Below are 115,343 nucleotides of genomic sequence, written 5' to 3' on the forward strand. Positions count from 1 at the left end.
ATCGATCTGCCAAGAATCATACAGATGAAAATGTAATGGTTTATGCGGTAAAAAAATTAAAAAGCCAAATCATAAAAAAAGAAAACTGGGATTTGTTTGAAGCATACTTATGCAGAATACTACTAACATACCCAAACACCATTCAGGATATATCACAAATATTAACCACTTACCAAAAATATGACTACCCACTCAATGACGTCAGACTTAAAAGAACTATAAATCAAATCATTATAGATCATGCCCTCTTTGATCATCACAGTGAGATTGCATGGGCGCTTTGGTTATCTAAATCATTAAAAATAAAATTAACAAAAAAAAGCTGTGAATCACTTAATCAAATCAATAGTTCTGTTGCCTTGATAATTGCGGTTGACTTGGAAAATAGTGGGCTACTAGAGGGGGAACTTGACAATTCCAGGATAATAAACTTAGCAAACATTGCTGAGATTTGGGGAACAAACTGGCTCTTGGCATATGAGCTCAGAATGAAAGAATGGTTGGGATTCTCAAAAAGTAGTTTATTGAGTGACAATTATTATGGGATTTTAGCTGGTTTAAATATACATTTTTATGATCAAGAAAAAATTCTAGAACCAATTTTCGCTCCAGCTGAATCAACAGTGACTGAAGGGAATCCATTTAATGAAATGTCATGGAATGAATTGTTTGAGTCCGATGAAGATTTATCAGATCTGTTTGATTTTACTGAAGAGTCAGAGGGATATGGTGATATTAAAACAAGTGATCCGCATAGCATTAATTTAGGTGATGATGAATTTATTGATGACATTCCTTTTTGATTTGATCTTAAAAAAAATTTATTAATCCCATTTCCCAAACCCACATCAGATCGCACATCTAGCATGGATGCGAACTTCTGACACAAATGGGCACCCACTAACAGCCAAGTAGCGGTTGTCACAAACCTGTAACACCCCCGCCACAAACTAGCCTCCTAATCTGAATCTTCCCCGCCCCGCGGGGACTTAGGAGCGCCATCATGAATATCCCCAAACTCACCGTGAACAAACGCATGCTGATCTTGCTGTTTGCGGCGTATCTCGGCCTGGCGGGCTTTGCGGGCTGGGCGTATGCGTACTTAAGCAAGCTGCAGGCGGGGGCGAGTGTGGTGAACCTGAATGCGGTGCCTAGCCTGGAGACCCTGGGGCGGGAGAAAGCTTTGTTTGGGGATCTGCGTTTGCAGATTTCGGCGTTTATTCTGAATAACGACACGGCCAAAAAAGCCACGCTGGATAAGGAAATTCAGCAATCCATCACTGAACTCAAGGCCGGGCTGGCGAATTACCACCGCCTGATTGCCGACCCGCAGGATGCAGCACTGCTGAAAAACGCCGAGCAGGCGATGCAGCGTTATCTGCCGCGCATTGATGAATCACTACAGTTTTCGCGTGATAACGCGTTTTTTGAGGCGCGCGAATCGTACATGGATAACATGGAATATGCCGACCGCGTGGATGCGGCGCTGAAGGCGCTCTTCAGCTACAAGAGTCAGCTGGCGCAGCAGGCGGTGGCGGCCACGCAGGCGGCGTTTGCGCACACCATGCTGATTGGCGGCATTGTCACGCTGGGCTTGCTGATTGTGCTGAGCCTGATTGGCTACTGGGTGATACGCTCGGTGGAGCGCGAGCTGGGCGGCGAGCCGCATGCGGCGGCAGAGATGGCGCGGCGCATTGCCGATGGCGATTTGTCGGCGCCCATTACCATTGCCCCGCATGACAAGCAGAGCCTGATGGCCTCGATGCGCGATATGTCGTACACGTTGCAGCGGCTGATACACGATATGCGCGATCTCTCTGACCGCCACGAGGCGGGCGATATGGATGCGCGCATTGATACCACGCCTTACACCGGCGAATACCAGGCGCTGGCAGAGGGGCTGAACCGCATGCTGCTGAATTATGTGCAGCTCATGCAGCAATCCATGGCCTGCGTGCATGCCTTTGCCGAGGGGGATTTTGATGCGCGGCTACCGGCCTTCCCCGGCAAGCAGGCGATGATCAACACCGGCATTGAAAAGCTGCGGCACAACATTCGCCAGCTGATGGCAGACATGCAGCGCATGGCGCAAGACCACGATGCCGGGCTGATGGATAGCCGGATTCCGGCGGCGAATTACCAGGGCGATTTTCAGCGGGTGGCCGAGGGCGTGAATGCCATGGTGGCGCAGCATCTCACCATCAACCACAAGGTGCTGGCGTGCATACAGGCCTTCAGCCGTGGCAATTTTGATACGCCGCTGGAGCGCTTCCCCGGGCAGCTGGCCTCGATTAACGACAATATTGAAGGCGTGCGTGCCAATCTGAAGGCGGTAATCGACTCGCTCTCGCAGCTGGCCGCGGCGCATGCGCGTGGCGAGATCGACCAGATGCTGAACCCGGAGGCGTTTGAGGGCGACTATGCCCTGATCATGCAGAGCATGAACCGTACGCTGGAAAACCACATCACCATCAACCGCAAAACCCTGGCCTGCATGGCGCAATTCAGCGAGGGCGATTTTGATGCGCCGCTGGAACACTTCCCCGGCCAGCAGGCGTACATCAACCACACCATGGATACCATACGCCACAAGCTGCAGGCGCTGAATGACGATGCGCAGATGCTGGCAGCCGCGGCCAAGGCGGGCAATATCATGACGCGGGCCGATGCCAGCCGCCATCAGGGCGATTTCCGCCGCATTATCGAGGGCGTGAACAATACGCTGGAGATACTGGTGCAGCCCATGTTGCAGGTGAAAACCTCGGCCGAGACTATTCACGTAGCCGCGCAGGAGATCGCGCAGGGCAATGCGGATTTGTCCGCCCGCACCGAGTCGCAAGCTTCGGCGCTGGAAGAGACGGCCTCCAACATGGACGAGCTGGCTGACACCGTGCGGCAAAACGCCGCCCGGGCGCAGGAGGCCAATGGCCTGGTGAAAACCGCCGCCGGTGTCGCCAAGCAAGGCGATATGGTGGTGAACGATGTGGTGGCGACCATGACGGCGATCAACCAGAGCGCGCAGAAGATTGAGGACATCATCGGCGTGATTAATGGCATTGCCTTCCAGACCAATATATTGGCGCTGAATGCCGCCGTGGAAGCCGCACGCGCGGGTGAACAAGGCCGTGGCTTTGCCGTGGTAGCGGGCGAAGTGCGCTCGTTGGCGCAGCGCTCGGCCTCCGCCGCCACCGAGATTCGGCAACTGATAGAAGACTCAGTGAGCAAGGCCAACCAGGGCAGCGCGCTGGTGGCGCAGGCAGGCAGCACCATGCAGGAGGTGATGACCGCCGTGCAGCGCGCCAGTGAATTCATGGACGATATTGCCGCGTCATCGCACGAGCAGAGCCTGGGCATACAGCAGGCGCGCATGGCGGTGAACCAGATGGATGGCGTGACGCAGCAGAATGCGGCACTGGTGGAGCAAGCGGCGGCGGCAGCGGAATCGCTGTTGCAGCAATCGGATCAGCTGTTTGCCACGGTAAGTGCTTTCCGCCTCAACGCACGCAGGCCGGAGCTGCCCGTGTTGCGAGAACCACTCAAGCTGGTGAATCGCTAGAGTTCAGCGGGGCGACTCGCCCCGCGCGCCATCCCATCCAGCGTCCGTTCAAATATCAGCAGGCTTACACAACCGCCGCTGCCATCTCGGCGCGGGCGGCCTCGGCCACTGCGCCTGCTACCTTCTCCAGCAGGCGGGGGTCAAACGGCTTGGGGATAATGTAGTCGCGGCCAAAGTGCAGCTCGCTAATGGCATAGGCATCAAGCACCGCCTGCGGCACCTCTTCACGCGCCAGTGCCGCCAGCGCATGGGCGGCGGCCACCTGCATGCCGGTGGTGATCTGGCGTGCCTTGGCATCCAGCGCGCCGCGAAACAGATAGGGAAAACACAGCGCGTTATTCACCTGATTGGGGAAATCAGAACGGCCGGTGGCCATGATGATGTCATCCCGCACGGCCATGGCGGTGGCAGGCAGAATTTCCGGGTCCGGGTTTGCCAGGGCAAATACCACGGGCCTGGGCGCCATCAGCGTGAGCAGGTCTGGCGGCAGCGCATTGGCCGCGGATACGCCGACAAACACATCGGCACCCGGCATCACATCGGCCAGCGTGCGGGCGGAAGTCTCGCGCAGCAAGTCGCGACCGTATTCGCTGATGTCGTCACGGCCCGCATGCAACACGCCCGCAATATCCACCAGCACAATATCCTGCGCGCCCATAGCCTTGAGCAGCCGGGCGGTTGCCATGCCAGCGGCCCCCGCGCCCAGAAACACGATGCGGGCCGTGGGCAGCGTTTTGCCTTGCAGCTCCAGTGCATTCAGCAGCGCCCCGGTAATAATCGCCGCCGTGCCGTGCTGGTCATCATGAAACACGGGGATATCGAGCCGGGCCCGCAGCTCGCGCTCTATGCGAAAGCAATGCGGGGCGGCGATATCTTCCAGATTGATGCCGCCAAACGTCGGCGCGATATTCACCACGGTCTCGATAAAGCTTTCGATGCTGGGCGCGGTGACTTCAATATCAAACACATCAATATTGGCAAAGCGCTTGAACAGCACGGCCTTGCCTTCCATCACCGGCTTGCCCGCCAGCGCACCGACATTGCCCAGGCCGAGCACGGCGGTGCCATCGGTAATCACCGCCACCAGATTGCCTTTATTGGTGTAGCGGTACGCGGCGGCGGGATCCTGATAGATGGCCTTGACCGGCTCGGCGACGCCGGGCGTATAGGCCAGCGCCAGGTCAGCGGCGGTGGCGCAGGGCTTGCTCGACTCCACCGAGAGTTTGCCCGGTGTGGGTAATGCGTGGTAATCCAGGGCGCGTTGTTTCAGATCCGGCATAAGCTTTTCTCCACGGCATTGATAAGACACCTTAGCCTGTAAGCATCAACCCTGCCAGCCTTAATCGCGCTGCGTAGTAGGCGTGTATTGCCCGGCCAGCAACAGCGGCAACACGCGGTATTCCACGGGGAAGGACACCGCGCCCTGCGCCAGCCCGGCGGCCAGTGCCTGCAGCTCGGCGGCCTCGGCCTGCACGCTAAAGAGGCAACGCCGCGTGGTGCCCAGCACTTGCTCGCGCAGGGAAAGCCCACCTTCGGGCTGACCATGCAGGCTGATCATCTGGCTGCTGAAGCGCACGCCGGGCAGGGCCTGGATCAGGTAATCCACCATCTGCTCTTCGTGCTCCGGCTGTACGCTTACTTGCAGCACAGCCATGGTTGTCATGGACTCTTGCATTGTTTTTTCCTTATTTGGCATGCGCAAAGCGCTGGTAAAGCATGGGTAGAAGAATGAGTGTAAGCACGGTGGAGGTAAACAAGCCACCGATCACCACAATCGCCAGCGGGCGTTGAATCTCCGAGCCTGGGCCGGTGGCAAACAGCAAGGGCAGCAGGCCAAAGGCGGCAATGCAGGCTGTCATCAGCACCGGCCGCAGCCGACGCTTGGCGCCTTCGATTACCACTTCCAGCATGGGCAGGCCTTGCGCGTGCAACTGGTTGAAATACGACATCATCACGACCCCATTAAGCACGGCAATGCCCAGCAAGGCAATGAATCCCACAGAAGCGGGCACCGACAGGTATTCGCCCGACAGCCACAAGGCAAACACGCCACCTATCATGGCAAACGGGATATTGCACAGAATCAGCGTGGCCTGCCGCACCGAATGGAAGGTAGCAAACAGGATGAGGAAGATCATGGCAATGGCCGCAGGCACCACAATCGCCAGCCGCGCGGCGGCCCGCTGCTGGTTTTCAAACTGGCCGCCCCAGGTCATGGAGTAGCCTTCGGGCAGCTGCACCTCTTTTTGCACACGGGCTTTCGCTTCTTCCACAAATCCCACCAGATCGCGACCGCGCACATTGCTGGTGACGATCACCATGCGGGCGCCGCGCTGGCGGTCTATCTTCACCGGGCCTTCCACCCGCTCCAGCTTGGCCACGGCAGATAGCGGAATGTTGCGGCCGTTGGGCAATGTCAGCATCAGGTTGCCAAAGTCAGCGGCGGACTGGCGCAGGCTCTCGCCGCCGCGCACCAGCAAGGGTGTGCGGCGCTGGCCTTCCTGCACCACGGAGAGCACTTTGCCTTCGAGCTGCGCACGCAGGATGGATTCGATCTCGGTCATGTTGAAGCCCATGCGCCCTGCCGCCAGCCGATCAATGGCAATGCGCATGTATTGCACACCGCTGTTTTGCGGGGTGTAGACATCCTGACTGCCGGAGATACCCTGAAGCAGATGCACCAGCTGCTGCGCTTTCTGGTCCAGCACATCCAGATCATTGCCAAAAATCTTGATAGCGAGATCGCCACGCACGCCGAGGATCATTTCATTCACGCGCATATCAATCGGCTGGGTAAAGCTATAGGCCAGGCCGGGCAGCTCTTCCATCACCTTGCGCAGGTCGTTGATCAGGGCCGCTTTATCTGGCTGGCGCCACTCGGATTGCGGCTTGAGGATGAGGAAGTTATCGGTTTGGTTCAAGCCCATGGGGTCCAGCCCCAGCTCATCGGCACCGGTGCGCGAATAGATTTCCTTTACCTCCGGCACATTCTGCAAAATGGCGCGCTGCACATTCATGTCGGTGGTGAGGCTCTGCTGCAAATTGATCGAGGGCAGCTTTTCCACACCGACAATAATGTCGCCTTCATCCAGCGTCGGCATGAAAATCTTGCCTATCTGCAGATACACCACCACTGTCAGCCCCAAGGCAACAAACGCAGCAATGACAAGGGCTCGGCCGTGAGCAAGCGCCCACCTCAGCGCCGGTTCATACAGCGCCAATGCCTTGCGCACCACCCAGGGTTCTCCGTGGGGCATCTTGCGCAGCAGAAAAGAAGCCAGCACCGGAATCACCGTCAGCGACAGCAGCAGCGAGGCGGAAAGCGCAAACACAATGGTCATCGCCACCGGGCGAAACAGCTTGCCTTCCAGCCCTTCCAGCGTCAGCAAGGGCAGGAATACCGTGATGATGATGAGCACGCCCGCCGCCACCGGCACGCTGACTTCGCGCACCGCACGGTAGATGAGATGCAGGCGTGGCAAGCCGGCGCCACGCTTGTTATCCGCCAGATGCGAGGCGATGTTTTCCACCACCACCACGGCGGCATCCACCAGCATGCCGATAGCGATAGACAGCCCGCCCAGACTCATGAGATTGGCAGACAGGCCAAACTCTTGCATGAGCAAAAATGTGGACAAGGCCGCGAGTGGCAAGATCAGCGCCACGGTGAGCGCCGCCCGCAGATTGCCGAGGAACAGCAGCAGCAACACCAGCACCAGCACAATGGCTTCCACCAGCGCCTTGGAGACGGTGTACACGGCTCTATCGACCAGACTGCTGCGGTCATAAAACACATGAATGCTGACACCCTTGGGCAAGGTCGGCTGCATCTCGGCCAGCTTGGCCTTGATGCCGCTCACCACCTGCCGCGCATTGGCACCACGCAAGCCCAGCACCAGGCCTTCGACCACTTCCTCCTTGGCATTGCTGGTCACCGCGCCATAACGGGTCAATGCGCCTAGCTGGATGGCGGCGACATCGGCCACCCGCACCGGAATGCCATCTTCGGTGCGGATCACGGTGTTCTGCACATCTTCCAGCGTCTTGAGGCGGCCTTCGGCACGCACCAGCAGCGATTCCTCACCATCATTCAGGCGGCCAGCGCCGTCGTTGTTGTTGTTTTCGATCAAGGCATTTTGCAGGGCATCGAGCGTCACGCCGCGGGCATACATGCGCGAGTTATCGGGAATGATCTCGAAACTGCGCACCAGGCCCCCCAGCGAATTCACATCCGCCACCCCCGCCACCGTGCGCAGCTGGGGTCGTATCACCCAATCCAGCAGACTGCGGCGCTCGGCCAGGCTGAGATGGGGTGCCTCCACCGTGAACATGAACATCTCGCCCAGCGGCGTGGTCATGGGCGCCACGCCACCCGACACATCCGGCGGCAGATTGGGCAGCACCGCGCTCAGCCGCTCATTGACCTGCTGGCGGGCCCAGTAGATATCAGTACCCTCGGCAAAGTCGATGGTGATATCGGTGAGCGCATACTTCGCCACCGAACGCAGCATGGTCTGCCTGGGCAGGCCCAGCATTTCCACTTCAATCGGCGCGGTGATACGGGCTTCGACCTCCTCGGGGGTCATGCCCGGCGCCTTCATGATGATCTTGACCTGGGTGGATGAGACATCCGGAAACGCATCAATCGGCAGTTGTTGAAACGCCTGCACCCCGGCAAAGGAGAGCATGGCGGTAAGCACCAGCATCAATACCCGCTGGGTCAGGGATAAGCGGATCAGGGCTGCCAGCATCACTCAGCCCCCAGCCCCAGCCAGCGCCCCTTGATGGCGGCCTGGCCGCTGACGGCGACTTGCTCCTTGCCGGTGAAGTCGCCATTGATGACGACCTCTTCAAACTGCTCGGACACCACTTCCACCGGCATGGCGCGGAAGCCCTGCGCGGTTTTTACAAACACATAGGTCTTGCCATCATGGCGGGCAATGGCCGGACGCGGCACGCTGAAGTGCGTGCTGGTACCCAGCCCGCCGATTTCTGCCTCCACAAACTGGCCGGGGGCCAGCTTCTCGGTGCCGGTGGTAATCGTGGCACGCAAATGCACGGTCTGGTCGTTCTTGTTCACGCTGCGCACGATGTGGATCAACTTGCCGCTGGCGCCGTACTTGGGCACGCTCACCGGCATGCCGACGCTGACATAGGGCAGTACTTCCAAAGGCGCGCTGATTTCCAGCCAGAGCGGATGCAGGCGGCCGATACGGTATATCGGCGCCGACAGATCCACGCGCTGGCCAACGGCGGCGAGTTGCTCCAGCACCTGCCCGGCGGCCGGGGCGGTGAGCGTAATGCCACTCGTCATGCGGCCGGATTTTTCCAGCTGGGCAATCCCACCCGCGCCCATGCCTGCCAGCTGCAAGGCCTGCTTGCGCTGATTGAGCAGCGCGCTCAGCTCTTCCTGCCCGCTTTGCGTGGTCTGGAAACGGCGCTTGGCGATAATGCCATCCTGATACAGCTCCTGATCGCGCTTGAGGTTGTTTTGCGCCAGGCGATATTGCGTGAGTGCCTGCAGGTAATCGCGCTGCAGGGCGATCAGCTCGGGGCTGCTGATATGCGCCAGTGGCTGCCCGGCTTTGACATCCTCACCCGCGGCCACATACAGGGTATCCACGAGGCCGGATTGCGGAGCGGAGACCATGCGCTCCTGCCCGATGGGGATCATGATTTCGGCAGGCAGGCGATGGCTGCTGACCGGCGTATTGCGCCCCAGGGCGGCGACGCGGATGCCCAGCGTGTTTTGTTGTGTTTCGGTAAAGGCGATATCCGCCGCTTGCACCAGCTGGCCGGGCAACAAGGCCAGCATCAGGGTCCATATCCACATTGTCTGTTTCATATTCTTCTTCATGGTAATACTCCAACCGCCTGGTTATAGCGGGCAATGTCCCATTGCAGCTGTATGCGCCGGGTAGTGAGTGCGCGCTCAGCCTCGTAGGCCAGCGCCTGTATGCGCATCAGGCCGACCAGGTCGGTTTCGCCGAGCTGGAAGGCCTTGTTGGCGAGTCGCAGGTTTTCCTGGGCCAGCGCCTGCTGACGCGTGACCATCTCGAGCTCGGCGCGGCTGACCGTGAGGTTGTGCTCGGCTTCGTGCATGGCGGTTTCGAGTTGATAGATCAGGCTGTCGCGAGCACTCTGGGCACGGCCGACTTCCATCTCGGCCGCAGCCTCAATGGGGGCGGCGCGCACCGGACTATCCAGCGGAATGCGCAACTTGAGGCCTATGCTGTCGTTAAAGGCATTTTCAAATGGGCCGCGCTGGCTGCGCGCATTCAGGATGACTTGCGGATTTTCACGCCGCTCCAGCCGGGCCAGCTCGCGCGCCTGCTGGGTGAGGCCCAGCCGTGACATGGCTTCGCGGTAGTAGGGATGCTGCTCGCTGTAATCTTCCAGCGCAGACTGCGCTTCATCCAGCTGCTGCGGCATGGTGTGCAAACCCGTGAGGATGATGTAACGATGCCGCGCATGCATGAGCTCGGCCTCGGCCCGCAAGCGCCCGGTTTCGGCAATGATGCGCTCGTTCTGCGCCAGCATGAGATCGGTCTTGGCAAGCTCGCCCGCCTCAAAGCGCCGCTGCACATCGTGCTCCAGCGCCATGGCGGTGTTCAAGCGCAGGTCGGCCAGCTCCAGGGCATTGGCATTCATGCGGATATCCCAGATGGCCTCGCGCACATAGCCAGCCACCTGCAACTTGAGGCTGTCGCGGCTGGCGGCCAAGTCTTCATCGGCGGCATCGGCCACATGTTTGCGGGCATTGCGCTGGCCTTGCAGCCAGACTGGCAGCTCGACTTCGGCCTGCCAGTCGCGCTCACCGCGGCCACTGCCGACGGCGTCGTTCTGCGCGCTCATGCCGACGGCAGGTGCCTGTGGCAGGAACGATGTTGCCACGGTGCGGCGCGCGCGCACTTCGGCCATGCGGGCTGCCAATATCGGCTGGGTAGGGTTACGTAAATAGGCTTTCTCAACCACCTCATGCAGGCTCAAGGCCGCATCGGGTTCAACAACATCGGTGTGCAGGACATCAGCATGGCGAGCATCGGCGGCCAATGGCGCCGCCAGCACGATCCCGGCCCCCATGCCGCCCACGCATGACATGCCTATGCAAAACATATATGGCATAGCACGCCCAAACAGGCGTTTCTGGTACATAGATTTCTCCTGAAGCTATTATCTGGCGCAGCTTTTCGCTGCGTTCAATGCAATAACTCAGGCGAGAGGTGGCGCTCGGGAAAGGTAAGGCGAATAAACCTGCAGACGTCTGGCATGCGTGCCAGACACAGGGGGGAAGTGACGTTTGCTGGCGGGGACTGCCAGCAGTAACACGAGAACCAACACCAGCATGGGTGCCTGAATCAAGAGATCCTGATCATTCTTGAGGCCGTGCTCGACAGTGACCGTATGCAGGGCGGCATGCCCCATGCTGACATGATCGGCAGCGGCATGCATCTCGGGCACATCGATATCCACTGCATGCATGTGCAGGCCATGGCCCTGATCTTCTGCATTCAATTCCAGATGCCCATGAATGAACGGCGCAAAGACTTGCAACAGGGCAAGCCAGAGCACGATGACTACAGACATGGATTTGAATGGACGGCGCAGCATGCGGCAAATCTAACAAATTAAGGGGGTACTGGCAAATGAAGTCTGCGTCACAAGGCAGTTTATTTTTTCTAACAAAAATAATGACATACCCAACAGTATTCAGAATGACAGCCGATACTGCCTATAACACCGCATGTTTTGCAGGATGGCCAGGGCTGCATATTCGCCTGCCATCGGGATGGAAGTAGCCAGGCTATCCGCAGCCATTATTTTTTATGGGTAGCACGTACGCCGCAACTTGGCTACTATGGCGCTTGTAACAAATCTTTACAATTGGCTTTACCGCATCAAGAAACAGCATCACCTCACAGCAGGAGGTCGTTTTGGCATGAAACCGGTAATCAAGCAGTTGCTCACTTCGATTGGGATGGGCGTCGCCATGCTGCTGCTGGCCACGATCGCCTATCTGTCCTATACCCGTACCGAACATTTCGTGGCCAGCTCACGTTGGGTCGACCACACCTATACCGTGCTGATACAGCTGGATAAAGTCACTGCGGGCATCAAAGAAGCCGAGTCGAGCGAGCGCGGCTACCTGCTGACCAATGACCCGCATTTTTTTCACCTTTATGAAGAGGTCGTGCACAAGCTGCCCGCCGACATGCAAAAACTGCAGTCACTGACAGCCGACAACCCGATTCAGCAGCGCCAGGTCGTGGCCTTCAATGCGCGCGTGCAGAACAAGCTGGATTCCATGCGCGACATTATTTCCACCAAGCTGGAATATCATCGCCTGGCGACGGACCCGGTCTTTCTGGGCATGCTGAATACCGGCAAGCAGATCATGCAGGACATCCGCATGCAGGCCGCCAACATTCTGAATACCGAACAAAGCCTGCTGAGGCAGCGTTTGAAAGCCATGGAAGACGAAGCCGCCTCAACCCGGCAATGGATTTTGATCGGCAACCTGCTGGCCGCCTGCATGCTGGGCCTGAGCTTCTGGCTCTTGATCAAGGAAATCCAGAGTCGCGAGCGGGCGCAACGCAAAGCCGAGGCCACCGCCTCGCAGCTCGAAATCACCAACCGTGAACTGGAGAGCTTCAGTTATTCCGTCTCGCATGACTTGCGGGCGCCCTTGCGCGCGATTGACGGTTACTCGCGCATGTTTGAGGAAGACTACAGCGACAAGCTGGATGAAGAAGGTTTGCGCCTGCTGTCGGTAGTGCGCAGCAATAGTCGCAAGATGGGGCAGTTGATCGATGACCTGCTGCAATTCGCGCGCTCTGGCCGCAAGCAGATTGAGGCCGAGCCCATCAATATGCCCACGCTGATACACGAGGTATGGCTGGAGGTCACGGCCGACCAGATGGCACATAACACCCAGCTCGAATTGCAACAGCTGCTGACGGTACATGCCGATCGTGCGCTGATCCGGCAGGTGCTGATCAACCTGCTCTCCAACGCGGTCAAGTACAGCAAAACCAAGCCGGAGCCCAAGGTGGTTGTGCGCTCCAGCCACAACCGCAACACGGTGAGTTACGAAATAGAAGATAACGGTGTCGGCTTTGACATGCGGTATTACAACAAGCTGTTTGGTGTATTTCAGCGCTTGCACAGTGCTGATGAATTTCCCGGGACCGGCGTCGGGCTCGCCATTGTGCAGCGCATCATCGTGCGGCATGGCGGCCAGGTCTGGGGCAAAAGTACGCTAGGCGAAGGCAGTGTGTTTGGATTCAGCTTACCCTGGAAGGAACCTCATCATGGATGATTTGCAACAAGTACAGATCCTGCTGGTCGAAGATAGCGAGACCGACGCCGAAATGACCCGACGCGCACTCAAGAAAATCGGCCTGACCAATGAAATACTGTGGCTGAAAGATGGTCAGGAGGCACTGGATTTTGTATTCCGGCAGGGTGCATTCGAGCACAGAGCCAAGCACTCGCCCAAGCTGATTTTGCTGGACCTGAAAATGCCCAGGGTAGATGGCATCGAAGTATTGCAGCAAATCAAGAAATCCGAAGAAACACGCATGATCCCGGTGGTGATGCTGACGTCCAGCGCTGAGGAGCGCGATATCGTCAAAAGCTACGAGCTGGGCGTGAACAGTTATCTGGTCAAGCCAGTCGAATTTGACCAGTTTGTGGAGGAAGTGTCCAAAGTGGGTTGCTACTGGGCAATATTGAACAAGATCCCGCAGTACCAGTAACGACTGGCAAACAGCCCTGGCCTCAAAACCGGGGAATAGGGGGAACCAAATGTTGCGTATCCTGATGGTGGAGGATAGTCCGACTGATGCCGAGCTCGCGCTGCGGGAGCTGAAGCGCGCCGGAATGGCGTGCGAATTCATGCGGGTAGAAACCGAGAAGGATTTCCGCGACCAGATTCAGGACTATCAACCGCAGCTGATTCTTTCCGATTATTCCCTGCCGCAGTTTGACGGCATGTCGGCACTGCATATTGCACGCGAAGTGGCCCCGGAAATTCCCTTCATTTTTGTCTCCGGCACCATAGGCGAGGAAACCGCCATTCTCTCGCTCAAGAATGGCGCCACAGACTACATCATCAAGAATAACCTCAGCCGACTGCCCAGTGCGGTGAGTTCGGCGCTAGAACGGGCCCAAGAAAAAGCCCTGCATCGGCGCATGGAACGCGAGCTTGAAAACAGTAACCGCCTGTTTCGGGTGTTCATGCAGAACCTGCCCGCCATTGCCTTCATTAAGGATCAGCACGGCCAGTATATTTTTGCCAACGCCAGCACCGTCGATGCGCTGCAAATGCCGCATGAGGAGATCATCGGCAAGCAAGACACCATGCTGTTTCCGCCTCAGCTGGCGCAGGAAATACGGGCTGCCGAGCAGCAGATGCTGGCACAGGGCGAGGCGATCCAGCATGTCCGCCAGTTTCCACAGGCAGATGATGTCAAGCTGTGGCTGCTCACCACCTTCCCCGTGCAGGACATAGATGGCAATTTCAATCACATCGGTGGCATCGGCATCGACATCACCGAGCAGCGCAAGGTAGAAGAAGCGCTGCTGCTACGTAACCACGCCATTGAAGCCAGCGCGACGCCGATTCTGATTGTGGATGTGACGCAATCTGCCATGCCGCTGATCTATGTGAACCGGGCGTTTGAACTGGTAACGGGCTATTCAGCGCAGGAGGCCATCGGCCGCAATTGCCGCTTTTTGCAGGGGCATGACCGCGATCAACCCGAGCTGGAAAAAATACGCACGGCGATACGCGAGCGCTGCCCCGGCAACGCCATCCTGCGCAATTATCGCAAGGATGGCAGCCTGTTCTGGAACGAGCTGTATGTGGCGCCAGTGCCTGACCCCCATGGCGGCGAGCCACGCTATTTTGTTGGTGTGCAAAAAGACATCACCGAGATCCGGCAATATCAGGAAGCCCTGGAACGGCAGGCGAATTACGATGCGTTGACCGGGCTGGCCAACCGCAACCTGCTGAAAGAACGCATGCAGCAGGCCATCAGCGAGGCGCGCCGCCACAACTGGGCATTCAGCGTGGCCTTTGTGGACATTGATAATTTCAAGCGGGTGAATGACAGCATGGGACACGGCGCGGGCGATGAGTTGATCCGCCTGTTGGGCCAGCGCTTGCAATCCTGCCTGCGCGATGGCGATACCGTGGCGCGGCTGGGCGGCGATGAATTTGTCCTGCTGCTCACCAGCCAGTCGCTGGATGAAAGCATCCATACCGTGGTGCAACGCATACGCAACACCATCATCAACCCCTTCATCATCAGCGGCAAACAGCTCACCATCACCTGCAGCATCGGGCTGGCCAACTTTCCACATGATGGCCGCAATGCCGATACGTTGCTATCGAATGCGGATAGCGCCATGTATCAGGCCAAAGCCAGCGGCAGCAATAATTTCCGTTTTTACGCCAAGGAGATGAATGCCGAGTTGGGCCACCGGCTGTCACTGGAAAACGATTTATGGCACGCGCTGGAAAAGCAGCAACTGGTGCTGCATTATCAGCCGCAGGTGTGCATGCGCAATAGCCAGATCATTGGCATGGAAGCCCTGATACGCTGGCAGCATCCCAATCTGGGCCTGATTCCGCCGCTGCAATTCATTCCGCTATCGGAGGATGATGGCCTGATTGTGCCGATCGGTATCTGGGTCATGGAAACCGCCGCACAGCAGAATCGCCAATTGCAGCTGGCTGGTTATCCACCCATACGCGTAGCGGTGAACCTCTCCGTGCGACAACTGGAACAAAAAGACCTGGTGCACTGCATCGAAAAAACCCTGCAGCATTCCGGCCTGGACCCGCAATGCCTGGAGCTGGAAATTACCGAGAGCATGCTGATGCACAACATCGAGGAATCCATCATCACCTTGAACCGGATCAGCGAGCTCGGGGTGCAGCTATCGCTGGATGATTTTGGCACCGGCTATTCCAGCCTGTCTTACCTCAAGCGCCTGCCCATCAATCGGCTGAAGATAGACAAGTCCTTCATCAATGACATCACCACCACGTATAACGATGCCATTATTGCGCGCTCCATCATCGCCCTGGCCCATAGCCTGGAGATACAGGTGATTGCCGAAGGTGTGGAGTCCGTGGATCAATACGCCTTCCTGCTGGAGAATGGTTGCGACGAGGTGCAGGGGTATCTGCTCAGTCGCCCGCGGCCGTTTGCCGAGATCGAAGCCTTGCTGCAAAGCGGCGGGCGCCTGGCCTTGCCTGAGGTTTAAGTTTTTTTTAATCGTGTTAAGGTAAGAGCCAGCATCTCAACTGCGTTCACGATTTATTCAGACATCAATAGCTGGTTGTGGTCGGTCTTGAGGTAAAAGCGACCATCAGCATCAATCTTCACCACGCGAATGCGGTAACCACTCAACACCGGCTCGGCATACACCAGACGATGCCCTTCCTTTTTCATGTGATACAGCGTCGTGGTGGCCATGCCCGCCACAAAAAAGCTGTTTTCCCAATAGGCATTGCGGCCTGACTTGGGATAACGCGCCATCGAGCCCACGCCTATGGAGGGCACAAAGGTGAAGATGGGCTTTTCGTAGCCATCATGGCCGTTGTAGCTATTGCCGTAATAATCGCCATTGCCATCGCGTTCATACATGGTGCCGTAACTCACCAGCGGCCAGCCATAATTGGAGCCTTCACGTATCAGATTGATCTCATCACCACCGCGCGGACCGTGCTCGGTTTCCCATAAATCGCCTGCTTCGTGGTCAAAATACAAGCCACCAGAAGGTGAACGCAGACCGGAGGCATACAAATCCACGCTGCCGGTCTTGGTGTTGATTTTCATCAGCTTGCCCAAGGAGGTGGAAGTATCCTGTACGCCCTGGGGTTTGCCAAAATCCCCGATGGCCAGGTATACAACTTCATCACTCTCTCCCAGCGCCAGCTTGCCGCCCGCCTGCATGCCCAAAAAAGGCTCCTTGATCGCGGGGGAGCTAGTGAAGATATCGCGCTTGTACACCAGGCGGCTATTCACCACGTCCAGCGTAAATTCCGACACGGCCAGACGCGCGCCATTCTGCATGTCGTCCCATACGATGTAGCTGACATAGAGAGAATTATTCACCCGCAGGCTGTCCTTCACGCCGGACGACCCCTGGCAGTACACCAGCGGCTTGACGTCATCATCGTCCTCATCGGATTTGCTCAAGCGCTGCGGGGATTGGGTGCGCTCGATGTCATTGTCATCCAGTGCGGTAAAGTAGGCTTCGCCACATTTGCTGATAAACAGAAAGCGCTTGTTGCCCAGGATTTCAAAAGGCCCGGAGGGAAACTCGTCGTCAATCGGCAGATTATAAATGCGGAGGTTTTCGGTGCCGAACACCGAGCCTATTTTGGCGGTCTGGTCCGGCAGGATTTCATCAATGCTGAGGCTTTCAAAACCATCTTCAAACGGCCACCACTTCATGCGGTACTGATTGGCACCCAGCATGAACAAGCCGATGACCATCACGATAAAGAGCAGAACTTTGATAATTTTTTTTCGGTTGAAATGCATGCTTTCTTTCGCCATGCGCAAGCCCCGCTGCACATCGCCTTATTTATTGTTTTATTACCGACCGCCACCCGCGCGCATAGTTTCCTTGGGCGGGTGATTTTCCCGGCATTCCGCACCATTGTAGTGCCGCTACGGTAAAATACCACTTTCGACTTTGGCCTCGCCTGCCCCATGCATACCCTGATGCAGTTCATGCGGCGCTTTCGCCCGCAAACCAATATAGTCAGCCACAGCGAACGTCTGCGGGCCTGCTGCGGGGCGTTGCTGGGCATATTGATCACCGCCAGCGTGAGTGCGCTATTGGTCGGCAATGCCAGCCTGCCGTATCTGATGGCGCCGATAGGCGCATCAGCGGTGTTGCTGTATGCGGCCCCGGCCAGCCCGCTGGCGCAACCCTGGTCCATCATGGGCGGCAACATGCTCTCGGCCATCGCCGGTGTCCTCTGTGCCAGCTGGATACCCTCGCCCCTGCTGGCAGCCGCGGCCGCCATTTTCCTCGCGATAGGCCTGATGTTTGCCATGCGCTGTTTGCACCCGCCAGGTGGGGCTGTCGCCTTGACCGCCGTCATCGGCGGGCCGGCCATCCACCAGCTGGGCTGGAGTTATGTGCTGATGCCGGTTGGCTTGAACTCACTCTTGCTACTGGTCGTCGCGCTGATCTACAACAATGCTACGCGGCGCCCTTACCCGCATGCCCAGCAACTGGAGCCGGAGCGTTCGCTGCATGAGACGCAGGATATGCCGCCGCTGGCACGCATGGGCTTTACCCACGCCGACATGGATGCCGTACTCAAGGATTACAACCAGGTGCTGGACATCAGCCGAGATGATCTGGAGTCCTTGTTCCTGCAGACCGAAATGCATGCCTATCGCCGCCGCTTTGGCGAAATACGCTGCCAGGACATCATGTCGCGCTCGCTGATCACGGTGGAATTTGGCACGACATTGGAAGAGGCCTGGCAATTGCTGCTACGCCATCATCTCAAGGCCTTGCCCGTGCTCGACAAGGCACGTCGAGTGTGTGGCATTATTACCCAGGGCGATTTCATGCGGCAGGCGGATCTCTCTGGCTATCGGAGCATTGCCAGCAAGCTGAAGCAGGTGGTGCAACGCATCCCTTATACCCATACCGACAAACCGGAAGTGGTGGGCCAGATCATGACCAACCGGGTCATCACCGCCAGCGCCGACATGCACATTGTGGAGTTGATCCCCCTGGTGTCGGAACACAATCTGCATCATATTCCGGTAGTGGATCAGGAGCGCCGCCTGGCTGGCATGATCAGCCAGTCCGACCTGATCGCCGGGCTCTACCGTGGCCGCCTCAACAGCATGGCGAGCGGATGATGCAAGCTGCAGACCTGCATCGTTTCCCAGCTACTGAGGGATGGTTTACACTGCCCGCTCCCATCAAGCCTTGATAGTCATGCCTACTGAACTCCGACAAGCCGCCCTCGCCTGGCTGGCCGAACCAGACCCCAGCCGCAAAGTCGCAGGCGTCACCGACTTGCATAGTGCGTATCAGTCAGGTGAAGTTGTACTGAATAGCGCCGCTGACCTGACTATGGCGCCAGACCAGGCACAGCTGTCGATTCCCGGCCGTCCCCAGCAACCCGAGCTGGTGTCGCCGCTGGCCGTCAAGCGCCGCAACATGCGCACCGTGGAAGGCCGCGCCGCGCTGATTCATGCGCTGGCCCATATCGAATTCAATGCGATCAATCTGGCGCTGGATGTGATCTGGCGCTTCCCCGGCATGCCAGATGCCTTTTATGCCGACTGGCTGCAGGTGGCGCAGGAAGAAGCCCTCCACTTCAGTTTGCTGCAAGAACACCTCGTGACACTGGGCTACCGTTATGGCGACTTCCCCGCCCACAACAGCCTGTGGGAAATGGCCACCCGCACCGAGCACGACATCCTGGCACGCATTGCGCTGGTCCCGCGTACCATGGAAGCCCGCGGCCTGGATGCCTCGCCCCCCCTGCGCGCCAAACTCGCCCAGGCTGGCGATATGGCCGCCGCCGCCATTCTGGATATCATCCTGCGGGATGAAATTGGCCATGTTGCCATCGGCAACCGCTGGTTTGGCTGGTTATGCGAACAAGGCAATCTCGAGCCCCTGGCCACCTATGCCGATTTGGCCGCCCGCTACAGCGCCCCCACCCTGCGCGGTCCTTTCAATATGGAAGCCCGCCGTGCGGCAGGTTTTAGTGATGCCGAGCTGGAATCGCTCTTGGGACAGGTGCCCAGCTAGCTCCCTTGTCACTCCCTGCTTGCAGTGCAGGATGGAGCGTCCAACGTGCCAACTTCAATAAATGCAATCAATAAAACACGTCGCATTTTCTTATGTAACTTATTAATAAATAACATTTTTGTGCACGGCCCGCACAAAAAAGGGGATATATCGTATCTCCCGAACCTCGCCATCAGACAACCATTAATTAAGCAATTGAATACAATAGGTTTTATTGAAAAAATCCCACCTGGCATTCATTTTGCATAGTACTAGTCGCATTACTTCATATTATTCAAAAATAAAATCAGGGAAGATCATGAAAAAACTAACGTCTTTAATGTCACTACTTGCTCTCACACTATGGTTTATCACCCCAGCCCAAGCGGCCTTTGATACCTGGGATTCAGCATCACCCTGGGGATCCGCTACACCGACCTACTATGTAGGCTGGAATGTATTTGACGTTTTGCCCACTGACACAACCCCGGACAACCCCGGCAGTGGTACAGGCAGCGTGTATTTTTATCCATACTCAGGCGGCCCTCAATTTTTGGCAGCCACGTCTTATTACGGCAGTGGTAACGTTTCAATGCCAAATCCGGCAGGCAATCTCAGTGGCATCATTGCAACGACCATTTCCAATATGGATGCCACCCTTACCAATACCTTTGACGTTTATGTACGCATTGAAACCTACAAGGCCCCGGTATTGACCGATGCTTCATTGCATACGGGCGATGGCACATCGTTCGCCGCCACCAGCATTGTGTCGTATTCAAACTCAAACTTTGGCGAGCTTGAATATTACTGGCTGTTCTCCGGGGTTTCTGCTGCCAGCACTTACACCATCAAGATCCTGAATGCGGGGAATCTGTATAACCAGGTAGGTATTACCCAGCTTGAAACATTTGTTGTCGCCAGCGCAGTTCCAGAGCCATTGACCACCACCATGATGCTGTTTGGCATTGGCTATATTGGTTTCAAACGCAGAAAAAGCCTGTAATCATCGGTGACGCTGCATAGGGTTGTGCCCCTGCCTTATACGCAGGGATTGCAATAAAAAAGCCCCGTAAGCGGGGCTTTTTTATTGCATGGCGTTCAATTCAGATGACCGTCCGCCTGCAAATATTAACCGTACTGACGAATCGGCACGCGGATCTTTTGCAGAATAACCGTGGCCAGCTCTTCGATGGAGCGGTGGGTGGAATCGATCCAGGTGACGCCAGCACGCTTCATCAGATCTTCCGCCTTGGCAACTTCATCACGGCAGTTGTCCAGCGAGGCATAGAAGCTGTTGGGGCGGCGCTCGCTACGCACGGAATGCAAACGCTCAGGACTGATGCTGAGGCCGTAAAGTTTTTCCGGGTAATTTTCCAGCACGGCGGGCAGGCGCATGCGGTCAAAGTCTTCCGGAATCAGCGGATAGTTGGCGGCCTTGATGCCGAATTGCATGGCGAGATACAGGCTGGTTGGCGTTTTGCCACAGCGCGATACGCCCACCAGAATAACCTCGGCTTCTTCCAGACCGGAGTTGGTCATGCCATCATCATGGCCAAGCGAAAAATTGATCGCTTCAATACGGTTGTTATAACCCTGGCTTGCGGCGCCGTGGGTAATGCCCACGCCTTGCGAGGGCTCAAGACCCAGCTCGCTGGCAAGCGGATCAATAAAGGTACCGAAGAGATCCAGGAACATGGCATCCACTTCCTTGAGCTTGGCACGAAAGTCTGGCTTGACCAGCGTCATGACGACAATCGGACGCACGCCGTCTTCTTTGCTGGCCTCCTTGATACGGTCAATCGCAACCTGCAGCTTGTCCAGCGTATCAATAAACGGGAAACGAAGCTGACGCAGCTTGACTGTTGGGAAGTGCGCCAGCAAATGGCCAATGGATTCAGCCGTAATACCGGTGTTGTCCGAAACAAAAAAAACGGAACGGTCATGGGTCATGATCAGGGCGCTCTGTAGATGGTCGAGTAAAAGGCCAGTGATAGCGCTAGCCAACGTAAGGGCTGCCTTGCGGCAGCGCGGTGTATCAACGAAAAGGGCTGCCTTACGGCAGCCCTTGGACTATAACACTAATTACTACTTGTTGGCGGCGGCCAGGCGCTGCCAGGTGGTCACGACGGTATCGGGGTTAAGCGATACCGACTGGATGCCTTCTTTCACCAGCCATTCAGCGAAATCGGGATGGTCCGATGGGCCTTGACCACAGATACCGACGTACTTGTTGAGGCGGTTGGCAGTGGAAATCGCCATCTTCAACAGCACCTTGACGGCATCGTTACGCTCGTCGAAACCGGCAGAGAAGAAGCCGGAGTCGCGGTCCATGCCCAGCGTGAGCTGAGTCAGGTCGTTGGAGCCAATCGAGAAGCCATCAAACAGCTCAAGGAACTGCTCAGCCAGCAAGGCATTGGATGGGATTTCGCACATCATGATCAGGCGCAAGCCATTCACACCGCGCTTGAGACCATGGCTTTCCAGGATCTCGATCACGGCACGGGCTTCATCCAGCGTACGCACGAACGGCACCATCAGCTCGACGTTGGTCAGGCCGATTTCCTCGCGCACCTTGCGCATGGCGATACATTCCAGATCGAATGACTTGCGGAAATCGCCATCAATGTAACGCGACGCGCCACGGAAGCCGATCATCGGGTTTTCTTCATCCGGCTCGTAGATATCACCACCGACCAGCTTCTTGTATTCGTTGGACTTGAAGTCCGACAAACGCACGATCACGGGCTTGGGGTAGAACGCAGAAGCGATGGTCGCTACACCTTCGACGACTTTTTCAATGTAGAAGTCGCGCGGACTGGCGTAGCCATTGGCACGGCGCTGTACTTCTGCCTTCATGTCGGCTGGCAGGGTATCAATATTGAGGATGGCCTTGGGGTGAATGCCGATCATGTTGTTGATCACGAATTCAAGACGGGCCAGGCCAACGCCATCATTTGGTGTCTGCGCAAAGCTGAACGCCATGTCAGGGTTGCCCACGTTCATCATGATCTTTACCGGAGCCTTGCCCAGTGCGGCGGCTTCCTGGCTGGAAACTTCATAGTCCAGCGCGCCAGCGTATACATAGCCGGTTTCGCCTTCGGCACAGGAGACGGTCACGATGTCGCCATCTTTCAGCACATCGGTCGCATCCACGGAACCTACAATCGCGGGGATACCCAGTTCACGCGCGATAATCGCGGCGTGGCAGGTACGGCCACCACGGTTGGTCACCAGGGCAGAAGCACGCTTCATCACAGGCTCCCAGTTCGGGTCAGTCATGTCAGCCACCAGCACGTCGCCTGGCTGCACGCTGTTCATTTCAGCTGGGTCACGCACAATACGCACAGGGCCTACGCCCACTTTTTGCGTCACGGCACGGCCAGTCACGATTGGTGTGCTGCCATGCTTGATCTGGAAGGTCTCGATCACATTGCCGGTTTGCGACTTCACGGTTTCAGGACGGGCCTGCAGGATGTACATCTTGCCATCCACGCCATCCTTGCCCCATTCGATGTCCATCGGGCGACCGTAGTGTTGTTCAATGATCACGGCATAGCGTGCCAGTTCCAGCACATCTTCGTCGGTCAGGCAGTACTTGATGCTGAGGGCAGGGTCGACATCCTTGGTGACCGTGCTTTTGCCAGCCTGCTGCACATCGCCAAACACCATCTTGATGGCCTTGGAACCCAGCGTGCGACGCACGATGGCAGGACGACCCTGGGCCAGCAATGGCTTGTGTACATAGAATTCGTCAGGATTCACCGCACCTTGCACCACGGTTTCACCCAGGCCGTAAGAAGCGGTAATGAAGGCGACATCCTTGAAGCCGGATTCGGTATCAATGGTGAACATCACGCCAGCGGCGCCAATGTCACTGCGCACCATGCGCTGGATACCTGCGGACAAGGCGACATCAGCGTGCAGGAAGCCCTTGTGTACGCGGTAGGAAATCGCACGGTCGTTATACAGGGAAGCGAATACTTCCTTGATAGCGTGGAGGATATTGTCCAGGCCCTGAATATTGAGGAAAGTTTCTTGCTGACCGGCAAAGGATGCGTCAGGCAAGTCTTCCGCGGTAGCAGAAGAACGCACGGCGAAAGTGACATTCTGACCGGAGGAAGCGGTCAATGTGGCGTAATGCTCGGCAATGGCGTCTTTCAGGGCTGCCGGGAAAGAAGCCTGCATGATCCATTCGCGGATCTTGCTGCCACAGGCTGCCAGTGCGGTCACATCTTCCACGTCCAGCTTGTCGAGCTCGGCATTGATGCGATCTGCCAGACCATCTTGCGCCAGAAACTCGCGATAGGCATGGGCCGTCGTCGCGAAGCCGGTAGGCACGCGAACCCCTTTTGAAGTCAGCTGGCTGATCATTTCCCCCAGCGAAGCATTCTTGCCCCCAACTTCAGGCACATCCGTATTTCGCAACTTTTCAAAAGCAATGACGTATTCCGACATATTTTCCTCATGCGTTCATAGCGTTTTTGAGGCGCGTATGAATTTCATAATTTCAAGGTTGTTGAGTTAGCAAATGCATAAACACTGCTGACAGGCTTGTTAAAACTGGGCTTAAATTTATTGATATCACTATTGAGTGCACTGAACGCACAACCACGAGAATATTGCCTTGAGCAGGCGACATGTTAGGAGCCGCTCCCCAGCTCTTTCACATATACGACTAAATCATGTGTCCTGCCATAGTCCTTATCTATTCTTGATGGCAGACGCCAGCTGCACAAGTGCAGCAAAATCATGCTGATTCAGGTTGAAATAATACAGTAAAAACGGCCGAGTTCACCAGCCTAAAACGCATTTAGGCCGAAAGGACTAATCCACTTGCCGCCATTGTCTGGGGTTAGCGACAACTGGTCGGAAATGGTGGCTAACATCTGAAGCACTTGCGTGTGACGAACTGCCCTATCGCCAGAAAAATGTACTGATATAATTCGCGGCCCGGCCCTCTATTGAACCTCTGGCGCCGTGTTGACATCCAAATTTTCCACCTTGGATGTTTCCTCAGCGCATAAGGACGCTCATGATACTGATATTTCTGGTGCTGCTGCTCGCACTGCTACCGTTGGTGCTCACTACGTCGTTCCCGCACCTGGTTGTCGTGAGCATTTATAGCGGCCTTGCCCACCTGCTCGCCTTTGGCTGGGCCATCATGATCATCATCATTCTCCTGCGCCGCCGTCGCATTCGCGAATGGCGCGAGGCGCGCAAGCTGCGCAAGCTGCGCAAGCAAGCACGTGCCAAGCAAAAGAAAACACCGTCCAACTGAGCCTTACCATGCGTAGCCCGCGCTGAACAAGAGGGTGGAATCAATCTCCTTGCGCCCTGGCGTCGGGCTTCCATCCCAGGTGACATTCCACTGCGTGGAGGCATTCAAGCGTTCGGTAAGCGGAAACCTGAAGCCCGTTTTGGCATAAATCAGCATATCGCGCGTCTCTTCCAGGCTCATGAGCGCTTCGTGCTCATGGAAAAACTGGGTAAACCCATTCAGCAGCTTCTGGTCGTACTTCACCGCCCAGCGCAATGCCGCATAGCTTTTGTCTGGGTCGGTGTAATGACGCTCACTCACATAAGCCAAACCGCCTTCCAGCGACAGATTCAGGTTCGGCGACTCATACATCTGGTAACCAGACCCGCCGCCGATGGTGGTCAGCAATTGCAAGTCACGAAACCTGTCCTGCTCCAGTGACGTCACGCCATAGGCATACCAGCGACGGCTCCAGAAATGGTCGTACTTGGCGTAGCCACGGCTATTGAATTGCGTGCTGTTGCCTCTATCCTCCGCCCGGTTGAAGATGGCCCCGGCGGTATACCGATTCTGCAAGGTACGAATGATGGTTTCGGTATCCAGCCGCAACGCCTGGGTTTCGGAGTTGCCTTGTGTCCAGGTGCCGCCGACATTGATGCGGCCTGTCCACTTGTAGCCACCACGCACCAGCTCGGGCGACGGGTTGATGTAACGCAACTCGGCAAGCTCGATATCACGATATTGCTCATTCTCAAGCTTGATCCAGGCCCGGCCATCTTCCACATCATCCAGATTGACAAATGCGCCTTCCACCCGCTCCTTGTCATTCAGCACGATATCGAGCGCCTTGGCAGAGTCCAGGCTGGAAATTTCTGCCCAGACGACCTTGATGACACCCGCATAAGCGGTTCTGAACTCGACCGTATCACCTTCCTTTTTCAGCACTTCCCCCGTCAATACATCGCCATTTTTGAGGCGCAACTGATCCGCCTGGGCATGGCATGACAGCAATATGAGAGACGCCGAGACCATGGCTTTTGCATGAGCAGATACCTGCATGTAGTTCCTCCTGATGTTGTTGCTTGATGTCGACATGCCTGCAGGCAGTGACTTTATACATTCATTATTGCGCCCAGCATTGGGCAGGATTGAAATCACCATCGGCTAAATTCGGGTGCAAGAGAATGGCACGAGCACCGGGCTTACTTTCAACATGACTGCTTAAGGCCCAAAAAATTCGCAGCCAGCGAGACCAAGCGGGGCTGATATGCCGTTTTGCAGGTGCTACAGACCGAGCAAGACTGGGAACTCGCGTATGGATGGAATGATCCGGTCAGGTTGGATAGACGAAGCATCACAGTATGCCTGGCGATATTTTCCCGTCTGCACCAGCACGCCATGCAAGCCCGCCTGTTGGGCACCCGCAATATCGGCATCAATATCATCGCCAATGAGCACGGCATCACATGCCGCCACACCCATACTGATCAAGGCCATGGCAAAAAAATCGGCAGAGGGTTTGCCCATCAGCGTGGTCTGCACTCCACTGGCGTATTCCAGACCCGTGATAAAAGCCCCGATATCCATCTGCAAACCATGCTCGGTTTGCCAGTAGCGATTCTTGTGAATGGCGATCAGCTTGGCCCCACGCATCAGGCAGTTGAATACTTCATTCAGCAGACGGTACGACCAGGCATCGCCAATATCGCCAATCACAATGAATTCAGCGTCAGTATCTGACTGGCGAAAATCGGCAAAATCCTGCATGACGTCTTCCGCCAGCAGAAACCGGCAGACCGGATCACTCTGCCGCATCAGATATAAACGCGCCGCCTGTGTGGCGCTGATGATCTCGCCCGTATCGACAGCAAAGCCCAGGCTGGCCAGCTTTGCCTGCAATGATGTCAGCGATAGCGTGCTGGTATTGGTAACAAACCGACAAGGCAACCCTGCGTTGCGAATGCGGTCTACCGCATCCACCGCCCCCTCCACCGGCTTGCCGCCGATATAGAGCACACCGTCGAGATCAAACAGCACGCCCTTGATGGCATTTAGCGGCTCCATGATGACTCCTTTCTGCATACGAATAACACTTGCATGCAAGCATCAACGATGCCAACTCTCTCCACGTTTACCTTCCCTCAATACGACGAGCCTGGTAGCCCAATACACGAGGATGCCGATATAGGTACCAGCAATCACATCACTCACATAATGATAGTTTGTCGCTACCAGCGCGGCAGCCAATAACGAAGCCCCTATAAAATACCCACTGCGCCAGCGGGGATAAAACTGCCAGAACGCCATGAATATCGTCATGAATACCACCATGTGGCCGGATGGAAAGCTGTCATAACCAGACTTACCCATCTGAAACCAGTGTGGCTGGAACCCCTCTGGACTGGACAACCACAAACGAACCTCTATACGGGCAAATGCAAGCTTGAGGATATTCTTGGCGATGAAAGCGACTGGCAACACTACACCCAGCAACAGAAAAAAGTTTCGCCGCGGGCTATGTTCTCCCAGCCATCGCAGATAGAAATAACAAGAGAAGCTGATGGTAGATCCAGCAAGCACTACCCAAAACAGATGGCTGGGCAGATTGCTGGTGTATTCACGGAATGGCGCATAACTGAGAAAATTCGCCTTGATCCAGAGCGCGACAGGCGCATCCACATAAAAAATCGCCAGCAAACTCGACACGAGCACCACCAGCGTCAACTTCATGTCACGCATGTAGCCTGCCCCTTACCTCTAACCATGTCCGCCACCAAGGGCATGCAAATTTTCCTGACCATGGCAGGAGTTTAGCCGACCCGTGCTGGTGCGTCGATAATGCAAAGACGAATTGCAGGCCCATGCACCAGCACAGGCATCAACGTAGACATAAAAAAGGCTGACATGGAAGTCAGCCTTTTTGTTGCCGGTTATCCGGCTTCTTGCAGCAGTTACTCTGCCACAACAATTTCATTCTTGACGGCGGTTACGCCCTTCACGCCTTTGGCAAGCAATACTGCCTTTTCAGCTTCTTTTTTGCTCTTGGCAGTGCCGGATAACTCGACCAGACCATTGCTGTCGGTTTCCACCTTGATATCACTGGCACTTACCAACTTATCCTTGGCAAACTCGGCTTTCACCTTGGTGGTGATCACAGTATCACTCAACTTGGTGGAAACGGCGTCACCGTCTGCGGCGAAACCACTCAATGGCATTACCAGCGCACTTACCAACAGCAGAGCTTTTAAATTCGTTTTCATATCGTTTCCTTATAATGGGTTGTTGTTGAAGACGAGTCCATTGTGAAAGAAACCGACATAATGACGAATAAGCCAGCCGCTGATTCTCATGTCAGAGAACGCTTACCAAGCTGTAGGCTTGGCGCCCTACTTCAATATTTCGCGCGTGACTTCCACGCTCGCCTCACCATCACTTAACCATACCTGCCCATCCTGTATCGTGCATTGCAGATTCATGCTGCGCTGTGCCAATGCGGCCAGCGCCTGCGTGGTCTCCTGCGGCATACTGTAAACCCGCAGGTTGCTGAGCCGGGCAAAGCCGGAAGCATTCTGTGCAAACCACATCTCCGCAGTGCGCCCACCATAGGCATACACGACTACCTCATCGGCGCGACCACATGCCTTGCGTATCAATTTCTCGTCCGGCAGGCCGACGTCGATCCATTGCTCAATGCGGCCGGTCAAATCGCGCCGCCAAAGATCCGCCTCCTCATCGTCCGTCATGCCCTGACCAAACGCCAATTGCTCATCTGCATGCAAGGCAAACGCCAGCAAGCGCACCATCATGCGCTCATCCGTCTCCGATGGATGCCGCGCCAAGGTCAATGCATGATCCTGATAGTAATGTCGTTCCATGTCGGCAATCTGCAGACTGGCTTTGAATACGGTGGATTTAAGGGCCATAAAAACAATCTTGATGAATCAATTAGAAAAACACGATTAAAACTGCAATGTACAAAAAACAGCGTCCGGGCCAAGACCACGCATGCTTGCGTCAGACTTGATCGGCTTGCCGTTGCACTTTAAAGAAAGCGCGAATGGCAGACTCGTCCTCATCGCCGAAAAAACGCGTCGAATGTGTCACTTTCTTGTTATTGGCCAGCAACGCCGCAGGCGAACTCGGCAAGCCTCGCCAGCGCAGCCCCATAGGGAAAGCTCCTGTTGCAAAATCGCCGTGCCGCAGCCCGACCGAATATATCAGAAGACCAAAAATATGATCTTCCTGCAGCTCGCTCCAAAAAAACTCTTCTCGTGCCAGCAACTGATGTTGTATCAGTCTCCGAACACATTCACTACTGACAAAATAAGCACCTCCCAGGCAGTGCTCTCCGGGTTCATAACCGTGTTGGATACTGCGTCTGGATAATCGGTAGAGAAACCACCAGCTTTTCCAGGCACCAGGATGGAATATCAAGGCCATGTTGATCTTGAGCTTATGCGCCAATTTGCGGCGCGGCCAGGAAAAGTCCCTTGCCTCTCCGTTGCAATCAACGCGGCATGAACCAAGCATGCCAAGCTCAGGATGTTGGGCAAACCATGCAATGGCATCTTTTTCCGGATGATGGCCGATGACCAATGCGTCGGTATCCAGCCGCAGCAACACCTTGAACCCATAATGCGCATAGGCATAAGCAAAGCCACGCGAGAGGTTGATATACAGGCCAGCCTCTTTCCCCATGTTACCTTGGGTAGTGATGACATCCACGGTATCGAACACCTCAGCCAGGCCAGCGCAAAGAGCATCTCCAGTATCATCCAGCACAATGATGACATGGGCCGAAGTGATGTAATGACGGATGCTCTCTATCGTATCCACCACATACGCGAGTTTGCATGTCGGCCCCACGGGCAGTACAACGGCAAGTTCAACATTTTTCTTGGCAACATTTTGCATGGGATGACCCGCCTGTTCAGGTTCTTATCTGCCGCAAACATAAAACCAACAAACAACATCATCGCCCACCAGAATGGGCACTACACCGCATCTCTACCCAGACATTAGCATAAACCTGAATCCCTATGCTGCGTTTTGGAGGACCGCATTGCGCGCGACATTAACGAAAGGCCACCAGTATTCAACGAGCATAAAAAAAGGGTTACGATTTCTCGTAACCCCTTTTAGTGTTGGTGGGCTGTGCGGGGATCGAACCCACGACAAACGGATTAAAAGTCCGCTGCTCTACCAGCTGAGCTAACAGCCCGGAGACTTTCGTCCCGATGTTTTCCGTTGCTTTGGAAAGCGCGCAATTATCCTGAAAAGGGCGTAGCGCGTCAACCAGAAATCAGGGAAAGTTTAGGCCCCATTCATTTGACCAAGACGCTGCGCCTTAGCGCATGCCAGGGAACCGACCTTGCATGGCGCGCATCATCTTGCTCATGCCGCCTTTGGAGAACATTTTCATCATCTTCTGAATTTCTTCAAACTGGTTGAGCAGGCGATTGACCTCCTGCACCTGCACACCGGCACCAGCGGCGATACGGCGTTTGCGCGTCGCCTTGATGATCTCCGGCTTGCGGCGCTCTTCGGCCGTCATGGAATTGATAATGCCTTCCATCCGACGCATGGCTTTATCGCCGGTTTCGCTGTTGATCTGGCCGGCCATGCCCGCCAGCTGTGCAGGCATTTTGTCCATCAGCGCGCCCATGCCACCCATTTTGCGCATTTGCAGCATTTGCGACTTGAAGTCTTCGAGGTCAAAGCTTTTGCCGGACTTGAGCTTGTCGGCGACTTTTTGCGCTTCGACCATGTCGACATTTTTCTGCGCCTGCTCGATCAGCGACAGTACATCGCCCATGCCCAGCACGCGTGAAGCCATGCGCTCAGGGTGGAATACTTCCAGGCCATCGACTTTTTCGCTGACACCGACGAATTTGATCGGCTTGCCAGTGATATGGCGTACCGACAAGGCGGCACCGCCACGCGCATCGCCATCCAGCTTGGTGAGGATGACGCCCGTCAGGGGCAAGGTCTCGCCAAAGGCGCGCGCCGTATTCACGGCGTCCTGACCTTGCATGGCGTCGACCACAAACAGGGTTTCCACCGGGTTCAGCAAGGCATGCAATTGCTGGATTTCGGCCATCATGGCTTCATCGATGCCCAAGCGGCCGGCGGTATCGAAAATCACCACATCGTAAAAATGACGCTTGGCAAAATCGAGTACATTGGCGGCAATATCCTGCGGCTTTTGGGTGGCATTGGAATCAAAGCAATCAACATCCAGGCTCTTGGCCAGGGTTTTCAATTGCTCGATGGCGGCAGGACGATACACGTCGGCACTGGCCAGCAATACTTTCTTCTTTTGTTCCTTTAGCAGGCGCGCCAGCTTGGCTGAGGTCGTCGTTTTACCTGAACCCTGCAAACCTGCCATCAGGATAATCGCCGGAGGAACTGCTGCCAGGTTGAGCCCTACATTCTGTTCGCCCATGAGGCGCGTGAGTTCTTCATGCACCACCTGAATGACAGCCTGGCCGGGTGTCAGGCTCTGCAGCACATCGCGACCTACCGCCCGCTCCTTGACCTGGGCGATGAATTCCTTGACCACGGGCAGGGCGACGTCAGCCTCCAGCAGCGCCATGCGCACTTCACGCATGGCATCACTGATATTTTCTTCGCTGAGACGGGCCTGGCCGCGCAGCGTCTTGACCACCTGTTGTAATCTACCGCTTAAATTTTCAAACATAATCCGTGCCGAATGTAATGCGGGCCAGCGTTTAGGGGCTGAAACCGCGTGTTATAGTATTTACTTAATTCTAACCCAAGACCTGAAGACACAAGACAGCTAAATGGTTGCCCTTATTCCTTTTCTGCTCACAGCCCTGATTTACAGCCTGGTCGCCATCGACTTCTGGCGTAGCGTAAAAACCTCTGACCCCGCCTCACGCCGCAAGCTGCATAGCCGGGTGCTGGCCATTGGCCTGTTGCTGCATGCAGGCCTGCTTTATAACGCCATGTTTACCGAAGGCCTGAATCTGAGTTTCGACAATGCCCTGTCGGCCATTGCCTGGCTCACGGTGCTGATCTATTGGGTCAACAACCTGCGCTACCCGCTGCAAAGCCTGCAGGCTTTTGTGCTGCCACCTGCGGCGTTTTTCGTGCTCTTGCAATACGGCATGCACGAAAACCATGTCTTGCCTTACCTGGGCAACCCATTGTTCATGGCGCATCTGGTCATTGCGATTCTGGCTTACAGCCTGTTTACCTTTGCCGCCTTGCATGCGGGCTTGATGGCGTTTGCCGAGCGCAAGCTGCATCAAAAATCCAGTCTGAGCCGCCTGCCAGAGTTTCCGCCCATTATCGTCATGGAAAAGCTGCTGTTTCGCGTGATTGCGCTGGGCTTTTTCCTGCTCACCCTCACGCTCTTGAGCGGGGCGCTGTTTTCAGAACAGATTTTTGGCCAGGCCTTGAAGTTCAATCACAAGAACCTGTTCGCCATTATCTCGTGGCTAGTCTATGGCGGCCTGCTGCTGGGCCGCCAGGCCTATGGTTGGCGCGGCAAGACCGCCATCCGCTGGACCCTCAGCGGCTTTGTGATTTTGCTGCTCGCCTATGCAGGAACCAAATTCGTACTGGAAGTCCTGCTGAATCGCTAGTCTCCCGAAGGCGGCCAGCCTGCATGGAGGCCTGGCCTCGCTCAACGCTAGCGCAGGCTGATCACGGGCCAGCCCTCCCCTTCAGCGTAAGCTTTCAGCGTGGGGTCCGGATCGACTGCCACAGGCTTGTCCACCAGCTTCATCAGTGGCAAATCATTGTGCGAATCGCTGTAAAACCAGCTCTGCTCAAAATCCTTGAGGGTTTGCCCGCGTGCCTCCAGCCAACTGTTCAGGCGGGTAATCTTGCCTTCCTGAAAACTGGGCACACCGGTACTGCGACCGGTGAATTGACCGCCAATCTCTTCCGGCAACGTCCCAATCAGATTATCAATGCCAAAGGCCTTGGCAATCGGGCCGGTAACAAAGCTGTTGGTCGCGGTGATGATCATGAGCAAATCGCCGTTGGCGCGATGCTTTTCTACCAGTGCCCGCGCTTTGTCCGTGATCATGGGAGCGATTTTTTCCTGCATGTAGCGCGTGTGCAACTCATCCAGAAAGCTGCGCGGATGCTGGCTTAATGGTTTCAGCTGAAACTCAAGGAAAGCGTAGATATCCAGATTGCCCGCTTTATAGTCTTCATAAAACTGCAGGTTTTTTTCCAGGTGCTCCTCGCGGTTGAGCAATCCCTGTTCGATCAGGAACTGGCCCCACTGAAAATCACTATCCCCGGCCAACAGGGTGTTATCCAAATCAAAAAGTGCAAGCTGCAAAATCATCTCCGTTCTGTTACGGCGTTTCAAAAATAGGTAAAGTACAAGACTTGTGCAGCCAATTCCTGGGCGCTTAAGCCTCAAGAACTCGCAGCCGCAATAAAGGTCATTCCATCATGAACTTCCCGGATCATTTATTACCCACCGAGCTGTGCTGGGCCGCCAATGCATTAAGTCTGGCGATTCTCCTGGCTTGCCTGAAAAGCGCCCCCTGGCGTCATCTGAAAGACACCAGCCTGTTGAATGTGTTCATGGCAGGCATCGTCGGCCTCATGCTGGTATGGGCAGTTAACGCCGGGATCAAGCCTGGTCTGAATTTTCATTTGCTGGGCGCTACGCTGCTCAGCCTGATGTTTGGGCCGCAACTGGCGATTATCGCCCTGGCACTGGTCCTGCTTGGCATTACGACCTTTGGCATGGCAGGCTGGCTCAGTTATGGGCTCAATCTCATGCTCATGGTAGTGATTCCGGCGATGTTCAGTTGGGGCGTGTTCCGCTGGGTAGACCGCAAACTGCCCAACCATTTGTTTGTGTATATTTTTGTGGTCGGCTTTTTCTGTGCGGGTGTCGCCATTACCCTGTGCGGGCTCGCCAGTACTTTTGTGCTATCCGAAAGTGCCATCTACAAACGCGAATATCTGGGCGAGCATTACTTGCCCTACTACATCTTCATGGCATGGTCCGAAGCCATGCTCACGGGCATGGCGGTAACACTGATGGCAGCCTTCAGGCCCGCGTGGCTCTCCACCTTTAACGACAAGCGCTATCTCAAAACCAAATAAGCCGACGCTGACCTGATTGTGCAAGGCGCTTGCCGGAATTATCTGCCAGCGTCACCGCAGAGTTTCCAGCAGCTTTATAGTGGCTGCGGATGCGCCCGTTCGGCGTTGGATTGCAGCTTGTTCAAGCCATTCAAGTAAGCTTTAGCCGAGGCAATCACGATATCGGTATCGGCCCCTTGGCCGTTCACAATGCGGCCACCCTTGGACAGGCGCACGGTCACTTCGCCTTGCGCATCAGTGCCACTGGTGATGTTGTTGACCGAATAAAGCTGCAATTCGGAACCACTATTGACGATGCTCTCAATGGCTTTGAATGCCGCATCTACCGGGCCACCGCCATTGGACTCTGCACGCTTTTCAAGGCCATTTTCTGTCACGGTCACAATCGCATGCGGGATTTCGCCAGTCTGCGAACACACCTGCAGATATACCAGCTTGTAGCACTCACTGGCTTCGCCCATTACGTCATCGCTGACCAGGGCATGCAGATCTTCATCAAAAATCTCGGACTTCTTGTCCGCCAGCTCCTTAAAGCGGGCAAAGGCAGCATTCAAGGCTTCCTCGCTGTCAAGCTGGATACCTAGCTCGTTCAAACGGGTGCGGAAGGCATTGCGGCCGGACAGCTTGCCCAGCGTAAGCTTGTTGGCACCCCAACCCACATCTTCAGCACGCATGATCTCGTAAGTCTCGCGGTGCTTCAGCACGCCATCCTGGTGGATGCCGGATTCGTGAGCAAATGCGTTGGCGCCAACCACGGCCTTGTTCGGCTGCACCGGATAACCGGTAATGGTGGAAACCAGTTTGGAGGTGGGCACGATCTGCGTGGTATCAATGCTGGTGTCGAGATTGAATACATCGCGGCGCGTACGCACCGCCATCACAATCTCTTCCAGGCTGGCATTGCCTGCGCGCTCGCCCAGACCGTTGATCGTGCACTCGACCTGCCGTGCGCCGCCCATGACAGCCGCCAGCGAATTCGCTACCGCCATACCAAGGTCATTATGGCAATGTGTGGACCACACCACCTTGTGCGAATTAGGCACCTGCGCAATCAGCTGCTGCATGCGCTCGCCCCACAAGGCAGGAATCGAATACCCCACGGTATCCGGAACATTGATGGTCTTGGCGCCAGCATCGATCACCGCTGTAAACACCTGCACCAGAAAATCCATGTCCGAACGCACCGCATCCTCCGCGGAGAATTCTACATCGTCGGTATATTCCAGCGCCCATTTCACGGCCTGCACCGCACGCTCCAGCACTTGCTCCGGCGTCATGCGCAGCTTGTTCTGCATATGGATAGGGCTGGTAGCAATAAAGGTATGAATGCGTCCCTTGGCAGCTGGCTTGATGGCTTCACCCGCACGGCGGATATCGTTCTCATTGGCACGCGCCAGCGAGCAAACGGTGGATTCCTTGATGATCTCGGCTATCGCATGAATCGCATCGAAGTCCCCGGGGCTCGCCGCGGCAAAACCGGCTTCGATCACATTCACCCCCAGCTTTTCCAGCTGACGGGCAATGCGGATCTTTTCTTCCTTGGTCATGGCAGCGCCGGGGCTCTGCTCCCCATCGCGCAAGGTGGTATCAAAAATGATTAACTGCTTGTCTTTTATCGTGTCTGACATGGTGTCTGGTCCATAAACTTGGTGATCGCTGCATCATGTGACGCAGCGAAATGCATTTGCGGAGATAACTAAATTCAGTTGGCGGAAGGCGACGCGGGCGGGCGCTTCAGCTTGCGGTATGCCCACAAGACATACCCTGACAAGCCGTAGAGCAGTGAAACTGCGAACAGGACCTCAGCTGGACTGTAGGAAATCAGCACAAAGGCCAGCACGATCAGCAGAATCACCACAAACGGCACGCTGCTGCGCAAGTTGATATCCTTGCCACTGTAAAAGCGCAGGTCGCTCACCATGGAAATACCGGCAAATACGGTGATACTCCAGGCCAGCCATTTCATCTTGACCCAGCCGAAGAAAATCTCGTCACCGGCAATACCATTATCAAACGCAATCCACACCAGCCCGGCCAGCAGTGCAGCGGCAGCTGGGCTGGGCAGCCCCTGAAAATAACGCTTGTCGCTTTCATCCAGCTTGGTATTGAAGCGGGCCAGGCGCAAGGCGGCACTGGCGCAATAGATAAAGGCGGCGATCCAGCCCAGCTTGCCCATGGGTTGCAAAGCCCATACATACAGCACCAGCGCAGGGGCCACGCCAAACGACACCATGTCGGAAAGGCTGTCGTATTCCGCGCCAAATGCACTTTGGGTATTGGTCATGCGGGCAACGCGCCCATCCAGGCCATCGAGGATCATCGCAATAAAAATGGCCACGGCGGCATGCTCAAAGCGACCACTCATCGCCTGCACGATGGCGTAGAACCCGGCAAACAGCGCTGCCGTCGTAAACAGGTTGGGCAGGAGATAAATGCTGCGCTCGCGCAGACTCTGTTCAACCAGTGGCTTGGTACGACGCAGACGGGGTTTGGCATCAGCCATTGCGAAACTTCCTGAAATTAAACTTCGGCTAGTATATCAAAGCCGCATGGATTGACTATGTTAGACTCGCGTATTGATTTCAACACGCTTAGCACCATGCAATTCACTCTGCACAAACAGGACGGCGCAGCACGTCGCGGCACCGTCAGCCTGGCCCACGGCGAGGTACAAACCCCCGCCTTCATGCCAGTCGGCACTTACGGTTCCGTCAAGACACTCTCTCCGCAGGAAGTCCACGACATTGGCGCGCACATTCTGCTTGGCAATACCTTTCACTTATGGCTACGGCCTGGCCTCGATGTCATTGAGGCCCATGGCGGCCTGCATGGTTTCATGGGCTGGGACGGCCCCATCCTCACCGACTCCGGCGGCTTTCAGGTCTGGAGCCTGGGCGACTTGCGCAAGATCAGCGAAGAAGGCGTCAAATTCCGCTCCCCGATCAATGGCGACAGCTGTTTCCTGACACCTGAGGAATCCATGCGCATCCAGCGTGTGCTTAACTCCGACATCGTGATGATTTTTGACGAATGCACGCCTTACCCTGCCACCCACGAGCAAGCCATGACATCCATGCAGCTCAGCCTGCGCTGGGCACGGCGCAGCAAGGATGCCCATGCTGGCAACCCCAATGCCCTGTTCGGCATCATCCAGGGCGGCATGTATGAAGACCTGCGCGACATCTCGCTGGCGGGCCTGACCGACATTGAGTTTGATGGCTACGCCATAGGCGGCTTATCGGTAGGCGAGCCCAAGGAAGACATGCTGCGCATTCTGGCGCACACCACGCCGCAGATGCCACAGGACAAACCTCGCTACCTGATGGGCGTGGGTACGCCAGAAGACCTGGTGGACGCGGTAAGCCATGGCGTGGACATGTTTGACTGTGTGATGCCTACCCGCAATGCCCGCAATGGCTGGCTGTTCACGCAATACGGCGACATCAAGCTCAAAAACGCCCGCTATAAACTGGATACCGGCCCGCTGGATGCCGACTGCAGTTGCTATACCTGCCGCCATTTCAGCCGTGCCTATCTGCATCATTTGCATCGTACCGGCGAGATTCTGGGCGCCCGCCTCAACACCCTGCACAACCTGCACTATTACCAGCAACTAATGGCAGGCATGCGCAAGGCCATCGAAAATGGCACATTCAGCAGTTTCGTTGCGGAGTTCAAGGCCAAACGCCAGCAACTTAAAGCCGGAAACCTGGCAACCGCCTCAAATTAGAGGTGACCCTGATCACATAGCGAGCACGCCACAAGATGGCGGATAAATTTAGTGAGAACACCACAAGGCGCTCTATGCTAGAATTTTTGGCTTTAGTATCAACAGTATCAATTTTATTTAAAGTAATAGAAAGGTAGCTTCCGTGTTAATCAGCTCAGCTTATGCCGCATCGGCCTCCCCGGCTCCGGAATGGACCAGTTTTCTTCCCCTGGTCGTCATCTTTGTCCTGTTCTGGTTCATGCTGATTCGTCCGCAAATGAAGCAGGCCAAAGAACAGCGCCGCATGCTGGAAGCCCTGCAAAAAGGCGACGAAGTCATTACCGCTGGCGGTATCGTCGGCAAGGTCACCAAAGTCGGTGATGCTTATGTCTCGATTGAAATTGCACCGGAAATCAGCATCAACGTACAAAAGCAAACCGTCCAGACCCTGCTGCCCAAGGGCACCATCAAGTCCATCTGAATTTAAACCAACTCGCCATTCCGTCCCATGCTCCGCACTATTTCATACATTGCACCATCACCATGTATGGCCGAGCCTGAGGACGGAATGCGTTTTTTTCGAGCCGCATTATGAATCGTTACCCCTTATGGAAATACCTACTCGTGCTGATCACCCTGGTGCTCGGCGTGGTGTACTCGCTGCCTAATCTGTTTGGTGAATCGCCAGCAGTCCAGGTATCGACAGCCAAGAGCTCCGCAAAACTCGACCCCGCATTGCTGGGGCAGGTTGAAGATATCCTGAAACAGGAAAAAATCACCTATGAAGCGGTGTTTCTTGATACCAATGGCGTCAAGGTACGATTTGAAAATGCGGACACGCAGATCAATGCCAAGGATGTGCTGCAAGGCAAGCTGGGCAAGGATTATGTCGTAGCGCTCAACCTGATCTCACGCTCACCTTCCTGGCTGCGCAGCATCGGTGCCCTGCCCATGTACCTGGGTCTGGATCTGCGCGGAGGTGTTCACTTCCTGCTGCAAGTAGACATGAAAGCCGCCCTGGACAAGGCTGCAGAACGTTATGTCGGTGACTTCCGTAGCGCACTGCGCAAGGAGCGCGTCGCTTATATGGGCGTCAGCCGTGATGGCCAGGCCGTGCAGGTACGCTTCAGCAGCGCTGCTGAACTGGAGAAAGGCAAAAAGATCCTGAACAAGGAATACCCGGATCTGACGTTCCGTGACATTGATAGCGGCAACGACAAGCTGCTGATTGCCACGCTCAATCTGCAAGCGCAAAAGCGCATCCAGGAGTTTGCGCTCAAGCAGAATATTCAAACCCTGCATAACCGGGTGAACGAACTGGGCGTTGCCGAACCGATCATCCAGCAGCAAGGTCTGGATCGCATCGTCATTCAGTTACCAGGCGTGCAGGATACTGCCAAGGCCAAGGAAATCCTCGGCCGTACCGCTACGCTTGAAATCCGCATGGTAGACGAAGAAAAGAGCGATATGACCACACTGGACAAAGCCAGCAAGGGTCAGGTGCCATTTGGTGACGAGTATTATGTAGAACGAAATGGCCAGCCTATTCTAGTGAAGAAAAACGTCGTGCTGACCGGTGATTACATCACGGATGCAGGTCCTGGCCTGGACCAGCAAAACGGCGAGTCCGTCGTGCATGTGACACTGGATGCTCGCGGCGCCCGCATCTTCAAACAAGCCACCAAAGAAAACGTTGGCAAGCGCATGGCGATTCTGCTGATTGAAAAAGGACAAGCCGAAGTCATTACCGCACCCGTCATCCGCGAAGAAATTGGCGGCGGCCGCGTGCAGATTTCCGGCATGGCCAACGTGCAGGAAGCCACTGATGTTTCGTTGCTGTTGCGCGCTGGCGCCCTGGCTGCGCCGATGGATATCATCGAAGAACGTACCGTTGGCCCAAGCATGGGTGAAGAAAACATCAAGCGCGGCTGGCACTCCACCCTGTGGGGCTTTGCTGCGATTGCCGTGTTCATGATCATCTACTACATGCTGTTCGGTAGCGTGTCGGTGCTGGCGCTGGGCGTCAACCTGCTGCTGCTGACCGCCGTGCTGTCGCTGCTGCAGGCCACGCTCACCCTGCCAGGCCTGGCGGCGATTGCGCTGACGCTGGGGATGGCGATTGACGCCAACGTGCTGATCAATGAGCGCATTCGTGAAGAGCTGCGCAATGGCAATACGCCTCAGGCCGCGATTCACGCCGGCTATGACCGTGCCTTCGATACCATTCTGGACTCCAACGTGACCACCATGATCGCCGGTCTCGCCCTGTTCATGTTTGGCTCCGGTCCGGTCAAGGGCTTTGCCGTGGTGCACGTGCTGGGCATATTGACTTCCATGTTCAGCGCCGTGGTGGTTTCGCGCGCGCTGGTCAACCTGATTTACGGTTACCGCCGCAAGATCAGCAAGCTGTCCATCGGCTGATGCGACCTCACGTAAACGACTAGATACGAGTAAAGATCATGGAAATTTTCAAGATTAAAAAAGACATACCGTTTATGAGCTATGGTCGCCTGACGACCGCGATTTCGCTCATTACCTTCCTGCTGTCGGTGTTCTTCCTGGCGCACCGCGGCCTTAACCTTGGCGTCGACTTCACTGGCGGCACCATGATGGAAGTCAGCTATCCGCAGGCCGCGGATATCGGGAAAATCCGCGAGGCCGTCGACAGCGTGGGGCTGAAAGATGCCACGGTGCAAAACTTCGGCACCAGCCGCGATGTGCTGATCCGGCTACCACTCAAGCCTGAGCTTTCGATCTCGGCGTTGTCCGAGCAAGTGCTGACGGCCCTGCAGAAAGCAGACCCCAACGTCAAAATGAATCGCGTTGAATCCGTGGGCGCACAGGTAGGACAGGAACTCTACGAAAATGGCGCACTGGCCCTGTTGCTGGTGTCCATCGGCATCATGGCCTATCTCGCCCTGCGCTTTGAATGGCGCTTTGCGGTCGCCGCCGTCATTGCCAACATGCATGACGTGGTGATCATTCTGGGCTTCTTTGCCTTCTTCCAATGGGAATTCAACCTCACGGTGCTGGCTGCCGTGTTGGCAGTATTGGGTTACTCGGTGAATGAATCCGTAGTGGTATTTGACCGCGTACGAGAAAACTTCCGCAAGATGCGCAAAGCCGGCGTGCAGGAAGTCATCAATAATGCGATCACCCGCACCATGTCACGTACCGTCATCACCCACTTCTCGACCCAGCTGATGGTGTTGTCCATGCTGTTTTTTGGTGGCGAAGTGCTGCATAACTTCTCATTGGCACTGACCATTGGCATCCTGTTCGGCATTTACTCTTCTGTACTGGTTGCCAGCCCGATTGCCATGTATCTGGGCGTATCGCGCGAGAATCTGATGACCGGCGCTGAAAAGAAGCCAGCCGCAGCCGACGCACAACCTTGAGCGGACGCGCATCCCGCTTCCGACTTCCTTGACAATAGCGCTCCATCAAAGGGAAACTAGCGTTATCGCTTAACGCCTGTTTCCCCTTGGACACCATTCCCTTACCCATGCAGCTCGGCGCTCTTGCCGTGCTGCTTTTGATTTCCGCTTTTTTTTCCATCGCTGAAACCAGCCTGATGTCGCTCAACCGCTACCGGTTGCGGCATCTAGCAAAAGGCGGCCACCGTGGCGCCCGCCTCGCCAGCCACCTGCTAAGCAAAACGGACAAGCTGCTTGGCGTCATACTGCTTGGTAACAACTTTGCGAATGCCGCCTCTGCCACCCTGGTTACGGTCATTAGCGTGCAGCTGCTGGGGGAAGGCGAGTGGGTGCTGATGATAGGTACACTGAGCGTCACTTTCTTCATACTCGTGTTCAGCGAGATATCCCCCAAGGTCATTGCAGCGGCCTACCCGGAAAAACTGGCGTTTGCCGCCAGCTACATACTTTACCCCTTGCTGAAGGTGTTATATCCGGCTGTCTGGTTCGTAAATCTATTTGTCAGCGGCCTGTTGCGCCTGCTGGGAATACGCGTCAATTTTGCCGACCACAATCACGCCATTTCCATGGAAGAGTTGCGCAGCATCGTCAGCGATTCAGCCAACTACATTCCCAAGAATCATCGCACCATCTTGCTGAACCTGTTTGAGCTGGAAAAGATCACGGTAGATGACGTCATGACCGCGCATACCCTGATCGACACCATCGACATGGATGCTCCACTGGATGACATATTGCAGCATATCTCCAGCAGCCATCACACCCAGTTACCGGTCAAGCAGGGCCCCGGGGAAGAAATTATTGGCTTCATTCATGTCCGGCGCGTCATCAACCAGCTGCGTGGTGGCGAACTGGATAAGGAGGCCTTGCAAGAGATTATCGCCGACCCCTACTTTGTGCCTTCAGGTACCCCGCTCTACACCCAGATGCAGCAGTTTCAGGAGCAGCAGCAACGCATGGGGCTGGTGGTGGACGAATACGGTGAACTGAAAGGTCTGGTGACGCTCGAAGACATACTGGAAGAGATCATTGGCGACTTCACCACCCAGTCACCACTGCGCACCAGCAAGTACATCCACGAAGAAGATGGCAGCTGGCTGGTGGATGGTTCCAGCAGCCTGCGCGATCTAAATCGCAAACTGGGCTTGAATTTACCGCTGGATGGCCCCAAAACATTAAATGGATTGGTACTTGAGCATTTTGAGGATATTCCGGAGCCCAGCACCAGCTTCAAGATTGGCACACACGCCCTGGAAATCGTGCAAACCCATGACCGTATCGTCAAGAGCGTCCGCATTTACCCCTAGCATCCCGGCCTGCTTTGCCTTGGGAGGCTAGGCGGGCGCGAAATTTGCATTCATATCATCAATCAGTTGAACTGGCCGGATTACCCACATTTAATTCAGGCTTGAATTATTTCTGATTCGGCTCAAAATAGGCATCACTATGGCAAGTACGAAGCATCAAGAGGGAATCGTTACAGAAAAGCAAACGGCTCGGCCTAAACCCCCGTCCATGTATAAAGTAATTCTGCTGAACGACGATTACACCCCCATGGAATTTGTTGTAGAAGTGATTCAGCGTTTTTTTAACAAAAGCCGTGAACAGGCGACGCAAATCATGCTCAAAGTTCATACGGAAGGCGCAGGTATCTGTGGCGTTTATCCGCACGACATCGCCGAAACCAAAGTAAATCAGGTATTGGGTTATGCCCGTGAATATCAACATCCGCTGCAATGCGCAATGGAAGAAGTCTGAGGAAGTGCAAAATGATCGCCCAGGAACTTGAAGTCTCACTACATATGGCCTTTATGGACGCCAGGCAAAAACGCCATGAGTTAATCACGGTGGAACACCTGCTGCTGGCCATGATAGACAACCCCACAGCGGCGGACGTGCTGCGCTCCTGCGGTGCCAATCTCGACACTTTGCGTTCCGAACTGGTGCACTACATTGAGGAACATACCCCCATTGTAGAAGGCTCGGATGAGGTAGACACCCAGCCTACACTCGGCTTCCAGCGCGTTATTCAGCGCGCGATTCTGCACGTGCAGTCTTCCGGCAAGAAAGAAGTCACTGGCGCCAACGTGCTGGTCGCCATCTATGGCGAAAAGGATTCGCACGCTGTTTTCTTCCTGCATCAGCAAGGCATTACGCGTCTGGACGTGGTGAATTTCATCGCCCATGGCGTCGCCAAAGTCACCGACAACACCAGCAAGCGTGCAGAAACGGAGCAGGAAGCTGAAGCGGAAGCCGCGCCCGGCAGCGCCTTGGAAAGTTTCACGCTCAACCTAAACCAGCAGGTGCTGGCAGGCAAGATCGACCCCCTGATCGGGCGTGGCAATGAAATCGAGCGCGTGATTCAAACCCTTTGCCGTCGTCGCAAGAACAACCCCTTGCTGGTTGGCGAAGCTGGTGTAGGCAAGACCGCCATTGCCGAAGGCCTCGCACGTCGTATTGTCGAAGGCAATGTGCCTGAAGTGCTGGCCAATGCCGTTATCTATTCACTGGACATGGGTGCGCTGCTGGCTGGCACCAAGTACCGCGGCGATTTTGAGCAACGCCTCAAAGCCGTGATGAAAAAACTGGCCGAGCAACCGGAAGCTGTCCTGTTCATTGATGAAATTCATACACTGATTGGCGCAGGTGCAGCCAGTGGCGGCACCTTGGATGCGTCCAACCTGCTGAAGCCAGCTCTGTCAAATGGCTCGCTGAAATGTATAGGTGCGACCACCTATCAGGAATACCGAGGCATTTTTGAGAAAGATCACGCGCTGTCCCGCCGCTTCCAGAAAGTGGATGTGGTGGAACCCACCGTGGCCGAAACCGTTGAAATACTCAAGGGCCTGAAGTCGCGCTTTGAGCAGCACCACAGTGTGAAATACACCATGGCCGCCTTGAGCACTGCCGCTGAGCTTGCAGCCAAGTACATCAATGACCGTCACCTGCCAGACAAGGCGATTGATGTGATTGATGAGGCCGGTGCTGCGCAGCGCATCCTGCCGAAGTCCAAGCAGAAGAAAGTCATTGGCAACAAGGAAATCGAAGACATCATTGCCAAGGTGGCCCGTATTCCGCCCAAGAACATCTCCAGTGATGACCGTAATGCGCTGAAAACGCTGGAGCGCGACCTCAAGGCGACCGTGTTCGGTCAGGACAAGGCGATCGAGGCATTGTCTGCTGCCATCAAGATGGCACGCAGCGGTCTAGGTAGCACCAACAAGCCTATCGGCTCATTCCTGTTCTCCGGCCCTACGGGTGTTGGCAAAACCGAAGTGGCACGCCAGCTTGCCTATACGCTGGGCATAGAGCTGATTCGCTTTGACATGTCGGAGTACATGGAGCGTCATGCAGTATCGCGCCTGATTGGTGCGCCTCCTGGCTATGTGGGCTTTGAGCAGGGCGGCCTCATGACTGAGGCCATCAACAAGCATCCATATTGCGTGCTGTTGCTGGACGAGATTGAAAAGGCCCACCCGGATATTTTCAATATCCTGCTGCAGGTGATGGACCATGGCACGCTGACCGATAACAACGGCCGCAAGGCGGATTTCCGCAATGTCACCATCATCATGACCACCAATGCGGGAGCAGAAGCCATCTCCAAGACGAGTATCGGCTTTACGCTGGGCAAGACAGCGGGTGACGATCTGGCCGAAATTAAGCGCCTGTTCAGCCCCGAGTTCCGCAATCGTCTGGATGCCACGGTATCGTTTGCACCACTGTCGCAGGAAATCATCATGCGCGTGGTCGACAAGTTCCTCATGCAACTGGAAGATCAGCTGCACGAGAAGAAAGTCGAAGTCACCTTTACCGATGCACTCAAGGCTTATCTCGGCAAGAAGGGCTTCGACCCACTGATGGGCGCACGTCCGATGGCACGCCTGATTCAGGACACCATACGCCGCGGTCTGGCCGACGAGTTGCTGTTTGGGCGCCTGGCCAATGGTGGTCGCGTCGAAGTGGATATCGACGAGAACGATGCCATCCAGCTGCATTTTGAGGATGGGGACACCAACAATAGCCCCGCTCTGGAAACGCATACGGCAGACTGAGTTCAGTCCACACGAAAAGCCCCCGCTCCAGCGATGGACGGGGGCTTTTTTCATAGCGGCCCTGATGGATAGAGGCGCCAAGAATTACTGAAAGCTCAGGCGATACGCGGGGACTCGGCCGTCGGCTCCTGCCAGGTAGGATATTTTTCCATGATGGACTCAAACAGCGGACTTTGTATCCGCTGCGCCAGCCACATCTTCAACAGAGGATAAGGGGCGGCCGCAAACCAGTCAGGTTCCACCATGGAAAACTGCCGTACAAACGGGAATATGGCGATGTCGGCATACGTCGGGCTTGTACCCAACAGGCATCCATGCAGATGCAAACTGGACTCCAGCACCTGCAGGAAGCGTTCGCCATCCGCGCGGTAAGTGCTTTGTGGATGTTCCGGATAACGATCCGGATATTTATAGCGATCCAGAGCTCGCTTGAATTCTTCGTCGTTTTGCTTCACCAGCGCATGCATGGCAGCGTCACTTTGCCCCAGCCATTGTTCGGGGTCATGCTTCGCCAGCGCCCATTGCATGATATCCAGGCTTTGATCAATCACCTGGCCGTCGGGCAATATCAGGACGGGAACAGTCGCCTTTGGAGAGACCAGGCGTAAGTGTTGCGGTTTATCGCGCAGGGAAATTTCACGAATCTCGACGTCAATGCCCGCATACCGCAAGGCCATACGCGCCCGCATCGCATAAGGGCAACGACGATAGGAGTACAGAATAGGCAGGGACATCAATCGTCGACAGGCGGCGTACACGTACTCACGCCAAACAAGGCATAGGCAGGGCACCAGCGCAATATTCCCGTCATCAGATACACAATACCCAACAGACCAAGCCAGCGCCATGGCGACTGTATCCAGAACATGGCGCCTAGCAATGCCACGCCTGATACTATTCGCATCACACTATCATTCGAGCCCACATTTTTGCGCATGACCCTCTCCCGACATTAGCCGATCGCGACACAAGCCTCTTTTACCAGCGACGGACCGCGATAGACCAATCCGCTGTAGAGTTGAACCAGGCTGGCACCCGCCTCGATTTTCTCGCGGGCATCATCTCCCGACAAAATACCGCCGACACCGATGATAGGCAATGCGCCTGCAAGCTGCGTCGCCAATGCATGAATCACACGAGTTGAAAGGTTGCGTACGGGTGCACCTGACAAGCCGCCCGTCTCGGTGGCGTGCGGCAGCCCCTCCACCGCGGTACGCGACAAAGTGGTATTCGTCGCGATTACCGCATCCATATTGTGCTGCATCAGCAAGCGGGCAATTTCGGTAATCTGCTCATCCTGCAGATCCGGTGCAATTTTCAGGGCCACCGGCACATACCGGCCATGCTGATCGGCCAGCACTTGCTGCTCGCGCTTCAAGGCAGCCAGCAGTTGTGAGAGGGCTTCCTTCTCCTGCAGTTGACGCAGATTCTTGGTGTTGGGTGAAGAGATGTTCACCGTAATGTAACTGGCATGGGCGTAGACTTTACGCATGCAAATCAGATAGTCATCCACCGCACGCTCATTCGGGGTATCGAAATTCTTGCCGATATTGATGCCAAGAATGCCGCGATATTGCGCTTTTTGCACATTTTCCAGCAGCTGATCCACGCCGTGATTATTAAACCCAAAGCGGTTAATGATCGCGTTAGCCGCAGGCAAGCGAAACATGCGGGGCTTGGGGTTACCGGGCTGTGCCCGTGGCGTGACCGTTCCCACTTCAATAAAACCGAAACCCAGCCGGGCCAGACCATCAATGCATGCGCCGTTTTTATCCAGACCCGCTGCCAGGCCCACCGGATTGGGAAAATCCAGGCCCATGACACGGCGCGGGGTGGCAGGCAATGCGCCCTGCCCTAATATGCGATTTACGCCATAGCGTTCGCCCGTGCGCAGTGCTTGCAAAGTGAGGTCATGGGCACGCTCGGCATCCAGCGTGAACAAGAGTGGTTTAGCCAGGGAGTAGAGATTCATGGCGCAATTCTACTGCAAAATCCCGGAGATTCCGGAGGAAATATACGCGCAGATGGCGACTGAAAGGGGCGGACAACCCTCATTATCCGCCGCTACCCAGAGATAGCAGAAAGGCCCCACAGGGCCTTGGCCAATCATGCACTGGCGTGCTGGACTCAGCACTCCAGCACGGTGATCTGCTCTGACAGGCGAATCATGCGCTCTACCGACGTCACCCAGACGATACCGTCGCCCACCTGACCGGTATGCCCGACCTCCACCAACACCTGCAGCACGCCCTCGACCAGCTCATCGGGGGTGACAAGCTCAATCCGCACCTTGGGGCTGTAGTCGGTCAGCTCTTCCCTTATCCCGCCTGAAGGCTTGGCAACAAAGTGGCCGCAGCCCTCCACCTTGCTCACCGTCATGCCAGGAAAGCCCTTGATGTTACGCAAGGCGGATCGTATTTTCGGCAACCGGTTGGGTTGCACCACGGCTTTTATTTCTTTCATCCCTTAACCTCTTCATTGGTCATGCCCGAACATGCTCAGGCTTCTATTTTTTTCTCTTCAAATTTGCGATACAGCGTAGGCACCACCACCAGTGTCAGCAAGGTGGAGGTGATCAGGCCACCGATCACCACAATCGCCAGCGGCCGCTGAATCTCGGAACCCGGACCGGTTGCAAACAGGAACGGCACCAGGCCAAGCATGGCCACGGTAGCTGTCATCATGACCGGGCGGAAACGCTGCTTGCAGCCCTGCATAATCGCTTCCATCTGCGGCAAGCCTTCGTCGCGCAGGCTACGTATATAAGATACCAGCACCACGCCATTCAGCACGGCTATCCCCCACAGCGCAATAAAGCCAACCGATGCCGGCACTGACAGATATTCGCCTGTGACAAACAAAGCAATAATCCCGCCTATGGAGGCAAATGGTAGCACCATGATAATCATGGTGGCGTAGCGCAGCGAGTTGAATAACAAAAATAGCAGGAAGAAGATGGCGCCGATGGTGACCGGAATAATGACCATCAAATGGCTCATGGCGCGCTGCATGTTCTGGAACTGGCCACCGTATTCGATATAGTAACCATCAGGCAGCTTGAGCTGCTTGTCCAGCGTCTTCTGCAACTCGGCTACAAAGCCGCCCAGATCGCGATCCTTCACATTCACGCCAACCACAATGCGGCGCTTGGCCAGCTCACGACTGATCTGGGCCGGGCCATCACGCACTTCGATATGCGCAAGGTCGCGCAACGCCACACGTGAACCATTGGGGGAAGTGATCAGGATATTGCCGATGGCATCCACATTATCGCGGAAGCTTTCAGGAAAACGTACGGCGGCACTGAAACGGCGCTGACCTTCATAAATTTCGGTCGCCACCTTGCCGCCAATGGCCGTTTCAATCACATCGTGGATATCCGACGCGTTGATGCCATGCCGGGCAATCGCCTGCCGATCAATCCGGATATTCAGGTACTGCTGACCGGAGACTTTTTCCACCTTGATCTCAGTGGCGCCACGCACGGTCGAGGCGATGCGTGAAATTTCATCGGCCTTGGCTTTCAGCACCACCATGTCTTCACCGAAGATTTTGACCGCGACATCCGCCCGCACGCCAGTCAGCAATTCATCCACGCGATCGGAAATCGGCTGCGCCATGATGATCTGCACACCTGGCAAATGTTCAGCCAGCACACTGCGCATCTTCTCGGCAATGTCATCCTGCGTCCAGCCTTCCGGCCACTCGCTACGCGGCAACAGGCTGATGATAGGCGTGGACTCATTCTGCGCCTGCGGATCTGCCGGACTCTCGCCACGCCCCACGCCAGATACCGCGGATTTCACGCCGGGCACCTTTTCCATGATCAGGCGCATGGCTTCGCTTTCCATCTTGATGGATTCTTCCAGCGAGATATTTGGCACACGGTTGATCCCCGGCACGATCGAGCCTTCCTTCATCTCCGGGATAAACGAGTTGCCCAGCAGAGGCACAATCGCCAGGGTGCCAATAAACACCAGCACCGCCAGCATGATGGTTTTCTTCTCATTGGACAGCGCCCAACTCAGCATGCTGACATAAGGGCGCTTGATCAACTGAATCATCCTGGTATCTTCACCACTGCCGCCCTTGAGAATGAATGAACACATGGCAGGGGTCAGCGTCAGCGACAGCACCAGCGACACAAACAGCGCAATCGCAATCGTATACGCCAGCGGCGCAAACATCTTGCCTTCCATGCCCTGCAGGGTCATCAGCGGCAGGAACACCAGAATGATGATGCCCACGCCAAACAGCACCGGAGTCGCCACTTCGGCTGCCGCTTCGAATACCACACGAATCTTGCTTTCATCTTTGCGATGACCCAGATGGTGGAAGGTATTCTCCACCACCACCACCGAACCATCGACCATGAGACCAATGGCGATCGCCAAGCCCCCCAGCGACATCAGGTTGGCCGAAATGCCGTAGTAATTCATCGCCATGAAGGTAATCAGCGGCGTCAGAATCAGCGTCCCCACCACAATCAGGCTGGAGCGCACGTCCCCCAGAAACAGGAAGAGGATAACGATCACCAGCACGATGCCCTCGATCAGCACCTTGGTCACCGTATGCAGCGCCGCATCCACCAGCTCGCTGCGGTCGTAATACGGCACGATCTGCAAACCACCCGGCAGCATGCCTTTATCGTTGATTTCTTTCACCCGTGCCTTGATGCGGCTGACAACTTCCTTGGCGTTACCGCCGCGCATCATCATCACCACACCGCCCACGGATTCGGTATCGCCATTCTTGAGAATCGCGCCCACGCGCACCTCATAACCCAGCTTTACCTCGGCCACATCGCGCATATACACCGGCGTGCCGTTCTGCTCTTTGAGAATGATGTTGCGGATATCGTCCAGATTCTGGATCAGGCTGATGCCGCGGATGAGGTATTGCTCCGCGTAATGCGGCAGCACACCGCCGCCGCTATTGGCGTTATTACGCGCCAGCGCCTGATACACATCGTGCAGCTTCACACCGTAGTGATTCATGCGGTCCGGATTCACCAGCGCCTGGTATTGCTTGACGTACCCGCCTTGCGAATTGATTTCTGCCACGCCAGGAATGCCGCGCAACAAGGGCCGCACCACCCAATCCTGCACCGCGCGGCGCTCGGTCAGCTCGTTCACCGAGAGCTCTTTTTTGCCATCGGTAGGTTTATCCAGCGTGTACTGGTACACCTCGCCCAGACCGGTAGAGACCGGCCCCAGCACTGGCGTCACGCCTTCCGGCATGCGGTCCATCACCTCCATCAATCGCTCCATGACCAGCTGGCGCGAGAAATAGACATCGGTATCGTCGGTAAACACCAGAGTAATCAGCGATAGGGCATTCTTGTTGAGGGAACGCATTTCAGTCAGACCGGGTAGACCGGTCATGGCGATTTCAAGCGGTACTGTGATAAAGCGCTCGACTTCCTCCGGTGATCTCCCCGTGGCCTGGGTAGCAATCAGCACCTGTACATTGGTCACATCCGGGAAGGCATCCACCGACAGTTTTTTGACGGCAAACAAGCCAGCGATCAGGAGAGCAACTGCAATAACCACCACGACAATACGCTGCCGCAAAGCACCACGGATGAGAGATTCGATCAAAACTTACCTCATGATTCATGCAAGGGGTTCAGGCACAGCAACATGCATGCTTCATCCCCCTGCGAGTTGATGTGCCCCAAAGAGTACAGGATAAGCCGTCGGCTTAGCAATCATCATGCGGCAGATAAGCAAAAGGCCCACAACGGGGCCTTTTGCATGGTGTTACTCCAGGAAACGCTTACTCAGCAATCATGGACGATGATCTTTTCCGAGAGGCGTATCATGCGCTCCACCGGGGTCACCCAGACGATACCGTCGCCATGCTGGCCGGTATGTCCGACTTCCACCAGCACCTGCAGGATACCCTCAACCAGCTCGTCCGGCGCCACCAGGTCAATGCGCACCTTGGGGCTGTAATCGGTCAGCTCTTCGCGCACATTGTGCGTGTTGGACAGATGATGACCGCAACCATCCGCCTTGCTGACCGTCATGCCGGGGAAACCCTTGATATTACGCAGGGCGGAGCGAATCTTGGGCAAGCGGTGTGGCTGTACTACAGCTTTAATCTCTTTCATGGTTCACTCCTCATGCTTCAACACGGGGTTCTTCAAACCAGCGATACAGCGTTGGCAATACCACCAGCGTCAGCACGGTGGAGGTGATCAAACCGCCGATCACCACAATTGCCAGCGGCCGCTGGACTTCCGAGCCAGGCCCGGTGGCAAACAGGAAAGGCACCAAACCCAGCATGGCGACCGTTGCCGTCATCATGACCGGACGGAACCGCTGGGCGCAACCCTGTTTGATGGCTTCCAGTTGTGATTTTCCCTCATCTCGCAAACTGCGTATGTAGGACACCAGTACCACCCCGTTCAGCACGGCGATACCCCACAGGGCGATAAAGCCCACCGAGGCAGGTACCGACAGGTATTCACCCGTCACAAACAGGGCAATCACCCCACCGATGGAGGCAAATGGCAGCACCAGAATAATCAGCGTGGCAAACCGTACCGATTTGAACAGCAGGAACAGCAGGAAGAAAATCGCCCCGATGGTGATAGGAATAATCACCATCAGATGGCTCATCGCCCGCTCCATGTTCTGGAACTGACCGCCCCAGACAATGTAATAGCCTTCGGGCAACTTGACCTTGGCTTCCACCTTTTGCTGCAACTCGGCGACAAAGCCGCCCAGGTCACGGTCTTTCACGTTAACGCCCACCACAATACGGCGCTTGGCAGACTCGCGGGCAATCTGGGTCGGACCATCGCGCACGGTAATATCGGCCAGATCTTTTAGCGCCACGCGCGAACCGTTAGCCGAGGTCACCATGATGTGATTGATGGCATCCACATTGTTACGGAAGGCCTCGGGGAAACGCACCGCCGCTTCAAAGCGGCGCTCGCCTTCAAACACCTCGGTCGCCACTTTCCCGCCAATCGCGGTTTCAATCACATCGTGGATATCCGCCACATTGATGCCGTGACGGGCAATGGCTTCGCGGTCAATATCAATGGTCAGGTATTGCTGGCCGGTCATCTTTTCCACCCGCATATCCTGCGCGCCAGGAATAGTGCCGGCAATGCGGGCAATCTCGTCAGCCTTGGCTTTCAGTACGCCAATATCCGAACCAAACACCTTGACCGCCACATCGGAACGCACGCCAGTGACCAGCTCGGCTACCCGCGCGGCAATCGGCTGCGACATCACCACCTGTATGCCGGGGATGTGCTTGATCTTATCGCGGATGGCATCGGCAATGCTGTCCTGATTCCAGCCCTCGGGCCACTCATCGCGCGGTTTCAGGCTGACGATCGGTGTGGATTCATTCTGCCCCTGCGGGTCTGCCGGGCTCTCGCCACGCCCCACCCCGGACACCACCCCACGTACGCCATCCACCTTGGCAATGCTTGCCAACGCCTCCTGCTCCAGCTTGAGGGACTCTTCCAGCGAAATATTCGGGGTACGGATGATGCTGGGCACAATCGAGCCTTCCTTCATCTCGGGAATAAACGCCGTACCCAGCAACGGGAACAACATCAGGGTGCCAACGAATACAGCCCCGGCGATGCCAACAGTCTTCTTGGGGTTGCTCACGGAAGCATCCAGCAGGCGCAGATAAGGCCGCTTCATGGCCTGGATCATGCGTGTATCTTCACCGCTACCGCCCTTGAGGATGAACGAGCACATGGCAGGGGTCAGCGTCAGCGACAGCACCAGCGACACAAACAGCGCAATCGCAATCGTATACGCCAGCGGCGCAAACATCTTGCCTTCCATGCCCTGCAGGGTCATCAGCGGCAGGAACACCAGGATGATGATGCCCACGCCAAACAGCACCGGAGTCGCGACTTCAGCCGCCGCTTCGAATACCACGCGAATCTTGCTTTCATCTTTGCGATGACCCAGATGGTGGAAGGTATTCTCCACCACCACCACCGAACCATCGACCATCAGACCAATGGCGATCGCCAAGCCCCCCAGCGACATCAGGTTGGCGGAGATGCCGTAGTAATTCATCGCCATGAAGGTAATCAGCGGCGTCAGAATCAGCGTCCCCACCACAATCAGGCTGGAGCGCACATCGCCCAGGAACAGGAAGAGCACGATGATCACCAGGAAAATACCTTCGATCAGCACCTTGGTCACCGTGTGCAGCGCCGCATCCACCAACTCACTGCGGTCGTAAAAAGGCACGATCTGCAAACCACCCGGCAGCATGCCTTTATCGTTGATTTCTTTCACGCGTTCCTTGATGCGGCTGACAACTTCCTTGGCGTTACCGCCACGCATCATCATCACAATACCGCCCACGGACTCGGTCTCGCCGTTCTTCAACAGCGCGCCTACCCGTACCTCATGCCCAAGCTGCACTTCGGCCACGTCGCGCATGTAGACCGGCGTACCGTTCTGCTCCTTGATCACGATGCGACGAATGTCTTCCAGGCTTTTCACCAGACCCACACCACGGATCAGGTACTGCTCGGCGTAGTGCGGCAGGATACCGCCGCCGCTATTGGCGTTATTGCGCGCCAGTGCCTGATACACATCATGCAGCTTCACACCGTAGTGATTCATGCGGTCCGGATTCACCAGCGCCTGGTATTGCTTGACGTAACCGCCTTGTGAATTGATTTCTGCCACGCCGGGGATACCGCGCAACAAGGGCCGCACGACCCAGTCCTGGACGGCACGACGCTCCATCAGCTCGGAAACGGAAAGCTCCTGCTTGCCATCCGCAGGTTTATCCAGCGTGTACTGATACACCTCGCCCAGACCGGTAGAGACTGGCCCCAGCACAGGCGTCACGCCTTCCGGCATGCGTTCCATCACCTCCATCAGGCGCTCCATCACCAGTTGGCGCGAGAAGAACACATCGGTGTCGTCCGTGAACACCAGGGTGATCAGCGACAAACCGTTTTTGTTGAGGGAGCGCATTTCGGTGAGGCCGGGCAAGCCGGTCATCGACATTTCCAGCGGCACGGTAATGAAGCGCTCGACTTCTTCCGGCGAGCGGCCAGTGGCCTGCGTGGCGATTTGCACCTGGACATTGGTCACGTCGGGGAAGGCATCCACCGACAGTTTATTCACTGCAAAAAGACCAGCCACCATCATGGCGAGGGCGAGCACCACCACCACGATGCGCTGTTGTAGCGCAGAGCGTATTAACGACTCAATCATGGTTTACTCCAGTTCTTTGCGCTTGCGCTCGTTGTTCACGTGGAAAGCACCGTCAGCCACCACGACATCACCGGCAACAACGCCACTTTCGACAGTGGCCATGCCCTGGAACTCAGGGCCCAGCACGACTTCACGCAAGCGGAATTTGTTGGGTGCGATCTGCACGAACACATGATCACGGTCGTTTTCACGCACGATGCCTTGCATGGGCACAGCAAGCTTGGGCGTAGGCAGCGACTGCACCACCATGGAAACCAGCATGTCGGGCTTGATGGTGTCGTCTGTGTTTTCCAGATCGGTACGCACGGTCACGGTCCGGGTTTGCGGATTCACGATATCGCCGACATAAATCAGCTTGCCCTTGAACTGGCGGTTGTTCAGCGCGGGGATTTCAATCATGACCTCTTCCCCTTCCTGAATCAGGCCCACCTGTTGCTCGGGCACCTCCGCCACCGCCCAGACATGCGACAAGTCGGCCACGATGAACAGCTCCTCGGCGGGCTGTACCACTTGTCCAAGATTGACCTTGCGGCTGATGATGGTGCCTGCAAGACGTGCGGATACGCTGCTGAAAGAATGAATCTGGCCAGACTTCGACAACTGGACAATGGCAGGAGAGCTCATACCCAGAATCATCAGCTGGTCGCGCGCTGCATTCAGCTCGGCTTGGGCGGCACTCAACTCGGCTTCGCGACGCTGCACTTCGGCTGCGCTGATCACATCGGCATTCAGCAACAGACGCGCACGCTCCACGGCCTTGGTTTGCAGGGAAATCTGCTGCATGGCCTTGATATAAAGCAGTTGGTTCTGCGCGAGCTCGGTACTGTTCACCGTTGCCAGCACCTGCCCCTGCTTCACATCCTGCCCAAGCACCACATCAATATCCGTGATACGACCCGTCACAGACGCACCGATACGCGCCATGCGCTGCTCATCCACCTGCACGCTGCCGGGGATGCGCAATGTCTCGCGGATATCCGACATACCTACAGTTTGCAGTTTGACCTGCTGCTGCAGCGAAGGCGTGAGCTCGACGATATTAGGGTCAACTGCTTCTGCAGCCGGCTTTTCCTCTTCGGCTGGTTTACAGCCAACGAGGCTCATGCCCATGAGAAGGCTTAATACCAGGATGCTGGCACGCGTTGTTTTTTGTACTGCGGAATAAGAAACCATTAAGACTTAACCTCCAGAAGTTCAGTGCCAAGCAGACGCTCAATCTCAAGCATCGAGTTAACGTAATCGTAACGTGCAGCAAGATAATCCTTGCGTACGGCGCGGTAGGTGCGTTGCGCATCCAGATAATCCAGAATGCCGCGCTCGCCAAAGCGGTAGGCGGATTCGGCCACCTTGAGTGCCGATTCGGCCTGGTTCAAGAGGCCGCTTTCAAAGGAATTCACCTGCCCTTGTGCAATCAGGTAGCGCTGGTAAGCAGAGTCCACATCGCGTTGCAAAGAAAGCTCGCGCTCACTCAGCGCTGCCGTTACCTGGCGTACGCCAGCAGCGGCTTCGGCGATCGGGCCTTGCCGCTGATTCCACACGGGTAAGGGAATCGCCACACCAAGACGGACGGTGGAGTAATCGGGATCCTGCTCAAAGCCCCCTTTCAGGGTGACGCCCGGGTTACGCAGCTTCTCTTCCAGACGAAGACGTGCCTCGGCAGCTTCGCGTATGGCACGGATCTGCGCCAATTGCGGGCTTTCATCGATTTTCTGACGGAGTTGCTGGAGGGTAGGCAGGGTATCGGCCAGTGGCAGCTCACCCTTCACATCAAAATCCATGGGCATGCCTGGGCCAACGAGACCTCGCAAGTAGGCCTTGGCTTCCGAGATGCGCACCACGGCAGCCTGATAATCGCGCTCTGCGGCGAGTGCTTCAGTATCGGCCTTGATAAGCTCATACTTGGCCGCTTCGCCAGTATCGACACGCAACTTCACCCGCTCGCGGATTTGTTGCAACAGATTGCGATCACCTTCCACCAGTCGCAGCACAGCTTGTCGCTGCAGCACATCGTAAAAAGCGGATTTCACACGCGTCCGCAGCTCAATGCCTGTCAAGGTGCGGCTGACGCCAGCGGCCCGGACATTGGACTCGGCCATTTCACGACGGGCACCTCTCACGCCGGGAAATTCCAGCGGCTGCGAAATGCCGACGTCCCATTTGGTACCCACCTCATTTGAGCCAGTACGGCTCCGGCTTGGCCCAGCAGCCACTTCAAACTCAGGATTGATGTAAGCCGTGGCAGTGGTCACTGCCGCGTTAGCAGCATCCTGTTGTGCCTGAGACATGGCCATGACCGGATTTTGCGCCATGGCATTGTCCAGAACATCACGCAATCCCAGTTCGGTTTGTGCTTGGGCAATGCTGGCATATAAGGCCATCACCAACGTCAGGCTACTGATCAGACTCTTGTTTTTTATATTCGCCATCGACGAACCCCCTGCACCATGATGGTGCTTGATACTCTTGTTTTGTGTATTCATAGCTTCCGTGTCTTCATTACTGATGACTGATAACAACTGCAACAGTAATACAAAAATGCGGCCACAATAAGCCTTGGCGTTGATATCAACACTATTTGGGCAGGCGTAACCGCTCGCAGACCGTTAAATGGTTAGCAAAGGTTACGCCAACCTTGTATGGGTTGGGAAATTTAAAGCAGAGGGGGTCGGAGGAACCGGGTAATAGGAGGGGAAATGTAAAGGTTGCACAGGGCAGCGCTGATCGCCGTCACTGCCAGATAGAGGGTGAGAGGCTGCAGCGGAATCACGACAGGATCATTGAAATCCAGCTTGTCATCACTGCCGACTTGCGGAGCATCATTGAATACCACCGCCACATCGTCATAGTCCATTTCATAGGCGTAATCCGCCTGCTGCGAAAACAGGCTGAAACAGAGCACCAGGCTCAACAATACCAAAATGGACTTGCGTAAGGTCATGCTGCGATTATATCTCGATTTTTCCGTAAACTTGCCATGGATCAGGCACGACGCCAGCTGGTGCCCTGTGGACTGTCTTCCAGCAGGATGCCCTCATCGGCCAGTTGCTTGCGTATGCGATCCGCCTCGGCAAAGTTTTTCGATTGCCGGGCCTGCAAGCGCAATTGTATGAATTGCTCAATCTCATCCGCAGAGCGCCCTTGTGCAGACTCGCCACCTTGCAGAAAAGTTTCAGGATCGCGTTCCAATAACCCCAATAAACCGGCAAGCGCCTTGAGCAGCGCGGCGTCGGCCAGCGACGCTGTCCGATTGACTTCACTGGCCAGCTCAAACAAGACGGCAAAGGCTTCTGAAGTATTGAAGTCATCGTCCATGGCCGCCTTGAAGCGAGCCGCCTGCGGCTGTTGCCAATCGATGGTGAAGGTCGGCAATGCCAGCCCGCGCAGGGCGGTATAAAGGCGGGTCAGGGCTTGGCGCGCATCATCCAGATGCTGGTCGGAATAGTTCAGCGGGCTACGGTATTGCGCGCGCAGGATAAAGAAACGCACAACCTCGGGGTCATACTTCTCCAGCACCTGCCGGATCGTGAAGAAATTGCCCAGTGACTTGGACATTTTTTCATCATCCACCCGGATGAAGCCGTTATGCATCCAGTAATTGACAAAGGTGCAGCCATTGGCCGCTTCTGACTGGGCGATTTCGTTTTCATGATGGGGAAACTGCAGATCCTGCCCACCGCCGTGAATGTCAAAATGCGGGCCCAGATGGCAAGCGCCCATGGCAGAGCACTCGATATGCCAGCCTGGACGCCCCTTGCCCCAGGGCGAATCCCAGCTGGGCTCGCCAGGCTTGGCCGCTTTCCACAGCACAAAGTCCATGGGGTCACGTTTGTATTGGTCAATCTCAACGCGCTCGCCCGCACGCAGGTCTTCGAGCGACTTTCCCGAGAGCTTGCCGTAACCGGCAAAGCTGGAGACGGAGTAAAACACATCGCCATTGTCCGCCGGATAGGCAAAGCCCTTGTCAATCAGGGCAGCAATCATATCCAGCATGCCGGTAATATGTTCTGTCGCCTTGGGCTCCATATCCGGGCGCATCACGCCCAGCCGTGCAGCATCCTCATCCATTGCGGTAATAAAGCGGGCGGTGAGTGCCTGTATGGACTCGCCATTTTCCTGGGCACGTTTGATGATCTTGTCATCAATATCCGTAATATTGCGCACATAGGTAACGTCATACCCCGAGGTGCGCAGCCAGCGGTTCACCATATCAAACACCACCATCACGCGGGCATGGCCCAGATGGCAATAGTCGTATACCGTCATGCCACAGACATACATGCTCACCTTGCCAGCCACAATAGGCACAAACATCTGTTTTTCACGAGCCAGGGAATTGTAGATTTTTAACATGGTATGATGGCGCTCGAATCCAAGGTCATCATCAGGCAGCATACTGAGGTAAATCAATGGTCTGCATGGCGAGCTATTGGAGGTTGAACCTGCTGTTGATAGAATTGTTGCACTGAAAAGAAATCGCGAAAAGTATAACACAATGCCTGCCCTGCGCACTTTACCCCCCCTGTTTGTTGTACTGGCATTGATCCTCCCTGTCGCCGCTCAGGCCGACGAACTCAAAGATATCAGCCAGCTGGCACAGCAAGGCCAGGCCCCTCAGGCCTTGACCAAGCTCAATGCCTACATCGCCAAGAATCCCAAGAGTGTGGACGCGCTCTTTTTACGGGGCGTCATCCTCACCGATACCGGAAAACGCGACGAGGCCATGAAGGCCTTTACCGAGATGACGGAAAAATATCCCGCATTGCCAGAGCCTTATAACAACCTGGCAGTGCTGTACGCCGAGCGCGGAGAATATGACAAGGCGCGCCACGCCCTTGAAAGCGCGATCAAAACGCATCCCAGCTATGCCACCGCCCATGAAAATCTGGGTGACATCTACGCGCGCATGGCCTCACAGGCATATGACAAGGCACTTCAGCTGGATAATGGCAATACCCGCCCACAGAGCAAACTGGCCCTGATCAAGTCACTGACCACATCTGCGCCGCCCACCCAGTTGGCAAGTCAATCCAGCTCGGCCACCAGCGTTGCATTAGCACCAGCGCCATTGGTCAATCTGGGCAACGGTCAAGTGCGGGCGCTGGAACAGACCAAGCCAGTGGTGAAATACGAAACACCGGCAAAATCGGACAACACCTCCAGACCTGCCTCCGTGGTGACAGAGATCAAGACGCCCGATGCCAAACCAGCAGCTCCCAAGTCTGAGATGCCGGTCGAGACTCCACCTCAACCAACGCCGGTGCCGCCCAAGACTGCAGAAATCAGCAAGCCAGCTGCTGAACCAGCCAAGCTTCAGGATCAAGCTAAATCCGGTAGCAATCTGGATGAGCAGGCCATAGAGCAAGCCGTGCGGCAGTGGGCAAAAGCCTGGTCAGATAAAAATGTGGCTGGGTATCTGGCGAGCTACGGGGCTGGTTTCAAAACCCCGGATGGACAATCCCGCCAGGATTGGGAAAAAACCCGCAGGCAACGCATCAGCGCACCGGCCAGTATTTCAGTGGAAGTCAGCAACCTGCGACTCAAGCAGGATGGCGATCTGGTACGCGCCAGCTTCAAGCAAAGTTACCGTGCAGGCGGCACGGCCATGCGTACCAGCAAAACACTGGTACTGAAAAAAGGCGGCAACCGCTGGTTGATTGAACAGGAGCTGACCGAGCGTTAAGCGCCGGTGGGTGAATAAGCGCATGAAGATGATCAAACTTTTCTTACAGATACTGCTCATGGCATCTGCACTAGTGCCATGGAATGTGCCTGCGCTGGATCGCCTGGATTACACCGGCACACTCAGCAATAGCAGCTTCAGCCCAAACTATCCCGAAAGTCTGGTAGTCAAGGGCCTGCTGCAAATCACGCGCGGCCAATTACAACAGGCACTAAATACCGTAGACGAGCTCATCTCCATCGCCCCCAACTTCAAGCTGGCCTACCTGATACGCGGCGATCTGCTGATGGCGAAATCACAGCAACTGGAAGGCTTTGGCAATACACCGCAGAACAATCCAAGCTCTGTTGAGGATTTCAAAGCCGAAGCCCGCATGCGTATTGAACGCTACCTGGAAAGCCATGCCCCCCAAGGCATTCCCGAACCTTTGTGGCAAATCGACCCCAGCCAGAAATACGTCATCGTGGTGGATGCTGATAAATCACGGCTTTATCTCTATCAGAATACTGGCGGCAAACCCACATATGTCGCGGACTATTACGTGACTATCGGCAGGAATGGCAGCGAGAAATCCAGCGAGGGTGACAAACGTACCCCGCTCGGCGTTTACACGGCCAGCAGCAAATTAAGCAGCAAGCTGCCTGATTTTTACGGCAGCGCAGCCTACCCGCTCAGTTATCCGAACGAGTGGGACAAACAGCAAGGCAAGAAGGGACATGGCATCTGGCTGCATGGCACACCAAGCAATACCTATAGCCGCCCTCCGCGAGCCAGCGATGGCTGTGTCGTGATCTCCAACCCCGACCTGGAAACCTTGGCGCCTATCCTGCAGCAAGGGGGGACACCATTCATTATTGTCTCCCAGCTGAAATGGGTAACTCAGCCCGCCCCGGAGCAATCGCAGCTACAGAAAGCAGTAGATCAATGGCGTCAGGATTGGCAATCGCAGGATACCGACCGTTATCTCAGCCATTACTCCTCCCGCTTTTTTACTCAGTCGATGGATATTCAGGGATGGTCACGGGAAAAGCGGCGCATACAGCTCGACAAAAAGCCAGTCAGCATTGCGCTATCCAATATCAGCATGATCCGCTATCCTAATAGCCAATTTCCGATGGCGGTTGTCAGTTTTGATCAGGAATTCAAAAGTGAATTCCTGGATAGTCGCATGCGGAAACGCCAGTACTGGATTTACGAAGATCAGCGCTGGAAAATATTATACGAAGGGGCAGCTTGACCCTTTCAGAGGAGCCTGAACAATGCAGACACGATGGGAAGCGTGGTTATTTCTTATTCTTTTGATGTGCACGCCTGTCGCCATGGCCGATGGCGTTCATACCCAAAAACCGCAACTGGAGTTTCAAACCAACCTCGGCAGTTTTATTGTCGAACTGTACCCTGACCGCGCACCGAAGACCGTCGCCAACTTCATGCAGTACGTGCAAAGCGGCTTTTACACGGGCACCATGTTCCACCGCATCATTGATCGCTTTATGGTGCAAGGTGGCGGTTTTGCCGTGGATTTCCAGGAAAAAAGCACTTACAACCCGATTGAGAACGAAGCCAACAACGGATTGAAGAACGAGCCCGGCACCCTGGCCATGGCCCGTGCCTTTGACCCCAACTCGGCCCGCTCCCAGTTTTTCATCAATCTTTCGGACAATAAATTCCTTAACTTCTACAAACCTGATCCTGCTTATTTTGGTTACTGCGTGTTTGGCAAAGTCATCCGCGGCATGTCCATCGTAGAAAAGATGGCCAAAATCCCGACCAAAAATGTAGGCAAATTTGAGAATGTACCGGTTGAAAATGTGGTGATTGAAAAAGTCACCACCCTGGATATACCTGTGGAGCCAGAACAGCCAGTGCGCGCTGTGCCCACCCCCCCCTCTTCAAAACCTGCTCTTAAAGGAAAAAAACGTGGTTAAACTTCATACCAACTTTGGTGAAATCACCCTGGAACTGGATGCGGAAAAAGCACCAGCAACCGTTGCCAACTTTCTGGCCTATGTTGAAAGCGGCTTTTACAACAACACCATTTTTCATCGCGTGATTGATGGCTTCATGATTCAAGGCGGCGGCTTTGAGCCCAGCATGAGCCAGAAGCCAACCAATGCCCCGATCAAGAATGAAGCCAATAACGGCCTGGTCAACAAGGCCTACACCATTGCCATGGCCCGTACCCCGAATCCGGATTCGGCAAGCAGCCAGTTCTTCATCAATGTGGCAGACAATGACTTCCTCAACTTCACCTCCCCAACCGCCCAAGGCTGGGGTTACTGTGTATTTGGCAAGGTAACGGCCGGTACTGAAGTGATCGACAAGATCAAAAAGGTAAAGACTGGCAGCCGCAACGGCCATCAGGATGTGCCTGTGGAGAGCGTCGTTATCGAGCGTGCCGAAGTCGTTTAATTCAAGCGACTCACCCCACACCAATCACAGATGGAAATGCATTGAGCGCTACCTTGCCGTATAGCCTGTTCATTTCCGATCTGCATCTATGCGATGCCCGGCCGGAAATCAGCCGGGCATTTCTCCATCTGCTACAAGGCCAGGCCCGCGAGGCCGAGCGGCTTTATATTCTGGGTGATCTGTTTGAATACTGGGCAGGCGATGATGAGGTCAACGACCCGCATCACCAGACCATCATCCACGGGCTGCGCGCACTCACGCAATCCGGCACCGCATGCTACTTCATGCATGGCAATCGCGACTTTCTGATCGGCGAGCATTTTGCCGAAGCGTCTGGCGTGACGCTACTGGCCGACCCCGTGTTGCATGAGCTCTACGGCAAGCGCGTCTTGCTGAGCCATGGCGATCTGCTGTGTACCGATGATGTGGCCTACCAGCAATTCCGCCAGCAAGTGCGGCAAGCTGAGTGGCAGCAAAGCTTTCTGCAACAGCCCCTGGCCACGCGCAAAATGCAGATTGAAGCTATCCGCATGCGTAGCGAATCCGAGAAATCCATCAAGCAGGCCGAGATCATGGATGTCAACGACGAGGCTGTCGCCAGTTTATTCTCAACCTGGGAATACCCCGAACTCTTGATACACGGTCATACCCACCGCCCCGCTTGCCATCAGCTCACGCTACATGGACACAGTTGTCAGCGCTGGGTATTGGGCGACTGGTACGAACAGGGCAGTTATCTCCGCCTGGACGCCACGGGCTGCACCAGCAGCCTGCTCTAACAAGCAAGCGGCAGCCCCTCGGGCTTAGAAGTCGGCTTCGCCAGCAGCCAGATAAAACTCCATTTTTACGCCATCATAGGCGATAAGGTCGTGATCCTGCAGCGGCTGGCTGAGCTCGCCCGCAATACTGGTCGCAATTGGGCGACCATTCACCGTGAGCGGTTCACCACCGCCTTCCACCGGCAGAATCCGGTAATCATGCCCATCCTGCAAGATCATCGCCACAGGCACATCTGAGCTACCTAAGTGGGTGGTCTGGCTCAATAAAATATCCTTGCCGAAATCGGGTCCACTAATGACATAGAGTCGACCGGAGCAGGTGCCAGGCGAGGCTGCGTTATCCCCGGACGGCCATACACGTGAAAATCGACGTGATTCATCTATCTGAGGCGCCACCAATGTGGCATCGACGGGAGCAGGATTATCGGAGCTGGTGGCCTCGTCCCAATAGCGCAATTGGTAATGGCCTAGCATGATGATGTCGCCATGCTGCAAGACGTGCTGCTTTACACGCACCCCATTAATCATGGTGCCGTTTGTACTATCGAGATCTTGCAACATGGCATTCCGGCCAATCGACATGACTTGCGCATGCTCAGCACTGATCATGAGGTTATCGATGGCGATGTCGTTATCGCGACGACGGCCGATGCGCAGTAGCGGTTTGTCGAGGGAGTACTCCCCCAGCAGATTGCCATCCAGAGAGAAAAGCAGCTTTGCCATGAGAATTCTTTCCAAACCTGCTGGCCATGAAATTAAGGGCAATATAGCACCCACTTGCTGGTCAGCAGTGGTCCGACCAGGCGATTGATCTTACATGGGGCACGCGGGAAATTGAAGATGGGCAGGACGAGATGTGGCACGTCCTGCCCTCAGGATGACGACTAGCGGGTATGACGGCTTACTTCGCCCGGGCGGGCTTCGGCAGCAAGCTTGTCAAGCACGCCATTAACGTATTTATGACCATCGGTGCCACCATAAATCTTGGCAAGCTCGACGCCTTCATTGATCGCCACACGATACGGAATACTCAGGTCGAAAATCAGCTCATACGCGGACAGGCAAAGAATGCCGTGCTCGATCGGGCTGAGCTCGTTCATGGGTCTATCCACAAACACCGCAATCCGGCGATCCAGCTCTTCGCGTTCCGCGAGCACGCCGTCCAACAATGTGCGCAGGTATTCCTGATCCGCCTTGTCAAACTCCGGCTCGTCCGCCAGCTCGCGCAGGATGGCCCGAAAATCGGCCTGATTCATCAGGTTGCGATAAATGCCTTTCAGGGCCAGCTCGCGCGACTTGCGACGATTTCTCGAGGCTTTTACCGGCTTGGCTTCCCCAGGCTTTTGATCGGTGTCGCTCATAAGGCCTTCAACAGGTTAACCATCTCGATTGCAACCGCTGCAGCTTCAGCACCCTTAACGGCGACACGCTCTAGCGCCTGCTCGTCATTCTCGGTAGTGAGGATGGCGTTGGCGACAGGAACGCCAGTATTCAGCTGAACCTCGGAAATACCGCGCGCAGATTCATTTGAAACCACTTCAAAATGATAGGTCTCGCCACGAATAATCGCACCCAAGGCGATCAGGGCATCGTATTTCTGGCTATCTGCCATATGGTGCAGTACCAATGGGGTTTCCAGCGCGCCTGGCACGGTTGCCAGGGTAATGGCATCTTCCGCCACGCCACGCTTCAGCAGCTCGGCCTTGCAGGCTGCGAGCAGGCCCTGACCCACATCGCTGTTAAAGCGAGACAGGACAATGCCGATTTGCAAACCGGAACCGTTTAAATCAATTGCGAGTTCTCTCACATTTACTCCACATACTTTAAATTTACAAAGGCCAGGGCCAAGAATTACGTGATGTCCAATGCTGGATGACGCCATGCCATTGCACTTTAAAGACAAGCACATGCGTCAAACGGGAAAATTCAGGCTGAATTATAGCCTAGCCGCATACGCTTGGGAAACGGCAGTCCGGGCATATCCCCGGACTGCCATCAGCGTGATTTGAAAAGCATGACTTAATGGAACAGTGCCCAGGCTTTTTGCAAAGTACTCCAGATACCATAACTTACTGGAATACCCACTGCCAACCAGGCAAATACTGCCAATACGCGCGACCCACCGCTGGCGGCTTTCGCTTGCGACGCGCTACTTGGCAATACCTTTTCATGTGCCAGCTTCTTTTCCTCGGCCAATTCGGCATCGGTCATGAAGTGCTTGCTGGCGACAGGACGCACCAGCAAATTCGCCACAAAGCCAATCACCAGCATGCCTGCCAGCACATAAAAGATGGGCCCATATACCTGATCAAACGGCACTTGTGCTTCAAGACGCATGTCATGCATGTAGTTGACGATCACTGGCCCCAGAATGCCGGCTGTGGACCATGCCGTCAGCAGGCGGCCATGAATGGCACCAACGAATTGCGTGCCGAACATATCCGCGAGATATGCCGGAATGGTGGCGAAGCCACCGCCATACATGGAGGCAATGATGCAGAACGCCCCCACGAATACCGCCAGCGATTTGGCACCCGCTGCCCACGCCGCGGCAACGTACATCAAAGCACCGAGGATAAAGAAAATGGAATAGGTGGTTTTACGCCCCAGCTTGTCTGATGAAGTCGCCCAGGCAAAGCGCCCGAAAATATTGAACAAGGACACCAGGCCGACAAATCCGGCACCGACTGCGGCCAGACTGGCAATCAGGACATCGTCCTTCTTGATGTCAGCAAAGCTCAGGGAGCCTTGGTCAATCAAGGCACCACCAAAGGTCTCCTGCAGCATAGGCGCCGCAGCCCCGATAATGCCAATACTGGCAGACACATTCATGCACAGGATCAGCCACAACAACCAGAACTGTGGCGTTTTGTGCGCTTGGTTAATATGGACGTGACGCGTGGCGATCATGCCCGAGCTTGTGCTCTTGGCGGGCGGTACCCAGTTTGCAGGCTTCCAGTCCGATGCCGGTACGCGGTAACCAAGCGAACCACACAACATGAAGACGGCATAGATCACCGCCAGGACAACAAACGTCTGCCAGACGCCTGGAGCAACGGGAGTGGCAAAATAGCTCATCAGCTTGGTGGCCAGTGGCGAACCTATCATGGCGCCGCCGCCAAAGCCCATGATGGCCATGCCGGTTGCCATGCCACGACGATCAGGGAACCACTTGATCAGGGTGGATACTGGCGAGATATAGCCGAGTCCCAGCCCGATACCACCGATCACCCCCGAGCCCAGCCACATCATCCACAGCTGATGGGTATATACCCCCAGCGCTGATATCAACAAGCCGCCACACCAGCAAACGGTAGCCACCAGGCCCGCCTTGCGTGGACCTGCCCGCTCCAGCCAGCCGCCCCACAAGGCAGCTGAACAGCCCAGCAGTACAAAGAACAGGGTGTACATCCAGCCCAGATCAAACTGGGTCCAATTACAATCCGTGGCAAACAGGGCACGCCATGTGCCGCTCAGTTTGTCCGCTACCGTCACAGCGCCGGCAGCACAGGCAGCCAGCGGCTTGCCATCGTCGCCTACCAGCGCATTGCCCAGGGGCTTCCAGAAAACGGAAAAACCATAGGCCATGCCGATACATAAATGCACCGCCAGCGCCGCGGGTGGAATAAGCCAGCGGTTAAAATTACCGCCGGTAATAATGCGTTCCTTAGACAGAAATCCAGCCATCTCCAAACTCCCTGCTTTTTATTATTTCGAATAATGAGTTGCGATCAATTACCTGACAGACACGATCATCATATAAAAAAACAGGGTTGGCAATCTGCATTAAAATTCGGGTTCCTCAAGTGTCATCAATCTGTCACATTAACGTCATATAGTAAGCAGCACTGCAAAAGCCAAGGATAAATGAAATGCCCGCTAACATATTGATTGTAGAAGATGAACCAGCCATTCAGGAGCTTCTAGCCCTTAATCTGACCCAGGCCGGTCACAACCCGATTCGTGCACTCAGCGTTGAGCAAGCACAAATGCTGATTCGTGAAGCATTGCCTGACCTGATTATCCTGGACTGGATGCTACCCGGTATGAGCGGCATTGAGTTTGCCCGCAAGTTGAAGTCGGACGAATTCACCAAGGCGATTCCCATCATCATGCTGACAGCGCGTGGTGAGGAAGCCGACAAGGTAAAGGGGCTGGAAGTGGGGGCGGACGACTATGTTACAAAACCCTTTAGCCCGCGTGAGCTGAATGCTCGCATCAAGGCGGTGTTGCGCCGTCGCGCACCCCAGATGACCGATGACCCGATCGAAGTCGGCGGCTTGCGCCTGGATCCTGTTACCCATCGCGTCACAGGCAATGGCACCACGCTGGACCTGGGGCCCACCGAATTCCGTCTGTTGCATTACCTCATGTCCAACCCGGAACGTGTGCACTCGCGCAGCCAGGTACTGGATCGCGTCTGGGGTGATCGCGTATTTGTTGAAGACCGCACGGTAGACGTGCACATCCGCCGTTTGCGTCTGGCCCTGGCTGACTCCGGTCACGAAGACCTGATCCAGACCGTCCGTGGTGTTGGCTATCGTTTCTCGGCGCACTAGCTCATAATATCGCTTTGCCACCGTCGCCCTTGTCGGAGCTGCTTTTTTTAAGGCGCCAACAAGCAGTTTATTAATTTGTGGAATGGTAGCCGCGTGCACGATATTCGTTGGAGAGCTTTCTGGCTCGGCTTTTTGTTAGTGACCGTCAGCCTGGTGGTATGGGCTGTCGTCGATGAAATTGCAGCATTACTGGTGTTTGGCGTGGGTGTCGTGCTTTACCTCACTACCCACCTATACTGGATACACCAGCTGTTGCAGTGGTTCAACAAACCGGATCTCGCCACCATGCCGCTGGGCACTGGCATCTGGGAAGATGTGTTTGCGGCCATCTACCATCAGCAACGGCGTTACAGCCGTAGCCAGACCCAGCTCAGCTCGGCGCTTGATCGCTTTCGCCATGCTGCCAGCGCCCTGCCTGACGGTGTGGTGTTGCTGAATGGGCACGACTTGATCGAGTGGTGCAACCCGCCCGCAGAACGCCACCTTGGCCTGTCCATGAAGCAGGACGTCGGCCAGCCCATCAGTTACCTCGTTCGTAGCAGTGACTTCATCAGCTACCTCGACTCACACGACTATACCGACCCCATCAAACTCAAATCCTGGCGTCTGGCAGATACCACGCTGGAATTGCAGGTTATTCCATTTGGTGTCAACCAGAAACTGCTGATCAGCCGGGACATCAGCCAGTTGGAAAAAGTCGAGCATATGCGCCGCGATTTCATTGCCAATGTCTCACATGAGTTACGCACCCCGTTGACCGTTGTTGGCGGCTTTCTGGAGACGCTGAGCGACATGGATGGGGCAGTGCCGGATAGCACACGCAGTTACTTTGACATGATGCAGGAACAGACAGGCCGCATGCGCAGGCTGGTTGAAGACCTGCTGACCCTGTCGCAACTGGAAAACAGCCCCACGATTCCGCAGGATACCGAAATTGATATCAACGCCCTGCTGAGCATGGTGATGAACGAAGCGCGTGGCCTAAGCAATGATCGCCATACCATCACTCTGGAGGCGGACACCACGCTGAACCTGACAGGTGCGCTGGAAGAATTGCATAGCGCCCTCGGCAATCTGGTCAGCAATGCCATTCGTTATACGCCAACGGGCGGCAGCATTCATATCAGCTGGAAAACCCGTGGCACCGATGGCGTGTTTAGTGTCAAGGACACCGGCCTGGGGATTGAACAACAGCACATCGACCGCCTGACTGAACGCTTTTACCGCGTAGACCGCAGCCGCTCACGTGAAACCGGGGGCACCGGCCTGGGGCTTTCCATCGTCAAGCATATCCTGACGCGCCATCAGGCCAGACTGGATATCGAAAGCGAATTTGGCAAGGGCAGCACCTTCAGCGCCGTATTCCCCAAGGCGCGCCTTGTGCACAAGGCCAATGCCACTTCAAATCAACCCGCCCACACAGCCTGACCACCGGACACAGGATCGGGTGTATAGCCCGAGCGCAGCTTAATCCACGACAGGCGGCAAAGGTTTTCTATTGCCAGTGGCATTCCCCGCATCCGGGCTAGCCTTGGATTTGGGCAAGGCAGGCTGCAAACTCGGCACCACCTCAATACTGTTCTTGCGCAGCACGACCGGCGGACCGCCTTCGCTGGGCAAGGGCACCACCAGCGTACGCGGCTCTACACTCTCTGGCGGCAACACAATGACGGGCGACAGGCGCGAGCGGGTATTCAGTTGGGTGGGCGGGCTGACAGCCACGCCGGAAGAGGCATTGTTACTATTGGATAATGCCGGAATGGCACCAAGCGTGCTCTCCTCCGCCAGGGCCTGACCAGCGGGGATGAGGGCCATGCTGGCCAATAACGGTACGGCAAATCTGGACATTTCAACTCCTTTGCCTGAATCAATTCAACCTTACTATACGCTGGCAAATCACACTGTAAACCCTTAATTTCCGCCATAGCGCGCAATAAAAAAGCGCAAGGCCAAGCCTTACGCTTTTTACGACGGGGATACAAAACAGCGTTACAGCAGGACTTTTTCAATCCCGCCATTATTGGCCTTGTGCACGAAATCCTGCATCCAGTTTTCGCCCAGCAAATGCTTGGCCATTTCCACCACGATGTAATCCGCTTGCACGCCGGTATCCTCGCCATAACGCGCGAGCCCCTGCAGGCAGGATGGGCAGGACGTCAGAATCTTCACATCCTGCTCAGGCGCGCCAGGAGTCAAGCCCAGCTTGGCCATGCCTTTTTCCAGCTCTTCCTGCTTGCGCATCTTGACCTGGGTCGCGATATCGGGACGCGACACGGCAAAGGTGCCTGACTCGCCGCAGCAGCGATCATTCAGCGCGACATCCTGCCCCATCAGGGCATTGGTCACCTTGAGCGGCTGATAGGTCTTCATCGGGCTATGGCAAGGGTCATGGTACATATAGCGCGTACCCGTCACGCCTTCCAGCTTCAGGCCTTTTTCCATCAGATATTCGTGAATATCCAGCAATCGGCAGCCCGGGAATATCTTCTCGAACTCGTACTTCTGCAGCTGATCCATACACGTGCCGCACGAGACGATCACGGTCTTGATATCCAGATAGTTCAGCGTATTGGCAATACGATGGAACTGCACACGGTTTTCTGCCGTGATCTGCTGCCCCTTGTCGTGGTTGCCGCTGGATGTCTGCGGGTAACCGCAGCACAGATAGCCTGGCGGCAGCACGGTGGTGGCACCGGTCTCATACAGCATGGCCTGGGTCGCCAGCCCCACCTGCGAGAACAAGCGCTCCGAACCACACCCCGGGAAGTAGAACACGGCATCCGATTCTTCCGTCGTCTTCTGCGGATTGCGGATGATCGGCACTATCGTGTCATCTTCCAGACCCAGCAAGGCACGCGATGTCTTGGTCGGCATGGCCTTGGGCATGGGGCGATTGATGAAGTGAATCACCTGCGCCTTGATCTCGGGCTTGCCCAGGGTGGCGGGTGGTTTCTTCTTGATATTGCCGATCAGCCCCAGCTTCTTGAACACCTGATGCCCCAGCCGCTGCAACTTATAACCCCAGCCTATCATGGCCGTACGCATCAGCTTGATGGTGGCCGGATCCTTGACGTTAAGGAAGGCCATGGACACGGTAGTACCCGCATTGAAGTGCTTCTTGCCTTGCTCACGCAGGAAGTTGCGCATCGCAATCGATACATCGCCGAAATCAATATCCACCGGGCAAGGGTTCAAGCATTTATGGCACACCGTGCAGTGATCCGCCACATCATTGAACTCATCAAAGTGCTTGATCGAAATGCCACGGCGCGTCTGCTCCTCATAGAGGAAAGCCTCAATCAGCAGCGAAGTACCGAGTATCTTGTTGCGTGGCGAATACAGCAAATTGGCGCGGGGCACGTGCGTGGTACATACGGGTTTGCACTTGCCGCAACGCAAGCAATCGCTGATCGAGTCGGCAATATCGCCGATTGCCGATTGCTCCATGATGATGGATTCCTGCTCCAGCAGACCAAACGATGGCGTGTAAGCGCCATCCAGACCGGAGCCTGCCATCAGCTTGCCTTTGTTGAAGCGCCCTTCCGGATCCACCTTCTGCTTGTAATCCGCAAAGGTCGAAATGGTTTTCTGATCCAGGAACGCCATCTTGGTAATACCAATACCGTGCTCGCCGGAAATCACGCCATCCAGGCTTTCCGCCAGCTTCATGATGCGCGCCACGGCTTCATGCGCGGCATGCATCATTTCATAGTCGTCGGAATTGACTGGAATATTGGTATGAACGTTGCCGTCGCCCGCGTGCATATGCAACGCCACGAACACGCGACCCTTGAGCATCTGCTTGTGGATTTCGTCCGCCCGCTCCAGGATTTTCTGGTATTCCCGGCCGGTAAATATCTGGTGCAGCGGCTTCTTCAACTCGCGCTTCCAGGACACGCGTACCTGATGCTCCTGCACGGCACGGAAGACGTTTTCAGTGGCAATATCCGCGTACTCGCTACCCAGAATGCTGACCGGGGCATCCAGGTTTTCCAGGATAGTGCGCCAGTGGGTACGCACCTTGTCTACCAGTGCCAGCGATTGGGCACGCTTGGCCACCAGCATTTCAGGATCGGCCTGGGTATCGTCGTCTTCATGCAAAGGCAGATCGCCTTGCAGGAAGGTTTCCAGTGCATCAGCCAGTTTGAGCTTGTTCTTGATCGACAACTCGATATTGATGCGCTCGATGCCGTCCGAGTAATCGCCCAGGCGTGGCAACGGAATCACCACATCCTCATTGATCTTGAACGCATTGGTGTGTTTGGCAATCGCCGCCGTACGACCACGATCCAGCCAGAACTTCTTGCGCGCTTCACCCGATACCGCGATAAAGCCTTCACCGCCGCGTGCATTGGCCAGACGCACGATGTGCGATGCTGCTTCACCTACGCCGTTTTCATCGTCACTGGCAATATCGGCCAGCAACACCATCTTGGGACGTTCATTGCGGGTTGCCTTGGTGGCATAGCCCACGGCCTTGAGATAACGTTCGTCCAGATGCTCCAGACCTGCCAGCAGGGTATTGGGGTGCGCGTCCAGGTAATCCTTGATCTCGACAATGGCAGGCACGCCGAGCGCCACGTGCCCGAAAAACTCCAGACAAATGGTGCGCACATGCTTGGGCATGCGATGCAGAATGAAGGTAGCCGAGGTAATCAGGCCGTCGCAGCCTTCTTTCTGTATGCCAGGCAAGCCTGAGAGGAATTTGTCCGTCACGTCCTTGCCCAGCCCGGTCTTGCGGAAACTGGGGCCAGGAATTTCCAGAATTTCCGGTTCGGCGAGCATGGTTTTGCCATCTTCGGCAAATCGCGTAATGCGGAAACGCGCGACCGGAATGTCATGAATCTTGCCGAGGTTATGGTCCAGACGCTCCACTTCGAGCCAGTTGGCATCGGGCGTCACCATGCGCCATGAGGCGAGGTTATCCAGCGCCGTGCCCCAGAGCACGGCTTTCTTGCCACCGGCATTCATGGCGACGTTACCGCCGATACAAGACGCATCAGCCGAGGTAGGATCGCAGGCAAATTCAAGCCCGGCGGCCGTAGCGGCCTCCATCACGCGGCGCGTCACAACGCCAGCGCCGCAATGGATGGTCGGCACCTGGCGACCTACGCCAGGCAGGGTACGCATTTCAACGGCACCCAGGGTATCCAGCTTCTCGGTATTGATCACGGCCGACAATGGTGTCAGCGGCACAGCGCCGCCGGTATAACCAGTACCACCACCACGTGGGATGATTGTCAGGCCGAGCTCGATACAGGCGCGCACCAGCGCTGCCATTTCGTGCTCGGTGTCAGGTGTCAGCACCACAAACGGGTATTCAACACGCCAGTCGGTAGCATCGGTCACGTGCGAAACGCGTGCCAGCCCGTCAAACTGGATATTGTCCTTGCGCGTGATCTTGCCCAGTCGGGACAAGGCTTTTTTACGCAGACTTTCAGTTTGCTTGAAATCCTGCTCAAACACATCCACCGCTTTGCGCGCCGCGGCAATCAGGCGCAACACCAGGGGGTTGCCCTGACTACGCTCGTCAATGGCCTTGATACGGTGATGCAATGCGCTGATCAGGGCTTGGCGACGTTTTTTGTTCGCAAGCAGATCATCCTGCAGGTAAGGATTGCGGGAAACAACCCAGAGGTCGCCCAGCACCTCAAACAGCATGCGTGCAGAGCGGCCGGTTTTCCGTTCGCCGCGCAATTCATTGAGAACGTTCCAGATATCTTCACCGAGGAATCTGATAACGATTTCGCGGTCTGAAAACGAGGTGTAGTTATACGGGATTTCGCGTAAGCGGGAGGTCATGAATTTGGAAGGTAACCAAAAGTGCAATTATACCATGGGCAACATTGCAGTTTATTAGCAGACTGAATTTGTCAGGTATTAAGCCTATGCGTGATGCAAAATTCATACAGTCGTCCATTTCCCGGCGCAGATTCCTGATGACAAGCCCCAGCAAACCCACGACAATAACGCGTGCATCGCAGATCGCTCATACTTAAAGATGAAATCCTTATTTAACTCCCCTCGCAAACTGCTGTTTCCACTGCTGCTAGTCCTGCTGCTGGGCTTTCTTGCCTACACGCTGGCCAGCAAGCCCACTGCGCCGAATATCAGCTTTACTACCCTGGATGGGAAGACCACCAGCATGCAGGATCTGCGCGGCAAAGTAGTTCTGGTCAATTTCTGGGCAACGGATTGCCCCGGCTGTATTGCCGAAATGCCGGCACTGATCCAGACATGGCATCAATACCATGAGCGTGGCTTTGAGGTCGTGGCGATCGCTATGCCCTATGATCCCATCGATCAGGTTAAAAATTACACCGCCAAAAACGCCCTGCCTTTCAAGGTCACCCATGACGACACCGGTGACATGAGCATGCAATTCAATGAAGTGCGCGTCACGCCCACCACTTTCGTGCTGGACAAGGACGGCAAAATCATCCGCAAAGCCATAGGCGAGCTTGATTTCAAATCCCTGCATGAGCTGCTGGATCAACAACTGGGCATAAAAGGCTAGCCATGCTCTGGATCAAGGCGTGGCACATCATTTTCATGGTGACCTGGTTCGCAGGGCTGTTTTATTTGCCACGGCTCTTCGTTTATCACGCCATGTCCAGCGATGAGGCCAGCAACGTCCGTTTCAAAATCATGGAGCGCAAGCTGTTTTACGGCATCATGACCCCCGGCGCGGTGCTGACTATTGCCTTTGGGCTGTGGCTCTGGCTGGGCTATGGATTCAGTGGCGGCTGGTTGCATGCCAAGGTCTCGCTGGTGGTATTGCTGGTGCTCTATCACCTGTATTGCGGCAAGCTCGTGCGTGACTTCGCCCACGACCGCAATCAGCATGGCCATGTGTTTTACCGCTGGCTTAACGAAGCTCCGGTGCTGGCGTTGATCGCCATTATTATCCTGGTTGAGGTGAAACCCTTCTAGCCATGCCAGTCCATCCATTACTCACCTCTGAGTTGCTGATCGCCAGGATACAAAAATCCTCAAGCGCCCCTGGCCAGCGCCTGCTGAATGCGTTTGATCTTCTGGCAGAAGCCGCCAGCAATCCGTCAATGCTGCCAGGCGAAGCAGACATTGCCGCGGATAGCGCCATGCTGCGTTTCATGCAAACCCAGACGCAAGCCATGGCGATAGAGATGCCAGACCTGCTGGCACAGCAACTTTACTTCATGATGCAGCAAGCGCTTGAGACTGAACTGGCCTCACCCGCTTCACGCGCTCTCCACCATGCCCGTATTGCAGCCGACGCCATGCTGCAAGCCCAGACACCTGAGCAAAAACCTGCGACCAAGGTGTTAGCTTATGCGATAGCGGCAGGCGTGTTTACCTTGCTGGGCAGCAGCAGCATTGCCTTGCAGAGTGAATTTCAGCCCTCAGGGCCATTTATCGTCGCGGCCCTGAATGCCTCGGCAAAACCCGCCGAGCCTCGCATGGCACCGGATTTCTCCGTCGCCAATCCGGCACGCACGGCCGCCATGTACGCCAAAATTGAGCAGATGCGTACCGGAAGCTGTGACTACCCGCAAGCACTTGTGCTTCCCGAATCGGAACGTGGGATTTACATCGAATATGTCGTCAACGGCAAAGTATCGACCAAGGTCAGCGATCAGGATGTCGTCAACAAACTGTTGCAGCAAGTCAGCTGTAACTACACGCCGATGTTGATGAAAAACTCAACGAGTTAGGGACAAATAATAAAGCCGGCCATCGCCGGCTTTATGACGTATGGCGTGCGGTATTACTTCTCGGACAGTGCTTTAAGATTTTGCAGGCCACTTTGATAAATGGAAGTCACGGTGTCACGCGCAGTTTTGTCATCCTCCCCGGCTTTGGGTTCATGCGCTGGATCCTTGCGCTTGAACATGCTCTTCCAGGTCACTTTGGTTTTGCCTTCGCCCACGGCCTGCACTTGCAGCGTGGAGTCATATTCACGTAGCGGCAACACGCTTTCCGTGATGGTGTACTTCAACACATGATTCGCATCATCAAATTCAGTCAGCGTTTCGTGAATAGTACCGCCATCTTTCAGCACCAAGACACGCTGGGCACCCGCAGCATTGGCAGCACCACTGGATAGCGTAGTTTTTGCCACAGCGGGGTGCCAGGACATATCGGCGAAGTTTCCGGCATGTGCCCAAACCTTGTCAGCAGGGGCATTAATTTCGATGGTTTCACGAATTCGCAGGGTTTCATCAATCGCCGCGATTGATACCACCGGTAAAGCAAAAGCAGCCAGAACTAAAGCACTTTTAAGTGTACGCATACATACCTCGGTTAATAAATGAAAATGACCGCATGACTTACGGCGCAAGGACTGTACATGACTTTTTCGCCTGGCGCCTGTGAAAAAATCCCGTTCTTATGAATGAATAAGGGCGCTGCATAAAAATATACAGATTTGTATATTTATTGAATGCTTTACGATAGAATTTAATCATCATCAGGAAACACCAAACCATGTCTCCATTACGGGCAAAAATACTTAGTGTGGCCACCGATCTGTTCCAGACACGGGGCATCAACTCTACCGGCGTCGATACCATCGTCGCCGTCGCCGGCACTACCAAAATGACCTTGTACAAATACTTCCACAGCAAGGAAGACTTGATTCTGGAAGTGTTGCAGCAAGGCCATCAGGACTTTCAATCCTGGTTACAACAAAAGTTTGAAACCAATACCAAAAAGCCCGCTGAAAAACTGCAGAAGCTGTTCGATTTTATTGAAGAGTGGGTGACCTCACCTGACTTCCGCGGCATGGCGTTTCTCAAAGCATCTGCCGAATTCCCCAACGAAGAAAATCCGGTGCACCGCCTTTCAGCCGAGCAATCGCGACAGTTTCGACAATATCTGGCCTCACTTGCCACCGAAGCGGGCATTCAGGATACCGAAGGTCTGGCCTTGCAACTTTCTCTGCTGATTGAAGGCGCCATGCAGGCCGAACAGATGAAACGGGGATCAGGCGCGGTGAAATATGCCAAGAAAGCCGCCAAAGTGTTGATCGATAACGCCCTTAAATCCTGATATAGACACTCAGCGCACTTGCCCGGCGAGCCGCTACTCGCTGATAATGTGGCTTTTCCTTCTTAGCCCACATAATGAAAACTCTGATCTGCGGCTCAATGGCTTACGACACCATCATGGTGTTTGGGGACAGTTTCAAAAATCACATCCTGCCTGAAAAAATTCACCTGCTGAACGTTTGCTTTTTTGTACCGGAAATGCGGCGTGAATTTGGCGGAACCGCTGGCAACATTGCCTACAATCTGCAACTGCTGGGCGGCGCCCCTTTGATCATGGCGACCGTCGGCGAAGATTTTCAGCCATATAACAAATGGCTGGACAAGCAGTCACTGGATAGCGCGCATATCAAGGTGATTCCCGACACCTTCACCGCTCAGGCCTTCATCACTACCGATCAGGATGACAATCAGATCACGGCTTTCCACCCGGGCGCCATGAGCGCAGCGCACAGCAACAGCGTGCACGATGCCAAAGATGTCAGCCTCACCATTATTGCGCCTGATGGCCGCGATGCCATGTTCCTTCATGCCAAAGAATGCAGCGATGCGGGCATCCCTTTCCTGTTTGATCCCGGCCAGGGCCTGCCCATGTTCAACGGTGAAGAACTGCTGCATTTCATTGAGCTGGCGGACTATGTAGCCGTCAACGACTACGAGGCGCAACTTCTGCAGGAAAAAACCGGTCTTACTCTTGATACCATTGCTGACAAGGTACATGCCTTGATCGTAACCCTGGGGAGCGAAGGGTCGCACATTTACACGGAAGGTAAACGCCTGCACATTCCATGCGTTGAAGCTTCAGCTGTGACCGATCCCACCGGGTGTGGCGATGCCTACCGTGCCGGCTTGCTTTACGGCATCAGCCAAGGCTGGGACTGGCAACAGAGCGGGCAGCTGGCGTCGGTGATGGGGGCGATTAAAATTGCCCATCGCGGTGCACAAAACCATCAACCAAGCCGCGAAGAAATCGCAGAGAAGTACCAACAGGCATTTGGCAGCTCAATCAATCTGGGTTAAAGGAGTCACAAGTGAATACAGTGAAATTAGTGGGTATTGCCGTCATGCTGGCCATGCTGGGGGCATGCGCCAGTTCAAACTCAGGCAGCGTGTATAGCCGGGATGAAGCCCGCAAGGTACAAACGGTCAAGATGGGTGTGGTGGAAAGTGTACGCACCGTCAAACTGGAAGGCACCAAATCGCCAGTAGGCACCGCTGGAGGCGCCGTTGTCGGCGGTGTAGCAGGTAGCACGCTGGGCGGCGGCAAAGGCCAGGCAATTGCAACGGTACTGGGAGCGATTGTAGGTGGCCTGGCAGGTTCTGCGGCTGAAGAAGGCCTCACCCGCAAGGATGGTCTTGAAATCACCGTCAAGCTGGATAGCGGCACCATGATCGCTGTCGTGCAGGAAGCGGATGATCAGTTCCAGCCTGGCGAACGCGTGCGTATCCTGGAAAGTGGCGGCACCACCCGCGTCAGCCACTAAGCAGATATCATCTGCATACGATAAAACCCGGCAAGAGATTGCCGGGTTTTATTTTGTCTGCTGTTTGCGATCACATGCCTTCTTCGATTCATGCAAGCTTCAAATGGCCGTCACCGTTCCGTCATAAAAGATTCGTAAATTCTCTCCTATCTTAAATCAGCAGGAGAGATTCAATTGCTAGAAAAGCATGTCTCAACCGGCTTGCACAGCGAGCCCAGCCATCTGCACGTGACTCTGGCGCGCAATCCATCCGAAATTGCCGAAGCACAACGCTTGCGCTACAAGGTATTTGCTGAAGAAATGGGCGCCCGCATCAACGGGCAGGACGGTCTGGACCGGGATGGCTTCGATGCCTTTTGCGATCACTTGCTGGTGCGTGAAACCCGTAGTGGCGAAGTCGTTGGCACCTACCGCATATTGAACCCGACCATGGCCGCTGAAGCCGGTGGTTATTATTCTGCGGGCGAGTTTGACTTGAGCCGCCTGCAACATTTGTTTGATCGCACCGTGGAAGTGGGCCGTGCCTGCGTACACCCTGACTACCGCATGGGCGGCACCATTACGCTGTTATGGGCAGGCCTGGCCAAATACATGCAAACGCACCGCTACGAATACATGATAGGCTGCGGCAGCGTTGGCATGGCGGATGGCGGCCACATGGCAGCCAGCCTCTATACACAACTGGCGCAGGATCACCTCAGCCCGGTGGAATATCGTGTATTTCCGCGCTGCCCATTGCCAATGAACGCACTGCAGACTTCGCTCGATGTCAATTGCCCACCCCTGATCAAAGGCTATCTGCGCCTGGGCGCTTACATCTGCGGCGAGCCAGCATGGGATCCAGATTTCAATACCGCAGACATGCTGGTCATGTTACCTTTGTCGCGTATCAACAAGCGCTATGCGGCTCACTTCTTCAAATAATTGGAAAAACCAAGCTCCCCTATCACCCGCATTTTTCGGGTAATCCGTATCGTCCTGCACATGCTCAATGGCATGCTGATCGCCACCCTGCTGTTGCCGCGCCTCAGTGCGCGGCAACGCGACCGGGTGATCAGCCGCTGGGCACGTGGCTTGATGCAGGTCATGAACATCCGTGTGGTGGTAAAAGGATCGCCACCACATCCAGACATCGCCTCGGCCATGCTGGTCGGCAACCATGTTTCCTGGGTCGATATCCACGCGCTGAACAGCGTGCGCACGGTACGTTTTATCGCGAAATCCGAAGTACGGGACTGGCCGGTATTTGGCTGGTTTGCGCGCAAGGTGAATACATTCTTCATCGACCGCCAGCGCAAGCAGGATACATCGCGCATGGTGGCTGAAGCGGTGAGCAGCCTGCAGGCCGGCGATTGCCTTTGTTATTTCCCCGAAGGCACGACGACGGATGGCACGGAGCTGAAACCCTTCAAGGGCAGCCTGATGCAAGCCGCGATTGATGCAGATAGCATGGTGTGGCCTGTGGCGATTCGCTATCCGCGGGAGGATGGCAGTGCAAATACCGAGATGGCGTATTGGGGAGACATCACGCTGATGCAGTCGATTGCCAAGGTGCTGGCATGCCGTAAACCCATCGTGGAACTCGACTTTGCGCCGCCCATCAGCCCCGCAGGGCATGACAGGCGCAGCCTGACGCTACAGGCCAGGCAGGCGATTGCCAGCCGGCTTGATCTTGCGGGGTGAGTCTTCCGGGCTGCAGGGCACCTGAAAAATTGTCCGGTCTTCCAGGCGCATGGCGGTAAGGCTGCCACCCCACAAGCATCCCGTATCGAGCGCAAACAGGTTATCGCGCTGCTGCAAACCCAGGGCTGACCAGTGCCCAAACACGATGGCAGTATCGGCAGAGCGCCGTTGCGGCACGTCAAACCATGGCACATAACCTGCAGGAATATCCTCCAGCTCACTCTTGAACTTGAAGTCCATTTCTCCCGCCAATGTGCAGATACGCAAACGCGTCATGGCATTGGTAATCATGCGTAGCCGGTCCATGCCCTGCAGATCATCATCCCAGGCGACCGGATGGTTGCCATACATGTGGCGCAGAAAATCACGATAGACGGGGCCGCGCAGAGCTGCGGCCACCTCGGCGCCAAGCGCCAGTGCGTCCCTGGCACTCCATTGCGGCAACAAACCTGCATGCACCATCAGATATCCTGCCTCGGCATGCACCAGCGGCAAGCTGCGCAGCCAATTCAGAAGGTCGTCCCGATCTGGAGCGTCCAGTATTTCCTGCAAGGTATCACTACGATGCGGCTGCACAAACCCTTCAGCCACTGCCAGCGCATGCAGATCATGATTGCCCAGCACGGCGACGATGGATTGCCGGTGCTGATGCAACCAGCGCAATACTTGCAGGGAATGTTCACCACGATTGATGAGATCACCCACCAGCCACAGACGATCATGGGCAGGGTCAAACTGAATATGACTCAGCAGATGCTGAAATGAAAAATGGCAACCTTGCAGATCACCGATTGCGTAGGTTGCCATAGCATGAACTCACTTAAGCGATGCTGCATGGCAGCACCGCATGATCAAATTAGTCGGCCTTGAAGTTGGCGCCGCTCTGGTTTGCCATATAAGCCACGGCACGGGAAACCTCCGCATCACTCAAGCCTGGATTGCCACCCTTGGCTGGCATCATGCGGATACCATGAATCGCATGTTGCACCAGAGTATCGTAGCCTTGGGCAATACGTGGTGCCCAACCATCCTTGTCACCAATCTTGGGAGCGCCCATCAGACCACCCGCATGGCACATGGCGCAAACGCCCTTGACCACCTCTTCGCCAGACTTGCCGCTGGCGGCAGCCGGCTTGGCGGCTTCGGCGACCACGGCAGGCTTGGCTTCTTCAGCAGGGGTGGCGGCAGGCGCTGCGGGTGCTGCAGCTTTGGCTTGCGGGGCAGGTACAGGTGCAGCAGCTACCGGAGCCGCTGCAGGTGCTGCAGCGGTTGGCTCTGCCGCAGCCGCCTCAGCAGGCGCAGCACCGTGTGAAGCGCCGCCCTGTTCAGGCGACTTGAAACTTGCACCCGACTGGTTAGCCATATAAGCCACGGCATTGGCAACTTCATTGTCGGTCAGATCCGGATTACCACCACGTGCAGGCATGGAGCGAATACCTTCAATGGCGTGCTTGATCAGAGTTTCATACCCTTGGGCGATACGAGGGCCCCAAGCCGATTTGTCGCCGATCTTGGGCGAACCCAGCGCGCCTGCAGCGTGACATGCTGAACAGACAGCCGTCACGACTTGCTCACCCGTCTTGTCGACGTGCGGGCCGCTATTGTCAGCCACTTCCACTTGCGCCACCGGCTTGATGCGCTCCTCAACTACCGCCTGCTGAATGGCTGGGTCCGCATCCACCAGATGCGAAGCCTGTATACCAAACAACATCTTAACAATCAGAAAAATCACCAGCGCGGGTGCAAACAATCCCCCCAAGGTAGCCAGCACCACCTGCGTCACTGTTGTTTTTGGAAATTCGTGATGATGCTCACCCATGACGATAAACCCTTATACCCATACGAAAAGTAGTGATTATACGTTGAAGCGCCTATAGGTAAAAGGACAAGCTAGCGTGCATTTGCTATAATCTTGTTCGCAGTATTTCGATACGCGCCCGTAGCTCAGTTGGATAGAGTGTTGGTTTCCGAAGCCAAAGGTCACAGGTTCGACTCCTGTCGGGCGCGCCATATATTTCAAGTAAATCATAAAGTTAACTTGAAACCGGTTTGCACAAACAAGCACAAAATTGCATCATCTGGCACAGTCACTGTGCCAGATTTGTGCCAAAAAAAGCATAACTATGGCGGCTCTGGAGTTGTTACTTAAACATCACTCTTGAGGTCAGTCATGGAAACCATAAAAATCTCTCTCTCAGACGGTGTAATGTCACTAACACCGTTAACTCGTGAACAAACCATTTCGGCTATACAAAACTCGCGCAAGGTGCGAAGGTTTTTGGGGTGCTTGAAGGATCAGGGCTTTGAGGTGCAGATCGTCAAAGTTACTAAAGAATCCGCCCCCAAGGAGGCATCATGAAGACAGTGTTCAGCTCTGCTTTATTACTAATGTCGATCATCATCACGGGATGCAGTGATGGGGGCAGTATCTTAATAGGGAAATGGCAAGCTCAAGATATTGGCTCAAGTGACGCAGCGATCCAGGCAGCAATCGCAAACCCTAAAAAAGGCGGGGGAATACGTGAATTCACTGAAACGGAATACATTTCAGCTATGGGATCTAGAGTTCCAATTGAATATAAGCAGACAGCGAGCAATGAGGTTATTGTTTATCAGCATGTCTTAGGCACAAAGTACGGGGAGACTTATAAAATCATTGACTCGGACAATGTGATACTTAAGTCAGCAGGACGTACATTCCTTCTTCACCGGGTGAAGTGAACGACTGTCAGAGATTCGCATAGTAATACTCACTGCTGGCGTAGCCTCAAAGCCAGCAGTGAATACCGGCGATTATTATTTTGACTGTGAAGGTGTAGAACTAGCTCCCACCTTACCGCCAACCAATTTCCTTATAGAGTTGAAATTAAATCCAGAAACGCCGCTACTGCCCCCCACTATGGCTGAGGCGATAGATGGGACCTGAAGAAGTAACCAAGCCATTAAGGCAGCCCCGAGAGATGCCGATACTGCGGCTACCAATATTTCCCCATAATTAGCTGCTCCCGAAGCTGCTGCATCAACCGCTTTCTGTATTACCGCCTGAAACATGGAATCAGAAATCCCAATAATAATTGCGGCAAGTACTTTCCATAGCGAAGCGGTAATCAAAAATCGGATCCAGCTTTCAGCTACAAATGAGGTTTGACTCATCAAAAGCCATGGCAGACAAACAGGACCAAGAATCAATGCAATAACCACCATATATTGGCTGCCCAAGCTCAATACAAAGAATAAGCCTCCACTGACGATTAGAATTACAGAGGACATCATTAAGGCTGATATAGCAGTTAGTGAGGATAGAGCTAGCGATAGCTTGCTCAAAGGATTAAGGGACGGATCAATTATTGAGTCCAGTGTGGAAAAAATCGCCATGCCGGACTTAAAAAATCTTGAAAATACCTCCCCTACCAACTCAGCCGGCGACCCCTGCTGGACAGGGAGCAATTGAGTAGCGATAGTATCCAGGCTACCAGCTACACCCTCAATAAAAACGGTTTGATAACCACTTTTAAGAAGCCAATACACAAAAGTAACTGTCAGCATTTGTCGAATCAGGCTACCGAAAATATCAGTAACGTCACCATTTGCCAGTAAAACCCGGACTCCATACCACGCGAAACTCAGGGCCGCCAAACCTGTAAACAGGCTTAACCCATAATTGGTCATGAGGGCCAACTTCATATCCAAGTATGCAGAGGCGGATCCAAGAACAGTTTGGGCGGCATCTACGAATAGTTCGGCAGCCATGTTTAGTACCCCATCTGCTTACGTGCCTTGGCTTTTGCAGCCTCCCAGCTTTGAATATACCTCGCGTCATATTCGCCTTTCTCCTCATCCAAGGCTTGCTTTTGACTGTTCGCTTTTGCCTGGGCGTTAGCATTAGCGACAAGATTACTAAGCTGATCAATGACGATATGATTTTGAGCCCCTAGAGTGCCGAGCCCCTCCATGAGGCCAGAATTTGAAGGCAGCCTTTCAGCCAGTCCATCCGAACGACGCTTGTAGTTATCAATGTCCCGTCCCAGATTGTCAAAAAGGGAAGCATAATTGGTCTGTGACTGCCTCCCTGCAGCCTTCATTTTCACCTCACCTTCAAGAAGCTGTTCAACACTCTGTCCGGACAAGACGCCTAAGCGCGTCGCGTCCTGGATTACTGATGAAACACTCTGATAGGCATTAGAAAGGCCTGAAAGATTATTGCTGAGCTGCTGATAATTACTGTAGACATCAGCACTCAGGGTTTGAGCATCGTCCACACTGCCAGGCACGCGGCCTAATACACGCAGAGAAATCGCGTCAGAAGGGAGCTTTTGCAAATGAACCAACATTGCTCGATATTGATCGACTTGGGTCATTAACTGGTTGGTTAATATCACAGACTGCTTCGCAGTTTGTGCTGCAGTTACAGAGTTCTTCAGGAAATTGGTAGGGTCGAACACAATTTTATCCGCCTGCGCGGTTCCAGATAAAAGCGACAACAACACCAATATGAATATTGATTTATTCATGATCGCCCTCCTGAGCTTCAGCACCCTCCTCATCGGGGAATTTCTGGGCGGTAGTATCAAGCTCAACATCCCCATTCTGCGGGGTGAATGTAATACCGAAAAACGGGGTATTTTCCGAAGACATCCGGCCCCATATATTTACCCAGTAATCGACACCATCAATTTTTGCACTACCTTTATAGTCCGGGTGGTTGGACTTGGTTTTACGATTATTTTTGAAAAAAGACCCTGTGTTGGGTTTGTGCTCAAATGGAATAGCCATGCTTACTCTCCTTGCCGGTTGAAAAATCAATAAATCGAAAATTGCTAAGATGCTCTTTAGTGATTGCCGCGGTCTGGCCCTTAACGGGAACAGTTCGGATGCTCTGAAAAAGAGCTTCAAGACGGGGAGCCATGCCCTGAATGGGGCAAATGTAATCAATACGCTCAATTTTTCTTGCTGCGACCATCTGCAGGTAACTCGAAATAATTGATTGATAGCGCTTGATAGTTTTGAAGGTACGCTCAACTTCAATGGCCACATACTTACCTTCTGGGTCTGTAGCCAATGCATCAGGAATCTTCAGCCAGCCATCGCGAGCATGTAGTTGATGACATTGACGATCAGTGATCCAATTCCTCCAACCATGCTCAACCAGATGCAAACGAGCCTCCTGTACCGCCAAGGAGTGCTGGATAGTGGATTGGCTAAGTCTTCCAGGCTCAAAATAAGTAAAGTCTGGGTTAGTAATATCCGCTGCCATTGCCGCACCGTGGGCAGTAATCCCCCAGATTTTCACTGCACCTCCCAGCCCCTCAACCTCATGCAGACTGACAAGCCCATCGGCTGCCATACGCCCCAGCGTGAGTCGCGTGGCTCGGTCCTTCAGCCCTAAAACCCGGCATAGAATAGATGTAGTGCTGTAACCCTCGCCTTTTAACCACTCCAGGATCAGAGTTCGTTTTTCTTGAATACGGATAGCGATCAGCTTTTTATCGTGTAGAAAGTGCAAAAGGATCCTCCTTTTCGTTTGCGTCAACTGGGGGAGCAATCATCTCGACGGCCTTAAGCAATCGATCGCCGTCCACGACTTGAGGAGCGAGATGATCCGAAGAAAGCTTGTCGATTCTGATGGGAGATGTGTGGATGAACCTGGGGAGACCATGCCCAAAGAGAACACCTTGGAACTTATTGAGATTGAGCAACATGTTTTCATCGAACAGAAATCGCTCAGCCTGGCGAATCGTCCGATCTGAATCGACAGTTTCAGCAAGAGCCGCATTGCGAGATACTTTGCGCATCTCATCATCGACCTCAATTTTTCCGCTTTTTCGAGCAAACCACTCTGCAGTCTTGGGATCCTGCACTTTGTAAACCAGCTTCAAAGCACAATTTTCCATAACAGCCCCAACTACAGCGTCAGGGGATAAATCTGCTGGGCAATCCCGAAGATCATCTAAAGACTGATGGGCCAGTACTACATGAACACCCTTATCTCGAGCAGCACCCAATGCTTCAATGCTAGGCCTGCTAATGTGGTATTTGGCCTCATCCAGCACCACGCCAATTTTTGAGTTGCTTTTGGTTCTATCGCGCTCTTCTGCTAGCTGAATAATCTTGATCAAGAGCATGCGCTGCATACGAATGACCTTGGCATTTCGCATGCTGCCAATGATGTAGACGACGCCAGGTTTTTTGATAATTTCTCTTAGGTTAAGTCCAAGCCCTGGTTTAGCATTGACCGCGGGTATTTCAGCCATCTCTCGCAACATGCCAGCAAACTTTGGGGACCTTTCCTGTAAAGCCTCACCGAACTGAAGGTAAAGACTCGTTGGCGTATGTTGTGAGTTGGCCATCTCATGGGCCATGTCACCAGCCGCTTGTCTGTCAGAGATGGTATAAAAGTCACTATCCGACCCTTTCTCGCTTAAAGAGAATGCGGCCAAAAATGCCTCCTCAATTTGCTCTGCGCTATCACCGTCAAATGGGTTTATTTGAGGTCCGGCGGAAGGGCGTAGATCAAGCAGATAAAAAGGGATTTTGAGCGCGGAACAAGCCCGACCAAGCACGTGCGGAGCCCATTCGTCGTTTTTAGGATCAACATAAACCAACGTCATGCCCAAATAAGCCAGCTGAGCCGAGAGCATGCTTAAAAACACGCCTTTTCCCGAACCCGTGGTGCCAGCCACCTGCACATGCCCAAGCATGCTGGGGGACATATATATGGGCTTTTTGAATTCATCTAATCCGAGAAACAAGCCCTTATCTCGGTCCCAAAACCCAAGTGGATCAAACTCACCTACAGACTTAGGAAGAAACTCATGAATTCGGCGAACGTCAGTTTTTTTATTGCGCTCCAGTGCAGAGCTTCGCTTCAGCTTTGATGACAGTTCTGCAAACCAAGGGGAAACATTTCTGAGCCATGTGAGGCCTAAAAAGAGACCTACCAGAATTCCTAAAGCCCCATAAAGCAATTGGACACAGCTCAGTGGAGCTAATGTTTTGAAATAGCCAATAATATAAAAGTTAAAAATTAAAAACGGTATTAACCCAATAATGACGCCACTCAGTACCAGTTTCAGTAAAGTGGATCGGTACTTTTCGCTATCAATGGCTCCAACTACTGCAATGCCCGCGACGAGCCCTCCAGCAAATAAGAATGGGCGTGAGGATTGAAAAAAGAAGATGGCGGAATGCCATAAGAGGTTGCCCCAAAAGGCAGTCATAAGAAAACTCCATATGTGATGTTCATATAGAGAAGGCTACTGAAATGCCTGATTTCCGGTATTCACCTAAAACATTCAAAAATGATGTCTTTACGAAAACAGGTTGTACTAGGTTAATAAGAGCAAGGCGACAGCCGCAGCGAATTACGAAAGGCCGCAAAGGCCTTGAGAAACAAGCTGCATCGCCACAGCGATGCAAGGCAAAGAGTGCGCCTAAGCGCGCGATTGCCGGGCTTGATAAACCATCGAATCGCCCATAGGCGATTTGTGGTAAAGGAGTTATCAAAATCCCCTCAGGGCATTTTGGTGGCGATACTGATGTCCCTTGCCCTTAGGCAGGGGACTGAGTTTGGCCCTAAGGCTTTAGGATTCGACCGCAGTGATGCCTTTGCGAAAATAGGTTGCACGAGGCCAAGATGAGCAAGGCGACAGCCGCAGTGAATCGCGGAAGGCCCCCGAGGCCTGGAGGGGCAAGCTGCATCGCCCAAGCGATGCAAGGCAAAGAACGCGCCCAAGGGCGTGATTGCCGTGCTTGGTGAGCCAGCGAATCGCCCATAGCGATTTGTGGCGAACGAGCTACCAAACACGACCCCCAAGGGCGTTTTGGTAGCGACCCTAAGCGAAGGCCCCTGTCCCCCTAGGGCAGGGGATGAAGCTGGGCCCCAAGGACCAGCTGAATGGACCGCAGCGCGGCAGCGGCGAGCGTCCGACTCTCGTCGGGCGCTTGCCCCCCCTATTTACTGGAGCGCGTTCAGCGCTCGCCCAAGGGGCCAAGTCATAGTTGCGATAGCAATCTATGGCGCAGCTGGAAATGGGGGGGGCAAGCGCCGAAGGGCGCGCCGCTGCCGGGTGAATTGGCATGAAGCTCGGCGTTCAGCCGAAGCGGAGTGGCAAGAGGGCTTCGCCCTGAAGCAGAAGTGGCGTTCAGCCACGCGCTGCGCGGTGAATGGCTTTGACGGGAGGCGTTCAGCCGACTAGAAAAGACAGAGGCGGAGCCTCCATCCTGGCACGCACTAGCGGGCAAGGATGGGAAGCAGTCGCGAGACTGATTCGTGAGTGAGCTTGATGATCATGCACGGATCACGTGCATAATCATAAGGTCAGATCACAAAAGCTTTAACGATTCATGTTTGATAGTTTTGTTTTCCATAACCTGAAGCGCTTATCTCGCAAGAAGGTTGTGTAAGCATTTTTAATATCAAGAACTCATGAACACAACTCGTCTGAGTATTCCAGTGAAAAAAGTGTACTTCTGCAATGGGGACAAAGCAGTCATACAATTTGCAGTGTCAATTAGTGCTATGTCCAAAGGCCCTTGTAAGTTAAGCCTATTTTGCGGAGTGATGGGTTGTCAGAATTTAAATTATTACTAGATCACGCTGCGTCTCTATATTAATATTTCAATATAGAGACCAATAAACAATAAAACCAATAAAAGACAAGAGGTTACAACTATGCAATTGAAAATATCAATTATTAATATACGGACACATGGGTCTTTACATTAACTGTTAAGCCTCTGAATGCCCGGCAAATCCAATCCGTATCTATCCGACCAATGCGTCGCTGTCGGCTGGCCTTTGGAACAGTTGACGGTACTGCGAACTCCCCAGAAGCAGTGGCGCCTTGGTGCGGTTGAAACATCAGATCCCGAAGCGATAGCCGCGCTTTACATCGCGAGCTTAGGCGAATCGTGCTCATGGTGTGAGGGAGCCACGATCAACTTACTTATCAAGGCGGCAGCTCTCGATACTTTGGCACGCCTCAATTCGTTCGATGATCGCGTCGACGCAGTTCGCCGCTACTTGGGAGCCCAGTTCACGATACTTGCATCCAACATCAGCGAAGTCTTCTCAACCATCGCCACTTCGGACCAAGCTGTGGTCGAGCGGAACCTGCGGGAAGTGCTGGGTGATCCTTTTGTTCAGGACGCATACCCGCGTGTCCAGCTTTCTTTCGCCTTAGAGCTGCTTCGGGCCATTGACCGAAGCAAGCTGCTAGAGATCGCCCAGCGCTTAGCGATGAAGCCGTATGAATATCGGTCAGGGTGGCCAGATCTGACGGTGATAGGAGGGAACGGAGTACGCTTCGTGGAAGTAAAGACGACTGATAGATTCCAGGCGTCTCAGCTTAGGTTTGCAACTGAAGTCGCAGAACCTCTCGGGCTGAGGTGCTCAGTTCTGCAAGTCATCCCAGCGCGGAATGGTGATCACGCAGAGGCCTAACCACTCCATCGAGCGGATACCCAACCGGCTGCGCCGGTCGGTCACCGCCTATGTCAAACGTTATCTTTCCAAATTAAAGGTTGCGCCATGAGCTACTGTGCAAATGTGTTCAACGTAATGATCGCTTCTCCAGGCGATGTCGCCTCTGAGCGCTCAATCATTCGTGATGTTGTCTACGAATGGAATGCTGTGCATTCGAGCCAACGAAAGACTGTTCTGCTTCCGATAGGTTGGGAATCCCATTCGTCCCCGGAGATGGGAGCCGCGCCTCAATCCATCATCAATAACCAGATTTTGGAAAAATGTGATCTTTTGGTCGGTGTATTTTGGACGAGGATTGGAACCGCCACAGACGACTTCGCTAGCGGAACGGTAGAGGAGATAGAAAAGCATGTTGAGTCAGGAAAGCCCGCCATGCTCTACTTTTCCAGCCAACCCGTTGCAATGGATACAGTCGATCTTGAACAGGTAGCAAGGCTTAGGGCATTTAAAGAGTCTTGTAGGAAACGAGGGCTATATGAGAGTTACGACAGCCATTCAGACTTCAAGGAAAAGTTTTATCGTCATCTTCAACTAAAATTAAATCAACATCCTCTGTTCAAAGTGGCCGAAGATGAAATGATTTCTGAAGTAACTGAATCAAAGACGCCGCTTCCCAACTTGTCGGGAGAGGCTCGTGTTCTATTGAAAGAGGCACGGCAAGATCCTCACGGTACTATTTTGCATGTTCGGTATATCGGCGGCACCGATATTCAGACTAATGGAAAAAATGTCATTCCATCTAACGAACGGAGAGAGATTGCAAAGTGGGAGCAGGCATTGGAGGAGCTGACCGTTCAAGGGCTTGTGGTGGCTCGCGGTCATAAAGGCGAAGTATTTGAGCTTTCGAATTTTGGCTACCAAATAGCAGACATGATTGCCCTGTAAGCATTCAACACGGACTGGCGCATAAAGTCGCGCCAGCCGGTTAATTCAAACGTTCACCGTCAGCTATGGTATTTATCAGCCAATCGCTTAGGCAAGAATACTCATTCGTTTATGTTTCGCGATGCCCTCTCCGGATAAAATGCTGTAACTCACTTTTAATGTGAGGAGGCATTTCGGAGCGATGCGATACAACTTGAGACGCCGTTGAGAACTCTGGGTATCGATTGGGCTGCGGTGGTTTTTCAGATTTACTAAATCTCCCCTGGCTTGCCAGCTCAGCCATACGCCTAATCCATCCCTCCACATTATTGATTTTCCCCTGGACAAGGTATTTTTGAAGCTCATCGGCAATATCTTGTGCGGCCTCACCATTTAACGCGAATTCTGCTATTACGTTCAGGAAGTACTGTTCGTATATGCGAACGAGCGGTCCCATATTGAGGGTAATGTTGGTGTTGTTGTTTAATATATTGTTACTGTTATTGTTAACCGATAGCGTATGAGTAACGCCCCCATGAGGACTGGGTACGCTATCAATAGGGTATGCAGACCCTATTGATAAGCTATTCACCTGCGAATGATCTCTAGAAATGCTTATCCATCGAGATACGTCGAGCCCGCGACTATTGGCATCAGAAAGCCACCGCTCACGAAGACTGAATGGAACTTCAAGCAACCGCTCCCGAATTTTCTTATCATGCGTTGGAGAAGGTGCCGCATTGTGATCGAACCAACTAGTAACCCACACCCATGACTCCTCAATAATAATTTCCTCAAAGCCTGCCAGGCGTGCCTCAACCAAACTTATCTGGTTAATATCCCATCCCAATCTCGCGGTGGCCATTCGCTTATTTAACTTGAATACTCCAGAAACGTGGCGATCCTTGCACGTCAGAAAATAGAGGAGCAAAAATTTATCCTCAGTAGTCATACTTTCGACTAACTCTTGGCACTCCCAGAAACCTGTTTTGATCATCGCTGATGCTGAGTTGCTGATTGTGCTATTCATTCTTGCCCCCTAAAACATGCATTGAATGGGCGGCCGGGGCGGCCTGCCTTGGGTTTTTGTGAGGGTTTCTTTGGGGAAATTACCGACTGAATTGTCTGACTCGAGTTTGGTAAATAGAATTGCTTCAGCCAGTCTAGGACATCGCTCTCCAGCCATAAGAGCCGTCTAGATCCTGTTATTTTAATAGGGCAAGGCAATGAGTCAGGGTTGCGAATCAAATCGCTGTATATAGACGCAGGGGACTTTCTAAGAATCTTACTAAGCTCTTGAACGGTTAATGTTTTTAGTAAATCCGTTGATTGCATTTAATTTCTCCAACGAGTTGGAGCCAGGGCACGCGACCTCCCCCGCTAAGCATGCAAAACTAATATGTGCTTAGCCCATTTTCCGCTCTATAAAACGGTAACTAATCAAACCTTAAGGCTCAAAAGACGGTGCAATCAGTTATATTTTCTGTTTGGATAGACGTACAGAGACCGCGGTCTTGCGGCTTTTTGACTGGGACTGACCAGTAGACAATGCCAAGAGCATTGATGCGTTATACGCTTTTGAAATGCTGAGCTACGCTAAGCAATGCAAACAAGATAAAGCTAAGTTTCCCATTCGTCAAGATGGTAGATCAGTCGAACGCTCCCATTTTTTAAATTGTTCGTTTATTTGTAATTTTAAACTATTGAAAACGGAGTTTTGTTTCTCATAATATCCATCTGGATATTCATTACTGAAATCTAACTCTTTCCGCAATGCCTTAAATACATCATCTTGGGTTACACGCAAACATTGCAACTCATTAAACAACTCAGACTGATATTCAGCATTGAATTTGTTAAATTTATCCCATGCATCACCTCGTTTCTCGGCATAATGATCTACGAGTTCTGTCTGATGCTCATAGCTAATGTTTAAAGCTTCGAGCACCGCTTTCGACTTACCAGGAGTTTCGCACCAATTCTTAATCTCAGAAAAAATTCTCTCCTGTTCAAGCAAATGCTTTTGATACAAATCATCAACAATGGTAATTTGATGACGCACTTGATTTACAGATGTTGCTCTACTCATAGCAGAAAACATTACCTTTCCAAAAGCAGCTTGAGCAGTTAAAAGAATTTCAGAAGTACTTGGCTCTACTATAAGAGTTGCTTTAGTCAATTCGTTAAAAAATGGCATAAACCCATCTGCCGGGTTTTGCCCAAGTTCCAATGCGGGAAGTTTTGTTAAATGAGTAGTGGCCTTATTGTACTCAGAAACCAATTCGAGGTAGATTTTTCGTCTAATCTCATGCGTACGCTCAATAGACTTTTGTTGCGCATCATGCTTTAGCTGCATAAGTATTCGAGAAGTATTGCTTTTATTCGATATGAGGACACCAGCCAATGTTGATGTAGTGGCTAGAAGCGCCGTCCAAAATGCAATCGGTATATTAGAAAGAAAAGTTAATATAGTATTCAAAATTTCACCACTGTGCATTTATAAACGAATCTGTCACTTGAAAAATTGGAAATTAAATGGACAAGAAAATATTAGAGTGGGTCGAAGTAGCCGCTATCGAAAACATGAAATCTCGCCAGCAAAATATAGATCTGATTACGGCAGAGGCCCATACAACATTAACAATCGGACTCTCTGCTATTGGAGTCGTATTCGCATATACCGTCCAGAATGTAAATGGAGAGTCAGTAATATTTTATTCTGCTCTGTTTACAACAGTCTATTTGATCGCTTCTGTTTTGTACTTGGTCTCCAACTGTCTTATTCAAGGAGACTTCCCACCTGTATACAACGAACCAAAAAATTTGAATCAAAAAAATTATTCGTTAGATGAGCTTAAAGAGTTTGAGCTCCAAAACATGCAGTTAAGGATAGACGAAGCATGCGTCGTCATCCAGAAGAGATCAAAGGCTCTGAATAATGCAAGAAAATTCCTTGCAGTTTTCCCAATATTGAGCGTGATTTTCTGGCAGTCATTCAAACTTTTAAGTTAAACGATTTCGCGTTCTTATTTCTTACTTGGTGGCGGCTGTGATGGCGCCGTAGGTACTGGCCTTGGACTATCTTTCACATAGTCTCTTCTGGACGGAGCGGGCTGAGGTATAGGATTCGGTTTATCGGCCATGATTACTTTCTCACTGGTGGTGAATCATCTTTTTTGAGCGGCTGCGGCTGAGGGATCGGATTATCTGCACAATTACTCATTTTATATGCGTCCAAGGATAGCTAATTTTCTATAATGCGCACCCAAAGCAGTTAAACGACAGCTTTGAGAGTTAATTGCCGCATAGTACATATGCAGAGCACCGACTGGATTGACTAGCCCATGTCGGTTACATAATTGCAAATCTGCAAATATTCGCGTGTTTTCAGGGTTGGGAGGAATAGCCATTATTGCTTCCGGAACGTTATCTCTATTAGGCTCAAAACTCGGATCTAATGCGAAATGATGTGTTTGATCAGGAAAATAGATGGGCAATAACCGAATCACTTCAGCAGGTACTTTAGGTGTGACCTGACGCAAAGTAATAAATGTTTGCACGTTAGCCTTATACATTGGCCTAGCCTCCCATTCGCCAAGGGTCTGGTCTATGTATGCATAGAGGGAGGCTGGAGTAATGCGCCCAAGAACATCCGAGCAGCCCCCACCTAATCCTTCAATCATTATCCCTGTAAAAACTCCATGACCATCAGCCTCTTCTGCAAAACCTTCTCTAGAACATGCAGTAAGGATAGTTACTCCAGGGCCAATTGCTGAAAATGTTCCTCGTAATGCGGGGACTTCACCGGCATAGCCAGACTTACAACTATCTAAAATAATGACAATTGAGCGGATTTTAGGATGCGCTTCGTTGGCCAGTGTAAGGATATGAGATAAATCCGCACCCCAATGTGGTCTAGTAGCATCTTGGGAAACGATGAAACCCGCATTGGTTTTTTCATCAACAATTCCATGGCCAGCAAAAAAAAGAACCACCGTGTCGGCGGGATTCTCGAAGAGCTCTTTAATCTGATCATCCATTACTTGAGCCGTAACTTTCTGCTCAGAGCTTAGTAGCTTACGGACATTAAAGTTAGGTGAGCCATCCCCATGCCTCGCCAAAAGATCGCCTATCACTGAGGCATCGGCAACGCATCCATTGAGAGGGGCGTTTTCGTAATCGTCAATCCCGATTACCAAGGCCCGTCTCATCATCTACCTCCATGGATGAGTTTCTTTAAGTTCTCCCAAGTCCATGAGTAAATCTTGTCACTCGGTTTGGCGGCTGTGGGTGCAACATTTTTTCCGTCCGAGTAGGCTGCTAGAAGAAAATAAGGAATCTTTTCTTCCTGTGCGATTGCCAGCTCCGCACTTACACCGGCAGCAGTGTTTGTAGAGTGACCGCACAAGATAATGACGACATCCACCGCTTTGATTCTTGTACGGGCTTTAGCTTTCCAATTACTGTCAATGTGCTCTTTGATTGACCAGTCCGCAATGTCGAAAGGGGTATCTTGATTTTTTGATTGCCCGACCAGCAAGTCTTTCTGACGAGCATCATTATCGTAATCAAAACTGATGAATGTTTTTTTCTTTGTAGTCATAGCTCATCCCCATTGCTAATATTGTTATTAGTAATATTTTTTAACATGCCTTTTAATCGAAGCATACTCTTATTTTATTGCCCCAACAAAGTCTACATTATTCAGACAATAGCCAATTTTTTGACTAACTCCTCTGGATCTGGGTGATAGTACCGTTTTAGCATCTGCAAATCTTTATGCCCAGTAATACTAGCCAATTCAATTAGATTGGGGACTTTTTTTGCTATTCGGCTTGTTGCTTCATGACGTAAATCATGAAAATTCAAGTCAATCAGATAATACCTGTCGGAGTCGGCACTCATGGATAAGCACTCGAGCTCGTACTCTTTTCTAGCCCGTTTGACGGCTCTCTCGAAAGACTGAGTAATGGAATCTGGTGACAACCCAAAAACTCTACCGTCGATTCTTCGCGGCACCTCCTTCAATATCGCCTGAGCTGCCGGAGATAGTGGCACCACTCTAGTTTCTCCATTTTTTGTGTCCTCAAGACGAATCAAATTTTTTTTCAGATCAACATTCACCCACTTTAGAGCTGCCAGCTCGGATCTACGAGCCGCTGTTTCAAGAGCAAGGCCGACAAGGCGTGGTAATTGATCACTTTCTGTGGCGTTGATAACTGCCTGGATTTCATCATCACTAATACGCCTATTGCGCCCCGGTGGGGGACTTGGCTTTCTAACTTGGGGCACACCACCTGGAAGAGCAATTCCCCAATCTAAAACACATGCTTTTAGAACTCGGGAAATCAAACCTAACTCATGGATAACAGACTGAAGGCCAACCTCCTTTAACCGCTCATCCCTGAATCTCGATAGGACCGTGCTATTGACTGCTGCTAAAGGAAGCCTCCCAAGCTTTTCTTTTATAGTCTTAATTCTAGATTCGTCAGAAGCTTTACCTTTTAGATTTGGTAGGACCTCTCTGCTGTATCGCTCACACGCATCTGCAAGGCTAGTGGATTCGGCTTCCGCTCTAGAAACATAGACTCCACGATCAATTTCAGTTTCGACCTCACGAGCCCATTGTTCGGCATCCGTTTTTTTGGTGAATGTCTTGGTGGCTATGACGTGCTTACGCCGAATCTGAACATGCCACTGATTGTCTCGCCCATCTTTCTTTCGAATTGTCGCCATACAAAACCCCTAGTGTGCCGAAATTGTGCCAATAAACTGTATTTTGTTTTAATTATCCTTTATAATCAATACATATCTTTGGTCAATATTTAGCTTCCGAAGCCAAAGGTCACAGGTTCGACTCCTGTCGGGCGCGCCATATTGTTACATTCACAACCAACCTCCTATACAACATCATCTATCCGCTGTTTGTCGAGGCCGCAACGTACTCAGCAGCACAGGCGCATGGTATTCAATCCGGTCTGGCCATTCACGGATGGGGAGAACGAAACGGTCACCTAGCAATTGATCGCCATGATTAAAATGCAGCGTGTCGTCGGCGTTTGGGTTGTCAATCTGTACACCCAGGCGCTGAGCAATCCACAATCCAAGTTCGTAATGGCTGATCCAGGATTGCTGTATCAAGTCGTGAGGCTTGTCAGCATCAGCGGAGAATACCATCAGCGGCACTTCAACCACCTCGGGTTGCAAGCGGTTATGGCCCCAACGGCCGCCCTCGCCCAATAGCTGACCATGGTCGGCGGTGATAATCAGGTATTTTTCACCCTCCAGTTTTGCAAAGGCTTGCAGGATGCGGTTCATGACGCCATCCCAATGCAGCAAGGCATTGTCGTAGGTGTTGCGCATGCGGGTTTCATGGTCTAGCTGGCCTGTGGTGGACCATGGGGGAGCAAAGGCAGCGTCATGCTGGTAGTTTTCTTCATAGGGAAAATGCACGGCGCGCATGTTGAAGACGACAAAACTTTTATCGGTGGGCATTTGCTTTTCAATAATATCGGCCAGCAATGCATCGCGACGCTGCATGAACCCGAGCACGCGGTTTTCTTTGGTCACCACATGGTCGATGAAAGGGCGCCCGAGATATGTCAGCAGCTTGGATTCCTGCGACGATAACCAATAGGTTTCGTAGCCTCGCTCGTTCGCCAGCCTGAAAAGGTTATGCCGCTTGTCTCTCATCCAGGCCTCCTGGCCTGGCTCGCGTATCACGTTAATCAGTGCAGGCAGGCTGACGGCGGTACTCACCCCGGCGGCAATCCCTTGCAGAGGCACGCCATCCAGCTTGCCCATCCAGGCTTGCAAATGCGGAGTGGTATTGCGGGCGGCACCGTAGGCACTCATGCGATCGGGCCGCAACGAATCGGCCACCACCAGCCAGATGTGGCGGGCTGAAGGTGATGCGACCTGCGGTGTCATTGTGTACGGCACCATCGCATGCATGCTTGTTGCATGAGGAGAGGCTCCCTCCTGCAACCCTTTTACCGCAAAAAATGAAAACACATTCATGCTGTTATGCAGGGCACTGCGGGTAGGACCTGGCAAAAAGTCTTCCAGATCGCGGTAACTTGCACGTATGGGTTTGGCCGCGATGATGAGCAAAATCAGCAGCCAGGCCAGGCCAAAATACGGCGTATTTATGCGCGGCGACAAGACCCCATGCAGAAATGCAAGAGCCCCATATGGCAGGCCCACCACCACCACTAGCCAGATATAAGGCCGCCAACTGGCCTTTAGTGCCTGACTGACATCTTCCGGATTCAGCAAGGCATTTTGCAAATCGCTCACACCTAGCGGCTCCCCGGTGAATGCCAGATTGGCGAACTGCATGACCTGCATGGTGGCAAACAGGGCCAATACCAGCAGCACCAGCCATCGCTGCCGGCATAACCAGAACGACAGACTGAGCAGCCAGATCACCAGGGCATAAACGGGTTCAAACACGGCATAGTGCGCACTGCCCAGCAGATGAAACAGGACGTCATCGGCCATCAGCAGAATGGACGTCAGGATGGATAGCCCGACAAGCAGGCTGAGTTGACGCCACGACAAAGCACTTAACACGCGGAGATATCCTTCACTGGATACCCGGTCGCGCGACATAGGAACAGCAAAAAATCAGCAGGCATATTCATCCGCAGAAAACCAGGGTATCTGGCCAGATGCAAAAGCCAGACCTGTCGCAACTACGTAACGAAAAACATAAATAGCTGATTTAATTTATAAAAAAATACAAAATACACACAGCATGGCCATTTTTTGCAGGCTCAGCTCACAAAACAGCGCAAATTCTGCAGGGCTACAACATCAATCCGGCCCGTTGCAGGCTTGTTATAAACTCCCCCACCTCCTGATACCCAACAATTTTGGCCGAGCGCATTTCCAGACCTTGCGCATTGAAAAAAACCAGGCCGGGCGGCCCAAACAGCTTGAATCGCTTCAGCATCGCTTGCTGCTCAACCGTGTTTTTCGTCATATCGACTTGCAATAACAAGGCATCTTTCAGCCCATTTTTTACACGTGCATCGCGAAAAGTGGTTCGCTCGTACTCTTTGCATGCAGCACACCAGTCCGCATAAAAATCCAGCACAACTGCTCGCCCTTTGGTATCCGCCAACACACTATCCAGTTCGGCCAATGACTGAACAGGCTGGAAGGCCAACCCGGATTCAGCCACTTGCGGCTTGGCTTCTGCGTGTAAATTGACGAGAGGTTGCAACAGATTCTGACTGCCCGTCATTGCCCCCAGAAACAGACTCACCCCCATTAACAACACCAGCACACCGCAGCCCTTGCAAAACATCTGCCACCGCGTCTTGTTTGGAGGCAGGCTATCAAGGGCATGCAGATAGATAGAGGAAACAACCAGCAGGGCCGCCCACAACAACATCTGAACACTGACGCTGATCACTGGCGAAATAATCCAGATCGCCATGCCCAGCATCACGACACCAAAGAAATTACGCACCACTTCCATCCAGCGCCCAGCTTTGGGCAGCAAGGCCCCTGCGGAAGCGCCCACCACGAGCAGAGGCACCCCCATCCCGAGCGAAAGGCTGAACAAGGCCATGCCACCCAGCACGACATCATGGGTCTGCCCTATATAAAGGAGAGCGCCCGCCAATGGCGCGGCAACACACGGGCTGACAATAAGAGCAGACAGCACGCCCATGACAAACACCCCTGCAAGCCGCCCACCCTTGATACGGTTGGTATAGCCCAGCACACTTGATTCCATTCCCCCGGGCATCTTGAGCTCATAAAAGCCAAACATGGAAAGCGACAGCAGCACAAACAGCAGCCCGCTGGTGCCAAGCACCCAGGGACTCTGCAGGGCAGCACTGATCAAATGTCCGGAAAGGCCGGCAATCACGCCCGCGACGGTATAACTAACCGCCATCCCCAGGGTATAGGCCAGAGACAAATTGAATGCCTGCAACCGGCTGGTAGTTTGCCCTTGACCGACAATGATTCCGGAAAGAATAGGGATCATCGGAAATACGCAGGGCGTCAGAGATAACAAGAGGCCAAAGCCAAAGAAGCCCAGAATCACCAGCCAAAGTTTGCCGCCTTGCAACAAGTGCCCGGCCTTATCCATGGGAATCTCGGGGCTGACCTCAGGAACAGTGGCCAGCACAGGCAAGCTGAGGTTCACCGTTTTCTCCATGGGCGGATAACACAATCCATGTTCGCTACAGCCCTGATAGCGGGCAATCACGGTGACGGCGCCTTGGGCGGTGGCTGGCAAATTCCCGGTCACCACCAGATGCTGGTGATAGACCTCACTTTCTCCCAGATTGGGATCCTGCTTCATCTCTCCCGAAGGCATGATCACAGGCAAGTCCTGACCGTCAGGCCCCATGTGAAAACTGATACGTTTCCGGTAGAGGTAATAGCCCGGTGCTATCGAGAACTCAGCCTGAAAACGCTGGGAAGCGATACTTTTCATTTCAAGCTGAAAAGCCTGATCGGGCTCAAGGAAGTCACTGCTGTTGTTATCAGGTGCGTCACTTTCAAGCGCATGCGCGATGGGGACCAGCAGCATCCACATCAGCAAAAGTAAAGTGTGTTTCGGAAATACGCGTGGCATGGAGTGTCTCTCGGAATAAGCTGGTTCAGATAATGACGATATCGCCGGAAACGAGGTCAGGGTGACTATCCCCTGCTCCCAGCTGGGCAATCTGCACCGCCACCTTGGCACCCGTGCCATCCGCGTCATAAGCCAAGACGCCTGTACTACTGTCATACATCAGGTAGTCGTTTGCATCCTGGGGGGCGCTATTGCCAAGATTGTCGGAAACATCCTCTCCAGCCTTGAATTTGGTAAAGATGGCATGGCTCAACTCAATGGTGTCGGTACCAGAGACAAAGTCCACCAGGGTATCGACATTGCTGGCCGAGGCCGCGGTATTGAAGAGGAAAATATCCGCATCATTCCCACCTTCCAGTTGATCCAGCCCGGCACCGCCAATCAGGATGTCGCTGCCCGCACCGCCATGCAGGCTATCTGCGCCGACACCACCATTCAGGGTATTGGCCGCATCATTCCCCGTCAGCGTGTTGGCTAATCCATTCCCTGTCAGGTTCAGCAGGCTGCTGCCGGTCGCACTTGCATCCAGATTCTCCAGATTCGCGCCCAAAACCAGAGTGCTGGCCTTGGTCAGACTGACACTCCCTCGCAATACCACCGTGTCATCGCCGCCACCCGCGATCTCAGTCACGCTGTCCTCCAGGCTCGCAACAGCTTTAGCACCAGCTCCGGTCACTTTCAGGTCTACCCGGTATTCGTCATCCCCGGCGCCACCGGCCAGTTTGTCTGTGCCCGCACCACCGTCCAGTAGGTTGGCGCTGCTGTTCCCGGTCAGCGTGTTGTTCAGGCTGTTCCCCGTTCCAGACTCGGCACTGCCGGTCAGTACCAGCTTCTCCACATTCGCACCCAAGACATAGTCGACACTCGACTCGACCATATCAATCTCGGTCGCCAGGCTAGACGTTTCTGTCACCACATCGCCAGCATCGTCCACCACATAGGTATCGTTACCCAGCCCGCCTGTCATGGCATCCGCACCCACTCCACCGTCTAGGCGATTGGCAGCGGCGTTTCCGGCAAGCGTATTGTCTGCCGCATTGCCCGTGCCGTTGATGGCAGCCTTGCCGCCGAGAATCAAATTCTCCAGTCCATCGGCAAGCACATAGGTTCCCTTGGCGAGGGTAGCTTTGATGGTATCGGCACCACTGGCGTCGGTAATGGCATCCGCCAGGTTATCAACCAGATACATGTCATCGCCGGCACCACCGTCCAGTGTGTCGGCCCCTGCGCCCCCATCCAAGGTATCATCGCCATCTCCGCCCGAAATGGTGTTAATGGCAGCATTGCCCGTTAACGCGTTATCCAAGGCGTTGCCTGTCAGGCTGAATACCACCTTGTTGGTCAACACAGCATCTTCAACATTGCTGCCCAAGGTATAGCTTCCGGTAACCGCGATACTCACCTGGACCTTATCCTGCCCGCCACTGCCACTGGATTCGATGACGACATCACCCACATTGTCCACCAGGTAAAGATCGTCGCCATTACCGCCAGTCATCGTATCGGCCCCGGCACCACCATTCAGGGTATTGGCCGCATCATTCCCCGTCAGCGTGTTGGCTAATCCATTCCCTGTCAGGTTCAGCAGGCTGCTGCCGGTCGCACTTGCATCCAGATTCTCCAGATTCGCGCCCAAAACCAGAGTGCTGGCCTTGGTCAGACTGACACTCCCTCGCAATACCACCGTGTCATCGCCCCCACCCGCGATCTCAGTCACGCTGTCCTCCAGGCTCGCAACGGCTTTAGCACCAGCTCCGGTCACTTTCAGGTCTACCCGGTATTCGTCATCCCCGGCGCCACCGGCCAGTTTGTCTGTGCCCGCACCACCGTCCAGTAGGTTGGCGCTGCTGTTCCCGGTCAGCGTGTTGTTCAGGCTGTTCCCCGTTCCAGACTCGGCACTGCCGGTCAGTACCAGCTTCTCCACATTCGCACCCAAGACATAGTCGACACTCGACTCGACCGTATCAATCTCGGTCGCCAGGCTAGACGCTTCTGTCACCACATCGCCAGCATCGTCCACCACATAGGTATCGTTACCCAGCCCACCTGTCATGGCATCTGCACCAGATCCACCGTCCAGGCTGTCGTTCCCAGCACCACCATCCAGCGTATCGCTGGCCGCCAGGCCAAACAGCTTGTCATTCCCCGCCAGGCCATGCTGGATGTCGCTACGTGATGTGCCGTTGATGGTATTGGCCGCAGCCGTCCCCGTAATCTCAGCGGAGGCCGTTGTGAAGTTGTAACTGGTCACACTGGCCAATGTATTGCCACTTGCATCCGCCACCGTACCGGCAGCGAACTCAATGCTGTATCCCGTGCTGAATTGCAATGCTGAGTCAGGGGTGATGGTCAGCAGATTGCCACTTATGCTGAGATTGCTGCTACTCGCGGCGGCGTAGGTTTCGATGACGTTACCATCCGCATCCTTGAGCACGATATCGCCGGTGCCACGAACCACGTTTTCACTGAAGGTAACCTGAATGGCGGTATCAATCGACACCCCGGTTGCCTCATCTGCCGGGGCAAGCGTTTTTATGGTGGGAGCCGTGGTATCCGTCGTTGAAAATGCATCTGGATAGAGCGTCGTCAGATCAACCTTGACCGAACCATTGCTGAATTTGAGGATTTCCACATTCTTTACGCGGATGTGATAAGTGGCACTGGCGCCCGCTTTGGAGTCAATGGTGATGTAACCATCACTATCCGGTGCCGAAATGGTGAAATAGGATTTGGCAAGGCGATCAAAACTCAGGGTGTCCGTCCCCGCCTTTCCATCATAGGTCAGGACCTGCCCGTAGCGTGCGATGGTATAGCTATTGTTTCCTGAATTCCCGGTGTAGGTGGTCATGTGCTCATGTCCTCATGCTGTATCTGATTGTTGTGAAGGGGAGGCTGATCGCCCGTGAAGTGCAGCTCTCCGTTACTGTCCATCGCAAGCGACCGAATGCCTTGTGCTGACAACCATGCTGTTGCATCTTCGCCTTTGAGCATGGCAATCGTGCTGTAGCTGCCCGCCGTAACGCACAAGGGCGCCAGCACACTCACCGATTGCCAGCCTGTCACCGGATAGCCTGTGACGGGGGATAGCACGTGGCAGTAACGCTTGCCTGAAATTTCAAAAAACCGCTCATAATCCCCGCTGCTTGCCAGAGCGCCACGCTCAATCGGGATACTGGCAAGCAAGTCATCCGGTCTTCTCGGATGCTGAATACCCATGATCCAGGGAGCGCCATCCTGCTTGGGGCCGACAACGCTGATATCGCCTCCCAGATTCACATAGCCATGGATCACGCCCTGTGCGAGCAGGACACTGGCTGCCCGATCAACGGCATACTCTTTGCCAAATCCGCCAAAATCGATCTCCATGCCCGGCTGTGGCAGCCTGAACTGTGGGCCATCCCACTCCACATGCGACCAACCCACCAGCGCCAGACAAGCCTGCAGATCGGTATCACTCGGTAGTTGCGGGATATTGAAATTCCAGGCGCGCCGCAGCACGCCGGAGGTAATGTCGAAGAGGCCATCGCTGGCCGTGAAAAGAACGTCCGCGTACTGCAGCAGGGAGAGCGTCTCCTCATCACAGTGCACGGCATCCGCACCTGCCGAACGATTGATGCGGGAGATAACGCTGTCTGCCAGATAACGAGAGTATTTTTGCTCAATGCGCCTGACCTCGTTAATGGCCAACGTCGCGGCAAGCTGAGCCTGTTCGGCTTCAGGCGAGCCAATGACGATCTCGCACCGGCTACCCATGGACTTGAACCGGAAGCGATGCGTGGCCGGGGCAATCTGGCTGATTTCTATATCCAAGGAGAACACCATGGTCAAAACCTGCGCGAAATACCAAACTGCAGGCTGCGATAGCGGAAAGGTGCAATCCCTGTACTGCCTCCTGAATTCAATGCCCACTCACTGCGTTGCTCATACTGTTCAATCTTGGCATCCACCGTCCAGTTTTCATCCAGCTGCTTGGCCACCTTCATGCCCACGGTGAACGCGCCATACTCCGAAAGACGCTGATCCTCCGAGTAATACTTGGCGTTAAAGTCAGGGAACGTTGGCAAGCCATTGGCATTGGGCAAGGCTTCCAGATAGAAATCGGCGGCGGTCTGGGTGTAGTAGCGCAAGAGGGGCGTCACGGTCCAGCCGTGCGCCAGCGGTTGCGCATACTCTGTCGCCAGCGTATGCGCCCGGATGCCATAGGTATCCGTGTAATAGCGATAGGAGACGTGACTGCTACCGCCAAGCTGATCAACATGATGATTCCAGCGCAGCAGTATTGTCGAGTGATCGCGTCCACGCGGACGTTCGTCAAACGCTTTGTAAGGGTCCGAAAAATATCCGTTGCCCTTGGAGTATCCCAGATTGAGCTGGACAATATCGCGCACGGTGAGAATCTGCGTGACCCCCACGATCCAGTCCGTCACGTGTTTCTTTTCACCGACGACAGCCAGGTTGTTGGGATTGATATCGTCATTCGACACCCCCATGCCTGCATTAAACGTCGTATTCTTGTCTTCGGTAGATAATGTCCCCTGCACGGAAAATCCGCGTGAGATGTAATCCGACTCATTGGAGTAACTGCTGCCAACCGTTACCGTTCCGCGCTGCATGTAATGCGTCAGCCTGAGGTCGATCGCACGACGCAAGTCCTCCATGGACGTCAACTGTCGTGAGTGATAGGCAGGCGATGCGCCGGAGACCGAATCAGACGTGTAAGTGCCGCTGACAGACCAGGCGCCTGCAATCGGCATCATGACCATGACCGAAGGTGCCCGGACGCGAATGCGTTCGTCCCCGGGTTGCCAGTCGCTATAGTCGAGATACTTGAATGCCACAATGCCTCGTTCAGGCGCCAGATCAGCATGGGCAGGCATGGCCACTGGCAGCAGAGCAGTCGCTGCTGACAGCAGCACCGCCCCTTTGCCTATCATGTCCAAAGCAGAACTGCCGGAAGCTTGTGGGATGGGTGATCGTTGTATTTTCATTATGTTTTCCTGACTCCGGCCGCTTTAGTTACAGCCACAACCCCCACCGCCTACACCGCCTCCGCCTGAGGCACCCTCCTTGCTGAAATAGGTATGCTCGGTAAAGTTAGTGTCAAGCACATCCCCTTCAAAGGTCATCTCCGGCTTGGCCAGGGTTCCTTTCTCCCATGGTTGTACGCGCGTGATTCCAGAACAGCCAGCGAGCGGGAGGATGGACAGGATCAGCAGCCATCGCCATTTCAGCTGCCTCATTTGGGAGCCCCTAAAAGGGACTGAATTTTCAATTCCAGCTTTTCTCGATCCGCAGCATTGAACCCCATATGCTGCATGATCACTTTGCCGTCTCGATCAATGAGGTAGCTGGTTGGCATGCCTTTTACCCCATAGGCTCTTGGCGTCACGCCCTTGGCATCGAAAGCCACTGTAAATTTGGCAGGCGTCCCCGCCAGAAAGCTGGCAGCATCGTCCTTATTCGCATCCAGATTGATGGCGACGATCTGAAGCCCTTGCGCTTGATATTTCTCCTGCATGCTGTTCATCCAGGGAAAAGACTGCTTGCAAGGGCCACACCAGGATGCCCAGAAATCCAGGTAGACCACCTTGCCTTTGTATTGCGCGAGTGAAATATTTCCGGCCGCGCTTGGCAGCTCAAAATCAGGGGCAGCAGCATAGTCAGCAAACCCCTGGCTCATTCCGATACTCAGTCCCAGAGCCAGCACAACCAGCAGACCTCTCTTGATACTCCGTTTCACAGCTTCTCCCCTTTTCACTTAACTTGATGTTTGATCATGGGTCTGCACTTAAATATTAAAAATGCAAAGACTTCCTGCAGATACCATGCGGTATGCATGCATATGTGCAAATCGCATTCCACCCGCCATGAGACCAACCACCACCCACATAAAAAGGGAATTAATCTATTGATTTATATATTGAAGTATTTAGAAGAAGCTTATTCTCAAAACCAAATTACGAAGGTCAATCAAGACGAAATCCCACATTTCCTGCATGGGTATTAAACATCCTCATACTTTTTTTGCGCACCCCGCGCCACACCGGATGATCAACCGGCAAAACAAGTTGTCCAATCCTGACATCCCAATCTCCTGCCCACATGTGTACTAAAGACCTTTTTTCCAGACCAGCAACCACTCCTCACCGACTGTCAGAGGCCACGTTTTACTTACCGGGTTTTGCGTTAAGGAATGAAGCCTCCCTGCTGATCGATATTGCTCGCGTTTTAGAGCAGTCGCCTTTACGTCATATGCAGACCCCAGGCGGATTTACCATGTCGGTGGCCATGAGCAATTGCGGTGAACTGGGCTGGGTCAGTGATCGCAAAGGCTATCGCTACACCACCATGGATCCGCTGACCAATGCACCATGGCCTGCGTTGCCGCCGTGCATGCAGCAGCTGGCCACCGAAGCAGCAGCGCTCTGTGGCTTTGCCGGATTTATGCCGGATGCCTGCCTGATCAATCGCTATGCACCGGGAACACGCATGAGCTTGCATCAGGACAAGAACGAGCAGGATTTCAGCGCGCCCATCGTCTCGGTATCGCTGGGGGTTGATGCCGTATTTCAGCTCGGCGGCCTGCAGCGTAGCGACAAACCGCTACGCATGGGGTTGCAGCATGGCGATGTGGTGGTGTGGGGTGGGGAAGACAGATTGCGTTTTCATGGCGTGTTGCCGATCAAGCCACAGCAGCATCCACTAACGGGAGCAGACCGCATCAATCTGACGTTTCGCAAGGCAGGCTAAAGGCTCGCTACCAAACAGCGTACCCGGCTTGCGACCATGAGACTTGCGACCATGAGGAACGCGCAGAAAATCACTACAGAATCAACGCAATTACCCGGCAGCAAGCCAAGTCAAACCAAGATCAATGGGAGTTTTTACAACAGGATCGTTATTTTTAAGCCATTGTTTATTATGGTAAAATAACTTTTTGTGGTGCCGGGGGGGGGACTCGAACCCCCACACCTTGCGGCGGCGGATTTTGAGTCCGCTGCGTCTACCAATTCCGCCACCCCGGCTGAGTGGAACGCGATTATAACAAAGCTTGAGCAATATGCGAACCGAAGATTTTGATTTTTTCCTGCCTGAAGAACTGATCGCCCAATTCCCTGCCGCCGAGCGTGATGGCAGCCGCCTTTTAAGGCTGGATGGCAATAGCGGCGCGATTGCCGACCATCAGTTTCGCGAACTTCCGCAGTTTTTAAACGCGGGCGATGTGCTGATATTCAATGATACGCGCGTGATCAAAGCCCGCTTGCAGGGCCACAAGGAAAGTGGCGGCAGCATTGAGCTGCTGATTGAGCGGCCGCTGGATACCCAGCGGGCGCTGGCGCATATTCGGGCATCGCGCTCGCCCAAGCCGGGCAGCCGCATCTTTATTGGCGATGGCATTCCGGCACGTGTTATCGAGCGTCAGGACGACCTGTTCCTGATTGAGGTGGAACACAGCATCCCCTTGCTGGATCTGCTTGACCAGTATGGCGCCCTGCCCTTGCCACCTTATATTACCCACGCCGCCGATGCAGCAGACGACGAGCGCTACCAGACGGTATACGCCAGAACGCCGGGGGCCGTGGCGGCGCCCACCGCCGGTCTGCATTTCAACCAGGCCATGCTGGATCGCCTGCAGGCACAAGGCATCCAGATTGCCTATGTCACTCTGCATGTGGGCGCGGGCACGTTTCAGCCGGTGCGTGTCGATGACATCCGCGAGCATCGCATGCACAGCGAGATTTATACCGTGCCGCCTGCCACCGTCGACCTGATCAATGCCGCGCGTGCCGCTGGCCACAAGATTACCGCCGTCGGCACAACCGCCTTGCGCGCCCTGGAAAGCGCGGCACGCACAGGCACCCTGGTCGCAGGCAGTGGCGAAACCGACATTTTTATCACGCCCGGTTACCGCTTTCAGGTGGTCGAGCGCTTGCTGACCAACTTTCACCTGCCCAAAAGCACGCTGATGATGCTGGTATCGGCGTTTGCCGGGGTGGAGCATATTCGCGCGGCCTATGCCCATGCGATTGCCAGCCGTTACCGCTTTTTCAGCTACGGCGACGCCATGCTGCTGGAACGTCGGGAAACCATGGACTAAAACGGTTCCCCTGCGCGAAACAGCGAAATGGCAGGTTGTGCACAAGCAGCATCGTCAACGGAACTCCTGCTGCCTGTCCGCTTCATAATCGGGTATTCTTCCCATCCTGCACGGGACTAAATCCCGACGGATGACCCAGGCCATGACCACAATGCGCCGTGAATTTGAGAGTGAGATGAGAGTTGCCATGACGTTAAACCGCTTTACTGCCATATCCGCCTTTTGTGCCAGCCTGGTATTGGCCCTGCCTGCGACCGCCCAGGTGTTGCCAGAAGCCCAGGTCGGCATACGCATTCCTCTGGTAAAGAAACCGACCACCCGGCCGATGGGTGTTGCCTATTCGCCGCTGCATCAGCGCTATTTTGTTGCCGATGGTGGACTGGGCCCGGTACCGGGCTCAATGGATATCACCACCTCGCGCTCTGAAGTGCATGTGTTTGATGCCACCGGCAAGTATCTGCAATCGGCCCTGCCTGGGTTGGATAACCGCGCCATTTACTTCAATCCCAACACGCAGCATATTGAAACCATTACCTATAACGTTTCAAGCAATGCAGGCTTTACACCGGGGACAGGCATTTTTGCCCTGGAGATCAACGACAAGGGCGAGCTGACAGACAATACCAATGATGTACTCAGCTTTAACCCGGCGTTTGGTGATGCCGCGACCATGCCGAGCTACGACGCTCAGCGCCAGCGCTATTACGCCAAGCAGGAACGCAGCAACCGGGTATGGGTAGTCGAACCAAAACAGCGCGAGAAAGTCACCGAGATCTTGCTGGACCTGGATGCGGCAGGTGCGAAGTTTGATGACGTGAGCGACCACTTTATCGCCTACACCGGTATTACAGGCGAAGAACTCGCCATGCTGGATGTCGACCACAAGGCGATTCTGGTGTTTGACCTCAACGGCAAGCTGGTGGGCAAGAGCACCTTGCCGGGCAATATCAAGCTGCTGTCGCAAAACCATTACAACGGGGTTGGCTACAGCAATGGCATGCTGTTTGTATACGCCGAGCGTGAGGGGGAGTTTGGGACTTACCTGGGATTCAAAATCTCGGACCAGACAGCTCCCTGATCCTAATGCCCAGAGTTAATAACTGGGGCGATAGCTCCAGTTGTTGCGCCAGGCGCCGAGCACCATATTGGGATATTCGGGTTGGCCCAGGCTGCCGTTGTAACGGCCAAGGGCCCGGTACAGATCGCCGTTTTCGATATCCAGGTAATGCCGCAGGATGGTGCAGCCATAACGCAGATTCAGGCGCAGGTGAAACAGGTTATGCTCCGGCGAACCGATGCTGCGCACCCAGAACGGCATGACCTGCATGAAGCCGCGCGCGCCGACTTCCGACACCGCGTATTTCTTGAAGCCACTTTCCACTTGAATCAAGCCCAGAACCAGTTGCGGATCCAGCCCCGCCCGCGATGCCTCGTAATGCACAGACCGTAAAAAATCCTCGCGCATGGTCTGATCCGGCATGCGCTTTTTTAGGCGCTCCGACATGTCCTGCATCCAGCGCTGGCCTTCCACCTCGCTGGCAAATACCAGTCTGGGCGCGGCCAGATCGCTGACGGACTTCTGCATCAGCGCCCGCACACTATTCGAGAGCGGCTCTTCTTTCTGCGCACCGGCGTGGGCAGGCAGAGCACTTAAGAGTGCCCACGCCAGCCAGCCGGATATACAGAGTTTATTCAATGCGCGCATCCTCATCATCAGTCTGTTACGGCGTCAGACGCTGCAGGTTTAGCCCGCAGCCCACATAAAGAACGGACTTCAGGCCAGTGCCTGCTTGAGCTTGCTGACAATATCGCTCAGCGCAACAGACTGCGCCTGTTCGTCAGTACGTGCCTGATACTCGACCTGGCCTTCCTTCAGGCCACGGTCGCCAATCACCACGCGGTGCGGGATGCCGATCAGTTCCAGATCAGCAAACATCACGCCCGGCCGCTCGCCACGGTCATCCAGCAGCACATCAATGCCGGCCTGCTGCAGTTCTGCATACAGGGCCAGCGCAGCATCCTTGACGGCATCGCTTCTATCCATGCCGATAGGCGCAATCGCCACACTGAACGGCGCCATGGCGGCGGGGAAAATAATGCCGCGGGCATCGTTGCCTTGCTCAATCGCTGCACCCACGATACGGGATACGCCGATACCATAGCAGCCCATTTCCATGATCTTGAGCTCGCCGTTTTCAGCCTGATAGGTTGCGTTCATCGCCTCGGCATATTTGGTGCGCAACTGGAAGATGTGGCCGACTTCAATGCCGCGGCACAGTTCCAGCACGCCCTTGCCATCCGGACTGGGGTCGCCGTTGATCACATTGCGGATATCCGCCACCAGCGAAGGCTCGGGCAAATCACGACCAAAGTTGACGCCCGCCAGGTGGAACTTGGGTTTGTTGGCACCACAAACAAAATCGCTCATGGCGGCCACGGTGTGGTCAGCAATGACGCTCACTTCGGCACTCACACCTACCGGGCCAATAAAGCCGGGAGGGCAATTCAGATGTGCGCGGATTTCTTCTTCGGTGGCAAAGCGGAAATCGGCAAAGCCGGGCTGCTTGGCCAGCTTGATCTCATTCAGGCTATGGTCGCCACGCAGCAACGCCAGCACAAAGCGGGATTGGCCTTCGCCATGGGCCACCATCAGGGCAATCGCTTTCACGGTGCGAGTTACGCTGATTCCCAGCAAGGCGGCGACATCTTCGCAGGCGGTCTGCTTGGGGGTATCCACTTCACGCAGGGTTTCCTGTGCGGCGGCGCGTGGCGCCGTTGGTGGCAGCGCTTCTGCCAGCTCCACGTTGGCGGCATAGTCAGAGGCTGGGCAGTAGGCCAGTGCATCTTCCCCGGAATCCGCCAGCACATGAAACTCATGCGAGCCGTCGCCGCCGATGGCGCCGGTATCGGCACGCACCGCGCGGAATTTCAGGCCCAGGCGGTTGAAGACATTGCTATATGCCTGATACATGGTGGCATAGGTTGCCTCCAGCGATTCCAGGCTGGTATGGAAGGAGTAGGCATCCTTCATGACAAATTCGCGGGCGCGCATCACGCCAAAGCGAGGGCGGATTTCATCGCGGAATTTGGTCTGGATCTGGTAAAAGTTGAGCGGCAATTGTTTGTAGCTCTTGATTTCGCGCCGCGCCAGATCGGTGATCACTTCTTCGTGCGTGGGGCCGAAACAGAAAGAACGCTCGTGGCGGTCGGTAATCTTCAGCATCTGGGGACCAAACACATCCCAGCGCCCGGTTTCCTGCCACAGTTCAGCAGGCTGCACCGCTGGCATCAGCAGCTCCAGCGCACCGGCCTTGTTCATTTCGTCGCGCACCACGGTTTCCACCTTGCGCAATACACGCAAACCCAGCGGCATCCAGGTATAGAGGCCAGAGCCCAGGCGCTTGATCAGGCCGGCTCGCAGCATCAGGCGATGACTGGGCAGCTCGGCTTCCTGTGGGGCTTCTTTTTGGGTGGCAATAAAAAACTGAGAGGCGCGCATGAGTAACTCTTAAAAAATAGGGGATGGAAGAAAACTTAAGGTGTGGATTTTATAGAGAAATGCCCACGAAGTCAGCCGAGAGGCGTTTCACGGGGCAAAAACGGCCCGGATCGTGTGCGAAATTAAATCAAATACAACGAAAAACACGCCCGCAGCGCGCGTGCGATGCTCAGCGAGCAGAGCTGTTTCCCGGCTTCCAGCCCGATTTCCATTGTTCCAGCGGGATAACCACAGCCGGCTGGCCGTTATCGTAAAACCAGGAGTCCACGGCAAAACGCTCACCCGAGGCGCGGTCCAGTATGGCGGCGGCGGTATGCGGCCATCCATTGAGAAAGAAACCACGACGCTTGGTATCCAGAATATCGTGAAAACGGATCAGGCCCTCTTTCAGCATCAGCTTCATGTAGGCGGTGCTGTTGGCGGCCTCGTCATTGCAATCCAGCTGACCGGGCTTGCCCCAGACACCAAAGGTCCCTGCCTTGTCGACCGATGTACCGGTTTTGGCACCCACCATCTGCTCCATTTCCCCCAGCGCGTGGCTGATGGCCACACGCTCGGCGGCTGCATTTTCCGGCAGGGGACTAAAGACCTGGACTACGCGCTGCCACTCTTCGGCGCTCAAGGTAATGCGGGCCATGGCGGCACAGCCGCCGCCGTAACATATGTCAAAACCTTCCAGTGTGGGCTTTTGTTGCAATACCTGCGTCAGTGCCGCGCTATCGGCCCAGACAGGGCAAGACAACAACAGAAAAAACGCGGCGATCGCGCCTGCAATCCTGGCACCCCAGTCGCCGCTATCAAAGCACCAGCGGCGCATCGGGCAACTCATTCTGATCATCGGAAGTCGGCGGAAAGTATTGCTGCAAGGCGGCACCTATGCGGGTAATGCCATGCAGGACGCCGGTTTCAAAATGTCCCTGGCGGAACATGGCTTCCATTTCGCGGCAGATTGCCTCCCAGCCAGCTTCGCCTACCCGCTGGTGTATGCCGCGATCGGCAATGATTTCCACATCGCGATCCGCCAGTAACAAATAGATCAGCACGCCATTATTGGCCGCGGTATCCCATACCCGCAGTTGCGAAAACAGCTCAATGGCACGATGACGCGGTGTAACCCCTTGCAGGATATGCATGGGCGAAAGACTGCCCTCCACCACCACGCGAATTTCGCCATTATGTGAGCGCTCGCTCGCGGCGGTGGCCTTCTCAATATTGACAAGTGCCTGCTGACTGAAGTGGCGTTTGAACTGCCATGGCGTTGCCAGCAAGTGGGCCATGAAACGTGAAAATCCGGATTTTTTCAGCATGATTTACCAGTCTCCCGAAGCCCCGCCGCCGCCGAAGCCGCCGCCACCACCAGAAAAACCGCCACCACCGCTGCCGCCACCAAATCCACCACCGCCATAGCCACCAAATCCACCCAGATTGCCAATACCGGCCAACGTGACGACAAAAGCAATGAACGCCAGCACCAGCGCCATGATGAGGCCACCGCCCAGTATCCAGACGGCAGCGCCTATCAGGCCACCAGTAGCCACACCACCAAAAAAGCTGCCCAGCACCGCGCGCAACATGGCGCCGGCGATCAAGCCGCCAAACAGCAGAATCGGCAGCATATCGCCCCAGTCATGTTCGCCACCACGGGCTTGCTGCGGTGGCGCAGGCAGGGCTTCACCGTCGATCAGCGCGGCGATACGCTCCACAGCGGCATTCAGGCCACCGTAAAAATCCCCCTGCCGAAAATACGGCGCCATGACATCACTGATGATGCGCTTGGCGGTGACATCTGGGATTGCGCCTTCAAGGCCATAGCCGACTTCAATGCGCATCTTGCGATCATTCTTCGCCAGCAGGATCAGCACGCCATCGTCCTGCTTCTCGCGCCCCAGTTTCCAGGCTTCCACCACGCGGATGGAATACTGCGCGATATCCTCAGGCTGGGTCGTGGGTACGATCAGGATGGCAATCTGGCTGCCTTTTTGCTGCTCAAATGCCTGCAGGCGGGCTTCCAGCCCGGCCTGCTGCTCAGCCGTCAAGGTCGACGTCAGGTCGGTCACGCGCTGGGTCAGCGGTGGAATGGCTTCCAGCGCCTGCGCCGCTCCCGCCTGCCATAAAGAGGCAAGCAACAGCAGGGGCAGGCACCAGCGCAGCAAGGCGCTCAACTTCTTCACGTATGCTTACTTGTCGAAGTTAACAGCGGGAGCCTTGGAGATTTCCTTCTCGTTTTCCACACTGAAGTTAGGCTTGGGTTTGTAGCCGAACATGCTGGCGGTCAGGTTATTCGGGAAGGTACGAATCGCCACGTTATATTCCTTTACTGCCTGAATATAACGATTGCGGGCCACGGTCACACGGTTTTCCGTGCCTTCCAGTTGGGCCTGCAAATCACGGAAGCTGGCGTCCGCCTTCAGCTGAGGGTAGTTTTCTGCCACGACCAGAAGGCGGGACAATGCCGATGTCATCTGGCTTTGTGCCTGCTGGAACTTGGCAAACGCGGCTTCATCGTTGATCAGCTCAGGGGTTGCCTGAATGCTGCTGACCTTGGCGCGCGCTTCGGTCACTTCGGTCAGTACTTTTTCTTCGTGGCTGGCATAGCCTTTGACGGTGCTCACCAGATTGGGCACCAGATCGGCACGGCGCTGATACTGGTTCAGCACTTCGGACCAGTTGGCGTTCACTTCTTCATCAAGTTGCTGGAAGGTGTTGTAGCCGCAGCCGGTCAGGTTCAGCACCAGCAGCAGTGTCGCCAGTTTAAGCATCAGGGATCGCATGTTGTGTCCTCGTTAGTGTTAAATGAATTCAGTCTTTAGATGAGGGTGCCGTTGCCGATTGCAAGGCATCTTCCTGCAGTTTGCGCATGGTCGCGCGCGCCAGACACAAGTCTTCCCATGCCTTGGCCTTATCCATCAGGTTGCGCAGCAGATAGGCAGGATGGTAAGTGACAATCACCGGCACGCCGTTATATGCATGCAAGCGACCGCGCATGCTGCCGATGGTCGCCTCCGAATTCAACAGGGATTGCGCGGCAAACTTGCCCAACGCTAGGATCAGTTTGGGCTTGATCAGTTCCACCTGACGCTTGAGAAAAGGATCACACTGCTGGACTTCCTCGCCTTGCGGATCGCGATTCTGCGGGGGACGGCACTTGAGCACATTGGCGATATACACATTCTGCCCGCGCTTGAGCTGAATCGCCCCCAGCATGTTATCCAGCAATTGCCCGGCCTGGCCAACAAAGGGCTCGCCGCGCTTGTCCTCTTCGGCGCCCGGCGCTTCGCCTACGATCAGCCATTCGGCGGCAGGGTCGCCCACGCCAAACACCGTCTGCGTGCGGGTGCGCGAAAGACTGCATGCCTGGCAATTCGCCACGCAAGACTGCAGCCCTTGCCAGTCCAGCTGGGCAATGCTGTCGCGTCGCCCTTGCCCCAGCGATGTTGCCATATCGGGCAAGTGATCATCGTCATCAAAGATGGGCAGCAGCATCTCATCCGGAGGAGGGATGTCATCGTCCCAGGGCGGTGAAGAGGTTGATGCGTCGTCCGCTGCATTTGCATCAGCTACTGCGCTGGGGGCAACAGAGGTATCTGAATCGGGCAGCGCATAGGCGGCATGGCTTGCGGCATCCGCTTTCACAGTAGAAGCAACGCTGGTATCCGTTGCGCCCACACCCGTTAGCGCAGCAGCGGTCACGGGGACAGACGTGAGGACTTCCTCACTGGCTTGCGTGGGCGTGGGCAGAGTCGCGACAGCTGGCTCCGCGGCATGCTGCGCTTCAGGTGATTGCGAAGTAGTTGATGCCGGGGTTTCAACGGGGGCTGCAGGCACCGCTTCAAGCGATGCTACCGGCGTGGGTAGCGGTTGCCGCAGATGCCAGGCGGGCAGCAGCTCCAGTTCGCGCAGCATGTCTTCGCGCGTCAGACTCATAGCGCGGCTCCCATCAGCACGGCATCTTCGCGGCCATGCTTGGCAGGGTAGTAATTGCGGCGGATGGCCATTTCATTGAAGCCCATGCTTTCGTAGAGACGCAGCGCCGAGGTGTTGG

The 115,343-nt window shown here is 54.5% G+C and carries 104 protein-coding genes and 3 tRNA genes (2 of these 107 cut by a window edge); 41 read left to right on the forward strand and 66 right to left on the reverse strand.

Annotated elements, in window-relative coordinates:
• Together LG203_RS10955 and LG203_RS14430 are read left to right on the forward strand one after the other, a co-directional pair.
• Positions 1-803, forward strand: partial view of an RNA-directed DNA polymerase gene (locus LG203_RS10955; RefSeq protein WP_230345797.1) — the 3' portion only. Its footprint begins 925 nt before the window's first position; only the last 803 of its 1,728 coding nucleotides appear in the window; the start codon falls outside the window, past its left edge; it ends in the stop codon at positions 801-803.
• 200 nt (positions 804-1,003) lie between these two features.
• Positions 1,004-3,556 (forward strand): methyl-accepting chemotaxis protein, encoded by a 2,553-nt coding sequence (locus LG203_RS14430; RefSeq protein ID WP_328486993.1) that lies wholly within the window; start codon positions 1,004-1,006, stop codon positions 3,554-3,556.
• A 64-nt stretch (positions 3,557-3,620) separates the two neighbouring features.
• Here LG203_RS14430 and LG203_RS10970 read toward each other — a convergent pair whose 3' ends face one another.
• Genes LG203_RS10970 through LG203_RS10995 form a run of 6 tightly spaced genes read right to left on the reverse strand, consistent with a single transcriptional unit; the run spans position 3,621 to position 11,167 of the window.
• The gene (locus LG203_RS10970; protein WP_230345798.1) at positions 3,621-4,835 is read right to left on the reverse strand and encodes a malic enzyme-like NAD(P)-binding protein; all 1,215 of its coding nucleotides are present in this window, start codon (positions 4,833-4,835) and stop codon (positions 3,621-3,623) included.
• A gap of 60 nt (positions 4,836-4,895) precedes the next feature.
• Positions 4,896-5,219: a DUF3240 family protein gene (locus LG203_RS10975; RefSeq protein ID WP_230345799.1), complete on the reverse strand. Its 324-nt coding sequence runs from the start codon at positions 5,217-5,219 to the stop codon at positions 4,896-4,898.
• Positions 5,220-5,241: 22 nt separating this feature from the next.
• Positions 5,242-8,307, reverse strand: a complete 3,066-nt coding sequence (locus LG203_RS10980) for an efflux RND transporter permease subunit (RefSeq protein ID WP_230345800.1) — start codon at positions 8,305-8,307, stop codon at positions 5,242-5,244.
• Positions 8,307-9,401 carry an efflux RND transporter periplasmic adaptor subunit gene (locus LG203_RS10985; RefSeq protein WP_230345801.1) on the reverse strand — a complete coding sequence of 365 codons (1,095 nt, stop codon included), beginning with the start codon at positions 9,399-9,401 and terminating at the stop codon, positions 8,307-8,309. Before LG203_RS10985 ends, LG203_RS10980 begins: the two co-directional genes overlap by 1 nt.
• 8 nt (positions 9,402-9,409) lie before the next feature.
• Positions 9,410-10,711, reverse strand: coding sequence for a TolC family protein (locus LG203_RS10990; protein ID WP_230345802.1), 1,302 nt, complete (start codon positions 10,709-10,711; stop codon positions 9,410-9,412).
• A gap of 57 nt (positions 10,712-10,768) precedes the next feature.
• On the reverse strand, positions 10,769-11,167 hold the full coding sequence (locus LG203_RS10995; protein WP_230345803.1) for a hypothetical protein: 399 nt from the start codon (positions 11,165-11,167) through the stop codon (positions 10,769-10,771).
• Between the two features lie 328 nt (positions 11,168-11,495).
• Between LG203_RS10995 and LG203_RS11000 the strand changes: the two genes are divergently transcribed.
• The 3 genes from LG203_RS11000 to LG203_RS11010 are packed head-to-tail and all read left to right on the forward strand — an operon-like array spanning position 11,496 to position 15,832.
• Entirely contained in the window at positions 11,496-12,875 is a 1,380-nt protein-coding gene (locus LG203_RS11000) for a sensor histidine kinase (protein WP_230345804.1), read from the forward strand.
• Positions 12,868-13,314, forward strand: a complete 447-nt coding sequence (locus tag LG203_RS11005; protein ID WP_230345805.1) for a response regulator — start codon at positions 12,868-12,870, stop codon at positions 13,312-13,314. Before LG203_RS11000 ends, LG203_RS11005 begins: the two co-directional genes overlap by 8 nt.
• 49 nt (positions 13,315-13,363) lie before the next feature.
• The gene (locus LG203_RS11010; protein WP_230345806.1) at positions 13,364-15,832 is read left to right on the forward strand and encodes an EAL domain-containing protein; all 2,469 of its coding nucleotides are present in this window, start codon (positions 13,364-13,366) and stop codon (positions 15,830-15,832) included.
• A gap of 53 nt (positions 15,833-15,885) precedes the next feature.
• On the opposite strand, the gene LG203_RS11015 is transcribed toward LG203_RS11010, so the two are convergent.
• Positions 15,886-17,118 (reverse strand): PQQ-dependent sugar dehydrogenase, encoded by a 1,233-nt coding sequence (locus tag LG203_RS11015; protein WP_230345807.1) that lies wholly within the window; start codon positions 17,116-17,118, stop codon positions 15,886-15,888.
• Positions 17,119-17,289: 171 nt separating this feature from the next.
• Between LG203_RS11015 and LG203_RS11020 the strand changes: the two genes are divergently transcribed.
• From LG203_RS11020 to LG203_RS11030, 3 genes are all read left to right on the forward strand, one after another.
• Entirely contained in the window at positions 17,290-18,465 is a 1,176-nt protein-coding gene (locus LG203_RS11020) for an HPP family protein (protein WP_230345808.1), read from the forward strand.
• A 79-nt stretch (positions 18,466-18,544) separates the two neighbouring features.
• Entirely contained in the window at positions 18,545-19,369 is an 825-nt protein-coding gene (locus tag LG203_RS11025; protein WP_230345809.1) for a ferritin-like domain-containing protein, read from the forward strand.
• 571 nt (positions 19,370-19,940) lie between these two features.
• On the forward strand, positions 19,941-20,354 hold the full coding sequence (locus LG203_RS11030; RefSeq protein ID WP_230345810.1) for a PEP-CTERM sorting domain-containing protein: 414 nt from the start codon (positions 19,941-19,943) through the stop codon (positions 20,352-20,354).
• A gap of 125 nt (positions 20,355-20,479) precedes the next feature.
• Here LG203_RS11030 and ppsR read toward each other — a convergent pair whose 3' ends face one another.
• Positions 20,480-21,301: a posphoenolpyruvate synthetase regulatory kinase/phosphorylase PpsR gene (ppsR, locus tag LG203_RS11035; protein WP_230345811.1), complete on the reverse strand. Its 822-nt coding sequence runs from the start codon at positions 21,299-21,301 to the stop codon at positions 20,480-20,482.
• Positions 21,302-21,436: 135 nt separating this feature from the next.
• On the reverse strand, positions 21,437-23,806 hold the full coding sequence (ppsA, locus tag LG203_RS11040; RefSeq protein ID WP_230345812.1) for a phosphoenolpyruvate synthase: 2,370 nt from the start codon (positions 23,804-23,806) through the stop codon (positions 21,437-21,439).
• 577 nt (positions 23,807-24,383) lie between these two features.
• Here ppsA and LG203_RS11045 point away from each other — a divergent pair.
• Positions 24,384-24,629, forward strand: a complete 246-nt coding sequence (locus tag LG203_RS11045) for a hypothetical protein (RefSeq protein ID WP_230345813.1) — start codon at positions 24,384-24,386, stop codon at positions 24,627-24,629.
• Positions 24,630-24,632: 3 nt separating this feature from the next.
• Here LG203_RS11045 and LG203_RS11050 read toward each other — a convergent pair whose 3' ends face one another.
• From LG203_RS11050 to ffh, 8 genes are all read right to left on the reverse strand, one after another.
• Positions 24,633-25,667 (reverse strand): DUF481 domain-containing protein, encoded by a 1,035-nt coding sequence (locus LG203_RS11050; protein ID WP_230345814.1) that lies wholly within the window; start codon positions 25,665-25,667, stop codon positions 24,633-24,635.
• Between the two features lie 225 nt (positions 25,668-25,892).
• Positions 25,893-26,672: a TIGR01458 family HAD-type hydrolase gene (locus tag LG203_RS11055; protein ID WP_230345815.1), complete on the reverse strand. Its 780-nt coding sequence runs from the start codon at positions 26,670-26,672 to the stop codon at positions 25,893-25,895.
• A 42-nt stretch (positions 26,673-26,714) separates the two neighbouring features.
• A complete protein-coding gene (locus LG203_RS11060; RefSeq protein WP_230345816.1) occupies positions 26,715-27,347 on the reverse strand; it encodes a phosphatase PAP2 family protein in 633 nt (210 codons plus the stop codon).
• 212 nt (positions 27,348-27,559) lie between these two features.
• Positions 27,560-27,868, reverse strand: a complete 309-nt coding sequence (locus LG203_RS11065; protein ID WP_230345817.1) for a BON domain-containing protein — start codon at positions 27,866-27,868, stop codon at positions 27,560-27,562.
• A 126-nt stretch (positions 27,869-27,994) separates the two neighbouring features.
• The gene (locus tag LG203_RS11070; RefSeq protein ID WP_230345818.1) at positions 27,995-28,531 is read right to left on the reverse strand and encodes a YaeQ family protein; all 537 of its coding nucleotides are present in this window, start codon (positions 28,529-28,531) and stop codon (positions 27,995-27,997) included.
• 91 nt (positions 28,532-28,622) lie between these two features.
• Entirely contained in the window at positions 28,623-29,522 is a 900-nt protein-coding gene (locus LG203_RS11075; protein WP_230345819.1) for a hypothetical protein, read from the reverse strand.
• Positions 29,523-29,753: 231 nt separating this feature from the next.
• Positions 29,754-29,829 (reverse strand) — tRNA-Lys (locus LG203_RS11080).
• 126 nt (positions 29,830-29,955) lie between these two features.
• On the reverse strand, positions 29,956-31,308 hold the full coding sequence (gene ffh, locus LG203_RS11085) for a signal recognition particle protein (RefSeq protein ID WP_230345820.1): 1,353 nt from the start codon (positions 31,306-31,308) through the stop codon (positions 29,956-29,958).
• A 103-nt stretch (positions 31,309-31,411) separates the two neighbouring features.
• On the opposite strand from ffh, the gene LG203_RS11090 reads away from it, so the two are divergent.
• Positions 31,412-32,218, forward strand: coding sequence for a cytochrome C assembly family protein (locus tag LG203_RS11090; protein ID WP_230345821.1), 807 nt, complete (start codon positions 31,412-31,414; stop codon positions 32,216-32,218).
• A gap of 47 nt (positions 32,219-32,265) precedes the next feature.
• On the opposite strand, the gene LG203_RS11095 is transcribed toward LG203_RS11090, so the two are convergent.
• Positions 32,266-32,928 carry a histidinol-phosphatase gene (locus LG203_RS11095; RefSeq protein WP_407665400.1) on the reverse strand — a complete coding sequence of 221 codons (663 nt, stop codon included), beginning with the start codon at positions 32,926-32,928 and terminating at the stop codon, positions 32,266-32,268.
• Between the two features lie 116 nt (positions 32,929-33,044).
• On the opposite strand from LG203_RS11095, the gene LG203_RS11100 reads away from it, so the two are divergent.
• A complete protein-coding gene (locus tag LG203_RS11100) occupies positions 33,045-33,710 on the forward strand; it encodes an energy-coupling factor ABC transporter permease (protein WP_230345823.1) in 666 nt (221 codons plus the stop codon).
• A gap of 74 nt (positions 33,711-33,784) precedes the next feature.
• Here LG203_RS11100 and LG203_RS11105 read toward each other — a convergent pair whose 3' ends face one another.
• Both LG203_RS11105 and pssA read right to left on the reverse strand, forming a co-directional pair.
• Complete coding sequence (locus tag LG203_RS11105) at positions 33,785-35,338, reverse strand: 2-isopropylmalate synthase (RefSeq protein ID WP_230345824.1); 1,554 nt, start codon at positions 35,336-35,338, stop codon at positions 33,785-33,787.
• Between the two features lie 74 nt (positions 35,339-35,412).
• Positions 35,413-36,213, reverse strand: coding sequence for a CDP-diacylglycerol--serine O-phosphatidyltransferase (pssA, locus tag LG203_RS11110; protein WP_230345825.1), 801 nt, complete (start codon positions 36,211-36,213; stop codon positions 35,413-35,415).
• 96 nt (positions 36,214-36,309) lie between these two features.
• Here pssA and tgt point away from each other — a divergent pair, with 96 nt between their 5' ends.
• From tgt to clpA, 7 genes are all read left to right on the forward strand, one after another.
• Complete coding sequence (tgt, locus tag LG203_RS11115) at positions 36,310-37,440, forward strand: tRNA guanosine(34) transglycosylase Tgt (RefSeq protein ID WP_230346371.1); 1,131 nt, start codon at positions 36,310-36,312, stop codon at positions 37,438-37,440.
• 142 nt (positions 37,441-37,582) lie between these two features.
• Positions 37,583-37,900 carry a preprotein translocase subunit YajC gene (yajC, locus tag LG203_RS11120; RefSeq protein WP_230345826.1) on the forward strand — a complete coding sequence of 106 codons (318 nt, stop codon included), beginning with the start codon at positions 37,583-37,585 and terminating at the stop codon, positions 37,898-37,900.
• Between the two features lie 110 nt (positions 37,901-38,010).
• Entirely contained in the window at positions 38,011-39,840 is a 1,830-nt protein-coding gene (secD, locus tag LG203_RS11125; protein ID WP_230345827.1) for a protein translocase subunit SecD, read from the forward strand.
• A gap of 38 nt (positions 39,841-39,878) precedes the next feature.
• On the forward strand, positions 39,879-40,817 hold the full coding sequence (gene secF / locus LG203_RS11130; protein WP_230345828.1) for a protein translocase subunit SecF: 939 nt from the start codon (positions 39,879-39,881) through the stop codon (positions 40,815-40,817).
• A 107-nt stretch (positions 40,818-40,924) separates the two neighbouring features.
• Positions 40,925-42,163 (forward strand): HlyC/CorC family transporter, encoded by a 1,239-nt coding sequence (locus tag LG203_RS11135; RefSeq protein WP_407665411.1) that lies wholly within the window; start codon positions 40,925-40,927, stop codon positions 42,161-42,163.
• Between the two features lie 139 nt (positions 42,164-42,302).
• Positions 42,303-42,614, forward strand: a complete 312-nt coding sequence (gene clpS, locus LG203_RS11140; RefSeq protein WP_015830794.1) for an ATP-dependent Clp protease adapter ClpS — start codon at positions 42,303-42,305, stop codon at positions 42,612-42,614.
• A gap of 11 nt (positions 42,615-42,625) precedes the next feature.
• On the forward strand, positions 42,626-44,911 hold the full coding sequence (clpA, locus tag LG203_RS11145) for an ATP-dependent Clp protease ATP-binding subunit ClpA (protein ID WP_230345830.1): 2,286 nt from the start codon (positions 42,626-42,628) through the stop codon (positions 44,909-44,911).
• A 95-nt stretch (positions 44,912-45,006) separates the two neighbouring features.
• On the opposite strand, the gene LG203_RS11150 is transcribed toward clpA, so the two are convergent.
• The 11 genes from LG203_RS11150 to cysS form a co-directional block, all read right to left on the reverse strand.
• On the reverse strand, positions 45,007-45,645 hold the full coding sequence (locus tag LG203_RS11150) for a glutathione S-transferase (protein WP_230345831.1): 639 nt from the start codon (positions 45,643-45,645) through the stop codon (positions 45,007-45,009).
• Complete coding sequence (locus LG203_RS11155) at positions 45,645-45,848, reverse strand: YgaP family membrane protein (protein ID WP_230345832.1); 204 nt, start codon at positions 45,846-45,848, stop codon at positions 45,645-45,647. Before LG203_RS11155 ends, LG203_RS11150 begins: the two co-directional genes overlap by 1 nt.
• Before the next feature lie 15 nt (positions 45,849-45,863).
• Positions 45,864-46,883 carry a quinone-dependent dihydroorotate dehydrogenase gene (locus LG203_RS11160; RefSeq protein ID WP_230345833.1) on the reverse strand — a complete coding sequence of 340 codons (1,020 nt, stop codon included), beginning with the start codon at positions 46,881-46,883 and terminating at the stop codon, positions 45,864-45,866.
• Positions 46,884-47,038: 155 nt separating this feature from the next.
• On the reverse strand, positions 47,039-47,374 hold the full coding sequence (locus LG203_RS11165) for a P-II family nitrogen regulator (RefSeq protein WP_230345834.1): 336 nt from the start codon (positions 47,372-47,374) through the stop codon (positions 47,039-47,041).
• A gap of 35 nt (positions 47,375-47,409) precedes the next feature.
• Entirely contained in the window at positions 47,410-50,511 is a 3,102-nt protein-coding gene (locus tag LG203_RS11170; protein WP_230345835.1) for an efflux RND transporter permease subunit, read from the reverse strand.
• Between the two features lie 182 nt (positions 50,512-50,693).
• A complete protein-coding gene (locus LG203_RS11175; protein WP_230345836.1) occupies positions 50,694-51,026 on the reverse strand; it encodes a P-II family nitrogen regulator in 333 nt (110 codons plus the stop codon).
• 10 nt (positions 51,027-51,036) lie between these two features.
• On the reverse strand, positions 51,037-54,132 hold the full coding sequence (locus tag LG203_RS11180) for an efflux RND transporter permease subunit (RefSeq protein WP_230345837.1): 3,096 nt from the start codon (positions 54,130-54,132) through the stop codon (positions 51,037-51,039).
• Between the two features lie 3 nt (positions 54,133-54,135).
• Positions 54,136-55,305 (reverse strand): efflux RND transporter periplasmic adaptor subunit, encoded by a 1,170-nt coding sequence (locus tag LG203_RS11185; protein WP_230345838.1) that lies wholly within the window; start codon positions 55,303-55,305, stop codon positions 54,136-54,138.
• Positions 55,305-56,558: a TolC family protein gene (locus tag LG203_RS11190; protein ID WP_230345839.1), complete on the reverse strand. Its 1,254-nt coding sequence runs from the start codon at positions 56,556-56,558 to the stop codon at positions 55,305-55,307. The genes LG203_RS11185 and LG203_RS11190 overlap by 1 nt, the downstream gene beginning before the upstream one ends.
• A gap of 224 nt (positions 56,559-56,782) precedes the next feature.
• Positions 56,783-57,070, reverse strand: coding sequence for a hypothetical protein (locus LG203_RS11195; protein WP_230345840.1), 288 nt, complete (start codon positions 57,068-57,070; stop codon positions 56,783-56,785).
• Positions 57,071-57,111: 41 nt separating this feature from the next.
• Entirely contained in the window at positions 57,112-58,482 is a 1,371-nt protein-coding gene (cysS, locus tag LG203_RS11200) for a cysteine--tRNA ligase (RefSeq protein ID WP_230346372.1), read from the reverse strand.
• 142 nt (positions 58,483-58,624) lie between these two features.
• Here cysS and LG203_RS11205 point away from each other — a divergent pair, with 142 nt between their 5' ends.
• From LG203_RS11205 to LG203_RS11225, 5 genes are read left to right on the forward strand one after another with little or no spacing between them, the layout of a single operon-like run.
• On the forward strand, positions 58,625-59,812 hold the full coding sequence (locus tag LG203_RS11205) for a nuclear transport factor 2 family protein (protein WP_230345841.1): 1,188 nt from the start codon (positions 58,625-58,627) through the stop codon (positions 59,810-59,812).
• A gap of 22 nt (positions 59,813-59,834) precedes the next feature.
• Positions 59,835-61,049, forward strand: coding sequence for a L,D-transpeptidase family protein (locus tag LG203_RS11210; protein ID WP_230345842.1), 1,215 nt, complete (start codon positions 59,835-59,837; stop codon positions 61,047-61,049).
• A 22-nt stretch (positions 61,050-61,071) separates the two neighbouring features.
• Positions 61,072-61,740 carry a peptidylprolyl isomerase gene (locus tag LG203_RS11215; protein WP_230345843.1) on the forward strand — a complete coding sequence of 223 codons (669 nt, stop codon included), beginning with the start codon at positions 61,072-61,074 and terminating at the stop codon, positions 61,738-61,740.
• The gene (locus LG203_RS11220; protein WP_230345844.1) at positions 61,733-62,224 is read left to right on the forward strand and encodes a peptidylprolyl isomerase; all 492 of its coding nucleotides are present in this window, start codon (positions 61,733-61,735) and stop codon (positions 62,222-62,224) included. Before LG203_RS11215 ends, LG203_RS11220 begins: the two co-directional genes overlap by 8 nt.
• Positions 62,225-62,247: 23 nt before the next feature.
• Positions 62,248-63,003 carry a UDP-2,3-diacylglucosamine diphosphatase gene (locus tag LG203_RS11225; RefSeq protein WP_230346373.1) on the forward strand — a complete coding sequence of 252 codons (756 nt, stop codon included), beginning with the start codon at positions 62,248-62,250 and terminating at the stop codon, positions 63,001-63,003.
• A 24-nt stretch (positions 63,004-63,027) separates the two neighbouring features.
• Here the strand turns inward: LG203_RS11225 and LG203_RS11230 are convergent, their stop codons facing one another.
• From LG203_RS11230 to LG203_RS11245, 4 genes are all read right to left on the reverse strand, one after another.
• The gene (locus LG203_RS11230) at positions 63,028-63,726 is read right to left on the reverse strand and encodes an FHA domain-containing protein (protein WP_230345845.1); all 699 of its coding nucleotides are present in this window, start codon (positions 63,724-63,726) and stop codon (positions 63,028-63,030) included.
• A gap of 161 nt (positions 63,727-63,887) precedes the next feature.
• A complete protein-coding gene (nusB, locus tag LG203_RS11235) occupies positions 63,888-64,364 on the reverse strand; it encodes a transcription antitermination factor NusB (protein ID WP_230345846.1) in 477 nt (158 codons plus the stop codon).
• The gene (gene ribH / locus LG203_RS11240) at positions 64,361-64,810 is read right to left on the reverse strand and encodes a 6,7-dimethyl-8-ribityllumazine synthase (protein WP_013442980.1); all 450 of its coding nucleotides are present in this window, start codon (positions 64,808-64,810) and stop codon (positions 64,361-64,363) included. Before ribH ends, nusB begins: the two co-directional genes overlap by 4 nt.
• Before the next feature lie 212 nt (positions 64,811-65,022).
• Positions 65,023-66,690, reverse strand: coding sequence for an OFA family MFS transporter (locus LG203_RS11245; RefSeq protein WP_230345847.1), 1,668 nt, complete (start codon positions 66,688-66,690; stop codon positions 65,023-65,025).
• A 185-nt stretch (positions 66,691-66,875) separates the two neighbouring features.
• On the opposite strand from LG203_RS11245, the gene phoB reads away from it, so the two are divergent.
• Both phoB and phoR read left to right on the forward strand, forming a co-directional pair.
• Positions 66,876-67,562 carry a phosphate regulon transcriptional regulator PhoB gene (phoB, locus tag LG203_RS11250; protein ID WP_013442982.1) on the forward strand — a complete coding sequence of 229 codons (687 nt, stop codon included), beginning with the start codon at positions 66,876-66,878 and terminating at the stop codon, positions 67,560-67,562.
• 93 nt (positions 67,563-67,655) lie between these two features.
• Positions 67,656-68,990, forward strand: a complete 1,335-nt coding sequence (phoR, locus tag LG203_RS11255; RefSeq protein WP_230345848.1) for a phosphate regulon sensor histidine kinase PhoR — start codon at positions 67,656-67,658, stop codon at positions 68,988-68,990.
• A gap of 39 nt (positions 68,991-69,029) precedes the next feature.
• On the opposite strand, the gene LG203_RS11260 is transcribed toward phoR, so the two are convergent.
• Positions 69,030-69,410: a hypothetical protein gene (locus tag LG203_RS11260; protein WP_230345849.1), complete on the reverse strand. Its 381-nt coding sequence runs from the start codon at positions 69,408-69,410 to the stop codon at positions 69,030-69,032.
• A 141-nt stretch (positions 69,411-69,551) separates the two neighbouring features.
• Complete coding sequence (locus LG203_RS11265) at positions 69,552-73,364, reverse strand: DUF3683 domain-containing protein (RefSeq protein ID WP_230345850.1); 3,813 nt, start codon at positions 73,362-73,364, stop codon at positions 69,552-69,554.
• A 199-nt stretch (positions 73,365-73,563) separates the two neighbouring features.
• Here LG203_RS11265 and LG203_RS11270 point away from each other — a divergent pair, with 199 nt between their 5' ends.
• The 3 genes from LG203_RS11270 to LG203_RS11280 are packed head-to-tail and all read left to right on the forward strand — an operon-like array spanning position 73,564 to position 75,256.
• Entirely contained in the window at positions 73,564-74,079 is a 516-nt protein-coding gene (locus tag LG203_RS11270) for a peroxiredoxin family protein (protein WP_230345851.1), read from the forward strand.
• Positions 74,080-74,081: 2 nt separating this feature from the next.
• The gene (gene hemJ, locus LG203_RS11275) at positions 74,082-74,495 is read left to right on the forward strand and encodes a protoporphyrinogen oxidase HemJ (protein ID WP_230345852.1); all 414 of its coding nucleotides are present in this window, start codon (positions 74,082-74,084) and stop codon (positions 74,493-74,495) included.
• Positions 74,496-74,497: 2 nt separating this feature from the next.
• Positions 74,498-75,256, forward strand: coding sequence for a hypothetical protein (locus LG203_RS11280; RefSeq protein WP_230345853.1), 759 nt, complete (start codon positions 74,498-74,500; stop codon positions 75,254-75,256).
• Between the two features lie 53 nt (positions 75,257-75,309).
• Here the strand turns inward: LG203_RS11280 and LG203_RS11285 are convergent, their stop codons facing one another.
• Entirely contained in the window at positions 75,310-75,834 is a 525-nt protein-coding gene (locus LG203_RS11285; RefSeq protein WP_230345854.1) for an SRPBCC family protein, read from the reverse strand.
• A 194-nt stretch (positions 75,835-76,028) separates the two neighbouring features.
• Between LG203_RS11285 and LG203_RS11290 the strand changes: the two genes are divergently transcribed.
• From LG203_RS11290 to LG203_RS11310, 5 genes are all read left to right on the forward strand, one after another.
• Positions 76,029-76,592 carry a TetR/AcrR family transcriptional regulator gene (locus tag LG203_RS11290; RefSeq protein ID WP_230345855.1) on the forward strand — a complete coding sequence of 188 codons (564 nt, stop codon included), beginning with the start codon at positions 76,029-76,031 and terminating at the stop codon, positions 76,590-76,592.
• A 74-nt stretch (positions 76,593-76,666) separates the two neighbouring features.
• Positions 76,667-77,608 carry a carbohydrate kinase family protein gene (locus LG203_RS11295; protein WP_230345856.1) on the forward strand — a complete coding sequence of 314 codons (942 nt, stop codon included), beginning with the start codon at positions 76,667-76,669 and terminating at the stop codon, positions 77,606-77,608.
• 44 nt (positions 77,609-77,652) lie between these two features.
• Positions 77,653-78,072 carry an outer membrane lipoprotein gene (locus LG203_RS11300; protein ID WP_268867414.1) on the forward strand — a complete coding sequence of 140 codons (420 nt, stop codon included), beginning with the start codon at positions 77,653-77,655 and terminating at the stop codon, positions 78,070-78,072.
• Between the two features lie 174 nt (positions 78,073-78,246).
• Positions 78,247-78,996, forward strand: a complete 750-nt coding sequence (locus tag LG203_RS11305; protein ID WP_230345858.1) for a GNAT family N-acetyltransferase — start codon at positions 78,247-78,249, stop codon at positions 78,994-78,996.
• Positions 78,997-79,755: a lysophospholipid acyltransferase family protein gene (locus LG203_RS11310; protein ID WP_230345859.1), complete on the forward strand. Its 759-nt coding sequence runs from the start codon at positions 78,997-78,999 to the stop codon at positions 79,753-79,755.
• Here the strand turns inward: LG203_RS11310 and LG203_RS11315 are convergent.
• Together LG203_RS11315 and LG203_RS11320 are read right to left on the reverse strand one after the other, a co-directional pair.
• Complete coding sequence (locus tag LG203_RS11315; RefSeq protein ID WP_230345860.1) at positions 79,708-80,562, reverse strand: symmetrical bis(5'-nucleosyl)-tetraphosphatase; 855 nt, start codon at positions 80,560-80,562, stop codon at positions 79,708-79,710. The genes LG203_RS11310 and LG203_RS11315 overlap by 48 nt on opposite strands.
• A gap of 49 nt (positions 80,563-80,611) precedes the next feature.
• Positions 80,612-81,574 (reverse strand): c-type cytochrome, encoded by a 963-nt coding sequence (locus tag LG203_RS11320; protein WP_230345861.1) that lies wholly within the window; start codon positions 81,572-81,574, stop codon positions 80,612-80,614.
• A 114-nt stretch (positions 81,575-81,688) separates the two neighbouring features.
• Here LG203_RS11320 and LG203_RS11325 point away from each other — a divergent pair.
• Both LG203_RS11325 and LG203_RS11330 read left to right on the forward strand, forming a co-directional pair.
• Positions 81,689-81,765, forward strand: a tRNA-Arg gene (locus LG203_RS11325).
• Positions 81,766-82,110: 345 nt separating this feature from the next.
• Positions 82,111-82,476: a hypothetical protein gene (locus tag LG203_RS11330; protein WP_230345862.1), complete on the forward strand. Its 366-nt coding sequence runs from the start codon at positions 82,111-82,113 to the stop codon at positions 82,474-82,476.
• Positions 82,477-82,551: 75 nt separating this feature from the next.
• Here LG203_RS11330 and LG203_RS11335 read toward each other — a convergent pair whose 3' ends face one another.
• From LG203_RS11335 to LG203_RS11355, 5 genes are read right to left on the reverse strand one after another with little or no spacing between them, the layout of a single operon-like run.
• The gene (locus LG203_RS11335) at positions 82,552-83,505 is read right to left on the reverse strand and encodes a type IV secretion system protein (RefSeq protein ID WP_230345863.1); all 954 of its coding nucleotides are present in this window, start codon (positions 83,503-83,505) and stop codon (positions 82,552-82,554) included.
• A gap of 2 nt (positions 83,506-83,507) precedes the next feature.
• Positions 83,508-84,266, reverse strand: coding sequence for a hypothetical protein (locus LG203_RS11340; RefSeq protein WP_230345864.1), 759 nt, complete (start codon positions 84,264-84,266; stop codon positions 83,508-83,510).
• Complete coding sequence (locus LG203_RS11345; protein ID WP_230345865.1) at positions 84,259-84,528, reverse strand: hypothetical protein; 270 nt, start codon at positions 84,526-84,528, stop codon at positions 84,259-84,261. The genes LG203_RS11340 and LG203_RS11345 overlap by 8 nt, the downstream gene beginning before the upstream one ends.
• Positions 84,512-85,258 (reverse strand): MobC family replication-relaxation protein, encoded by a 747-nt coding sequence (mobC, locus tag LG203_RS11350; protein ID WP_230345866.1) that lies wholly within the window; start codon positions 85,256-85,258, stop codon positions 84,512-84,514. The genes LG203_RS11345 and mobC overlap by 17 nt, the downstream gene beginning before the upstream one ends.
• Positions 85,239-86,972: a type IV secretory system conjugative DNA transfer family protein gene (locus LG203_RS11355; RefSeq protein WP_230345867.1), complete on the reverse strand. Its 1,734-nt coding sequence runs from the start codon at positions 86,970-86,972 to the stop codon at positions 85,239-85,241. Before LG203_RS11355 ends, mobC begins: the two co-directional genes overlap by 20 nt.
• Before the next feature lie 1,523 nt (positions 86,973-88,495).
• Between LG203_RS11355 and LG203_RS11360 the strand changes: the two genes are divergently transcribed.
• Positions 88,496-89,197, forward strand: a complete 702-nt coding sequence (locus LG203_RS11360; RefSeq protein WP_230345868.1) for a VRR-NUC domain-containing protein — start codon at positions 88,496-88,498, stop codon at positions 89,195-89,197.
• 87 nt (positions 89,198-89,284) lie between these two features.
• Positions 89,285-90,124: a DUF4062 domain-containing protein gene (locus LG203_RS11365; RefSeq protein WP_230345869.1), complete on the forward strand. Its 840-nt coding sequence runs from the start codon at positions 89,285-89,287 to the stop codon at positions 90,122-90,124.
• A 109-nt stretch (positions 90,125-90,233) separates the two neighbouring features.
• Here the strand turns inward: LG203_RS11365 and LG203_RS11370 are convergent, their stop codons facing one another.
• Together LG203_RS11370 and LG203_RS11375 are read right to left on the reverse strand one after the other, a co-directional pair.
• Entirely contained in the window at positions 90,234-91,133 is a 900-nt protein-coding gene (locus LG203_RS11370) for a hypothetical protein (RefSeq protein WP_230345870.1), read from the reverse strand.
• Positions 91,134-91,739: 606 nt separating this feature from the next.
• Positions 91,740-92,600 carry a hypothetical protein gene (locus LG203_RS11375; protein WP_230345871.1) on the reverse strand — a complete coding sequence of 287 codons (861 nt, stop codon included), beginning with the start codon at positions 92,598-92,600 and terminating at the stop codon, positions 91,740-91,742.
• Between the two features lie 38 nt (positions 92,601-92,638).
• On the opposite strand from LG203_RS11375, the gene LG203_RS11380 reads away from it, so the two are divergent.
• The gene (locus LG203_RS11380) at positions 92,639-93,115 is read left to right on the forward strand and encodes a hypothetical protein (protein WP_230345872.1); all 477 of its coding nucleotides are present in this window, start codon (positions 92,639-92,641) and stop codon (positions 93,113-93,115) included.
• A gap of 212 nt (positions 93,116-93,327) precedes the next feature.
• Here LG203_RS11380 and LG203_RS11385 read toward each other — a convergent pair whose 3' ends face one another.
• The 10 genes from LG203_RS11385 to LG203_RS11430 all read right to left on the reverse strand — a co-directional run bounded on the left by LG203_RS11385 (position 93,328) and on the right by LG203_RS11430 (position 105,444).
• Positions 93,328-94,317, reverse strand: a complete 990-nt coding sequence (locus LG203_RS11385) for a caspase family protein (protein WP_230345873.1) — start codon at positions 94,315-94,317, stop codon at positions 93,328-93,330.
• Positions 94,314-94,706: a TIR domain-containing protein gene (locus tag LG203_RS11390; RefSeq protein WP_230345874.1), complete on the reverse strand. Its 393-nt coding sequence runs from the start codon at positions 94,704-94,706 to the stop codon at positions 94,314-94,316. Before LG203_RS11390 ends, LG203_RS11385 begins: the two co-directional genes overlap by 4 nt.
• Before the next feature lie 101 nt (positions 94,707-94,807).
• Positions 94,808-95,839 carry a site-specific integrase gene (locus LG203_RS11395; RefSeq protein WP_230345875.1) on the reverse strand — a complete coding sequence of 344 codons (1,032 nt, stop codon included), beginning with the start codon at positions 95,837-95,839 and terminating at the stop codon, positions 94,808-94,810.
• A 174-nt stretch (positions 95,840-96,013) separates the two neighbouring features.
• Positions 96,014-97,678, reverse strand: a complete 1,665-nt coding sequence (locus LG203_RS11400; RefSeq protein ID WP_230345876.1) for a sulfatase-like hydrolase/transferase — start codon at positions 97,676-97,678, stop codon at positions 96,014-96,016.
• Between the two features lie 235 nt (positions 97,679-97,913).
• Complete coding sequence (dsbD, locus tag LG203_RS11405; RefSeq protein WP_230345877.1) at positions 97,914-99,704, reverse strand: protein-disulfide reductase DsbD; 1,791 nt, start codon at positions 99,702-99,704, stop codon at positions 97,914-97,916.
• Positions 99,705-99,729: 25 nt separating this feature from the next.
• A complete protein-coding gene (locus LG203_RS11410; protein WP_230345878.1) occupies positions 99,730-102,552 on the reverse strand; it encodes an Ig-like domain-containing protein in 2,823 nt (940 codons plus the stop codon).
• Positions 102,549-103,526 carry an FAD:protein FMN transferase gene (locus LG203_RS11415; RefSeq protein WP_230345879.1) on the reverse strand — a complete coding sequence of 326 codons (978 nt, stop codon included), beginning with the start codon at positions 103,524-103,526 and terminating at the stop codon, positions 102,549-102,551. The genes LG203_RS11410 and LG203_RS11415 overlap by 4 nt, the downstream gene beginning before the upstream one ends.
• Before the next feature lie 2 nt (positions 103,527-103,528).
• Positions 103,529-104,692, reverse strand: a complete 1,164-nt coding sequence (locus tag LG203_RS11420) for a DUF3570 domain-containing protein (RefSeq protein ID WP_230345880.1) — start codon at positions 104,690-104,692, stop codon at positions 103,529-103,531.
• A 24-nt stretch (positions 104,693-104,716) separates the two neighbouring features.
• On the reverse strand, positions 104,717-104,944 hold the full coding sequence (locus LG203_RS11425; protein ID WP_230345881.1) for a DUF4266 domain-containing protein: 228 nt from the start codon (positions 104,942-104,944) through the stop codon (positions 104,717-104,719).
• On the reverse strand, positions 104,941-105,444 hold the full coding sequence (locus tag LG203_RS11430) for a TlpA family protein disulfide reductase (RefSeq protein ID WP_230345882.1): 504 nt from the start codon (positions 105,442-105,444) through the stop codon (positions 104,941-104,943). The genes LG203_RS11425 and LG203_RS11430 overlap by 4 nt, the downstream gene beginning before the upstream one ends.
• A gap of 362 nt (positions 105,445-105,806) precedes the next feature.
• On the opposite strand from LG203_RS11430, the gene alkB reads away from it, so the two are divergent.
• Positions 105,807-106,454 (forward strand): DNA oxidative demethylase AlkB, encoded by a 648-nt coding sequence (gene alkB / locus LG203_RS11435; RefSeq protein ID WP_230345883.1) that lies wholly within the window; start codon positions 105,807-105,809, stop codon positions 106,452-106,454.
• 190 nt (positions 106,455-106,644) lie between these two features.
• Here the strand turns inward: alkB and LG203_RS11440 are convergent.
• Positions 106,645-106,729, reverse strand: a tRNA-Leu gene (locus LG203_RS11440).
• Between the two features lie 35 nt (positions 106,730-106,764).
• Between LG203_RS11440 and queA the strand changes: the two genes are divergently transcribed.
• On the forward strand, positions 106,765-107,802 hold the full coding sequence (gene queA / locus LG203_RS11445; protein WP_230345884.1) for a tRNA preQ1(34) S-adenosylmethionine ribosyltransferase-isomerase QueA: 1,038 nt from the start codon (positions 106,765-106,767) through the stop codon (positions 107,800-107,802).
• Positions 107,803-107,953: 151 nt separating this feature from the next.
• On the forward strand, positions 107,954-108,880 hold the full coding sequence (locus tag LG203_RS11450) for a hypothetical protein (RefSeq protein WP_230346374.1): 927 nt from the start codon (positions 107,954-107,956) through the stop codon (positions 108,878-108,880).
• Positions 108,881-108,895: 15 nt separating this feature from the next.
• On the opposite strand, the gene LG203_RS11455 is transcribed toward LG203_RS11450, so the two are convergent.
• The 8 genes from LG203_RS11455 to rimI all read right to left on the reverse strand — a co-directional run.
• Complete coding sequence (locus tag LG203_RS11455) at positions 108,896-109,507, reverse strand: lytic transglycosylase domain-containing protein (RefSeq protein WP_230345885.1); 612 nt, start codon at positions 109,505-109,507, stop codon at positions 108,896-108,898.
• Between the two features lie 69 nt (positions 109,508-109,576).
• Positions 109,577-111,301, reverse strand: coding sequence for a proline--tRNA ligase (locus tag LG203_RS11460; RefSeq protein WP_230345886.1), 1,725 nt, complete (start codon positions 111,299-111,301; stop codon positions 109,577-109,579).
• Positions 111,302-111,470: 169 nt separating this feature from the next.
• Positions 111,471-112,118, reverse strand: coding sequence for a hypothetical protein (locus LG203_RS11465; RefSeq protein ID WP_230345887.1), 648 nt, complete (start codon positions 112,116-112,118; stop codon positions 111,471-111,473).
• The gene (locus tag LG203_RS11470; RefSeq protein WP_230345888.1) at positions 112,099-112,608 is read right to left on the reverse strand and encodes a TPM domain-containing protein; all 510 of its coding nucleotides are present in this window, start codon (positions 112,606-112,608) and stop codon (positions 112,099-112,101) included. Before LG203_RS11470 ends, LG203_RS11465 begins: the two co-directional genes overlap by 20 nt.
• 3 nt (positions 112,609-112,611) lie before the next feature.
• A complete protein-coding gene (locus LG203_RS11475; protein ID WP_230345889.1) occupies positions 112,612-113,472 on the reverse strand; it encodes a TPM domain-containing protein in 861 nt (286 codons plus the stop codon).
• A gap of 6 nt (positions 113,473-113,478) precedes the next feature.
• On the reverse strand, positions 113,479-114,072 hold the full coding sequence (locus tag LG203_RS11480) for a LemA family protein (RefSeq protein WP_015830831.1): 594 nt from the start codon (positions 114,070-114,072) through the stop codon (positions 113,479-113,481).
• 28 nt (positions 114,073-114,100) lie between these two features.
• Positions 114,101-115,225, reverse strand: a complete 1,125-nt coding sequence (locus LG203_RS14435) for a uracil-DNA glycosylase (RefSeq protein ID WP_328487033.1) — start codon at positions 115,223-115,225, stop codon at positions 114,101-114,103.
• Positions 115,222-115,343 carry the end of a ribosomal protein S18-alanine N-acetyltransferase gene (gene rimI / locus LG203_RS11490; protein WP_230345890.1) on the reverse strand. Its footprint extends 340 nt past the window's final position, so the window shows 122 of its 462 coding nt (coding positions 341-462); the start codon falls outside the window, past its right edge; the stop codon is at positions 115,222-115,224. Before rimI ends, LG203_RS14435 begins: the two co-directional genes overlap by 4 nt.

Origin of the sequence: Methylovorus mays, assembly GCF_020531915.1 — a bacterium.
In the GTDB taxonomy this organism is placed as follows: Bacteria; Pseudomonadota; Gammaproteobacteria; order Burkholderiales; family Methylophilaceae; genus Methylovorus; species Methylovorus mays.

Excerpts from the sequence above, each read along its gene's own strand:
- LG203_RS14430 (WP_328486993.1), top strand. The coding sequence starts at position 1,004 with ATGAATATCCCCAAACTCACCGTGAACAAACGCATGCTGATCTTGCTG.
- LG203_RS10970 (WP_230345798.1), bottom strand. The coding sequence starts at position 4,835 with ATGCCGGATCTGAAACAACGCGCCCTGGATTACCACGCATTACCCACA.
- LG203_RS10975 (WP_230345799.1), bottom strand. The coding sequence starts at position 5,219 with ATGACAACCATGGCTGTGCTGCAAGTAAGCGTACAGCCGGAGCACGAA.
- LG203_RS10980 (WP_230345800.1), bottom strand. The coding sequence starts at position 8,307 with ATGCTGGCAGCCCTGATCCGCTTATCCCTGACCCAGCGGGTATTGATG.
- LG203_RS10985 (WP_230345801.1), bottom strand. The coding sequence starts at position 9,401 with ATGAAACAGACAATGTGGATATGGACCCTGATGCTGGCCTTGTTGCCC.
- LG203_RS10990 (WP_230345802.1), bottom strand. The coding sequence starts at position 10,711 with ATGTACCAGAAACGCCTGTTTGGGCGTGCTATGCCATATATGTTTTGC.
- LG203_RS10995 (WP_230345803.1), bottom strand. The coding sequence starts at position 11,167 with ATGCTGCGCCGTCCATTCAAATCCATGTCTGTAGTCATCGTGCTCTGG.
- LG203_RS11000 (WP_230345804.1), top strand. The coding sequence starts at position 11,496 with ATGAAACCGGTAATCAAGCAGTTGCTCACTTCGATTGGGATGGGCGTC.
- LG203_RS11005 (WP_230345805.1), top strand. The coding sequence starts at position 12,868 with ATGGATGATTTGCAACAAGTACAGATCCTGCTGGTCGAAGATAGCGAG.
- LG203_RS11010 (WP_230345806.1), top strand. The coding sequence starts at position 13,364 with ATGTTGCGTATCCTGATGGTGGAGGATAGTCCGACTGATGCCGAGCTC.
- LG203_RS11015 (WP_230345807.1), bottom strand. The coding sequence starts at position 17,118 with ATGCATTTCAACCGAAAAAAAATTATCAAAGTTCTGCTCTTTATCGTG.
- LG203_RS11020 (WP_230345808.1), top strand. The coding sequence starts at position 17,290 with ATGCATACCCTGATGCAGTTCATGCGGCGCTTTCGCCCGCAAACCAAT.
- LG203_RS11025 (WP_230345809.1), top strand. The coding sequence starts at position 18,545 with ATGCCTACTGAACTCCGACAAGCCGCCCTCGCCTGGCTGGCCGAACCA.
- LG203_RS11030 (WP_230345810.1), top strand. The coding sequence starts at position 19,941 with ATGCCAAATCCGGCAGGCAATCTCAGTGGCATCATTGCAACGACCATT.
- ppsR (WP_230345811.1), bottom strand. The coding sequence starts at position 21,301 with ATGACCCATGACCGTTCCGTTTTTTTTGTTTCGGACAACACCGGTATT.
- ppsA (WP_230345812.1), bottom strand. The coding sequence starts at position 23,806 with ATGTCGGAATACGTCATTGCTTTTGAAAAGTTGCGAAATACGGATGTG.
- LG203_RS11045 (WP_230345813.1), top strand. The coding sequence starts at position 24,384 with ATGATACTGATATTTCTGGTGCTGCTGCTCGCACTGCTACCGTTGGTG.
- LG203_RS11050 (WP_230345814.1), bottom strand. The coding sequence starts at position 25,667 with ATGCAGGTATCTGCTCATGCAAAAGCCATGGTCTCGGCGTCTCTCATA.
- LG203_RS11055 (WP_230345815.1), bottom strand. The coding sequence starts at position 26,672 with ATGGAGCCGCTAAATGCCATCAAGGGCGTGCTGTTTGATCTCGACGGT.
- LG203_RS11060 (WP_230345816.1), bottom strand. The coding sequence starts at position 27,347 with ATGCGTGACATGAAGTTGACGCTGGTGGTGCTCGTGTCGAGTTTGCTG.
- LG203_RS11065 (WP_230345817.1), bottom strand. The coding sequence starts at position 27,868 with ATGAAAACGAATTTAAAAGCTCTGCTGTTGGTAAGTGCGCTGGTAATG.
- LG203_RS11070 (WP_230345818.1), bottom strand. The coding sequence starts at position 28,531 with ATGGCCCTTAAATCCACCGTATTCAAAGCCAGTCTGCAGATTGCCGAC.
- LG203_RS11075 (WP_230345819.1), bottom strand. The coding sequence starts at position 29,522 with ATGCAAAATGTTGCCAAGAAAAATGTTGAACTTGCCGTTGTACTGCCC.
- ffh (WP_230345820.1), bottom strand. The coding sequence starts at position 31,308 with ATGTTTGAAAATTTAAGCGGTAGATTACAACAGGTGGTCAAGACGCTG.
- LG203_RS11090 (WP_230345821.1), top strand. The coding sequence starts at position 31,412 with ATGGTTGCCCTTATTCCTTTTCTGCTCACAGCCCTGATTTACAGCCTG.
- LG203_RS11100 (WP_230345823.1), top strand. The coding sequence starts at position 33,045 with ATGAACTTCCCGGATCATTTATTACCCACCGAGCTGTGCTGGGCCGCC.
- LG203_RS11105 (WP_230345824.1), bottom strand. The coding sequence starts at position 35,338 with ATGTCAGACACGATAAAAGACAAGCAGTTAATCATTTTTGATACCACC.
- pssA (WP_230345825.1), bottom strand. The coding sequence starts at position 36,213 with ATGGCTGATGCCAAACCCCGTCTGCGTCGTACCAAGCCACTGGTTGAA.
- tgt (WP_230346371.1), top strand. The coding sequence starts at position 36,310 with ATGCAATTCACTCTGCACAAACAGGACGGCGCAGCACGTCGCGGCACC.
- secD (WP_230345827.1), top strand. The coding sequence starts at position 38,011 with ATGAATCGTTACCCCTTATGGAAATACCTACTCGTGCTGATCACCCTG.
- secF (WP_230345828.1), top strand. The coding sequence starts at position 39,879 with ATGGAAATTTTCAAGATTAAAAAAGACATACCGTTTATGAGCTATGGT.
- LG203_RS11135 (WP_407665411.1), top strand. The coding sequence starts at position 40,925 with ATGCAGCTCGGCGCTCTTGCCGTGCTGCTTTTGATTTCCGCTTTTTTT.
- clpS (WP_015830794.1), top strand. The coding sequence starts at position 42,303 with ATGGCAAGTACGAAGCATCAAGAGGGAATCGTTACAGAAAAGCAAACG.
- clpA (WP_230345830.1), top strand. The coding sequence starts at position 42,626 with ATGATCGCCCAGGAACTTGAAGTCTCACTACATATGGCCTTTATGGAC.
- LG203_RS11150 (WP_230345831.1), bottom strand. The coding sequence starts at position 45,645 with ATGTCCCTGCCTATTCTGTACTCCTATCGTCGTTGCCCTTATGCGATG.
- LG203_RS11155 (WP_230345832.1), bottom strand. The coding sequence starts at position 45,848 with ATGCGCAAAAATGTGGGCTCGAATGATAGTGTGATGCGAATAGTATCA.
- LG203_RS11160 (WP_230345833.1), bottom strand. The coding sequence starts at position 46,883 with ATGAATCTCTACTCCCTGGCTAAACCACTCTTGTTCACGCTGGATGCC.
- LG203_RS11165 (WP_230345834.1), bottom strand. The coding sequence starts at position 47,374 with ATGAAAGAAATAAAAGCCGTGGTGCAACCCAACCGGTTGCCGAAAATA.
- LG203_RS11175 (WP_230345836.1), bottom strand. The coding sequence starts at position 51,026 with ATGAAAGAGATTAAAGCTGTAGTACAGCCACACCGCTTGCCCAAGATT.
- LG203_RS11180 (WP_230345837.1), bottom strand. The coding sequence starts at position 54,132 with ATGATTGAGTCGTTAATACGCTCTGCGCTACAACAGCGCATCGTGGTG.
- LG203_RS11185 (WP_230345838.1), bottom strand. The coding sequence starts at position 55,305 with ATGGTTTCTTATTCCGCAGTACAAAAAACAACGCGTGCCAGCATCCTG.
- LG203_RS11190 (WP_230345839.1), bottom strand. The coding sequence starts at position 56,558 with ATGGCGAATATAAAAAACAAGAGTCTGATCAGTAGCCTGACGTTGGTG.
- LG203_RS11195 (WP_230345840.1), bottom strand. The coding sequence starts at position 57,070 with ATGACCTTACGCAAGTCCATTTTGGTATTGTTGAGCCTGGTGCTCTGT.
- cysS (WP_230346372.1), bottom strand. The coding sequence starts at position 58,482 with ATGTTAAAAATCTACAATTCCCTGGCTCGTGAAAAACAGATGTTTGTG.
- LG203_RS11205 (WP_230345841.1), top strand. The coding sequence starts at position 58,625 with ATGCCTGCCCTGCGCACTTTACCCCCCCTGTTTGTTGTACTGGCATTG.
- LG203_RS11210 (WP_230345842.1), top strand. The coding sequence starts at position 59,835 with ATGAAGATGATCAAACTTTTCTTACAGATACTGCTCATGGCATCTGCA.
- LG203_RS11215 (WP_230345843.1), top strand. The coding sequence starts at position 61,072 with ATGCAGACACGATGGGAAGCGTGGTTATTTCTTATTCTTTTGATGTGC.
- LG203_RS11230 (WP_230345845.1), bottom strand. The coding sequence starts at position 63,726 with ATGGCAAAGCTGCTTTTCTCTCTGGATGGCAATCTGCTGGGGGAGTAC.
- nusB (WP_230345846.1), bottom strand. The coding sequence starts at position 64,364 with ATGAGCGACACCGATCAAAAGCCTGGGGAAGCCAAGCCGGTAAAAGCC.
- LG203_RS11245 (WP_230345847.1), bottom strand. The coding sequence starts at position 66,690 with ATGGCTGGATTTCTGTCTAAGGAACGCATTATTACCGGCGGTAATTTT.
- phoB (WP_013442982.1), top strand. The coding sequence starts at position 66,876 with ATGCCCGCTAACATATTGATTGTAGAAGATGAACCAGCCATTCAGGAG.
- LG203_RS11260 (WP_230345849.1), bottom strand. The coding sequence starts at position 69,410 with ATGTCCAGATTTGCCGTACCGTTATTGGCCAGCATGGCCCTCATCCCC.
- LG203_RS11265 (WP_230345850.1), bottom strand. The coding sequence starts at position 73,364 with ATGACCTCCCGCTTACGCGAAATCCCGTATAACTACACCTCGTTTTCA.
- LG203_RS11270 (WP_230345851.1), top strand. The coding sequence starts at position 73,564 with ATGAAATCCTTATTTAACTCCCCTCGCAAACTGCTGTTTCCACTGCTG.
- hemJ (WP_230345852.1), top strand. The coding sequence starts at position 74,082 with ATGCTCTGGATCAAGGCGTGGCACATCATTTTCATGGTGACCTGGTTC.
- LG203_RS11280 (WP_230345853.1), top strand. The coding sequence starts at position 74,498 with ATGCCAGTCCATCCATTACTCACCTCTGAGTTGCTGATCGCCAGGATA.
- LG203_RS11285 (WP_230345854.1), bottom strand. The coding sequence starts at position 75,834 with ATGCGTACACTTAAAAGTGCTTTAGTTCTGGCTGCTTTTGCTTTACCG.
- LG203_RS11290 (WP_230345855.1), top strand. The coding sequence starts at position 76,029 with ATGTCTCCATTACGGGCAAAAATACTTAGTGTGGCCACCGATCTGTTC.
- LG203_RS11295 (WP_230345856.1), top strand. The coding sequence starts at position 76,667 with ATGAAAACTCTGATCTGCGGCTCAATGGCTTACGACACCATCATGGTG.
- LG203_RS11300 (WP_268867414.1), top strand. The coding sequence starts at position 77,653 with ATGCTGGCCATGCTGGGGGCATGCGCCAGTTCAAACTCAGGCAGCGTG.
- LG203_RS11315 (WP_230345860.1), bottom strand. The coding sequence starts at position 80,562 with ATGGCAACCTACGCAATCGGTGATCTGCAAGGTTGCCATTTTTCATTT.
- LG203_RS11320 (WP_230345861.1), bottom strand. The coding sequence starts at position 81,574 with ATGGGTGAGCATCATCACGAATTTCCAAAAACAACAGTGACGCAGGTG.
- LG203_RS11330 (WP_230345862.1), top strand. The coding sequence starts at position 82,111 with ATGAAGACAGTGTTCAGCTCTGCTTTATTACTAATGTCGATCATCATC.
- LG203_RS11335 (WP_230345863.1), bottom strand. The coding sequence starts at position 83,505 with ATGGCTGCCGAACTATTCGTAGATGCCGCCCAAACTGTTCTTGGATCC.
- LG203_RS11340 (WP_230345864.1), bottom strand. The coding sequence starts at position 84,266 with ATGAATAAATCAATATTCATATTGGTGTTGTTGTCGCTTTTATCTGGA.
- LG203_RS11345 (WP_230345865.1), bottom strand. The coding sequence starts at position 84,528 with ATGGCTATTCCATTTGAGCACAAACCCAACACAGGGTCTTTTTTCAAA.
- LG203_RS11355 (WP_230345867.1), bottom strand. The coding sequence starts at position 86,972 with ATGACTGCCTTTTGGGGCAACCTCTTATGGCATTCCGCCATCTTCTTT.
- LG203_RS11360 (WP_230345868.1), top strand. The coding sequence starts at position 88,496 with ATGCCCGGCAAATCCAATCCGTATCTATCCGACCAATGCGTCGCTGTC.
- LG203_RS11365 (WP_230345869.1), top strand. The coding sequence starts at position 89,285 with ATGAGCTACTGTGCAAATGTGTTCAACGTAATGATCGCTTCTCCAGGC.
- LG203_RS11370 (WP_230345870.1), bottom strand. The coding sequence starts at position 91,133 with ATGAATAGCACAATCAGCAACTCAGCATCAGCGATGATCAAAACAGGT.
- LG203_RS11375 (WP_230345871.1), bottom strand. The coding sequence starts at position 92,600 with ATGCACAGTGGTGAAATTTTGAATACTATATTAACTTTTCTTTCTAAT.
- LG203_RS11380 (WP_230345872.1), top strand. The coding sequence starts at position 92,639 with ATGGACAAGAAAATATTAGAGTGGGTCGAAGTAGCCGCTATCGAAAAC.
- LG203_RS11385 (WP_230345873.1), bottom strand. The coding sequence starts at position 94,317 with ATGATGAGACGGGCCTTGGTAATCGGGATTGACGATTACGAAAACGCC.
- LG203_RS11390 (WP_230345874.1), bottom strand. The coding sequence starts at position 94,706 with ATGACTACAAAGAAAAAAACATTCATCAGTTTTGATTACGATAATGAT.
- LG203_RS11395 (WP_230345875.1), bottom strand. The coding sequence starts at position 95,839 with ATGGCGACAATTCGAAAGAAAGATGGGCGAGACAATCAGTGGCATGTT.
- dsbD (WP_230345877.1), bottom strand. The coding sequence starts at position 99,704 with ATGCCACGCGTATTTCCGAAACACACTTTACTTTTGCTGATGTGGATG.
- LG203_RS11410 (WP_230345878.1), bottom strand. The coding sequence starts at position 102,552 with ATGACCACCTACACCGGGAATTCAGGAAACAATAGCTATACCATCGCA.
- LG203_RS11415 (WP_230345879.1), bottom strand. The coding sequence starts at position 103,526 with ATGGTGTTCTCCTTGGATATAGAAATCAGCCAGATTGCCCCGGCCACG.
- LG203_RS11420 (WP_230345880.1), bottom strand. The coding sequence starts at position 104,692 with ATGAAAATACAACGATCACCCATCCCACAAGCTTCCGGCAGTTCTGCT.
- LG203_RS11425 (WP_230345881.1), bottom strand. The coding sequence starts at position 104,944 with ATGAGGCAGCTGAAATGGCGATGGCTGCTGATCCTGTCCATCCTCCCG.
- alkB (WP_230345883.1), top strand. The coding sequence starts at position 105,807 with ATGTGTACTAAAGACCTTTTTTCCAGACCAGCAACCACTCCTCACCGA.
- queA (WP_230345884.1), top strand. The coding sequence starts at position 106,765 with ATGCGAACCGAAGATTTTGATTTTTTCCTGCCTGAAGAACTGATCGCC.
- LG203_RS11450 (WP_230346374.1), top strand. The coding sequence starts at position 107,954 with ATGCGCCGTGAATTTGAGAGTGAGATGAGAGTTGCCATGACGTTAAAC.
- LG203_RS11455 (WP_230345885.1), bottom strand. The coding sequence starts at position 109,507 with ATGCGCGCATTGAATAAACTCTGTATATCCGGCTGGCTGGCGTGGGCA.
- LG203_RS11460 (WP_230345886.1), bottom strand. The coding sequence starts at position 111,301 with ATGCGCGCCTCTCAGTTTTTTATTGCCACCCAAAAAGAAGCCCCACAG.
- LG203_RS11465 (WP_230345887.1), bottom strand. The coding sequence starts at position 112,118 with ATGCGCCGCTGGTGCTTTGATAGCGGCGACTGGGGTGCCAGGATTGCA.
- LG203_RS11470 (WP_230345888.1), bottom strand. The coding sequence starts at position 112,608 with ATGCTGAAAAAATCCGGATTTTCACGTTTCATGGCCCACTTGCTGGCA.
- LG203_RS11480 (WP_015830831.1), bottom strand. The coding sequence starts at position 114,072 with ATGCGATCCCTGATGCTTAAACTGGCGACACTGCTGCTGGTGCTGAAC.
- LG203_RS14435 (WP_328487033.1), bottom strand. The coding sequence starts at position 115,225 with ATGAGTCTGACGCGCGAAGACATGCTGCGCGAACTGGAGCTGCTGCCC.